Origin of the sequence: Devosia limi DSM 17137, from assembly GCF_900128975.1 — a bacterium.
Taxonomy (GTDB): domain Bacteria; phylum Pseudomonadota; class Alphaproteobacteria; order Rhizobiales; family Devosiaceae; genus Devosia; species Devosia limi.
In genome coordinates, this window is record NZ_FQVC01000010.1 from 1 (window position 1) to 115,343 (window position 115,343).

Consider the following 115,343-nt stretch of genomic DNA (forward strand, 5'->3'; position numbering starts at 1 on the left):
GAGTCGATGAACTGCATGGAGTCCGGGGACTTTGCGGCAAGAACCTGGAACACCCGCACCCACACGCCAGCCTTGGCCCAACGGTTGAAGCGGTTGTAGACCGTTGTCGAGGGTCCATAGCGCTCGGGCAGGTCGCGCCAGGGCGAACCGGTTCTCAACACCCAGAATATGCCGTTCAGGACCCTGCGGTCGTCTACGCGCGCAACCCCGCGCGGCTTGTTCGGCAACAGGGGCCTAATGAGTTCCCACTCGACATCTGTCAGATCAAATCGCGCCATCGCACCCTCCGATTAGCCTGGAGAGTGAATCACGATGGCGCCTAATCGGGAATCCCGTTTATGAGTTCAGAACCTAGCAGAGGGTGTATAGCCGGCAGTCCGTTGGAGCTTCCCTCCCTATGTTGAACGGAAGTTGTGCTAATCTTTGGAGCTCAGGCAGGCACGGCGTGGCTTCAGCTCAGCTTCGCCTACTGCAGATACATTAGTGCAAGGCGCAGTTCCGAAACTCATCGTCGTTCGACACTCAAAACGCCGAGCATGGCACTTCATGAAACATGTTGACATAATGTCCATAGATGTTGATATTATGTCAATCTGGATTGCCATGTGGGACATGTGAATGAACGACCAGCAGATTGCTTCTCGACTCAGCGGGTTGGATGCCCTGATTTCGCCCCGGCGCATCGCCGTGGTTGGCGTCTCGGTGGCCGCGCCGCTATCCTGGGGCCATCGCGTTGTCCGGGTCTTGCTGGATGGCGGATTTGACGGCCACGTCACCGTGGTTCATCCCAAGAGTGAGTTTCCGGGCGTCCGCACCGTAAGGCAGCTTGTCGATCTCGAAGCGCCCGAACTGGTGGTCATATGCGTGCCGGCAGTCGCCTCGATCGAGGTGGTGCGTCAGGCGCGCGCCGTCGGTGCCAAGGCGGTCATCGTCTTTGCCTCCGAGTTTGCCGAAATATCGGCGGCGGGTGAAGTGTTGCAGCGGCAACTGGTCGAGGCCGCCGGCGAGATGCTGATGCTTGGGCCGAACTGCTTTGGCATTTCCAACCGCGTCGACAATGTGAAGCTGTCGGCCGCGCCGTTTTTGAACAATCCGCTGAACCCTCCTGGGTCGGTGGCGCTGGTGGCGCAATCAGGCGCACTCGGCCTGGTGCTCAGCCGTTGCGTTGAGGAAGCGGGCAGTGGCTACAGCTATTTTGTAAGTGTCGGCAATGAAGCGACGCTCGGTGCGGCCCAGGTGGCCCGCCAGCTTGTAGAACGCGACGAGGTGGGCATTATCCTGCTTTATCTCGAAGCCATTCGCGACCCGCAGATGCTGGCCGAAGCGGCCATGCGCGCCAATGATCTGGGCAAGCGCGTGGTGCTGCTGAGTGCCGGCACCTCCGAGGCCGGCCAGCGCGCCGCGCTGTCGCATACTGCGGCGATTGCTGGCAATGACCTGTTCCTGACCAGTCTCTGCGATGATTTCGGGATCGTGCGTATCCATGACGACGAGGATGTCAAACCCGTGCTTGCTGCGCTCGAGCGCGGTTGGGTGATGCCCCAATCCCCGCGCGTTTGCATCCTGTCCAATTCGGGCGGCGCTGGCGCGGTGCTGGCTGACCGCGTGGAAGCCGCGGGCGGCCGCGTGATGCCGCTGGCCGCCGAGACGCGCGCCAAAATGGCTGCAATCGGCATGATCGGTGCCGGCGACAGCAACCCCATCGATATGGGCGGTGGCTGGGAGGCCGTGCTGGAACTGTTCGAGCCGACGCTGGACGTGCTGGTTGCCGCAGAAGAGATCGACGCCCTCGTGGTCTATATCGCCTTCGGTGAAATGTGCATCGACAAGGTTGTCCCCGTGGCGCGGCTCTGCTCGGCTTGTGCCAAGCCAGTCACCTTCATCTGGCAGATCGCGCCGCAAGAGGGGCTCGATCAGGTCAAGACTCCCGGCATATTGGCGCGCAGCATGGGTGAGGGCGCCCGCATGCTGGCCTCGCAGATGAAACTGCGTGCGGCACGCAACGCCCGCTGGCAGCCCCTTGAGCGACAGGTTATCGCCTTGCCAGCGCTGGCGCCGCAGCAGCGGACGCTGGCTGAGCATGAGAGTACGGCATTGCTGTCGGGCTGCGGGCTGACCTTTGTGCCATCCGAATTTGGCGCCGTCGATCAGCTCGAGGAATTGGCGGCGCGGGTATTGGCACAGGGTTGGGAGCGGCTGGTCGTCAAGGGCAATGCCGCTGACGTGCCCCATCGCAACAAGGTCGGTCTAGTCCGGGTCGGCGTCACGCCGACGGAACTGGCTGCTACTCTGAGACAAATGGCTGGCGTGCTGGATCACCATTCCAGCGATCCGCGCCGTGGCCTGCTGGTGCAGCCGATGGTGGCATTCGACGACGAAATCGGGGTCGGCGCGCTGGTCGACCCGCTCTATGGGCCGGTGCTGATCATCGGGCCGGGTGGCGTCGGCATCGAATCTGCTGTGGGGCGGCGTGATGCGCTGCTGCTCAGCACCGATCGCGCGACCTGGGACAGCTACGCCCAGCGTATCGAAGCGCGCTACCAACTCAACGCCGGTACGATCCGGCCCGTTATCGATGCTGTCGCCACGCTGATGAGCGCCGGCAGCATTGCAGAAATCGACGTAAATCCAATGGTTCGAACCGAAGCGGGCGGGGTTATTGCCCTCGACGCGTTGGTTGTCGTCGACCGGACCTGAGACCAGCAGCGCCGCAACAACTGCACCAATAACGCCTGGAGGAGAAGACGATGCGAATTCTTTATGGACTAACGCTGACTGCAGCGCTGATTGCGACGGGGCCTGCCCTGGCCCAGGACAAGCCGTCGCAGATCGTGTCGGCCAATACCGGTGGCCCCTACATGGAAGCCACGCTTGAGGCTTGGGGTAAGCCCTTCACCGAGGAAACCGGCATTGAAGTGCTGGGTGATGGCCCTCAGACGCTGCCCCAGCTCAAGCAGATGGTTGATGCCGGCCGCGTCACCTGGGACGTGGTGGAAGTACCGCCCGTGTTCACGCTGCGCTATTGCGGCACGCTGTTCCAGAAGTTGCCGGCCGATCTGCAGAACCTCGAGAATGTCATTCCCGGCTTCGGCAATGAATGTGGCGTGCCGGATGCTGGCTATGCCAATCTGATGCTCTACAATACGGAAACCTACCCCGATGGCGGCCCGCAGAATTGGGCTGACTTCTTCGATACCGAGAAGTTCCCCGGCACGCGCGGTCTGTGGGATGGCGCCGAGGGCGTCAATCTGGAAATCGCCCTGATGGCCGACGGCGTGGCGCCCGAAGATATATATCCGATGGACCTCGACCGGGCCTTTGCCAAGCTGACCGAACTGCGCCCCAATCTGGTGTTCTGGCGCTCGGGTGCCCAATCTACCCAGATGATGGAAAGCCAGGAAGTCGACATGCTGATGGCATGGTCGTCGCGGGCCTATCCGGCGCTCAAGAACGGCGCGCCCTTCGAGCCGGTGTGGAACCAGCATATCGTCTACAACAACGTGCTGGCCATTCCGATGGGCGCAGCGCATCCGGACGTGAGCGCTGACTATATCCGTCTTGCCATCCGCCCCGACCGCCAGGCGCGCATTTCCGAACTCTACCCGATCACACCCGCCATCATCGGCACCAGCCCGAACCTCGATGAAGCTGGCCTGAAAGTGTTCGCCGCCACACCGGAACGGACTGCCAATGCCGTGCGGCCCAATCTGGCCTGGGTCGCCGAGCATTCCGAAGAAATCCAGAAGCGCTGGACTGAATGGTTGAATAACTAAGCCAGCATCCCTGCCTTGGCGGGCCGCGCCTGCAAGCGCGCGCCCCGCCGCCACTGAAGCAATCCTCGCCGGCCGAGGAGGGTGTCCTAATTGCACGCCAGGAGAACCCCATGCGTAATCCCGTTGCCCTGATCGCTGGCCCAAGCCGGCAGACGGCACTGCTGATGCTGCCCATCGTCGTGTTCCTCGGGATTTTCTTTGCCTGGCCCGTGCTGCTGGTGCTGGCCAACAGCTTTGGTGGTGCCGATGGCTGGGTGAGCCAGTATGTCGAATTCTTTTCGAGCAATACCTATGTGCGCATCCTGATCCGCACCATTACCGTGGCAGTCTCGGTTACGGCGCTGTGCCTGCTGATCGGCTATCCCTATGCCTATCTGATGGCGCGGACGCGCGGCAAGACGCTTGCGCTGCTCATGGGCGTGGTGCTGCTGTCGTTCTTCTCCAGCGTCATGGTGCGCAGCTTCGCCTGGATCGTGCTGCTGCAGCGCAACGGCGTCATCGATCGCCTGGCCAGCTGGCTCGGTTTTGACGGCCTGGTGCTGCGCGGCAGCACCTTTGGCGTCAGCCTTGCCATGGTGCAGGTGATGCTGCCCTTCATGATCTTTCCGCTCTATAGCGCTATGGCCGGCATCGATACGCGACTGGAACGCGCCGCCACCTCGCTCGGCGCGAGCCGTTGGACGATTTTCTACCGGATCTGGTTGCCGCTGACGCGTCCCGGCATCATCGGCGGCTCGGTGATCGTGTTCGTCACCTCGCTGGGCTTCTACGTGATCCCCGGCCTTGTGGGGTCGCCGTCCAATCAGTTGCTGTCGCATCTCATCTACTCGCTCATCAACACCACGCTGAACATCCCGCTCGCCTCGGCGTCATCGGTGGTCATGCTGGTGCTGGCGCTGCTCGTGGTGCTGCCCGCAATGCTTAAGATTAATGTCGCTGGCGGCGCGGCCAGCCATTTTGGTGGTGACGGCATCGCGGCATCCTATGTTTCGCGCTGGCTGTGGTTCTGGGCCGGGCTGGTGACCATCCTGCTGCTGTTGCCAGGTCTTGTCGTCATTCCGCTGAGCTTCCCGGAAAACCGCAGCTTCGCCTTCCCACCCCAAGGCTTTTCGCTGAAGTGGTATGCCAACTTCTTCCAGGACCGCCAGTGGTGGGGCTCGCTGCTGACCTCGCTGCAGATTGCCGTGCTGGTGACCCTGACCTCGACCACGCTGTCGGTGTTTGCCGGTCTGGCGCTGCGGCGCGCCTCGGCGAAAACCAAAACTATCATCCGGGCGCTGGTGCTCACCCCCAGGATCGTGCCGGGCGTCATCATCGCCATGGCGGTCTATGGCATGTTCCTGGACTGGCGGCTGAACATCACCCTGCCGGGCTTTGTCATCGCCCACACCATCATGGCGCTGCCCTTCGCCTTCATCCCCATCGCAGCGACGCTGGAGCAGTTCGATACGCGGTTCGAACAGGCGGCGGCCAGCCTGGGCGCATCAAAGTGGACGACGTTCTTCCAGATCATCCTGCCGCTCATTCGCACGGGCATGCTGACGGGCGCGCTGTTTGCCTTCGTCATCTCCTTTGATGAGGTGGTGGTGTCGCTGTTCATCGGTGGGGTCGGCCTGCGCACGCTGCCGGTGCAGATGTATTCTTCCATCGCCAACGATATCGACCCGACCATTGCTGCGGCGTCCACCATGCTGCTGCTGATGACTGCCGTTCTGGTGGTGGCAAGCACAGTCTTCAACCAACGGAGGGCCCGCTAATGGCCGGCGATATTGCACGCGGCGCGCGTCTCGAACTGCGCGATCTGGGTAAATCCTATGGCGGCCTCAAGGTGCTGGCCGACGTCAATCTGAGCGTCAATCCAGGAGAGTTCATAACCTTTCTGGGGCCTAGTGGCTCGGGCAAGACCACAACACTCAACCTCATTGCCGGCTTTGTCGATCCCGATGCCGGTGGCGTCATGCAACTTGATGGCCGCGACCTGGGCGGCGTGCCTGCAAACCGGCGCGACATCGGCGTGGTGTTCCAGAATTATGCGCTGTTTCCGCATATGACGGTGCGGGCAAACATTGCCTTCCCCTTGCGCCAGCGTCGGCCGCGGCCGGATGCGGACGCGATTGACCGTCGCGTCAACGAAGTGCTGGCGCTGGTGCATCTTGAAGCACTGGGCGACCGGTTTCCCCACCAGCTGTCGGGCGGCCAGCAGCAGCGGGTGGCGCTGGCGCGCGCCGTGGTGTTCGAACCAAAGCTGCTATTGCTCGACGAGCCCCTGGGCGCGCTCGACAAGCGCTTGCGTGAAGCGCTGCAGATGGAACTGCGCCGCATCCATCGTGAGCTGGGCGTCACCATTGTGTTTGTGACCCACGATCAGGACGAAGCCCTGACGTTGTCGGATCGGGTGGTGGTGTTTCGGGAGGGCGCTGTCGAGCAGATCGGCACACCCGAACAGCTCTATGATAATCCCGGCAGCGAATTTGTCGCCACCTTCCTCGGCGATTCCAATATTTTCGCCGGCAACGTGCAGAATGGCGTCTTTGCAGCGCCAGACCTGGGCGGGCGGTTTGCGGCGCTGCCCGACGTCGCCGATGGCCCGGCCAAGATCATGGTGCGGCCCGAGCGTGTCAGCGTTGCGCTGAGCGATAACGACGCCATCCTGGGTAATGCCGTGCCCGTGACGATTTCGGACATCGTGTTTGCCGGTTCGAGCATTCGTGTCGAAGGCCGTAACGCGCTGGGCGCGACGCTGATTGCGCGCTGCGGCAATGTCGACAAGGCGCTGGCGATCGGCAACGCCGCGTGGTTCGGCTGGGACGCTGACTCGACCCGCCTGATTGGCCGGTCGGCAGCATGAGCGGGATTACGCCCACCGCCGCCACAGTGCAGGCGATCGCCGAACTGGCCATGGCGGAGCCGCTGGCCAATCGTGCCGCGCTGCGCGACCGCATGGCTGGCGCCAGCGTCGATGTGCTGGTGGTGGGCGGCGGCATTACAGGGGCCGGCGTGGCGCTGGACGCAGCGTCGCGCGGTTTTAGCGTCGCGCTGGTGGAACAGGGCGATTTCGCCTCGGGCACCTCCTCGCGCTCATCGAAGATGATCCATGGTGGCTTTCGCTACCTGCAGACGGGCGATGTGGCGCTGGTGCGCGAGTCTCTGCGCGAACGCTATGCGCTGCAGCGCAATGCAGCCCATCTCGTGACGGTCATGCCATTCATGATCCCGCTATTCCTCAAGGGCGGCGTCATCAATCCAAAACTCTCGCGTGCGCTGGGCGGGGCCCTTTGGAGCTATCAGCTGGCCGGCGCCTGGCGGCTGGGCAAGCGCCATCGGCGTCTCGATCATCAGGCGGTCAGCGCCCACATGAGCGGCCTCGACATGGAGCGAATCGGGGCTGGCTACCTGTTCCACGATCTGCGCACCGATGACGCGCGCCTGACCCTGGCGGTACTGGCATCTGCCGTGGGGCAGGGGGCCGCCGTCCTGAACTATGCGCGTTGCACCGGCGTCTCCGCCTTTGACCGCGATGGTCGCACCGCCCATATCGCGGTTGGTGGCGAAAATATCGAAATCCGAGCGCGCGTCATCGTCAATGCCACGGGCGTATGGGCACAGAACTTCCTCGACATTGCCGGCATTGCCAGCGACCGGCAGTTGGCGCCCGCCAAGGGCACCCATCTAGTGGTGCCGCGGGCGCTCACCGGCAATGACATCGCCGTCAGCCTGCCCACCAGCGACCGCCGCACCATTTCGGTCGTCAATGAGGGCCCCTTTGCCTATATCGGTTCGACCGAAAGCACCGATCCGGACGATATCAACCAACCCAGCATCACCCAGTCCGATGTCGATTACATCCTGAGCGGCGTCAACCGGCACCTCAAGCGTCCGATTGCCCCGAGCGATGTCACTGGCGGTTGGGCCGGGTTCCGGCCACTGATCTCGGGCGGCAAGTCTGCGCGCAGTTCAGATCTTTCACGCAAGCATTCCATATCGGTCGAAGCCGAGGGTGTCGTGACAGTCACCGGCGGCAAGCTGACTACCTATCGCGAAATGGCGGAAGGCACGGTCAATGCCATCTGCGGTATCCTCAACCGACGCGTCGCCTGCCGCACGCGTGACCTCAAGCTGCATGGCTTTGGCCCGGGGGCCAGCCACCTCAGTGATGGGCAGCGGTTAGACAAGCGCTATGGCACCAAGGCGGCTGCCATCACGCAGATCGTCACCATGTCGCCGCCACTGGGTCACAGCGTCACGCCCCTCGGCGACACGCTGCTCGCCGAAGTCGTCTGGGGCCTGCAGGCAGAGATGGCGGCCAGCTTGGCTGATGCCCTGCTGCGCCGCACGCGCATTGCGCTCTATGACGGCCGTGCCGTGCTGGCCAATGCCGAGCAGATCGGCCTGATCGTGGGCCGCGGGGTCGGTTGGAGCCCCAGCCAGATTGCGCTCGAGACTGAACAGCTCAAATCCACGCTTCGCCACGAATTGGGGGTGCTTGCGCACGACCTCCCCACCGTCGTGCCATGTCAATCTTGATAGGAAACCAAATGACCCACACCCCGATTGCCATTCCCTCCCGGGCGCCGACCCCCATTCCCGGCGCTGTCGGACTCGGCCATGCGCCGGTTCTGGAAACGCTCGACGGCCAGGCCGTTGCGGTCGATGCGGCGTTCATTCGAAGCCTTGAGGGCGTGTGCACGGAAGTGTCCACTGATAGCGATGATCTGGTGGAGTGGAGCCGCGACTGGTGGCCACTGGGCATGGTCTGGGCCATGTCCGGGCGGGTGGCACGCCTGCCGGCGGTCGTGGTGCGTCCCCATTCGATCGAGGAAGTGTCCGCCGTCATGCGCTTGGCCCACGAGGCCCGCATTCCCGTCACCGTGGCTGGCGGTCGCAGTGGCGTGCTCGGCAATTCGCTGCCGGTCTTTGGTGGCGTAGTGCTGGACCTGACCAAGCTGTCCGGCATTACCGACCTACGCGTCGACGATCTGACCGTCGATGTGCTGGCCGGCACCTTTGGCGACACGTTTGAGGCCGCGCTGCAGGCGCATGGCCATACCGCTGGCCATTGGCCGCAGTCGATTGCCCTGTCCACCATCGGTGGTTGGATTGCCTGCTCGGGCGCTGGACAAATGTCGACGCGCTACGGCACCATGGCCGACATTACCCGCGGTGTTACGGCCGTGCTCGCCGACGGGCGGGTGATCGAAACTAGCGAATATTCCCATTCGGCGACTGGCCCCGACATGACGCAGCTGTTTGTGGGCTCCGAGGGGACGTTGGGCGTTATCGTCTCGGCGCGCCTGAATATTCACAAATGCGCGCCCTATCGGGAAAGCGCGGCCTGGGCCTTTGACAGCTTCGCCGCCGGCGTCGAGGCGATCAAGCGCTTCTCCCACCGCGGCGCTCGTCCCGCTGTGGTGCGGCTCTATGATGCCACCGAAGCGCGGCGCAACTTTGATACCAGCGACCAGCATATCCTGTTGGTACACGACGAGGGCGACCCTGCAATTGTTGCTGGCATCATGGCGGTGGTTCGCTCGGAATGTGACGGCCAAAGCATGGGCACGGAACTAGTCGACCGCTGGCTTGCCAACCGCAATAGCGTGCACGCGCTCGATGATCTGATCGTTGATCGTGCGCCCGACACCATGGAAATCACCGCGCCGTGGTCGCAGGTGAGCAAAATCTACCGTGAGACGACCGCTGCCATGGCTGCGGTGCAGGGTACGCGGACGGCAACGGCCCATATTTCGCACGCCTATCCGGGCGGTGCCGGGCTCTACTTCATGTTTGGTGGCCGGCCGGAACTGGAAGATCGTCCGCGGTGGTACCGTGAAGTTTGGAATGCGGGGGCCCGCACCGTCCTCGCCAATGGCGGCAATCTGAGCCATCACCACGGTGTCGGTCTTGGCCGCGCCCGCTTCATGCGCGAAGCCATGGGCACCGGGCTCGATGTGCTGGCGGACGTCAAGCGGGGCCTTGACCCGCACGGGATTCTCAACCCGGGCAAGCTCGGGCTGGATAGTCCGTTTGGGCCCACGCCGCAGTGGCAGGACAAGGCGCCCAGCCGCAAATGAGGCAGCCAAGCCGCCCCATTCTGGTCCTTGATCTGGGCACCACCAGCCTCCGTTGCAGCATCGTCAGTGCTACGGGCGCGGTGCTGGCGATGCGCCGTACCCATCTGCCGCAGTTGCGCGACGATCTGGGCCTGGCATGGGACGGCGATCTATTAGCAGCACGCGTGCTGGAGGAGGTGCGCCTGCTCGCTGCCGAATGGCAGCCACAGGGGATTGCCATTGCCAATCAGCGCGCCACGGCGTTGATCTGGGATGCTCATGGCAGCGCGGTGCAAGGCCCGGTTCTCAGCTGGTCCGATGGCCGCACGCGCGAGCAGGACCGTCGGCTGCGCGCCTTGAGTGCCGATTTTATCCCCGGCCTGTCGGCCAGCAAATGGCGCTGGCTGCTCGACAGATGCGATGCTGATCGCAGTCGCTCCCGCGCCGGGCTGCTACGGGCCGGCACGCTCGACAGCTGGCTGGTCTGGGTGTTGAGCGAGGGGCAAAGTCACGTCACCGACCACGTCAATGCATCCCATACCGGGCTGTTCGACACTGCCGTGCTGGACTGGAATTACCCGCTCGCCACGGCACTGGGTTTGGAGCCTTCGCTGCTGGCTGTGCCGGTACCCTGCACACAGATTGGCGCCAATGCCACCGCTATCGCTGACCACTTGCCGATTCTAGCGGTGATCGGCGACCAACAGGCGTCGCTGGTCGGGCAGGGTTGCGACACAACAGGCTCGGCCAAAATCACCTTTGGTACCTCCGCCGTACTCAATGTCATTCTCGGCGAGCAGCCGCTGGCGCAGCATTCGCGCTCGGCCTTCGGCAATGTCGCGTTGAGCAGCGATGCGGGCGTGCTCTATGGTGCCGAAGCGGCGGTAATGTCCGCCGGTAGCTCGATTGAGTGGATGATCCGCCTCGGCATTATCCCGACGGCTGAGGCTATCGATGGCCTCGTTGATCCGACGCAGCGTAGCAGCGCCACCTATGTGGCGGCGCTGGACGGGTTAGGTGTGCCACATTGGCTGCCGCACGCCCGAGGCGCGTTTTTTGGCCTCTCAGCCGGCTCCGGCGCTGAAGAAATGGTGCGAGCCGTGCTCGATGGCATTGCCGCTGGGGCTGCCGATATCGTCGAACAGCTTGAATCCGCCTGCGGCTTGCCGCTGACGGATATCAGCATCGATGGTGGCCTGGCCAAGAGTGCGGCCTTTACGGTAATTCTGGCGGCAACGCTGGGCCGGCCGTTGCGCCTGTCCCAAGTGGCTGAAGCCACCACCCATGGTGCGGCGCGCCTGGCTTTTCGCGGGCTGGGCCACGACATGCCCGCCCGGCCCGACCACGACGGGGGGCGACTAGTGGCGCCGGACAGAACCCTGCCGGCAGACCGCGACGCTTGGGGGGATGCGGTCGACCTTGTGATTGAGCATCACCGCCGCAGCAAACTCAGAACAACACAAAGGAATGCGTAATGGAACGCTATGACACGTCACTGACGAATGGCCGCGTTGCCACGCTGGGAGGCACCAGCGTGCTGGTGCTGTCCAGCCCGTTCACCGGCCAACCGGATCGTGAAACGGTCCATGGCAACGCCGCCGATGTTGCGTCAGCGGTCGCGTCTGCGCGGCAGGCGCTGAGCGGCTGGGCGCAGAGCTCCAGCGCTGAGCGAACTAAGGTGCTCACCGATCTGGCCGATGCGATTGCCGCGCGGAGCGAGCAGTTTGCGCTGGCCATCACCGCCGAAGTGGGGACGCCGGAAAAGATCGCGGTTGCCGTGCAGGTTGGCCTGCCGGTACGCGTGTTGCGCGGCTTTGCCGAAGATGTCGAGCAGGCAATGGCCGCCGAGATTATCGGCAATTCAACGGTCACTCATCGGCCGCTCGGCGTGGTGGCGGCGATTACGCCGTGGAACTATCCGCTGCATCAGGCCATGGCCAAGATTGGCGCGGCACTCGCGGCGGGCTGCACCATTGTGCTCAAGCCCAGCGAACTGGTGCCCCACACCAATGCGATCATGATGGACGCGCTGGCCGAAGCGGTGCCGACCGGAGTGGTCAATGTGGTGCCCGGCGATGCCGGCACCGGTGCAGCGCTCGTCGCTCATGACGGCGTGGACGCCGTGTCGTTCACCGGATCGGTGGCTGGCGGGCGGGCTGTTGGCGAAGCGGCGGCTCGGGCCCTCAAGCCCTGCTTCCTTGAACTGGGTGGCAAATCGGTCGGGGTTATTCTCGCTGATGCGGATCTAGACAAGGCCCTGAAGTCCATCGTCAATGGCGGCTTGTTGAATTCGGGACAGACCTGCAACGCGCTGACCCGCATTCTGGTGTCCAGCGCGCAATTGCCCGAGGTCAAGGCTAAGCTGGCAGATTTGGTGGAGCGCATGACATCGCGGCTGGGGCCGTTGATCTCCCAATCCCAGTTTGACCGGGTGCAGGGTTTTATCCAGCGCGCCGCGGACGAGGCGAGCCTAACCTGCCTGGCGGGCGGGACCGGGCGCCCAGAGGGCGTAACCAAGGGGCACTTTGCCCGTCCAACCGCTTTCGTCGCTACGGACCCAGCGGTTGAACTGGTGCTTGAGGAGGTGTTCGGCCCGGTGCTGGTGCTGCAGGCCTATGACACCGATGAACAGCTGATCGAGCTGGCCAACGGCACCGGCTATGGCATTGCCGCGGCGATCTGGGGCGAAGACCAGCAGCGGGTCGCGGCGATTGCGGGGCAGCTGCGAGCTGGCCAGATCGACATCAATGGCGGGGCGTTCAATCCCCGGGCTCCATTCGGCGGCTTTGGCCTGTCGGGGAGTAGCCGCGAGATGGGAATTTACGGCATCCGTGAATTCCAGCGCCCGGTATCGGTACAGGTTTAGGAGGCTGTCATGGCTGCAACAAACTGCCTGCTGGAGACGGTTGCCGATGGGGTGGCGCAACTGACGCTCAATCGCCCCGAAGCGATGAACACCATGACCCCGGAATTTCTGGAGCAGGTGCTGGAGACGCTGGAAGCTGTGGCTGTCGATCCCGACGTCCGCGTCCTGATCCTGACCGGGGCAGGGCGGGCTTTCTGTGCCGGTGGTGATTTGAAGCGTGGCCCCGGTGGCGCTGTTGCCGGCCCGCCGCCGCTCACCGCGCAGACCCGCCGATTGCGGACCTTCATGCGCACCTCGCAGTTGCTGCGGGACATGCCCAAGGTGACAATTGCCGCGATCAATGGCGCCTGTGCCGGTGCCGGCCTGTCGTGGGCCTGCGCCTGCGACCTGCGCTATGCCGCCCGTACCGCCCGTTTCGCCACGGGGTTCCGCAATGCCGGGCTGCCGGGCGATTTCGGCGGCACCTGGCTGCTGCCGCGCATCGTCGGCGCTGGGCGGGCGCGCGAATTGTATTTGCGCTCGCAACCCATCGATGCGGTCCGCGCACTCGAGATTGGGCTGGTCTCCGGCATCGAGGATGGTGAGCAACTGCTGCCGGCGGTGCTGGCGATTGCCAGCGATATTGCCAACGCAGCGCCGCTGGCGGTGCCGCTGATCAAGCGCAACCTCAATGATGCTGACGAGATCGGCTTTGCCGAAGCGCTGGATCGTGAAGCCGCGCGCCACAGCCTGCTGGTGGCGAGCGATGACGGCACCGAGGCCGCGCTGGCATTTACTGAAAAGCGTCAACCCAACTGGAGCGGAAAATGAGTGTTGATCTGAGCTGGAATGACGCTGGTACGGTGGCCACGGTCTGTCTGAACCGTCCAGAAGCCCTCAATGCCATGAACTATGAGGCGCTGACCGGCGTGGCATCGGCGTTTCAGCAGGCCGATGCCGCAGGCGCACGCATCATCGTGTTGCGGGGCGCCGGGCGCTCGTTTTGTGCTGGAGCGGATCGCAAGCAATATCCCGGCTTCAGCACGGCCGAGACCGATGAAGGACTTGCCCAGCATGCCATTGAAATCGGAGCCTCGGTAAAGCGCGCGCTGTCCGGCACCAATGCGCTGACCATTGCCCAGTTGCACGGCCATGTGGTGGGGGGCGGACTGGTTATGGCGATGTGCTGCGACATGCGGTTTGTCGCCGAAGATGCAAGCCTGTCGCTGCCAGAGCTGAAGCTGGCGCTGCCGCTGGGCTGGGGTGCACTCTACAGGCTCATCGAGCTGGTTGGCACCACGCGCGCCTGGTCGATGCTGGCAGAGTTCGAAGTGCTGTCGGGCCTTGATGCGGTGAAGGCCGGATTGTGCTCGTCAGCATTCGCCCCGGAGGCACTGGCGGCTGCGGTGGCCCAGCGGGTTGAAGCGTTGATGGAAATCGACCCGGAAGCCCTTTTCCTGACCAAGCGTCAGTTCCGTGCAATTGCCGGGCGGGCATCTTTCGGCAATCTCGACGATATCGACGGCGCGCTTTTGCTTGGCCCCCTGCGCGGGTTGAATGTAAGACAGAAATTCACGGGCCTCTGACGCGAAGACGGGACAAGCAATGACGACGGCTACGGGTAAGAAAACAAGTCGGAACGACCCTGCTGAGACGATCGAGAAGGTCGAGGATGCGGTGCTCGAAATGCTGCACGATCAGGGCGTGCTTGCCGGTATCAATCTCAACGAAGTCGCCAAGCTGGCGGGAGTCAGCCGCAGTCTTGTCTATCATCATTTCGGTTCGCGCCGCGGGCTGCTGCGCTCCGCGCTCAAGCGCGAACTCGAATCCAAGCGCGTGCAAACGCGCACCCCGTCCGAGCCGATGAAGCTGGGCGCCCGCGTCGTCCACGCGCTGCGCTCCCTACTGGTGGGCGGCTCGTCCCTCAAGCTGACCACCTTGCTGCACCTGGATGGCTCCAAGTCACCGCGCCTGATGCCCAATGCGGAAACTACCCTGCTGCAGTTGGAACGCGACCAGGCACTTGGTCTAGTAGGCGAGACCAAGGACTTGCCGGCGCTGCATGCTAGTTATGCCGCATCGGTCTACGGCTACGCGCTGTTCCGCGAGATCTTTGCGCGGGATCTGGGTATTGAGGTCGCCGAACTCGATGAGCGCGTGGCCAAACAATTTGAGCATCTCTACAATAACGCCTGAACTCGAAATTGCCGAGGTAACGTTGGCAGAGCTGACCAAGTGTGGCCGCACCGTCTGCGCGGCCACACGATTTGGAAATGTAGCCTAGTTAGCGGGCGGATCGAACAGCAACGGATTAAGCTTTGTTCGCCCTGACGCGTTTGCCGAGCCTGATGTGGAGTCCGACCACTTGAATCCATGCTGGGCTATGACGGTTCCTGTGAGCGCTTTGAGTCGTGTGTCGCCAGCGACATCGGGCAGAGAACCTGTTTGCAAACTCAAGGAGTGATGCCGCATCGCTACCCAATGCGATCGATGCGCTCACGCCATCTTTTCAGTAACCTACATTCGCCACAACGATCGATCATCTCTTCATGATCAAATGAGTCCTGACCCTATTGCACATACGAATGCACATGTTCAACGGCGGAGAAAAAAGCATCCGCCTTTCTCGATTTCGACCTAGAAACAGTCGTTAAGCAACCCACCCCCTCTCATCGAAGGAGCAGCAACCCCTCACCTCTGTCGATTTGCCGGGGGCACATCAGGGCATACCCTGCGGTGATGTAACATGGATGTTCAGCCACCATGTAACATCTGGGTTGACGCCGACTATTTGTGACGTGCGAGCCTCGGGCCTAAACCTTGAGGTGACAACACATGACCCGCATCGGCTACGCCCGCGTCAGCAGCGCTGACCAAGGCCTTGATATTCAGACAGGCAAGCTAAAGGCTGAGGGGTGCGAAATCATCCGCTCGGAGAAGGTCTCGGGTGCCAGCAGGGTTGGGCGAACCGAACTGGCGACCATCATTGAGTTTCTCCGTCCCGGCGATGAGATGGTGGTCACCCGCCTCGACCGACTGGGCCGCGATACGCGCGATGTGCTCAACGTCATCCACGACTGTGAGCAGCGCCAGGCATCGGTGATGGTGCTTGACCCACTGGTCTCAACGCGGGGAGAGATGGGGCACATTGTGCTGACCGTATTGGGGATGGTGGCGCAGATGGAGCGACGCTTCATCAAGGAACGACAACGCGAGGGTATTGAGCAGGCGAGGGCACAAGGCCGCTACAAGGGTGGCAAGCGCCGCCTGGATCGGGACCAAATCCGTCAACTAAGTCTGGGCGGTCTTACTAATTCGGCTATCGCCCAGCAGATGGGGTGCTCCCGGATGCAAGTCTACCGCGTGCTGACTAAACACGATCCAATAGATTTGTAGCCCCGCGCCTGAAACATGGTGCAGTCGAGAAGACAGAGCTCCAATCGCCGTCCGTGGTGGGCACAAACCAGGTGTCCAAAGCGCCCAAGGTGTAGTCCTCATGCGAAAAATCGATGGACTGGCGACCAGCTAGGAAATCCCGGATGTCTTATCTTCCGCTCCCGCTGCAAATCCCATAGATTTTCCGTTGGCTCGATATATTTAAGTCGCTCGCCCTTTTACTCGAATATCATCGTCTCCAAGGCCACGGCGCGCGCAGCACGAACTGTCACCGACCAATTGGTGAAAGATCGGAGCTGCAGCATGCCGAGTCGCTTGGTGGCGGCATGTTTACCTGAAGAGCTCGCCAAAGCGAGCATTAGCGGCGACATATCGAGCCGCTAGGCTACCCCTGTTGGTGCCGAAGACGTGCTCGACGGTAAAGCGACCGGCAGCCATCGCTTCGGGGGTCGCATCGAGTCTACGCTGCATGGCACCGACCTGCTTCATGCTCCCATCGCCAGAGTTGGCGATGGTCTTGAAGTCGGTTATCAGCTTCCCGGTCAGCCACATCAGCTCGATATTGCGGCCCGCCTCGCGTTCAAGCTTCCGGCTCGAGGTCAGCTGATGAAGTATCCATAGACGTAGATGCTTGAGCATGGTGCCAGGCCCGTAGCCGGGTCTGCCGGTCGATGCCGGCTGTACATGAGCGAATGTAAGTTCGGCCAGATCGAGTTCACCGACAAAGGCGTCGATGATGCGTACCGGCTCGTCCGGACCGACATAGTCTTTCCAGGCAGGCGGGCAAGAAACTCGCCAAAGATCGATCGGCAGCCTCGACAAACGTCCCATCAGGCTCCTCCGAAGCGGGTCTCAGATCATAGCATAACCCACAGCCTCCACCCCATTGCAGCCGTTCGTGTGAATTCAACCGAGTCCTGAAGGCTGCCGCCACGCACTCTCACTAGAACTGCCATGATGAGGGGGATTGGCGGAGGAGGCGCAAGGGGAGCTCAGGACACGCACACGAAGAGCCAAGCGCTTGCCGACGACGATGGGCGGAATGTCGTTGACATCCACAAGAAATCCAAACTAGATTTCGCTCTGTCGTACCACAAATCCCGGTTAACGACAGATCAGGATTTCGGCGCGGCTGTGCGCATGATTTTTCATGATCCTTGGAGGAATAGATGCGAGGACTACCTTTTTACGCTGCGGCGTTCGGGCTTGCCCTGACCGCCTCGAGCCTTGCTGCAGATGCGGGTGAAATCACCATCGTGCAGCCGGCAGGGCCGCAGACCATGGATGCCTGCCAGGCAGCCGTGTCGTCGACTGGCCGTATCCTCAAGCTCAATGTGCTTGAATCGCTTACCGAGATCGACGCCATCAACGGCGGCGCAATTCCGCGTCTGGCGACATCTTGGGAACAGGACACCGATGGCTCCTGGCTGTTCAAGCTGCGCCAGGGTGTTACCTTCCATGACGGCACGCCGCTGACGCCCGAAGCCGTGAAATACTCGTTCGAGCGTATGCTCGACCCCGCCCTGAGCTGCGACGCTTACGTGTTCGTTTTCTCCGGGATCACGGTGACTGTCGAAGCCGTGGACGAGGAGACCGTCCGCATCGTGACCGACCCGGTTCAGCCCATTCTGCCACTTATGGCGGAAGCTCTGCCAATCGTGCCGCTATCCACGCCGCGTAACGAAATTACCCGCACCCCGATCGGCACCGGCCCTTATGCCTTCGCCAATTGGGATACCCAGACCTCGGTCACCCTTGAAGCCTATGAAGGATATTGGGGCGACAAGCCTGCGGTCACCAAGGCCAACTTTGTCTGGCGCGAAGAAGCCAGCGTGCGTGGCGCCATGGTCGATGTGGGCGAAGCTGACATCGCTCTTTCGATCGGCGAACAGGATTCGCGCGAATCCGACGTGGTCTTCCAGAGCGCGGAAATGTCCCGCATCAAGATCAACAAGGACCGCCCTCCGTTCGACGACCTGCGCGTTCGCCAGGCGCTGAACTACGCAATCGACCGCCAGGGCCTGATTGGCACCCTGGTGAATGCAAACCTGCAGCTGGCCAATCAGGTGGTCGGGCCCAGCGTGTTCGGTTACAACCCAAATCTAGGCCAGTACGAATACAACGTAGAAAAGGCCAAGGCCCTGCTTGATGCAGCCCGCGCCGATGGCGTGCCGGTCGATACTCCGATCCGCATGATTTCGATCAGCGGTTCGAGCACCTTCTCCAATCAGGACGAAGTTATCGAAGCGGTCATTTCGATGTGGAAGCAGGTCGGGCTCACCGTGACAAACGAACCACTGGAAATGGGCTTGTTCCGCAACTCCATCCGTCGTGACAATTTCGAAGCTGGTCGCGCGCCCACGCTAGTGTTCTCCAACCACGATAACACCACGGGCGATGCGGGCATGAGCGTCTCGTCGCGCTACCACTCGTCCAACATGACAGCCGACCTTCCGGTCGGCGACGATGCGATCAAGGCCATGGACGCCCTGATCGACTCGGGTATGGCAGCTGTGGGTGAAGAACGCCGTGCGATCTTCCAGGAAATCCTGCGCCAGCAGCATGAGGAAGTGGTCACCGAGGTCTGGATGTTCCAGATGGTGAACATCATCCGCGTCAGCGACCGGATCGCCTATGAGCCGAATGCACGGACCAATGCCGTGATCGAACTCTCGGACATCTCGTTTAAGTAGTCCAATGGGCGGCGCCGGCAGTCCGGCGCCGCCTTTTTCATGCTTTGACGCCAGTGGCCAGGAAGGCGTGTCATGCTGCAATTCATTCTCAGACGAACGTTGAGCGGTGCACTTTCGCTTGCGGTCCTGATCACGTTGATCTTCTTTTTCGCCCGTCTGAGCGGAAATCCAACCGATCTTTATCTTCCTCAGGACGTTTCCGAAGTCGTTCGCAATCAAATCGCTGAAGAGCGTGGCTTCAACGAGCCCGTGCTGACTCAGTTCGGCAAATTCCTGTCGGACCTGTCACGCGGCGATCTTGGCCAGTCGCTCCGCTTCGCGCGCCCGGCTATCGACGTCGTCACTGAGGCTATGCCAACAACATTGACGCTGGCTGCCCTGGCGATTCCGATCGCTACAGTATTGGCGCTGATCATCGGTTCCCTGGCCGCCATGCGCCCTGACGGCGTATTTGACCGCATCGCCACCGGGACGTCGCTGGCCGCCTCGGCGCTGCCTGATTTCTGGCTGGCCATCGTCGGCATCCTGGTTTTCGCGGTGTCTTTGCGCTGGCTGCCTACATCCGGCATGGGCACACCCCTGCACTGGGTACTTCCTGTGGCGATCCTTGTGTTCCGGCCACTGGGTATTCTGGTGCAAGTGTTCCGCACTTCCATGATTTCCGTACTCAGTGCCGACTATATCCGCGCTGCACAGGCCAAGGGTGTACGCCAGACCACAATCGTCATGCGTCACGCCCTGCCCAATGCCATAATCCCGATGCTGATGGTGGTGGCATACCAGTCTGCCGGCATTCTCAATGGCGCGATCGTCATCGAAGTGATCTTCGGCCTCCCTGGTGTCGGCCGGCTGATGCTGGACTCCATCGTCTTCCGCGACTTCAACCTGCTGCAGGCGGTCGTTGTTGTTACCGCAGTCGCCATCTTCGCCGTCACTGCCCTGGCGGACGTGCTGCATGCGCTCATCGACCCCCGGATTAATCATGGTTGAGAAAAACGTCGTGGCGCCTTCCAGCCAGAAACTTATCGCCCTGCTCTGGTTCCTGCGCCATCAGCCCGGCGTGGCGCTCTCCATCATCTACCTGGTGCTGGTGGCTCTTGCAGCGATCTTCGGCTCATACTTCTTCAGCGAGTCCGCTTCCATCGTGAATTTTGCCAGCCGCAACCTCCCACCGTTGTCACTGGAGCCAAGCTGGAACTTCATTCTGGGCAGTGACTCGCTTGGCCGGCCGACGCTGGACCGCCTGCTTGCTGCGGCGCAGCCAACGGTTGGCATTACCCTGACAGCGGTCGCCATCGGCGCCACGGTCGGCATCGGTCTTGGATTGGTGGCGGGGATGCGCAGTGGCCCGCTGTCGGCGGTTATCATGCGCTTCACCGATGCACTGATGAGCTTTCCGACCCTGCTGCTGGCCATCCTTCTGCTCTACGTGGTCAAAAGCAGCATCGGCACGGTTATCGTGGTGCTGGCCGTCAGCCGCGTCGCCTTGTTTATCCGGGTGACGCGTGCCGAAACGATGGAAATCCGTTCGCGCGTCTATGTCACCGCGTCTCAGGCAATCGGTGCGCCGATATCCTGGATCACGCGTGTCCACTTGCTTCCGACGCTGATGCCGACACTGGTCACGTTGCTGGCCGTAGAAATTGCTTTCACCATGCTGGCCGAATCCAGCCTGAGCTTTATCGGCGTGGGCGTGCAATCGCCTGGCGTTTCCTGGGGTCTGATGGTCGCACAAGGCCGAGACTATCTCGCGACGCAATGGTGGCTCGCGTTCTGGCCGGGCCTCGCGATTGTGCTGACTGCAATGTCACTGATCGTCCTGGCTGATTGGATGAAGACGGCGCTCGATCCGCGCCAGAAATGGCGCCTGCAATCGGCGGAGAGCAATAAATGAGCACGACGCCCCTGCTTCAGGTCGAGAACCTGTCAATCGAATTTGGCTCGGGATCGGCGGCGGTCAAGGCTGTGCGCAATGTCAGCTGGTCGATTGCGCCCGGCGAAACGCTTGCCATCATTGGCGAGAGCGGCTCCGGGAAAAGTGTCAGCTCATCGACCATCCTCAACCTACTACCCATGCCCCCAGCTCGCATCACCAGCGGCAGGATCATGTTCGACGGAATTGACCTGCTCAAGATCAACGCGCGGCAGCGCCGGGAGATCAACGGCAAGCGCATTTCCATGATCTTCCAGGATCCACTGTCGAGCCTTAATCCACTGCACACGGTCGGCCGGCACATTACCGAGGCCATGACGGCCCACGGCGTGGACAGCGCATCGGCTCGAACGCGCGCGCTGGACCTGCTGACCCGCGTTGGCATTCCCAGTCCCGAAACGCGTTTCGACGACTATCCGCACCAGTTCTCGGGCGGCCAGCGCCAACGCATCATGATTGCGGTGGCGATTGCCATGGGCCCGGAACTGCTGGTGGCAGACGAGCCGACCAGCGCTCTCGACATTACTGTCCAGGCCGAGATCCTGCAGCTGCTCCGGAGCCTCCAGAAGGAAACCGGGATGGCCATCGCCATCATCACGCATGACATCAACGTGGCCCGTCAGTTTGCAGACAAAGTCGCCGTGATGCATCGGGGTGAAGTAGTGGAGGCAGGCCTGACCAGTGTGGTCCTGACTAATCCCACCAATGACTATGCACGCCGGCTGATTGCGGCCGTGCCAGATCATACGGAAGCCATTGTCAGCTACCACCGTCCCGCCGACGGCGAACCGATGTGCAAAGTCACGAAGCTGACCAAGATTTACCCGGCGCGGAAGAACTTCTTCGGCCGCCGGGTGAGCGCGGACAAGATCGCCGTCAAGGATGTGAGCCTTGATATCTATCCCGATGAGATCGTCTGCGTGGTCGGCGAGACCGGGTCTGGAAAATCCACCCTGGTCCGATCAATTCTGCTGCTTGAAAAGGCCGATGCAGGCGCGGTGGTGATTGGCGGCAAGAACCTGATGGACATGGATGCCGCGGCGTTACGCGGCATGCGGCGCGACATGCAGATCATCTTTCAGGATCCCACTGCCTCGCTGAACCCGCAGCTGACCGTGGAAGGGATCATCTGTGAGCCGTGGAACATTCACCAGGATGTCGTGGCGCCCGCGGACCGTCGCAGGCAGGCAGGCGACCTGCTGGAGCGCGTCGGACTCAAGCGCGAGCAACTTGACCTGCATCCGCACCAGTTTTCGGGCGGGCAGCGCCAGCGTATCGCCATTGCCCGGGCTCTGGCCCTGCGGCCGCAGCTGATCGTCTGCGATGAAGCCGTTTCGGCGCTGGACGTATCCGTGCGCGCGCAAATTCTTGACCTGCTGGCCGAGCTCAAGGCGGCGACCGGCATGTCACTGCTGTTCATCACCCATGACCTGAGCCTGGTCCGACAGTTCGCCAATCGCGTCATCGTCATGCGCAATGGCGAAATCGTCGAAATGGGCAATGTGCAGGACGTGTTCCTGGCCCCTGCGCACGACTATACCAAGAGCCTGCTGGGCTCACTGGAGCGCCTAATTGAGTAAGCACGCTCCAGACAACTGGCCTGAAGTCGATCTCGCCCGCTCAGCGGCGGGAGAGATTGTCGACGAAACCGGCCCAGACATGGTTGAGGTGATGGTTGAGCGCGTCGCGAGCTGCGGCACCGTCGCCATCGGCGATGGCCTGCAGGATTTCGAGATGTTCCTTGCAGTTTTCGCGGAACCGACCGGGGTAGCGGTTGACGTTGCACATGCGGACGCGGCGACGGACCGTGGCAATGGTCTGTTCCAGGGCAGCGTTGCCGCTGGCCTTGGCGATGGCCATATGCAGGTCTTCGTCGAGCACGAAATAGACCGGCAGATCGGCCTCTTCGCGGTCGGCCATGGCTTCGATGCGTCCTTTGAGATCGGCCATGACTTCGGGCGCCATGCGGCCGGCAGCACATGCACAGGCCTCGCCTTCCAGCAGGCGACGCAACTGCAGCAGATCGAGGTATTCTTCGATCGAGGGCGAGGGCACCATGTAGAGCCCGTTGGACAACCGCTCGAGCATGCCCTCCCCGTGCAGGCGGCTGAGTGCGATGCGCAGCGGCGTGCGGGAGATGTCGAGAATTTCCGACAGGGGCCGCTCTTCGATCACCTTTCCGCCGGGCAGTTCACGCTGGAGGATCATCAATGACAACGCCTGATAGGTGCTTTCCGAGAGGGTCTGACCTCCGGTGGCGGGGTTCTTCATCAAGCGGCTCCGAAATAACTTTTCATGTGCGTCGACAGATAATCATCGGCGCTCCGGATTTCAATTGAATTTCACTGCGATCCATTGGGATACGCAGAAGCCGCAATAGCTTATCTGACAAAAAATAGGCAGGCGGCGCGTCTCAGGACAAAAATGCGCGAGCCTGACGCTAAAGGGAGAATATGTATGCCAGACCACAACTCATCCGATACGGGCACAGCATTGACCTGGCTCAAGCTTGCGCCAGCCGAGCCGACGCCAACGCTGCAGACGGTGTTCGACGCTACGCGCGAACGCATCGGCTATGTCCGCAACTCGCAGCGCGCGATGTCCGGCACACCCGATGTGGTGATTGCGCTCGAAGGTCTTAGTCGTTCGCTGATGAACCAGACCTCGGGCACATTGTCGGCCAAGGAGCGCGAGCTGATCGCGCTTGTCGCCAGCGTCACCAATAACTGCGTCTCCTGCATTTTCAGCCATGCGGCTCGCCTGCGCGCGATTACCGGCGATCCGGTATGGACCGCCGTGGTTGAAGCAAACTATCGCCACGCCGCGCTGACAGCGCGCGAGCGCGCCCTGGCGGACTATGCCTACAAGCTGACCGCACATCCGAACCTCGTCGATGACAAGGACCTCGAGCCTATGCGTGCTGCCGGCGTCACCGAGCAGGACATATTCTACGTCATCGGCATCACGGCCTATTTCAACCTCAGCAACAGGTTGATGAGCGGTATGGGCGTGCGCCCAAATCGCGAGGCTTACGAAGCCGGCCGCTGACCCTGATACCGAGGATACTACCGTGAGCAACACCGACGCAAAGTATGGATTTGGCACGCGCCTCGTGCAGATGGGACGCGTCAAATCCGACGAACAGACCTTCGTAAACCCGCCGCTGGAGCGTGGTTCGAGCGTGTTGTTTCCCTCCATCGCTGCGCGGGACGCTGTTCGTCAGCGTCCCTATGACCAGGTTCTGACCTATGGGCTGAAGGGCAGTTCCACCCACTTCCATCTCGAAGACAGCATTGCCGAGATCGAGGGGGGCAGCCGTTGCCAGCTGGTCTCGACCGGGCTGGCCGCCGTTACCACGGTGCTGTTCACCTTTATCAAGGGCGGCCAGCACTGCCTGATGCCGGACAGCGTCTATGGCCCGACCCGCACTTTCCTAGCCACGATCGGCAAGGATTGCGGCATGGCCGTAACCTACTATCCGCCCGCCATCGACGAAGCGGGACTGCGCGCGCTGGTGCAGGACAATACCGTGGTCATCTACGCCGAGAGCCCGGGCAGCCACACAATGGAAGTCCAGGACATCGCCATGCTGTCGCGAGTCGCTCGCGATGTCGGTGCCAAGGTGCTGATGGATAACACCTGGGGCTTCTCGCACTTCAAGCCCTTTGAGCATGGGGTCGATTGTTCGATCCAGGCCGGGACGAAATATGTCGGCGGTCATTCCGACCTGATGCTGGGGGCGATCACCACCAATAGCGACGAAAACTGGCAGCGCCTGCGCAACACGGCGGTCACTCTGGGACAGTATGCGAGCCCCGATGACTGTTGGCTTGCCCTGCGCGGACTGCGCACGCTGCGCATTCGCATGGCGGAACACATGCGGGCCGGCATCGAGGTTGCTGAGTGGCTGCGCGATCGCCCCGAAGTCACCCTGGTGCTGCATCCCGCTTTGCCGGGTGCCCCCGGTCACGATTTGTGGAAGCGCGACTTCACTGGTGCCTGCTCGCTGTTCTCGGTCGTGCTGGATGCCAGCTATGACTATGCCGACATGGTGGCCTTTATCGATGCCCTCCAATTGTTTGGCATCGGCGCATCCTGGGGCGGATTTGAAAGCCTCGTGCTGCCCACCACGGGCTCCATAACACGCCTGCCAGTGAGTTCCATCGACGCTGCACCGACCTTCCGACTGCATATCGGGCTTGAGGACACAACCGACCTTATTGCGGACCTCGCGGCGGGGCTCGACGTGCTGAACCAGCACCGGGCCAGCCGCACCTAGCGCCAATTCCATCCAATTCTTTGATCAGGACCAAGTCATGAGCACCATTACCCGTATCGAGCCCAACCATCGCCGCAGCCGCGTCGTCATCCATGGCGATACGATCTACCCGGCAGGCCAGGTGGCCTCGGACACCAATGGCGACATCACCCACCAGACCAAGGGATGCCTGGCCAATATCGACCATGTTCTGGCGCTCGCCGGCAGCGACAAGAGCAAGATCCTCAGCGCCACCATCTGGCTGAGAGATATGACCAACTTCAAAGCCATGAACGAAGTCTGGGACGCCTGGATCGACCCCGAAAATCCGCCTGCCCGCTCATGCGGCGAGGTGAAGCTGGCCCGCCCCGACCTGCTGATCGAAATCATCATCATTGCGGCGCGCTAACGACCGCGCGAATTTTAGAAGGTGGCCATCGTGTCAGACGCAAATTATCAGGAAGCCGCAGATCGGCTCTGGCAGGCTTGGCAGACCGGGGGGGTCGTCGACCCCGTCCGCGACTGTATCGGCGCCAGCGACGTGGACGCCGCCTATCAGGTGCAGGAAATCAATACCCGCCGTTGGCAGGACCAGGGACGCAAGATATCGGGCCGCAAGATCGGCCTGACGGCCAAGGCCGTGCAGGCCCAATTGGGTGTCGATCAACCCGACTACGGAATCCTGTTTGCCGATATGGAAGTGCAGTCCGGCGAAGAGATCGCCTTTGGGCGGGTGCACCAGCCCAAGGTGGAAGCCGAAGTGGCCTTTGTTATTTCCGCGCCCCTGACCGGTCCGCATCTGACGATGGCCGATCTCATCCTTTCTATTGGCTTTGCTTTGCCGTCGATTGAAGTGGTGGGAAGCCGGGTCCGCAACTGGGATATCCGGATCGCCGATACCGTGGCGGATAATGCCTCGAGCGGCCTCTATGTGCTGGGGCAGACGCCCCGTCAGCTCGCCGATTTCGACCCGCGCCTCTGCGGCATGGTGATGCTGCGCAACAACGAGCCGGTTTCGGTGGGTGCGGGGGCTGCGTGCCTTGGCAGCCCCCTGAATGCCACCCTGTGGCTGGCTCGCGTCATGGCAAAGGCCGGCCGTCCGCTTGGACCGGGCGATGTCGTGCTTTCGGGTGCTCTCGGCCCAATGGTCCCCGCCACGCCGGGCGATGTGTTCGAGGCCCGGATCAATCGGCTGGGCTCGGTCACCGTAAGTTTCGGAACAGAAGCAAAATCATGACCAAAATCAAATGTGCGATTATCGGGTCCGGCAATATCGGCACCGATCTGATGATCAAGATCATGCGCAATTCCGATATCCTGGAAATGGGCGCATTCGTGGGGATCGACGCGGCAAGCGATGGCCTGGCCCGTGCGCTGCGGCTGGGTGTGGCAACGACCCATGAAGGTCTTGAGGGCTTGCGCCAACTCGCCGTCTATCCGGAAATCCGGGTGGTGTTCGATGCGACTAGCGCCGGCGCGCATAGGGCCCATAACGAGGCCCTGCGGGCCGATGGCAAGCAGGTGATTGACCTCACCCCCGCTGCCATCGGTCCCTTCACCATCCCGGCGGTCAACCTCGATAGCCATCTCGAGGCAGGCAATGTCAACATGGTGACCTGCGGGGGGCAGGCTACGATTCCGATCGTCGCGGCGGTGAACCGGGTGAGCCCGGTGCGCTATGCCGAAATCGTCGCTTCGATCAGCTCGAAATCGGCGGGCCCGGGCACCCGCGCCAATATCGATGAGTTTACCCACACCACCGCGCAGGCCATCGAGCAGGTGGGCGGCGCCAAGCGTGGCAAGGCGATCATCATCCTCAACCCGGCGGAACCGCCGATGATCATGCGCGATACGGTGTTCTGCTTCTGCGAAACGGCAGATGTGGAGGCCATTCGCGCCTCCGTCGAGCAGATGGTGCGCGACGTGCAGGCCTATGTCCCCGGCTATCGGCTGAAACAGCATGTGCAGTTCGAGCATATCGGCTCAAACGCCCCGCTGCTCATCCCCGAAATGGGTGGCAGCTTCGCCGGCATCAAGGTCTCGGTGTTCCTCGAGGTCGAGGGCGCCGCACACTACCTGCCAGCCTATGCCGGCAATCTCGACATCATGACCTCGGCAGCCATGAGGACTGCCGAACGACTGGTGGAGATACGCAACTGGTGGAGGGCTGCGTGATGGCCAGACTTTATGTTCAGGATGTCACACTGCGCGACGGCATGCATGCCGTGCGCCATCAATATGATCTGGGTCAGGTGCGCGACATCGCCCAGGCGCTTGATGAGGCGGGTGTCGACGCCATCGAGGTTGCGCATGGCGACGGGCTTTCCGGCTCCACCTTCAACTACGGCTTCGGCGCACATACCGACACAGCCTGGGTCCGCGAAGCGGCAAAGGTCTGCAAGAATGCTCGCTTGACCACGCTGCTGCTGCCCGGCATCGGCACGGTAGAAGATCTCAAGCGCGCGCGTGATAACGGCGTGAAATCGGTGCGCATCGCCACCCATTGCACGGAAGCAGATGTCAGCGCCCAGCATATTCGGGCGGCTAAGGAGATGGGGCTGGACGTGTCCGGCTTCCTGATGATGTCGCATATGAATACGCCCGAGCGCCTCGCTGCCGAAGCCGCCAAGATGGAGTCCTATGGTGCCGATTGCGTCTATGTGACCGATTCCGGCGGCGCACTGACCATGGCGGGCGTGGAAGCGCGGTTTGCCGCCTATAACCAGGCTCTCAAACCCGCAACCCAGCGCGGCGTGCATATGCACGAGAACCTCTCGCTATCGGTCGCCAACACCGTAGTCGCGGTGCAGAACGGGGCAATCCGTGTGGACGCGTCGTTGGCCGGCATGGGGGCCGGCGCCGGCAACTGCCCGCTGGAGGCCTTCATCGCCGTGGCCAACGTCTATGGCTTCGAGCACGGCTGCGACCTGTTCAAGCTGCAGGATGCTGCTGAAACTCTCGTCCGTCCCTTGCAGGACCGCCCGGTTCGGGTCGACCGCGAGACGCTGACGCTGGGCTATGCCGGGGTCTACTCATCCTTCCTGCGGCACGCAGAAAAGGCGGCGGCGCTTTATGGGCTCGATACACGAGCCATCCTCATCGAGCTGGGCAAGCGCGGCATGGTCGGCGGACAGGAAGACATGATCGTGGACGTGGCGCTCGACATGATAAAGTTGAGAGAGGAAACGGCATGACCGACCTGGAAAGACTAGCAGCGATCGTCGATGACGCCGCGCTGAACGCCAATGCAATTCCCCAGTTCTCCGAGCATAGCCCTCTCAGCGTTGCCGACGGCTATGCCGTGCAGGCGCTCTCCATGCAGCGTCGCTATGCCCGTGGAGACAGGCGCGTCGGCATAAAGATGGGCTTCACCAGCCGCGCCAAGCAGGTGCAGATGGGGCTCGACGACCTGATCTGGGGCCACCTGACCGAAACCATGCGGATGCAGGAAGGCGGCAGCATCTCGATGGCGCACTATGTCCATCCGCGCGTCGAGCCTGAAATCGCCTACCTGATCAAACATGAGCTTGCCGGCAATATCTCCCCGCTCGAAGCGATCAATGGCGTGGCGGGAATTGCCTGCGCCATGGAGGTGATCGACAGCCGCTATGCGAACTTCAAGTTCGATGCCGGCGATGTGGTGGCCGATAACACCTCGGCAGCCGGTTTCGTCATTGGCGACTGGCATCCACCCGATACGGACGTGACCAATCTGGGGATCGTCCTCAACATCAACGGCCGTCCAAAGCAGATCGGTTCTAGCGCATCCATATTGGGCAATCCGTCCCGGGCGCTGGTAGCGGCTATCCGCCTTGCGGCCGAGAATGGTGAACCGCTGCAGCCGGGGGACATCGTGCTGGCCGGCTCGGCCACGGCAGCCGTGGAGCTGTCGGTTGGCGACCATGTCGAAGCGCAGTTCGAAACGCTGGGCTCGGTCTGCTTCAGCGTCCGTGAATAGCATGCAGCATAGGCAGGCGGTTGATGCAAAGCCGCCTACCCACCTACAATAAATCCCGCCTGGATTTTATTGACATTTCATCTGGACCCCGCAACAGCTGGGTAGATTTCACACAGGTTCGCAGCATGAAAGATATCGCATCTCGTCCACCCCATCGCGGACGACCCATTTACGGCGCCAAGCTCGGCATCATCATTCTCGACACCCGGTTCCAGCGTTTCGTCGGCGATATCGGCAATGCGGAAACTTTCCGCTTTCCCGTGCAGTATTCAGTTGTCAGCGGCATCTCGCTGGGGGCCGACCTGACGCCTGATGGTGAAACTCTACAGGTGTTCTATCGGGCTATGGACGACTTGGTAGCGCGCGGCGTCGATGGCATTTCGACCAGTTGCGGCTTCCTCGCGATCATGCAGCCGCACCTGACCGCACGCAGCCCGGTGCCGGTGGCGAGTTCCAGCCTTTTGCAGATCCCCATGCTGCAGCGCATGCTGCCCTCCAACAAGCAGGTCGGCGTGGTGACCGCCAAGAAGCCTGCCCTGACGCCGGAGCATTTCGCGGGGGTGGGCGTCGACTTCAATGGTCCGATCGCCGGCATGTCGCTTGAGGGCTACTTCCGGGCAAACCTGGTCAGCGGCAACCCCAGAATCGATTTTGCCCGGCAGGAAGCCGAAGTGCTAGACACGGTGCGCACCTTCCTCACCGAGAGCCCCAATATCGGCGCGCTGGTGTTTGAGTGCACCAACCTGTCGCCTTACTCGGCGGCCGTCGAACGCGAATTCGGCATCCCGGTGTACGACGTCATCACCATGCTCGACTGGTTCCATGCCGGTCTTAGTCCCCGCCGGTACAGGTAAACGCCATGCCCGCAGCATTACAGTCCAGAAACGGCGTCACCCGCATCGGCATCATCGGGGCCGGTCGCATCGCTCAAGCCATCATGGCGAGCATTCGCAGCGGTGAAGCGGGCGCCTGCGAAGTCAGTGCTGTGCTGGCGCGACGCATTGTGGAGCGCAGCGATCTTGAGCCGCTGCTTACCACCGACCGCGAAGCGTTTCTGGCAACCAGACCGGATCTCATCATCGAAGCCGCGGGCCCGGCTGCGCTAACGGAGCACGGCGTCGCCGCCATTGCGGTGACGGACATCTGGTCGATCAGTGCCATGGCACTTGCCGATCGCGATTTTGCCGCTGCGGTTGAAGCCGCGGGCAAGCGTTCGGGACATCGTCTCCGTCTTGTGGGTGGGGCTGTTGCCGGGCTGGACGCCGCTGCCATCGCCGCGCGTGATCCGAATGCGAAAATTCGCTTCGAGGCCATTACCGATGGCGCGTCCGATGGCGCCCCCAATTTTGAAGGCAGCACCCGTGAAGCGGTAGCCACGCTGCATGGGGTCAATGTCGTCGCCGCTGCCGCAATTGCCGGCACCGGGTTCGACGCCACCACGCTCAAGTTCTTTGATCGCAAGCCTGGCGCACGACGCTATTTCAACATCCATATCGAGAGCACGGTCGGCCTCTATATGATGAGCAGCAGCCCCAACCTGTCGCCGACGCAGGGTGCCACGGCTGTTGTCGCTGCCTCGGTCGTCACGGCTCTGGTGCAGGCGCAGCAAACCGTCTGGGCAGGCTGAGAATTGGTTGAGGCGGGCGCGGCGTCCCAGTTGCAACTCTTCCTGCGCGCCACATTGGCTCTGGTCATAGGCGTTGCTTCCGGACTCGTTGCCGCTGCGACCGGCCTGCCCTTGCCATGGATGCTGGGGCCGATGATCGGCACCACCGTTGCTGCTATCGCAGGGGCACCCCTGACGTCTCCAATGCGCCTGCGAACGATCTTTCTGCCCATACTCGGTGTCATGCTCGGCTCGGGCATAGATGCTTCGACCCTCTCGGCAATCGGGCAGTGGACGACCACGCTCCTGCTACTTCTGCCTTTCGGCATCGTCACCTCATTGGCCTGTTACCTGTTCTATCGGCGTGTCGGCCGATATGACCCGGTCACGGCGTTTTTCAGCTCGATGCTGGGCGGCATCAATGAGAGCATCCTGCAAGGCGGCAATGCTGGTGGTGACGAGAAACGCATTGCGATGGCCCATGCCACCCGCCTGCTGGCGGTGGTTTTGTTGGGGGTGCTGTTTTTCGGTTTGGTGCTCGGGGTACCAACCGGGGCGACACCAGACAGGCAACTTCAGCACCTGACCCTGCAGGACTGGCTGATCCTGGGCAGTTGCGCCCTGATCGGCGCGCCGCTCGGAAAGCTCATCCGGCTACCCGCCGCGCTGATCATCGGGCCCATGTTGCTGAGTGCCGCCGCCCATGTCAGCGGTCTGGTCGTGGTCGCACCACCCGATGCGCTGGTCCTTGCCGCGCAGGTGGTGCTGGGAACCGTGATCGGTTCGCGCTTCATCGGCTCGCGCATACGCCAGGTCGGAACCGACATGCTGCTTGGACTAGGGGCGTCGCTGATCATGCTGGCGATCACCGTGCTGTTCGCCTTCATCGTCCAAAGCGTCACGGGAACGAGAATGACGCATGCCTTCCTGGCCTATTCTCCCGGCGGGCTGACGGAAATGAGCCTGCTTGCGCTCGCTATGGGACAGGAAGTTGCCTACGTCTCGGTGATGCATCTGGCCCGGATGAGCGCCGTGGTGCTGCTGTCTCCTCTGGCGCTGCCATGGCTGCGGCGAAAACAGCAGGCCGAAGCATGACGCATTCAAACAGCTCAAAACAAAAGAGGAAACCTCATGGCCACCAGTTGTGACCTGCTGGTCATCGGCGGAGGACTGATCGGCACTGCCATGGCGTGGGGTGCTGCGCGCACCGGGGCCAAGGTGACCGTCATCGACGGTGAGGACGACGCCTACCGAGCCTCGGTCGGCAATTTCGGCCTGCTCTGGACGCAGGGCAAGGGCATCAATTCTCCTGCCTATGCAGCGTGGACACGCGCTGCGGTGAACCAATGGCCCGAATTTGCGCAGGCGCTGGCCGACATCAGCGGCGTCGATATCGGCTTCCAGCAGAATGGTGGCCTGCATTTCATGCTGTCCGAGGCAGAAGCCGAAAAGCGCATGGCACAGTTGGCGCCTCTCGCTGCAGCCAAAGATGACTTCGCGATCGAATTCATCGCCGCAGCAGAATTGCGGCGATCCATGCCGGATCTGGGACCGGAGGTTTATGGCGCAACCTTCTGCCGGCGCGATGGCGCGGTCAATCCGCTGACGCTGCTTCAGGCACTGCGCGTTGCGCTTGCGCGGAGCGGCGTGAGCATCCTTGCGGGCACGTCGGTCAAGCAGATCCAACTCTCGGGCGGTAGCTTTACGGTTGTCGCCGGCGACCATAAAATCCTGGCAGATAAGCTGCTGCTGGCGGCGGGTCTGGGCAGCCGCGAACTGGGCCATCAGGTCGGGCTCGATCTGGCGGTGTTTCCGCAACGCGGTCAATTGATGATCACAGCGCGAACCACGCGACTTTTGGATCTACCTGCCAGTTCGGTGCGGCAGATGCCTGAGGGCACGATCCTGCTTGGCTCGACACAGGAAAATGTTGGCTTCAACAAGTCCATCGGCGTGCCGCAACTGGCCAATATTGCCCAGCGCGCCGTGCGCATATTCCCGCGGATCGCCGATCTCGACCTGGTGCGCAGCTGGGCCTGTCTGCGCGTCATGACGCCCGACGGCTTTCCGATCTACCAGCAGTCGGAACAATATCCTGGTGCCTTTGCCGCCACGGCTCATAGCGGGGTGACCCTTGCGGGCATCCATGCACTGACCGTGGCCCCGGCGCTGCTGTCGGGCACACTGCCACCCGCGCTCGACGCATTCGCCGCTGGTCGCTTCGGCGACTGGCAGGGCCATGCGGGCGGGTCCGAACACTAGGGAGCGAGCCATGTTCACGCGACTGACGCAGGATAGCGCTGCCTCCGACCAGACGATCGAATTTACCGTCAATGACCGCAAAGTGGTGGCGCGAATGGGCGACACTGTCGCCGCAGCGCTCCTCGCGGCAGGCGAGATGCAGTTTCGTATTTCACCCAGCGCCGACAAGCCGCGTGGCCCCTATTGCATGATGGGTGTTTGCTTTGAATGCCTCGTCACCATCGATGGTCGCGCCGGGCGGCAGGCATGTCTCACCGCGGTGAAATCGGGCATGCAGGTCATCATCCCGGAAGGAGGCCGAAATGACTGATCCCGTGACCAATCCACACTGGGACGTCGTGGTCATTGGTGCAGGCCCGGCCGGGCTTGCCGCTGCAACCCTGCTGGCTGAACAGAAGACCAGCGTCTTGCTGGTCGATGAACAGCCCGAGCCTGGCGGCCAGATCTATCGGGGCATCGAGCGCCTGCAGGCGGGCAGTGCCAAGGCGCATATCCTGGGGGAGGATTATGTGTATGGCGCGGATCTGGTGCGCCGTTTTCGCTCCAGTGCGGCAAGCTATCGACCCGAAACCAGCCTTTGGCATGTCACGCCGAAACTCGAGCTGTTCGTCAGCCGGGGTGGTGTCGCGGAAACCTTGCAGGCATCGCAGTTGATCCTCGCCACCGGAGCCATGGAGCGCGCCGTGCCCGTTGCCGGGTGGACGCTGCCCGGCGTTGTCACCGCCGGGGCGCTGCAAATTCTGCTCAAGAGCAGCGGGCTTGTGGCGGACCAACCGGTGATTCTTGCCGGTTCTGGGCCGCTGTTTTATCTCCTGGCCACGCAGTGCCTCGCCGCTGGAGTCCCGATTGCTGCTTTACTCGATACCGCCAAGGCCCGGCACATGTTCGGTGCAATCGGCGCGCTTCCCAGGGCCCTGACCGGTGCCGGGCCGGGTTATCTGAGCAAGGGAGTCAAGCTGATGCGGGCGCTGCGTCAGAGTGGTGTCCCAACCTATCGCGGCGTGGAGGATTTGCAGATCCTCGGTGAGAATCGGGTCAGCGAAGTGCAGTTCCGGTCCGGCAAACGGAAGCATCGGCTCAAGGCAGGCATTGTCGCCTTGCATGAAGGGGTGGTTCCGATGGTGAACGCCACCCGCATGCTGGGGTGTGAGCATACCTGGGACGACAGGCAGCATGCCTTCCACCCCGTCACGGACACTTGGGGCGCGACCAGCCATGCCGGAATCCGGGTGGCAGGAGATGCGGCGGGGATTGTCGGCGCGCGTGGCGCGGAGCATCAGGGGGGCCTTGCGGCCGTCGGTGCGCTGCATGATCTGGGGCGTATCGACAGTGCAAGACGCGACCGGCTGGCCTCCGCCGAGATGCGCGCGCTTGAGGCGCATATGACGGCGCGGCCCTTGCTCGATCGGCTCTACCCGCCGCGTGCCGAAATCAAGACGCCGGGCGATGACATCGTGGTCTGCCGCTGTGAAAACGTGACGGCGGGCGCAGTGCGCCAGCTGGCCACGCAAGGCCTGGGGCCCAATCAGATGAAAGCGGCATTGCGCTGTGGGATGGGACCGTGCCAGGGGCGGCTCTGCGGCGATACAGTCGCCCAGATCATCGCCGATACGCGCGGCACGGCGCCGCGCCCCTCGGACTATTACAATATCCGTGCGCCGCTGAAGCCAGTGTCAATCGGCGAGATCAGCACATTGGGGGAGCGCCGCTAGGCGCTTCCGGCTACTCAGTCTGCAAGCGCAGCGAGGATGCGGACCCAGGACCGCGTGCCCTTGTAGAAGCTCTCGACGTCATATTTCTCGTTGGGAGAATGCACCTTGTTGTCGATGCGGGCGAACCCGATCAGAAAGGTGTCCAGGTCCAGCACCCGCTTGAATTCACCGACCACAGGGATGGAGCCTCCGGAGCCGGTAATCACGGCGCGCTTGCCCCATTCTTCGGTCAGGGCGCTAATGGCTTTTTGCAGAGCCGCGCCGTCGCTCGGGACGGTAATGGCTGGCGAGCCGCCATGGCCGGTGAAGCGAATGGTGCAGTCGGGCGGAAGCTGCGCTTCGACATGCCGGCGAAAGGCCTGACGGATCTTCTCCGGGTCCATGTTGGAGACCAGCCGGAACGAAATCTTGGCGCAGGCGGTGGCCGGTATTACGGTCTTGAATCCGTCGCCGGTATAGCCCCCGGTCATCCCATTGATCTCGCAGGTCGGTCTGGCCCAGAGCGTTTCCAGTATGGTCCGTCCTGTCTCGCCGGCCGGGACAGACAGGCCCGCCGTGCCCAGGAACGCGCCCTCGTCAAATCCCAGACCGGCCCATTGCGCCTTCAGTTCGGGGCTGATTTCGGCCACATCGTCATAAAAGTCGGGGATCGCTACGCTGCCATCGGCAGTGCGCAGGCTAGCAATGATCTGTGCTAGAATCTGGTTCGGATTGCGCGCAGCATTGCCGAACATGCCTGAATGCAGGTCTTTTCTGGCACAGGTGATCTCGATCTCTTCAGCAACGAGACCGCGTAGCATGGTGATGACCGATGGCGTTGCTGCGTCCCACATGCGGGTATCGCAAACCAGGGCAATATCGGCCGCCGACAGCTCGTCCCGATGCGTCGTCAGGAAGTCGGGCAGGCTGGGACCGCCGCTTTCTTCCTCGCCTTCGAGGAGCATCGACACGCGAACCGGCAGGGTGCCCGTGACCGTTTTCCAGGCGCGGCAGGCTTCGATGAATGTCATCATCTGACCTTTGTCGTCCGAGGCACCGCGCGCGATGATGATCCGGTTCCCCTTGGCGTCCGTCTGCACCACGGGCTCAAACGGATCGGAATGCCATTGTGACAGCGGATCGACCGGTTGGACGTCGTAATGGGCATAGAACAGCACATGGGGCCCGACTTGGTCGGGGCTATGGGCCACGACGACCGGATGCCCCGGCGTCTGGCGGGGAGCGGCTTCGAAACCCAGATCCTGCAACTGCTCCGACAGCCAGTTTGCGGCCCGCCGGCACTCCGGCGCATAGGCTGGATCGGTCGAAATCGACTTGATGCGCAGCAGCGCCTTGAGCCGCTCCAGCCCTTCGTCGAGATTGTCATCGACATGAGCCAAAACCGCAGAAAGTTCGCTGTTCATTGTCATGTTACGCACGCTCCCACAGTCTGCGATGAAGACGAACTAAATGTCCTGATGCTCTCTTAGCGCGATCGCAAAGCTGAAGAAACACGCAACAGCGTGCGTGATCGAGGACGCGCGCAAAAAACTGATAGGCCGTCAGTTGTGGCACCGCTGGGGCGGTCGCACCCCATCCCGCGGCTTTCAGCGTGGAAGCCAAACATGCGCCAGCTCGGGAAGCCGAGATTGCGAAATTAGCGTAAGCATCCGGTGAGCACCACGGTGTGAGTGTCGCGCCGTTCAGTTGATGCGGTTGCGGCTTTTCTCGAATGCCGCCTTACCCTGGGCCCTGCGCCTGGCGAGTTTGGTAAGGCGCTCGTTGATTGCGCTCAAGCCCATATCGCCCGGTTCGAAGAGGCGTCCATACCAGGTCATGACGCTGTCGTGCTCAGGATGTTTCGGGGCTGCCATGGCGTCGAGGAAGTCTTCAAAGCCCGGGAGGCCGCCGACATCTTCCGGCGGAGCGCGACGGCCGCCATCGACAAAGCGTGGATAGTCGACCATCGGGTCTGCAGCGACAACCTCCTCGACCACGACGGTGTGGCGCCAGTCGTCGCCAAAATCATAGGTGTAGGTGAAGCGGGTCTCGCCGCGGGCGAGGATGGCGCTGAGCCGGATGTAGCGGGCGTCGCGCATCTCATCGCCCCAGTCGGGATCGGGATAGCCATAGCGGCGGTGGCCGATCTCGAACTGGAAGAGATGATAGTCCTCAAACAGCATGGCGGCCTGGATAACATCGTGAACGGCCTTGAGAGTGCTGGTCAGGGGCACTTCGACCCGTCGCCAGATGGCGGGCTCTACATCGTCGAGCTGGATATGGAGCCGGGCAATGCGATCGCTGGTCACGCGGTCTTCCTGCCCTGGTGCTGAGCCGCCCAGTTCCACGGTAACAGGTCGTCGAGTTGGTGGCTGGGGTGATCGGCGATGCGGGCCAGGACATCGGCGAGCCAGGCCTGCGGATCGACATCGTTGAGCTTGGCTGTGACGATGAGGCTGTACATGAAGGCAGCCCGCTGCCCACCGCGATCGGAGCCGGCGAATAGCCAGGCCTTGCGGCCGAGCGCGATGCCGCGCAGGGCCCGCTCGGCGGCATTGTTGGTCAGGCACACGCGCCCATCCTCGAGGAACCGGGTGAATACCGGCCAGCGCTTGAGCATATAGTCCATGGCCTTGGCCAGATCGTCGTGCCGCGACAAGCCGGGACGGTACTTGAGCAGAAGGGCTTCGAGCTCAGCCACCACGGGAGCGCTGCACTCCTGGCGTGCCGCGAGGCGGTCCTGCGATGACTGACCGTTGATGGCGCGTTCAACCTCGAACAGGCGATCCATGCGCTGCACGATTTCGAGGGCAAACGGCGAGATCGGCGCGGTCTTCTTGCCGTCGGCCTTGCGCCGGGCGCTCGCTTCAAGATCGGCCAGCACGAAGAAGGCGCGGCGCGCATGGCTCCAGCAACCGGCCTCAATGATCGGCGCGGGTTGGCGGCCAGCGTCATAGAGCCGGGCATAGCCACCATAGGCATCGGCCTGCAGTATCCCGGACCAGTCGGCCAGGTGCTGCCTTGGATGCTCACCGGCGCGGTTGGGCGAATAGTAGAACAGCGCCGCCGGCGGGGCTGCCCCCCAAACCGTCGATCATCCCGGACATAGGTCCAGATCCGGCCCGTTGCCGTCTTGCCCCGGGCCAGCACCGGCACGGTGGTATCGTCCCCGTGCAGCCGTTCGGCCCTCATGACATGGGCGGCAAGCCGATGGTGCAAGGGTGCGAGCACGGCCGCGGCTGCACCCACCTGGTCGGCAAGGGTCGACAGGCTCAGCGGCACGCTTTCACGGCCATAGCGCTCGACCTGCCGGTTGAGCGGCTGATGTTGCCCGTACTTCTCGAACAGCATCATCGCCAGCAAACTTGGACCGGCCCAGCCGCGCGCCACCACATGGAACGGCGCCGGGGGCTGGCTGATCTTCTCGCAGTCCCGGCAGGCGACCTTCTCACGCACCGTCTGGATGACCTTCCACTGGCGCGGGATCACCTCGAGCGCCTCGGTGACGTCATCACCGATCCGGCTCAGCCGGGTTCCCCCGCAGGCTGGACAGGCGCAGGGCGCCGCAATGACACGGCGCTCACGTGGCAGATGCTCTGGGAAAGGCTGGCGTGATGGCCGGCGGCGTTCAAAGCCGGGGGCATCGGCGACCTTGCGGGCCGCAATCTGGGCTATCGCCTCGTCCTGACTGGCTGTGGCCTCCAACTCCTCGAGTTGGAGCTCGAGTTGATCCAGAAGACGGCTGCTGCGCTCAGACTTGCTGCCGAAAAGCTGATGCTTGAGCTTCTCGATCTGCAACTTGAGATGGGCGATCAGCACCTGGTCGTCAGACCTCTCGGCCCGGACCGTTGCTGCCTCGGCCTTGGCTTCTGCAACTTCGATCCGCGCAGCCGCCAGCGCCGCCTTGAGGGCTTCCACGTCGTCGGGCATGGGCGAAACGCTGGCTTGCATGACCATGATGGAATCATAGCCGTCCCGCGGCGTGAAGTAGAAAATGCTTCGTCAGCCGACGAAATATGAACTATCCGGCCCGCGTCGGACGCCAGCTCTGCTGCGGGTTGCGCCAGTCGATCCCTTCGAGCAAATAGCCCATCTGCCCGCCACTCAGATGCACCACGCCGTCGACAGTGGACGGCCATATGAAGCGCCCCCGCTCAAGGCGCTTGGCGTAAAGCGACAGACCGATGCCGTCGTGCCAGAGCGCCTTGATCAGCGACCCGCTGCGTCCTCGAAACACGAATACGTCCCCGGCAAACGGGTCCCGCCCCAGCCCTTCCTGGATCAGGCGCGCCAACCCGCCCATCCCCTTGCGCATATCGGTATGGCCGCTGGCCAGCCAGACGCGGACATCGGAGCGAACCGGGATCATCGCAATGCCCGCAGCACCGCCATGACCAACCGAGCGGGCGCCGTCGCGGCAATTCTCACCGTCGTCCCTCCGGCCAGCTCCAGACGGATCGCCGGACTATCCGAAAGGACATCTCCGGACACAGCCGCCGCCACAGGACCTTCGTCCTCGGTTGCTACGGCAGGCACAAACATCGCCTCGGACTGCTGGGCGCTGCGGCGCCATTGGTAGATCAAGCTGGTCGACACATCGAACTGCCGCGCGACCTCGGCAACCACCGCGCCCGGCGCAAACGACGCCAACACGATCTCTTCCCGCTCCGTCGCGGTCCAGCGACGCCGGCGTTCAGGGCCCGAAATAACCGTCATGTGCATTCTGCGGCGCTCTTAGCTGCGTCCTTATGAGCGCAGCATCATCACCAGGTACCAGCATCGCAAGGCGGCCTCCGCCGGAGGCTTACGACCATCGGTCAGTGCATCGCTGACAAAATCCAGGGACCAACGCTGGTTCGGACCTGACGGCAGGACCATGGGCGCCCGCGTACCCAAGGCTCTTTTGCGGCCGCCGCGACGGCGAACCTGCAGCCGTTCCTCGGCATAGATCCGCCGCAACTTCTTGTGGTTGAGCACGATCCCCTCCCGATCAAGCAGCACATGCAGCCGGCGATAGCCGAACCGGCAGCGCACGGCCGCCAGTTCGCGCAGCCGCGCCCGAACGGCCTGATCATCGGATCGCGTGCTCACATAACGCACCGATGTTCGATCGATCCCGATCACCGAACACGCCCGACGCTGGCTCACCGCGAAGGCCTCGCAGAGGTAAGCCACGGCTTCTCGCCTGACGGCGGGCGTTACCATTTTTTTGTGCTGAGGTCCTTGAGCATGGCGTTGTCCAGCATCGCCTCGGCCAGCAGCTTCTTGAGCCGGGCGTTCTCGTTCTCCAGCACCTTGAGCCGCCGCGCCTCGCTGACGTCCATGCCGCCGAACTTGGCCTTGTATTGTAAAACGTCGCGCTGCTCACGCCGTGCTTGCGGCATACATCGGCAGTCGGCATGCCCGCCTCCTGCGCTTTGATCATGCCAATAATCTGCTCCTCGCTGATTCGCGAAGCCTTCATCGTCCGTCTCCTTCAATGGACGGACTCTACTCATTTTTGGAGGAGATCTAAGGGCTCCCGCCCGGATCTGAATAGGTGGCAGTGCGGTGGTACTGGCTACATGCAAGCTCGTGTAGGCAGACGCCTGCAGCGCGCCCCTACTCGGTTAAACCAAAGGTTTCGCTGAAAATGTCTAGATCAAGCTTTGTATTTGGGGCTGCGACCAGGGCGAGCCGCAACAACAATGCCGCTACCTGACTGCTTGGCACTTCCGCTTATGCGCCGCTCGATCTCCGACGCAATATTTCTAATATTGTCGATGAAGTAGTTTGGATCGTTCGCTTCGAACCGACGGGCTGAAACAACGAAGACCACACTGCCAAGCACTCTCCCTTCTGCATCGCTGACAGGTGCGGCAATGCCCACGAGGCCGGAAAAAACTTCTGCATGTGTTATGCAGTATTGGGCATCTCTGATGATTGCCATACGGCTCAGGAAGTCGGCCAGGTCAACTCCAAGCGCGCTTTCCTCGATCAGGGACGCGTTGTGAGCATAAATGCTCTTGAGTTGTGAAACCGACAAACTTGCCAAAATAACCTTGGCCATCGCCCCTTTGAAAATGGGCATGGGACGACCAGGCTTGTAAATTTCAGGGATAGTGTGGTCAGTCCACGCCAGATCCGCACAAAGGACCTTGTCTCCATAATAACTGCAAAGCATCAGGTTAAGCTGGAGCTCCTCGGAGCTGAAGCGGATCAGATGCCGCCCAGCCCGAAGAAGAGGGTCGTTCTCTCGTTTGAGCATCTCGAGCTCGATGACCCGAGAGCCCACTGTATAGGTGCCGCCACTCGCCGGTGTCAGCAGTCCTGCTCGCGTCAAAGCCTGCAGGTAGCGGTATGTGCTCGCCCGAGACGAGCCGCAACGTTCTGCGGCTCGTGAAATGTCGATGGTCAGCGTGTTCTCATCGAACTCATCCAAGATCGCGAGCATCTTATCTAAGCTGTTCAATCACACCACCGGTATCGAGCAAATTCGCCATCACTCGCCTAGCAAGAGAGCTGCAGGGAAGGTGATCAACTCAGGAAAGATAACCATTAGGACCAATACAGCTAGTTGTGCCAGCAGGAAGGGCCAAACTCCCATGATGACCCTTGGGAGCGAGATCCTGGATACTCCCGCTACCACATTGAGCACTGCGCCAACAGGCGGCGTGAGAAGTCCGACCGCGGTCGCCATCATAAATACTACTGCGAAATACACAGGGTCGATGCCGGCAGCTCTCACGCTGGGCAGCAGAACCGGAACTAGAATCAGGATGATCGGCACCATGTCCATTGCGGAACCTATCACCAGCACCAGAACAACAATCGCCGCCATCAGCAATCTTGGGTCCGATGCAAAAGGAGCAATCAGTCCAGCCACCTGATCTGTGAGTCCTGCAACCGTTATCATCCAGCTCGACACCAGCGCCGCGGCGACTAGGAACATGACCATGGCGGTGGTCTTGGCCGCCCCCAGGAATACGTCAAAGAGGTCGGAAATCTTGAGTTCCCGATAAACGACCAAAGACACAAAGAGCGCATAGACCGCTGCCACGACACCGGCCTCAGTGGGCGTAAAAACACCAAAACGCAGCCCGACCAGAATTATCAGCGGCAACATCAGTGCCCAGATACCTGCCCAAGCTTCCTTAAGCACCGTCCTGAAGGGCACTTTGGGCGGAGAAATGGTATGCTCGGACCTCGAAACCAAAAACCACACCACTGTTAGCGCAATTCCCATGATGAGGCCGGGTGCGATGCCCGCGACGAAGATGTCCGTTATGGATATACGACCGACGACACCGATGAGAATGAAGCCGATCGATGGCGGAATGATCAGCGCGGAAATGCCGGCTGAGGCGATGAGGCCGGCAGAGCGGCCCCCGTCGTGACCCGCCTTGACCATCATGGGGATAAGAATTGCTGACAGCGCTGCGGCATCGGCGGCGGCCGACCCCGAAAGGCTCGCCAGCATCAGGGCAGCGAGAATTGCCACATATCCCAAGCCGCCACGGATGTGGCCGACCGCTGCAACCGCCAGATTGACGATGCGCTTCGACAACCCCCCGGCATTCATAACTTCGCCTGCGAGCATGAAGAAGGGTACGGCCATCAGCGGGAAACTGTCAGCACCGTTCAACATGTTCTGCGCAATGATCTGAGCGTCAAACATGTTGAGGTAAACCATGAAAGCGATGCCGGTCATGATCAGGGCGTAGGCAATCGGCATACCGATGGCCATGCTCCCGAGCAGGGAACCGACGAAAATCAGGACTGCCATTTATTTGACTCCCACACGCTGCAAGGCAATCTGCTCTTCATCGATCGAAGACAGGCGATCCATTTTTCCTGTAAGGATCAATACTAGCCGGGAGATGAGAATTGCACCTGATGACACGCCGAAAACAAGCCCGACACCGAAGAATAGAGCCTGTGAAAGGCCGGTGGCCGGCGCAAACGTATTCATGTTCACTCGTACCTGGACCCAGCTGCCGGCAATGATCAGCCAGGTTGCGTAGATCATCAGCAGGTGGGACAGGGTCAGCGCAACTATGCGCAAGGGGCGCGGCAAGCTGTTGACGATGAAGTCGATCCCCAGGTGACCGTTTTCGCGCAGTACGATGATTGCACCAACGAATACCGTCCAGACAAAAAGCCATCTGGAGAACTCCTCGGATTGCGTGATCCCGGAGTTAAAGAAGTAGCGCAAAATGACATTGCCGAAGACAAGGACTACCATGCCTGCAAGGCACAGCACCACGAACCACTTCAGTAGCGTAAAGTAGAGCTCGATCAATCTGGACATGCGCCCCTCCTCAGGCGGTACTTGCCGCAATTCTGTCTAAGCGCGCTTGTAGCCTGGCAACGCACCGTCCTGAATGTCCGGCAAATTGACGACGATATTGTCAGGCGTCCTGCAGGTCAGCCAGACCAGCGGCTCCGTGGTGCTCATATTGGCCTCGACATGGGGCATGTTGGGGGGAACAAAGACGAAGTCACCTTCTGTCATGTCGACAAATTCATCGAAGTTCTCGCCGAAATAGATCCGGCCATGCCCCTTGAGCACATAGCCGCCGGTTTCGGCTTCGCCATGGTGGTGCGGCGGGGAGCGGAAGCCCGGCTCGTTGGACACCTGACCGAACCACAGACGGGTTGCGGGTGTGTGTTGCGGGCTGACGCCCGATCTGCGCACGGCATCTCCGGACTGTTCGGTATTTGTGTCCAGAGCATCTGCACGTGTAACAACCGGAACGACTTTGTCGGTCATGGCAATATCCTAGCTAATTATCGATTTAGTTCATGTGCATTCCGCCGTTCACGTCAATCGACGAGCCGGTTATGTACGAAGACATGTCGGAGGCGAGAAAGACGCAGGCGGATGCGACGTCGGAAGGCTGGCCAAACCGGCCAAGGGGAATGGTTGGCAACACCCTGTCAGTGATTTGCTGGGTGTAGAAGTCTTTCGTCATCCGGGACATAATAACGCCCGGGTTTATTGAGTTTATCCTGATGCCAGATGGAGATACGTCTCTTGCTATGGCCTTGACCAAGCTGGAGACACCGCCTTTTGACGCTGCATAATGGGGACCGCCCATTAAGCCGCCGCCGCGTTGTGCGGCGATCGAGGCGATACAGATGATCGAAGCGCCAGAAGTCATGAGCGCAAGCGCCTGCTGCGTAACGATCAAGGTACCGCGCAGATTGACGTCCATGATGGCGTCATAGTCCTCGCGGGTGATATCGACCGTTTTTCGGGGCTGCGTGATGCCGGCATTGTTGAGCAGGATATCAAGGCTGCCAAAATGCTGGCTGGCATGGCTGAACACTTTACGGACGCTGTCTTCGGAGCGAACGTCGGCACAGATGTAGGAAGCCATCTCGCCCAGCGATGTCGAAGCATCCACCAGTTGCTCTTCGTTGATGTCGACGAGCAGAACACGTGCCCCCTGGGAGATGAAGGCTTCTGCAGCGGCGAAGCCAATGCCTTCGGGGTTGCCCGCACCGGTGACGACGGCCGTTTTGCCGTTGAGTAACATTCTTGCTTCCTAAGAAAAAATGAGAGCGGGGCTTCGCGCGAAGGAGCAAAAGCTTGGGCTCTCCCTAGTCGTCAGGGAAAGCCCTGTGCATTACTGAGCCGTTGCGCCCTTGGCGACTTCAGCATTGAAATCTTCGACGAGTTGCGCATCGAGCCTCGAGGTCACCTGGTCCACAACCGGCTTCACCGCATCGCGGAATTCCTGCAATGCCTCTTCCGAGATCACGCTGAGCTCCATGCCCTGCTCCTGCAGGTAGGTCAGAGTTTCTTCGCTCGATGCGTTGATGATTTCGCGGTTGTAGGCAGACGACTCGTCGCAAGCCTCCTGCACAGCGGCCTGCTGGTCTGCGTCAAGACCATCCCAAAATGCCTTGCTGCTGAACACTACCGAGAGTGTGGTGAAATGCTTGGTCTCGGTGATGTAATCCTGCACTTCGTAGAAGGAACTGGCACGGGTGACGTCGTTGGCAATCTCGTTGCCGTCGATAGCGCCGGTCTCGAGCGCCGTGAAAGTTTCCGGGAATGGCAGTGGCGTGGGATTGATCCCCATCGCCGACAGCGAGTCGATATAGACCTTGTTCTGAATGGTGCGAATGCGCAGCCCTTCAGCGTCGGACAGCTGCTGAACGGGCCGCTGGTTGTTGGTGATGTTGCGGAAACCGTAATCCCAATAGCAGAGTCCCTTGAGATTGCTGGCTTCCATCTTGTCGAGCACGGACAGGCCCACCGGACCGCGCGAGACCGCGTCGAGCTGCTCATAACTCGAGAAGGTGAACGGCAGCTGGAACAGATCGAACTCGGGCACCAAAGCGGCAAGGCCTGCAGTGGTAGTCACCGACATTTCAACGATGCCACCCTGGGCCGAAGAAATTGACTGGATTTCATTGCCAAGCTGAGCATCGGGAAAACCGCGTACGGTCACACTGCCGTCGGTCTTCTCGCTCACTAGGTCCGCAAAGTGCGCCACGGTCCGGCCCATCGTGCTTTCGCTGGAGACCGGGTAGCTGAATTTGATCGTCTGAGCTGCAGCTGGAAGCGCAGTGGCCACCAGAATGGCGACTGCGGCGCAAGCCGCCGTTGTTTTAATCCTTGGCATTTCTTCTCACTCCCTTAACGGTTGGCGGCGGCGTTTGCTCGCCGCTCCTGTCAGAAAATTGTCTCAAATGGTGAGACAAGTCAACCAGGGTGAAATTGAATGTGTAAGTTCCTTCTGCGGTACAACCGTCCTGTTGGCAGACTTATTTGGAAGGTGTTTTTTGGAAAAAATCACATAGTGATAATTTCTTGACGATCGGGAGTTGACGCGATTAAGTCTTTGGAAAAACGCGCCAAAGGCAGTGGGAGGGTTTCAACTGACCAAAAGCAACATCTATGATCTTGGCGGCCGTCGGGTCGTCATCGCTGGAGGTGGCGGGCAGATCGGGCAGGCCATCGCCTTGCGTATGCAAGAGCACGGCGCGGCAGTGGAGGTTTGGGATCTGACGTTTCCTGGGCCATGCTCGGGCACAGCACGTAGGGTGGACGTCACCGATGCTGCTGCGGTCGGGGCCGCCATGGACGCGGCTGTTGCGGCAATGGGCGGTGTTGATGCTCTGGTCTACGCAGTCGGCGCCACCGGCCCAACCAAGCTCACGCAACAGTACACAGCCGACGAGTGGAAACGGCTTATCGACATAAATCTCAATGGGGCGTTCAACTGCATCCAGTCAGCGCTGGAATGCTTTGATGCCGAAGCACCCAGCCATATCGTCACGATCGCTTCTATTGCCGGTAAGGAGGGCAATCCCAGGATGGCGGCTTATTCTGCCGCCAAGGCCGGCCTGATCGCCCTTACAAAGTCTGTCGGCCGCGAATTGGCACACACGAGAACGCGCACCCACGCCATCGCCCCTGCGCTCATCGACACCAACCTCCTAAAACAAATGAAGCCTGAGATCGTGGCGCAGAACATGGCCAAGATTCCCATGGGTCGAGCGGGTACGCCCGGTGAGGTGGCAGAACTCGCAGCGTGGCTGATTTCGCCGGGATGCACCTTCACGACCGGCGCGGTGCATGACCTTTCGGGCGGCCGCGCAACCTACTAGGAGCTTTCATGAACCTTAAGAACAAGACAGCTGTCGTCACTGGCGCAGCGCGCGGCCAAGGACTGGCCGAGGCCAAACTGCTGGCAGAGAAAGGGGCGTCAGTTATCATCTGCGACGTCCTTGAAGCGGAGGGCCGAGAGGCAGCGAACACGCTTGTGTCGGGAGGATTGGATATCCGGTTTGCCCGGCTCGATGTTGCTCTTGAGGATGACTGGGACCGCGTTGCAGACCTGGTTCGGGAGCAGTCGGACTCCCTTGAAATTCTCGTCAACAATGCCGGCATCATCAATAGAAGCTCGATTGCAGATACCTCATTGGAGGCATGGTCGAGGCTCATGAGCATCAATGTCACCGGCGCATTTCTTGGCATCAAGAAATTGGCCCCGTTGCTTGGCTTGCGCGGCGGCGCCGTGGTGAACATATCGTCCAACAGCGCATTTTCGGCCCATTACGATCCCGGCTACACCGCCAGCAAATGGGCTCTGAGGGGGCTAACGCGAGCCGCCGCAATGGAGTTCGCCGGCCAGAAAATCCGAGTGAATGCGGTTTGTCCCGGGCTGGTGCTGACCGATCTGAACGCTGAGGCGCCCCATCTCAAGCCAATGATTGAAATGACCCCCCTCAAGCGCGCTGCAAGTGTAGACGAGATTGCGTATCTCGTCGCCTATCTGGTCAGCGACGAAGCATCCTTCGTCACCGGCGAGGACTTTGTCATCGATGGTGGCTTCACCGCTGGGGCCGCTTATCGGAGGGTCTCCGAAGAGGCAGGTCTGCAGCGGGACCGGGACCATTGATCGTCGAGGAGCGGACTTACCGCATAAAGGCAGGACAGTTGAATGCCTATCTGGCTCTCTACGACAGCGGGCCGCGTGCGCTGCAGGAATTCTTCCTGGGCAATTTGATCGGCTATTTCACCACGGAATCCGGCGACCTCAGCAATCTGGTCCATCTGTGGGGTTATGCCGATTTCACGCAGCGGCAAGAGCGGCGTGATAGGCTGGCCGCCGAACCGGTCTGGCAGCAGTACCTAGTCCAGTGCACGCCACTGATCCTCAAAATGGAAAACCGCTTTTTGACGCCCCTGGCGTTTTCACCACTTCGCTGAACTGCACCCCTATCCATCGGATCACGACAATGAAATTGGCTACTCTTCTCGTCAGATCGCTTAAGCACGTCGCCGTGTTGGAGGGTGATGAGTATATTCTGCTCGACCAGCAGGCCGGGGACCTTTCTGAGCTTGCCGGCCTGAGCGTCACTGAGCTGGAAAAACTGAAGGCAGCGTCGATCGAGCGGGTCTCGGCTACCGACGCGCAGTTCCTGGCGCCCATCCAGCGTTTCCGCCGTGACGTTCTTTGCACGGGCTGGAACTACTGGGATCATTTCGAGGAAGGGATTGGTCGTCGTGAAGGTCAGGAAGTCGAGCGACCGACCGCGCCTACGTTCTTCACCAAGGCCCCAAATTCTCTTACCGGACCTTATGACGATATTCCCCTCGATCTGTCCCTGTCCGAGAAGTGGGACTATGAAGGCGAAATGGCGATCGTCATTGGGCGCGAAGGATGCTCGATCAAGGCCGAAAAGGCGATGGAGCATGTGTTTGGTTATATGCTGGCCAACGATGTGTCACAGCGCGACCTGCAGCGCCGGCATGGCGGACAGTGGCTCAAGGGAAAAAGCCTCGATCGATGCAGCCCGATCGGGCCCTATATTGCCACCGCAGACGAGATCGACCTTTCCGAGGTCAGAATCGAGACCAGAGTGAACGGCGCTCTCAGACAATCCGCCTCGACCCGGCAAATGGCATTTTCGCTCGAAGAACTCATCGCCGAATTGTCCTTTGGTATGACCTTATTTCCAGGCGACGTCATCCTGACCGGCACACCAAGCGGCATTGGAATGGCCCGAAATCCGCCAGAATTTTTGCAGCCCGGCGACGAAATCGTTATTACTGCAACCGGCCTTGGAGAGCTGCGTAATCGCTGTCGAAATATGGCGAACTAAGCCTACGGCTGGACAGCTTCATTCAATAGATCGACCTTGGATCGCCGGTTATCAGATGATGCATTGCTAGGTGGAGAATGATGAACTGGCCCAAAGTTCGCTGATATTTCCAGAAGATGGTGTATCGCGGCGGCTGCGGCACGATCGGAGATCGGGAGGCTGCAGCCCCTTCGTATACGATGCTGGCGAGGTCGCACCTGGCCTCGGCATCGAGGGAAGGAGCGAGGCGATGGCTTATTTCGTGGGACTGGACGTGTCGGTCAAGGAGACGGCGGTGTGCGTCGTCGATGAGACCGGAAAGGTAATATGTGAGCAGAAGGTGCCGTCCGAGCCAGACGACATCGTCACGCTGCTGACGTCGATTGGCGAGGACTATGGCCGGGTAGGGATCGAGGCCGGGCCGTTGTCGCAGTGGCTGGTCAACGGCATGGCGGAAGCCGGTCTGCCCGTGATCTGCGTCGAGACCCGCCACATGAAGTCGCTGCTGAAGGCGCAGCAAATCAACAAGTCCGACCGGCACGACGCGCGCGGCATTGCCCAGATGATGCGCGTGGGCCTGTTCAAACCGGTGCATGTGAAGACGTTGGCCAGCCAAGAAAAGCGCATGCTGCTGACGGCGCGCAAGCTGGTGCAGCGCAAGATGCTCGACGTCGATGCCGATCTGCGCGGCACCTTACGCAACTTCGGCCTGAAGGTCGGCGTCGTCGGACAAGCTGGATTCGAGACGCGTATCCGCGAGCTGGTCGAAAGTTTACCCCGGCTTGCCGCCATCATCGAGCCGATGCTGACCATCCGTCGCGTCATGCGCCAGGAGTTCACCAGGCTGCACAGGATGCTGCTCGACGTCGTGCGGCGTGATCCCGTCTGCTGGCGATTGATGACGGCGCCGGGTGTCGGCGCTGTTGTTGCGCTGACCTACCGCGCGACTGTCGACCAGCCTCAGCGCTTTGTCCATTCCAGGGCGGTGGGTGCCCATGTGGGATTGACGCCTCGTCGTCATCAGTCAGGTGAGATCGACTACGATGGCGGCATCTCAAAGTCCGGCGACACCATGCTGCGCACGATGCTGTACGAGGCCGCGCAGGTTCTGCTCACCCAGCGCGTGAAATGGTCGTGGCTGAAGGCGTGGGGCATGCGGGTCGCGCAGCGCCGAGGCCAGCGGCGTGCCATTGTTGCTGTGGCCCGCCGCCTGGCGGTGGTCCTGCACCGGATGTGGACCGACGGGACTGACTTCCGCTGGGGCAGCGAACCCGCCGCAATTTGCGCCTGATTACCCACTTACAGGAGCTTTAACGGTTCTGCCTCGGCAGGAAAGAGGTCCTCACGGGGACGAAGGTGGCATGAGATCGTACTGGCAGCAGCCCTCCAGTTGGCAAGGGCGCCCAAAAGATTGATCCATTCCGCCTCTCTTACTCCATCTTGGGGCGGCCGCAGCGCCGACCCCGAAGAGAAGCGCGAGCCCCGTGTGTCCACCACCTCATGCCAAGCAGCAAAAGCCTAACCCAATGTGCGCCTCGTCGGCGTCGTTCTTCCAAGCCTGACAATGCCACCACTTGGCGGCAGATGACGCCGTTCGGCCCTTGACACAAACCGCGATAGAGAAGTTGCCTCTGAGATCGATGAGATTGCCGACGCGATACGAGGTTTTGCCGCGCCTGTTGATGGCGTGGCGCTGGAGACCGGCAACCTCACGCCATGGCTGAAGGCGGGGCTGCGCGCTGAAGGCTTTCGGGTTGTTGTAATGGAAGCCCGCCAGGTGAAGACGACCCTGTCGAGCCTGCGCAACAAGACCGACCGGAACGATGCACGCGGCATAGCCCAGATCCTGCGCACCGGCTGGTACCGCGAGGTGCATGTAAGGAGCCTTGAGAGCCAGAGACTGAAGACACTGCTGGCGGCACGCAAAGCTTTGCTCCGGCGGCGGATCGACCTCGAGAACGAGGTGCGCGGACTACTCAAGGTCTACGGCTTCAAGCTGCCAGCGCAGATCTATCATGCCCGGTTCGAGGATATGGCGCGCCAGGCTGTGATGGCCGATCCAGCACTTGATGAAGCGCTTGGTCCGCTGCTGGACGCCCGCGGTCATCTTTACCGCGCGTTTCTCGAGATCGATAAGCGCGTCAGGTCCAGCGCGCATGATGATCCGGTTTGCCAACTGCTCATGCCAGCGCCGGGGGTGGGTTTTGTCGCCGCTCTGACCTTCAAGGCAGCAGTGGATGACCCCAAGCGCTTCCGGCGCTCGAAGACGGTGGCTGCCCATTTTGGGCTCACGCCCAGACGTTACCAGTCTGGCGAAAAGGATAATCCAGGCCACATATCCAAGGCCGGCGATGTCGAGGTTCGGTCCGCCCTCTTTATGGCGGCCAACACCATCATGAACGGTCGAGGCCAACCCTCGTCTTTGCGCAACTTCGGCGCCCGGCTGGCCCGGCGGAAGGGCCGCAAACGCGCGATGGTTGCGGTAGCCCGTAAACTTGCCGTTGTGCTCCATGCCATGTGGACCGACGGCACCATGTTCTGCAACGTCGAGAAGGAGGCGCTCGCCTGACGATGTGATCGCCTACCAGGAAACCAGCTCTTCGTTGCAGTTCGTCCGGTGCGGACGAGGGAGCCGGGGCAAAGCCGCAAATGGCTGCTGCGCATCATAGCGCGTCTGAAAGCAAGGCACCCCGACCCGATCCGACCAATGCTTGTGGCAGCTCCGGCTCGCGCCGCTATGCCGACCACGGAAAGAAGCGTGACCCGCTAGGACGAAACGCAGTGGGAGAAGATTGGAGCTTGACCTCAATGCCCGATTAAAGAAGCTGCCATTCAACCGTTCGAACTGGAGGCAGCTCAGCGCCCATTTCGGTCGTTCAGCAGGCCCTAACCGCTCCCATAAGTGGACGCTCTGGCGACCAACCCCAGCGGCGCCATTGCCTCACGGGTGCTATCTCATCTTCCTAAACGCGCAGAGCATTCACAACGACTGAAAACGCTGGCGAATTCTGCCGCCTGCTGGGGTAGTAAAGGTAGTATCCGGCGAAAATCGGTGACCAGTCGTCCAGAACTTGGACCAACCGCCCCGAGGCGATGTCCCGTTCAACAAGATTTTCTGGCAGATAGGCAATCCCATAGCCGTTGGCTGCAGCGTCAATCTGAGCATAGGAAGTGTTGAAGATGAACTGCCCGTCCACGCGGACCCGCAGGGCCCGACCGTCCTTCTCGAATTCCCAGGCGTAGAGCCCGCCCGACCTGATCTGACGCTGGTTGATGCAGTCGTGGTCGACCAGCTCCTGGGGGTGTTGTGGCGTGCCATGGGCCGCGAAGTAGTCGGCAGAGGCTACCGTGACAAGGCGCCAGTCCGGTCCGATCCGAACCGCAATCATATCCTTGTCGAGGCTCTCGCCCAGCCGCACGCCGGCGTCGAAACGCTCCTCGACGATGTTGCGAAACCCGTTGTCGCTGTTCAGTTCGATCTTGATGTCGGGGTAATTTCTCATCATCGGCCGGAGCTTGGGCCACACCACGCTCTCCAGGGCATGGTCTGACAACGTAATTCGCACCGTGCCTGAAGGGGTGTCGCGCGTCGCCAACAACGCATCGATGTCGCTCTCCAGGTCGGCAATGCGAGGCGCCAGCGAGCGCAGCAGCCGTTCGCCCGCCTCGGTGGGCGATACGCTGCGGGTGGTCCGGGTCAGGAGCCGCAGGCCCATGCGGGCCTCCAACTGCTTGATCGTATGGCTGAGCGTCGGCTGCGATGTACCCAGCCTGGCGGCGGCCTTGGTGAAGCTGCGCTCCTCGGCAACCGCGAGGAACCAAAGCATGTCGGTCAGATCCTCACGTTTCATCGATCACCTCGCTGCACTCATATCATAGGCCGATAAGTTCTTGCGGATTGCAACGGCTAATCACCGCCGAGGGGGTGGTCTATCTTGCGGCCATGACACAAACCATGGCCTCGGCCCAAGACATTAACCTCGTGCGTTCGCCTGCGGCGTGGGGTGCCATCCTCTCCATGGCGCTCTGCGTGGCCGTGCTAATCGCGTCCGAATTCATGCCGGTCAGCCTGCTTACGCCCATCGCCTCTGAGCTCGGTGTCACCGAGGGCCAGATGGGACAGGCGATCTCGATCTCCGGCATCTTCGCGGTGCTGACCAGCCTCTTCATCTCCGGGCTGACCCGCCAGTTGGACCGCCGCCTGGTCCTGCTGTCCTTCTCGGCATCACTGGTGCTGTCAGGCGCCATCGTGACTTTCGCCCCGAACTACACGGTGCTGATGGTTGGCCGGGCGCTGCTTGGCGTTGCCATTGGTGGCTTCTGGTCGATGTCCACCTCCATCATCATGCGCCTGCTGCCGCCGGCACTCGTGCCTAAAGGCCTTGCCGTGCTCAATGCGGGCAATGCCATCGCCGCGACCATCTCCGCGCCGGTCGGCAGCTTGCTGGGCGCCTATATCGGGTGGCGCGGCGCTTTCTTCTTCGTCGTGCCGCTGACCTTGCTGGCACTGGTTTGGCAATGGGGCAGGCTGCCGTCATTGCCGCCGCGCCAAAGCCAAGGTTCCCCCAACATGTTCCGGCTGCTGGCCCGTCCGCCGGTTGCACTTGGCATGGCGTCAACCCTGTTGCTGTTCATGGGTCAGTTCGCCCTGTTCACCTATCTGCGCCCCTTTCTCGAGTCGGTGACGCAGGTCTCCATCCAAACCCTGTCGCTGCTTCTGCTTCTCATGGGCTTGGCTGGTGTGCTGGGCACCTACTGCGTCAGTCGCCTGCTCGCCACTCGCCTGTTCAGCATCGTCGCCGCCATTCCCCTGGTCATGGCTGCAATCGCACTCGCGCTGATCGCCTTCGGCACATCTCCTGTCCTCACTGGAATTCTGCTCGCCGCGTGGGGGCTGTTCAGCACAGCGGTGCCGGTCGGCTGGGGCACCTGGCTTAGCCGATACATGCCCGACGACGCGGAAGCCGGTGGCGGCCTGCAGGTTGCCACGATCCAGCTCGCCATCACCTTGGGCGCAGCGATTGGCGGCACCCTTTTCGACGTTGCCGGCTAGTGGAGCACATTCGTCTTTGCCGCAGTTCTTCTGTGTGGCTCTTCATTGCTTGCCGTGGCCGCATGGCGCTCGACCCTCACGCTGGCCCAGTCAGATCGGCGTGTTGCCTGATGTCGAGCAATAGGGAGCCAATGACAGCTCGCAAGTTTTGGTGCCGCGCATTTGGCGGTTGCATCCTGGCGCATTTCGACTGGTTAGCCATTAGCCTCGTGGGCGGTAGCTACGACCTGGCACGAGCGAAAACCGATAACCCAGATTCAAAAAGAGACAATTGCCGTGAATAGGTCGGTTGCCTGTCTCAGTCGCCGGTCGCTTCTGGCTGCTGCAATCAGCATCGCCGTCTCGCCACGGCTGGCTCTGGGCCAGGAAGGCAGCGACCCTGCCAGTCAGGAGCCCTCCGACATGAAAATCCGAATGACCTTCAGCGCCATGACGATGCCCGCGACACTCTACGACAATCCCTCGGCGCGTGATTTTGCATCCTTGCTGCCGCTGGACCTGAGCATCGATGACTACGCCAACAATGAAAAGATCGCCTACCTGCCAAGGAAGCTAACCGAGGACGGCAGCGGCGCCTTCAGCAACGAGCAGCCCGGCGATCTCTGTTATTTCGCGCCCTGGGGCAATCTGGCGCTGTTCTATGCCGGCTACCGTTATTCCAGTGGCCTGATCCGGCTCGGCCGCTTCGACGATGGCTTTAAGCCCCTGTTGGTCCGTGGCGAATTTCCGCTGCGCATCGAACTGATCCAATAATCAAAAGGAAGAGAAAGCTATGCTGGCCACCGTGCTCCACGGCCGCGGCGACGTTCGCTTCGAGGACGTTGCCGAACCCAAAATCCTCAAACCCACCGATGCGATCATCAAGCTGTCGGCCACCTGCGTCTGCGGCTCCGACCTGTGGCCCTACTGCGGCGCCAGCCCTGTCAGCTCGCCCCAGCACATGGGGCACGAGTATTGTGGGATCGTTATGGAAGTCGGCAGCGCCGTCAAAACGGTGCGGCCCGGCCAATTCGTGGTTGGCTCGTTTGCCACCTCAGACAATACCTGCCCATTGCCAATACGGCTTCCACTCGTCCTGCGAGCAGCGCGAGTTCATGTCAGGTGCGCAGGCCTCCTTCGCCCGCGTTCCGCTGGCGGACGGCACGCTAGTCGCCACCGAAGAAATTCCGGCCGACGACCTTATCCCGAGCCTTCTTGCCACCTCCGACGTTCTCGGCACGGGTTGGTACGCCGCCGACGCTGCGCGCGTTCGGCCCGGCATGACCGTCGCCGTCGTGGGCGACGGCGCGGTCGGCCTCATGGGCGTTCTGGCGGCCAGGCAGATGGGCTGGGGGCAACCGGACGATCTTGCCTCCACTGTACTCTACCTTGCATCGCCGGCGAGCGATTTCCTCAACAGCCAGGTCATTGCCCTCAATGGCGGCATTCTCCATCAAATCTAGAAGATGGCGCCACTGGGCGGTCAAATTCTCGTTCGCGTGCTGCCCAGGCTTAGTACCAATGTTAATAAGTCGCTCGCCCGCCCGACAGGTCAAACACTGCACCAGTGGTGAAGGAGTTTTCCGATGACGCAAGCCAGCAGATCATGGCGGCGGCTTCCCCTAGCTCCAGCATGCGGCCACGCGGGATTTTGCCCAGGATCATCCTAACAAAATCGGGATCCTGCTGCATCGCGCCAACAGTCTTGGCGACGGCCGGGGTCACCGCGTTGACGGCGATGTCATAGCCGGCCAATTCCTTGCCCAGCGACTTGGTCAGCGCGATAACGGCCGCTTTCATCGCCGAATAGGCCGGGGCATTCGGATTACCTTCCTTGCCCGCGATCGAACTCATATTGACGATGCGGCCATAATTGGCGTCGATCATATGGGGCACCAGGGTGCGGCAGCAATGGAACGTGCCCATCAAACCGACGCGCAGCACGTCCTCGAAGGCCTGTACTGGATATTCCCAGGTTACGGCGTTGGGCCCGACAATCGCGGCGTTATTAATCAGGATGTCGATCTTGCCGAATTTCTGCTTGGTTTCGGCCGCAGCCGCCTCGACCGCCACCAGATCGGCGATGTCCACTGGAATAGCGCGCAGTCGCTTACCATCACCATACTGCTGGTTAAGTTCGGCAACCAGTGCCGGGTCCCGGTCCCACACTGCCACCTGGGCGCCATTTTCCAGCATTCGTTTGGCCACGGCCAGGCCAATGCCCTGGCCCCCGCCGGTGATGATGGCAACACGACCGTTCAAATCATAACTGTTCATAATGGACTACCCGCGTTCTGACGTCTGGATTCGCAGGCCGCTTTTGACGTCAAACAGATGCTCCTGATCCGGCGCTATGGCGAGTTTGATGGTGCTGCCGACGGAAGCGGCAAAACGGTGCTTCAGCACAGCGGTGAAGCTCTGGTTCTGCCACTGCGCGACGATCTGGGTTTCAGAGCCGGTTGGCTCAACCACCAGCAATTCGGCTTCGGTGCCGCTCTCATCGAGTACGATATGCTCGGGGCGAATGCCCAGCACGGCGTCGCCACCGGCCGGCCAGCGCCCAGGGGTCAGTGGCACGGCAGTAGAACTGCCAATCATGAAGCGGCTGCCATCGGGGGCGACCTTGCCTTCGAAAAAATTCATCGCTGGGGAGCCGAGAAACCCCGCTACGAAGCGGTTGATCGGCCGGTCATAGAGCTCCAGCGGCGTGCCGACCTGCTCCACGATCCCCGAATTCATCACCACAATTCGATCGGCCATGGTCATGGCCTCGATTTGGTCATGCGTCACGTAGACGGTCGTGGTTTTGAGGCGCTGGTGCAGCGATTTGATTTCGCCACGCGTCTGCACTCGCAGTTTTGCATCAAGATTGGACAGCGGTTCATCGAACAGGAACACCGCCGGGTCGCGCACGATGGCACGGCCCATCGCCACGCGCTGCCGCTGCCCGCCTGACAACTGCCGGGGGAACCGGTCCAGCAATTCGGTCAGCCCCAGGATTTTCGCGGCCTTGGCAACCCGCTCGTCAAATTCGGCCTTGGGGGCGCGGCGCAGGCGCAGCGAAAAGCCCATGTTTTGCGCCACCGTCATATGGGGGTAGAGCGCATAGCTCTGGAACACCATGGCGATGTCACGGTCCTTGGGTGGAACATCATTCATCAGCCGGTCCCCGATCAGCAACTCGCCCCCGGTGATGGGCTCCAATCCGGCGATCATGCGCAGCAAGGTGGATTTGCCGCAGCCTGAGGGGCCTACGAGCGCGACGAATTCACCGTCGGCGATATCGATGCTGACACCATGCAGCACCTCGGCATTGCCGTAGGATTTTCGGATTGCGGCAAGCTTTATCTGGGCCATTTTCGATCTCATCCTCATTGCGCCGGAACCGCACAGTTGACGGTTGGCGTCTAAATCACGCTTGACGGCTATCATCCATGAGTTCATATAACTTGTAAATTATAATTTATATGGACCAGTCATGAAGATCGCTCGCATTACCGCCATCCCTCTGGAAGCTTCATTCGCGAGCATTTTTGGTGGCGAGGGCCAAGTTCCCGAGCAGTTCCGCATTCCCGCGGCACACTTCCGGCGGATTCCGCGCTCGGGCCAGTTCACCACCATGGTGATAATCGAGAGTGATGACGGTGCGGTGGGCTATGGCGAATGCTTCGGGCTGCCCCATCCCCTGGCCGCCACGGCATTGGTGAACAAGGTTATCGCTCCGGCGATCCTGGGGGCGGAAATCAACGACCCCTATGAAATGACCCTGGATGTGCGTAGCTATTTCTACGCGATGGGCAACACCCGCGGCGCAGCAATGGAAGCCCTGAGCGGGGTGGATATCGCCTTGTGGGATTTGAAGGCCCGCGCCGCTGGCCTGCCGTTGGCAACCTTGTTGGGCAGCGGCCCCGGGCCGGTGGCGACTTATGTCAGCCCTATTCCGTTCCGTAACACGGCTGCCGAGACCGCAGCCGAAGCACGCAACTATCTCGGGCAGGGCTATACTTCCTTCAAATTGAAGGTCGGGCGAGGGGTCGAAACTGATCTGATGCATATCGAGGCGACCCGCGAAGCGCTGGGGCCTTCGGTGCCGCTCTATCTCGATGTCAACTGCGCCTATGACGTGGTAACGGCCATCGCCCTGGCGCGCGAGCTGCCGCAATATGACATCGGCTGGCTGGAAGAGCCCATCAATCCAGACAATCCGGCGGCCCTGGCTGAGGTGCGCCGTGCCTCGCCGGTGCCGATCGGGGCCGGTGAAAACGACTTCAACATGCAAAGTTATGAAGCTTTGGTCGCCGCCGACGCGGTGGATTTCCTGCAGTGCAACATCGGCCGCGCCGGTGGCGTGTCGGGCCTGCTGGCGGTCGGCAAACTCTGCACCAAGGCAGGCATCAAGCTGGCGCCGCATGGCGTTGGCGGTTGTGCGGCGGTCGCGGCATCCGTACACGCCTGCCGCGCCGCCGAGAGCTTTCATGCCTATGAGGCTAATCGCCTGCTCAATCCGCTGCGCGACACCATGGGCGTGAAACCGATCGAGCTCATCGATGGCGCCCTGATTGCCTCCGACCGAATTGGGCATGGCGGTGAGCCAGACCTTGAGCGTCTTGAACAGTATCGACTAGATCGTCCTGCACTCAACTAGGAGGTACTAATGTCGAGCAGCACTGAAGACTGGCCGCGTGCGGGTCAACTGGTCGGGCAACCCGGGGCTACCTTGGGCGAGAACGTGCGCAGCACACTGCTCGAACTGATCATGCGCGGACATTTCGAGGAGGGGCATCGCCTCTATCCCGATCACTTGGCCGAGCAGTTCGGGGTGAGCATCACCCCGGTTCGCGAGGCCCTGATGCAGCTGGCCGCCGAGGGGTTTATCGAGGCGGTACAGCGGCGCGGATTTCATGTGCGTACGCCGGATGCGCAGCAGATCAGGAACATCTGGCAGGTTCGCCAGGGGCTCGAGCTGACGGCCGGAGAGTTGTGCATTGACCGGCTCAAGGCGGGTCAATTGCAGGTGTCCGATTTCGATGTGCTGGTGCAGTTGCAGGAGCGGCAGCAAACCCGCAGCGAGCAGATCCAACATGTCGAAAAGCTCGAACTCAACGGGCGGTTCCACAGCCAGATTGTCGAATTCAGCGGCAACCCACTGCTGCTGTCGCTGTACCGGAGCATCCAGCACAAGGTCCTTGGATCCTTGGTGCAGCGGGGCCTGGATTCCTGGCGGCGGCGGCTTGATGACGAAAGTGCCGAGCACTGGCAGATCATCAAGGGCCTGCAGACCGGCAGTTACGAGACTTATCGGGCGGCGGTCCGTGCGCATATCGCACGTTCCTTGACCGACGCCCTTATCGATCTGGACGCAAGAAACAACCAGAAACGGCGTGAATAAACCGCGCCGAGGCGTGTGACTACCAAGGAGGAGACTGAGGACATGAGAACATTCATCAAAGTGGCTATGGCCGCGACTGTGGCGCTGGCGGCCCTGGCGGCCGCCGCGCCGTCAATGGCGCAAGACAAGACGATCCGCATGTGGACCTTCCTGAACCCCACGGGTACGGCCCCGCGTGAAGTGGCGCTGGCCAAGATCATCGAGAATTATGAAGCAGCCAATCCGGGTACCAAGATTCTGGTTGAAACCCAGGTTTGGGACCAGATGACCCCGAAGTTCCTGTCGGCCCACGCCACCGGCAATGCGCCCGACGTGATCTGGGTGGTGACGGACTTCCTGGGCGATGCCATCAAGTCGGGATCGCTCGCCGATCTCAATGAGCTGTTCATCAAGGACTGGTCGGCCGAGCAGCTGGCTGACAATGCCGGCGCCTATTGGGACCTGAGCTTGGTTGATGGCAAGCAGCACTCGATCTTTGTGTCGCGCAACTACATCTCGCTGATGTATCGCAAGGACCTGTTTGAGGAAGCCGGCATTGACCCCACAAGCCTGACCACCTGGGAGGCGTTCCACGATGCTGCCCAAGCCCTGACGGTCAAGGATGCGGCTGGCCAGGTCACGCGCTATGGCTTTGCCACCGGGTTCAGCGAACAGCAGGCCGATCCCTCGCCAATCCTGCCCCCCATGCTGGCGGCCGGCATCGAGCCCTTCAACGCCGACGGCACGGCCAATTTCGCCAATGCCAAGGGCGTCGAAGCGATGACCTTGCTGACCGACATGGTCAAAGAGGGTATCTCGCCGGCCCAGGCAGCAACCTGGACTGTCGATGACATGTTCGAGCAATTCGCGTCTGACCGTGTGGCCATGATCCAGGGCCCTGCCGTGCGCGTCTCCACCCTCCAGGCAAAGCTGGGTGCGGACAAGGTCGGCCTGATGATGTGGCCGGGCGACGGTGTCGCCGCGCATTCGCCAGCCGTCATGGCTGGCTGGGCCGTTGGTGTTTGGTCGGGTAGCCCGATCAAGCAGGAGGCCGGTAACTTCGTGGAGTACATGCTGGGTTCGGAGGCCGACAAGATCTGGGTGACCGATGGTGGTCAGGTCCCCGGTCTTCAGTCGACCCTGACCGAACTGGCTGATTTCATCGCGCAGCCGGGCAACGAATACCTTGCTGTTGCCGCAGAAGGCTCGGCCAAGTTCGGCTGGCTCACCCCGATCGACTTCGCGGTGGGTGGCTATCGTCAAGCAATCAACAAGGCCGCCCAGCGCGTTCTGGTCGAAGGCGTAGACGTCGAGACGGCGCTCAAGGATGCCGAAGTCGAGTTCAATCGCCAGAACAATCGCTAACACGCCCAATTGTGATGCGAGGCCCCGGCCTCGCATCCTTCTCCAGCATTCGAGAGATTGCGATGCATTCCCGTCTCACCGGCGTGTCCTACGTTCTGCCGGCATTTGCCGTCTTGACGCTCGTGCTGTTCTCGCCAGTGTTCTATGGCCTGTGGTTCAGCCTATTCCGCATTCAATATGGTGCGCCGACCGACTTCATCGGCCTGGGCAATTTTGCCCGGCTGTTCGAAGATCCCGCTTTGGGCGGGACGTTGCGGCGCACCCTGGTCTTCACCAGTTTTTCCGTGGCCATCACCATCGTCATCGCCCTGGCGCTGTCTGTGTGGATCCACAAACTGCCGCCCAAGCGCGGCTTTGTCGTGCAGATGATCGTGATCATCCCGTGGATCATCTCCACCGTGGTGGCGACGCTGCTGTTCCGCTGGGTGTTCGTCAACGATATCGGCCTGGCCATCTCGCTGGCGCGCGCCGCCGGCTTTGGCGAAATCCATCTGCTGAACGATCCGAATTCGGCCATGGCGCTGTTGATCTCGGTCTCGGTGTGGAAGCGCATCGGCTATGCGGTGATCATCATCCTGGCCGGTCTAAAGAGCATTCCGGACGATTATGAAGAAGCCGCCTCCCTCGATGGCGCCACCGCCTGGCAGGTGTTCCGCATGATCACCCTGCCGCTGCTCAAGACGCCGCTGCTGCTGGTAACGATCGTGCTGACGCTGTCCAATATCAACACAGTGGAGACCCCGCTCGTGCTGACCGGCGGCGGCCCGGGCTCGGCCACCCGTATCCTTCCCATCGAAGTGTTCGACCGCGCCTTCGTCACCTACGACCTTGGTTCGGCGACAGCTCTGGCCCTGGTGATGTTCTTTGGCAATGTCCTGCTGGTGCTGGGCTATGTCCGTCTCGCGAAATGGAAGGCCTGACGATCATGACCACAAATCCATCCACGCCGGACCGCGCTGTCAAACCGGTACATCGCCGCCGTCTCCCCGGTATTGCCGGCATACTGGCAACCGGCTTGTTCCTGGTGCTGGCCTTGCTCAACCTAATTCCGCTGGTCTGGGGTGTGCTCACCTCGCTCAAGGCGGAAGCTGACCTGTTCAAGTTTCCACCCGTCATCTTCGGCTTCCAGCCGACGCTGGCCAATTACGAGCGCGTGATTGAAAGCGGCTTCCTGCAGAACATGCAGGTGACGGTGCTGTATTGCGTCGGCACGGTGGTCGCGGCGCTGACGCTGGCCCTGCCGGCAGCCTATGCGTTCGACCGCTTCGAATTCCCGTTCCGCAAAACCCTGCTGCTGCTGGTCGTCGCCAGCATTCCTCTATCGCTGGGCGCCGCCGCGCTGCTGATCCCCAACTACATCTATTTTACGCGCCTGGGGCTGACCAACAATTGGTTCACGCTGCCGCTGATCTACACCGCCCACCAATTGCCCATGGCCATCTGGATCATCAAGGGCACGCTCGAGGGGATCCCGCGCGAGCTCGACGAGGCTGCGGTGGCCGATGGCGCCAGCCATTTCGATGTGCTGCGCCTCGTCATCCTGCCGCTCAGCCGCTCGGCTCTGGGGGCCGCCGGCGTCATGGCTTTTGTCGGGTCTTGGAATGAGTTCGTCGCCAGTACGGTGATGGTGGACAATCCGGCGCTGCGCCCGGTGCAGCCGGCCATCTACAATTTCATCGGCTATTTCGGCCGAGAATGGGGTCCGCTGACAGCCTCGGCAACCATGGCCATCATCCCCATCCTGATCATTTTCATTTTGCTGGGACGGCTCATCGTTTCAGGGCTGACCAAAGGCTCGGTCAAAGGCTGATCGCTTCTGTTGAATGGAGTTCCCAACATGCTGACCAAGCTCAGTATCGACATCACGCAGGCTGAAGACGTCATTGCCGCCGCCACAAGGCGCGCCACCGAAATGGGCGTACCCCAGAACATCGCCATCGTAGACGATGCCGGTCATTTGGTGGCGTTCCGCCGCATGGATGGGGCCAAGTTCTTTTCCATCGACATCGCCATCACCAAGGCGTTCGCCGCAGCTGGCGCCCGCAAGGCAACCAAGGATATCGGCCCCGCCACCCAGCCGGGCGCTCCTGCTTTCGGCGCCCAGGCGCTGCTCAATGGGCGCTTCACTACCCTGCCCGGCGGCATTCCGCTGGTGGTGAATGGGGCGGTGATCGGCGCGGTCGGGGTCAGCTCCGGCTCCGTTGGCGAGGATCAGACCGTGGCCGAAGCCGCCGCAGACTACTTTCTGCAAACTTACGCGCACTAACGGGCCTGTTCGCCGGTCTAGCCTTCTCAAGGGAATTTCATATGTGGGACTTTATCATCGTCGGTGGCGGCAGCGCTGGCTGCGTCTTGGCCAATCGGCTCTCCGCGGACAAGAACCGCAAGGTCTTGTTGATCGAGGCGGGGCGCGATCTCAAGCCAGGTGAGGAAGGCGAGGCCGTCCTTGACACCTATCCTGGCAAGGCCGCGCATGACCCGCGCAATCATTGGGCTGGGCTGATGGTCCAGAGCCAGCCGCATCTGCACAATGCACTCAACAAGCCGGCCATGAAGAAATACGAGCAGCCCCGCTTGATGGGCGGGGGCTCCAGCATTAATGGCCAGATTGCCAATCGCGGCACCCCCGACGATTATTCTGAATGGGAAGATCTGGGCGCCGAAGGCTGGAACTGGGCCGGCGTGTTGCCGTATTTCAAGAAGCTCGAAACCGACCAGAACATGGACGGCCCGCTCCACGGCAAGACCGGTCCGATCCCGATTTACCGCATTCCGCGCGACAAATGGCCGGCGTTGTCCCGCTCCACCGAAGCGGCGCTAGACGAGCTTGGCTATGCGGGTCTGGAAGACCAAAACGGCGCCTTTGGCGACGGTCACTTCCCCATGACGCTGTCTAATAATGGCGGCAAGCATCGCGTGTCCACATCCATGGGCTATCTCGACATCGATACCCGCAAGCGGCCCAACCTGACCATCATGGCCGATACTCACGTTAAGACGCTTGTGATTGCCGATGGCGCCGTCACCGGTGTCAGGGTCATTCGCAATGGCAAGGAAGAAGTCCTGTCAGCGCGCGATGTGGTGGTGTCATCGGGCGCAATCCATTCGCCGGCCCTGCTGATGCGCTCGGGCATCGGGCCCAAAGTTGCGCTGCGCAAGGTGGGGATCGATGCCATTGTCGATCTGCCCGGGGTCGGGGAGAACCTGCAGGAGCATCCTGGCATATCGCTCTCGGCCTATATCAAGCCGCATGCGCGCCTGCGCCATACCCGCCGCCATATCCATGTGGGCCTGCGCTACAGCTCTGGCGTGGAAGGGTGCGGCCCGTCCGACATGTTCTCCATGATGGCCGCCAAGTCGGCATGGCACCCCTTGGGCATCCGCCTGGCCTCGATGCTTTCCTGGATCAACAAGGCGGAATCGCGCGGCAGCGTTTCGTTGGTTTCCAACGATCCGATGGCCGAGCCGACGGCGAACCTTAACTATCTTTCGGATTCCCGCGATCTGGAGCGCCTCAGCGGCTCCATGCACCTGATGGCAAGAGTGTTTGCTGCCGATGCTTTGGCTGGTTCCATCGAAACCCCCACCGCCTCCAGTTATACCGGCTTTGCCAAGGCGCTGGGTCGCCAGACCTTGCGCAACTACCTGATTACCGCCCCTGTTGCCGTCGTGATCGATGCGCTGCCCTTCGCTCGGCGCCAGTTCATGCATCTCGCCGTCGCCAACGGCCTTTCCCTGCGGGATCTGCTGACCGACACCGATGCCATGCACGATTATGTGCGCGCCAATGCCTTCGGGCAGTGGCATGTCTGCGGCACCTGCAAGATGGGCAGCGCCGATGATCGCGATGCGGTGGTGGACCCGCGCACCGGCAAGGTGCACGGCATTGAGGGGCTGAGAGTAGTCGACGCGTCGATCATGCCGACCGCGCCCCGTGCCAATCTCAATATTCCGGTGATCATGCTAGCCGAAAAAATGTCCGATCTGATCATCGCCAGTAGCTAGCAAGCGAGCACGAGTCCCCACCGCCATCACTGCCAACAGAAAGAGAGCCGGTCAAAGTCGGCGGCTCAAAAGGCACGCGCGTTGGCGCGCGCATTGTCAGCCGCCGCCTCATCGGCCCAAGCCCCTCGATGGCCTTGATGAAGTGACCGCCCCGGAAGGACTGCCGTCGGCCAGCCGGCCTTGTGCTCGGCATAGACGGTGTCCGCCGCCTCGCTGAATGTCGGCACCACCTTCTTGGCGAGCCGCTTCTCAGCTAGCGGGTCCCCGCCCTCGCGTGCGAGCTTGCGATAGGCTAATGCCTTCTCTCTGGCTTCGGCTAAGCTGACCAAGGAGACACCACCTAGCCCGATGTCTCGGCGCTTGCCCTGCACCACCGTGCGCAGCATCCAGCGCTTGGCTCCCGAGGGATCAACGACGAGGTAGAGCCCATTGCCGTCGGCATATCGGCCCGGCTCTTTGAGCTGTCTCACCTGTACGGCTGAGAGTGCTTTGTCGGGGTGTTTGCCAGTTTTCATGAGGTAACCTAACTCAGGTGCCCCACACTTTACCCCACATTTAATTTTGGATGTAGCTGGATTCAGCGAATTGTCCAACTTCGCTCATTTGCGGCCAGCAGAGTGTCACGCGCCTACAATTCATTGATTTTGCTAATATATATCTTCTTGCCTGCTGAGCGTAGTTGGCTTAACCTACACTCAGCTAAACGCTAACAAGGCGGTCTCCCTCTCCGCCACTTCAACTAGCTTAAGTAGTTGAATATTGGGACCCAGGTGTCCAATTGGGAGCTGCGTCCCATTTTACCCTCATCTAAAGTCGTTAATGTCGAGCTTAGCTGGACGTCTTCGGACCGACTTTGACCTCAAGTCTATCTAGCTGCGGCCGGGGTGGTTCCAAAGGTGGTAGAACTTTGCCTGCCGCCAGCCCAAAGTGCCACTGGCCGCCTAGAGCAGCCCGAAAAGCGGTGATTTGGCATTATCCAAATACAAACCTCCCAGTAGAAGCCATTGCAGTCAAAGGCCATCTGGTACTTTCTTCGGCCGTTTTTCGACGATGATGTAGGCGTCCGACATCGTAAGACGCTGCCGCCGCCGCCCTTTGACGTCGCCGAGAATGAGACAGAACGACCAGAGTTGGGACGTGAGGCACACGACGCCGCGACCGTGCAGTGGCATAGTTTTCTGCCCAATATCCGGCATTCTGCCACATGGAGGCCCTGTACGATGTCCTTCCGTCCTCACCTGAGGATCGCCGGAGCGATCCATTGTACCGCGTCTCGACTGTGCTTGGCGCTCGCCTGCACCGCAGTGATGCTGCCCGCCCTGGCTCATGGCGAAGGGTTGGTATTGTACGAGGATGTCCGGATTTTCGACGGCCGCGACGATACGCTATCACTCGCCAGCAACGTGCTGGTGCGCGGCAATGTGATCGACACGATCTCCGTCGACCCCATCGAAGCCGATGGCGCAGAAATCATCGATGGAGCAGGCCGCACGTTGATGCCGGGGCTGATCGACGCCCATTGGCACACGATGCTGGTCGGCACTACGCCGGATGACGGTCTCAACGACGATTTGGGCTACAGCACCATTATCGCCGTCAACGAAGCCGAGGCGGCGTTGATGCGGGGCTTCACCACGGTGCGGGACATGGGCGGTGCCGCGTTCTCGCTAAAGCGCGCGATCGATGAGGGCCGTGTCGTTGGTCCGCGCATCTATCCCTCCGGCGCCATCATCACCGTCACCAGCGGCCACGGCGATTTCCGCTCATTGACCGAACTCCCGCGCGAAATCGGCCATCTGTCCCGCATGGAGGAGCTGGGCATGGCGATGGTCGCCGACAGTCCCGACGAAGTGCGGATGCGGGCGCGCGAGCAATTGATGCTCGGCGCAGTGCAGATCAAGCTCACCGCCGGTGGCGGTGTTGCCTCGCCGCACAGCCCGCTCGATGTCTCCACCTTTACCCTTGAGGAGCTTCACGCCGCCGTTGAAGCCGCCGAGAATTGGGGCACCTATGTCGCCGTTCACGCCTATACGCCGGCCGCAATCCAGCGCTCCGTCGAAGCAGGGGTGAAGGTTATCGAGCATGGTCACCTCATGGATGCCGAGACAGCCAAGATGATGGCCGAGAAGGGCATCTGGCTCAGCACGCAGCCCTTCGACGCAAGCTTTGAAAAGGGCATTGCGCTACCCGAAGCCAATCTCCAGCGTTTGCGCGAGGTCATCACCGGTACTGACAGGCTCTATGGCTTCGTCAAGGAATTCGGGATCAAGACGGCCTTTGGCACCGATATTCTGTTCTCATCGCAAATGGCGCAGACTCAAGGCTTCATGCTGACCCTGCTACAGCGTTGGTTTACCCCGGCCGAAATTCTTAAAATGGCTACGGCCACCAATGGCGAGCTGCTCCAGCTCACCGGGCCGCGCAATCCCTATCCGGGTACTATCGGGGTCATCGAGAAAGGCGCCTTCGCCGACCTGTTGCTCGTCGATGGCAACCCGCTTGAGAACCTCGATCTTGTTGCCGATCCGAACAATTTCGTCGTCATCATGAAGGATGGCAATATCTACAAAAACACCCTCGCTCTCGCCAATTCCGAACCTGGCGCGTCGATCGGCCTGGGTAATCAGTTCCCCGTCAGCAATTACCTTTGCGAGGACGGCACACGCCTGGCGGTGCGTCTCTTGGGTGAAAGCGCTTTGGTATCCGTCAATGACGCGGCGGAGATCGACCTGCCTTCCATTGGAGCAGAAGGCACGACATTTTCGAATGGTCCGTTGACGCTGACCATCGAGCAAGGTCGCCTCTCATGGGGTATTGGCCGAGCTATGCCGTCCGCCTGCTCCGGCGCATGAATGATGGGGGCACTGACCGGCTCAAAGAGAAGGCGGCCCCGACGGTGAGGTTCTTGCCATGCAGCGGCAGCGAACCGCTGCGGGCGCCGGTGATGACCGGGCGATGGGTCGTCTCGCTGCCTATTCGACAGCCGCCCGCAGGGAACGCAAAACCTCTTCTGCAAACATCGATGCCGCGAGACCTAGATTTCGTTTTCCTCGCTGTACCAGTGAGAGGACATTCTTGCCCATGACGCGGTCGCGAATCTGCAGGTAATTGAGCAGGCCGTTCCGATGCTCCTCGGCAATGTCGAATTTGCTGAGAAAGGCGATGGCCTCGCCGGAGGCGGCCAGCCACTTCATCGATTCAATGGAATTGGTCAGGAAGGTTGGTTCCACATCAAGGCCCGCCTGAGCAAAGGCGTCGGTCACGATGTCATGGATCAGCATCGTTCGGTCCGCGAAGATCAGCGGGTAGGGCGCGCAGAAGGCCAGGGGTATCGAACTCATGCTGGTGAGGGCGTGACCGGGCGCAACGACCGCGCCAAGGCGTGCGTCCATCCTTGCCAGCGTATCGAGCTGCGGCGTGTCTGGCAGGTTGAAGGCAAGCCCCAGATCGGCCTCGCCATCGGCGACCGCCGCGATGATATCGCGAATGAACATGACGCGGATCGATATCTTGATATTGGGGTGGCGGGCGCAGAAGGTCGCGGCTGTTTGTGGGATGATCCCTCCCGCCAACCCGTTCATGGTCGCGATGATCACTTCCCCACTTTGCAGTCCCTTCAGGTCGCGGATTTCGGCTTCGACCTGGCTGTATTCCTGCATCGTCCGGCGGATATGGGCAAGCAACACCTCGCCTGCCGGCGTCAGGCGCAGACCGCGGGGCAGGCGCTCGAACAAGGGCTCACCGATGGACTCCTCGAGCTGCAGAACGTGCCGGTTGATGGCGGAGGAAGCGACGTTCAGGCGCTCGGCAGCGCCGCGGATCGAACCGCAACGGGCGACTTCGTCAAGATAACGCAGCAACCTTGAATGCAGCATCTGAAACGCCCCCTCATCAGTGCGCTCTCAAAAAGAGAGCATTGCGGACTAAAGATTGTTCTTTTCTAGTACGCTGCATTCAGCTTTGATCCAACTGCAAAATGCGACCAAAAAGCGCGTTGCGAGGAGGAGAAATTCAATGACTGAACTGAAGAGCCCAACCCGGATTGCCCTGCATTTTGCTGTGATCGCGAGCGCCCTGATGGGCGGCACATGCCTGTCCTCTGCCGCGGATATGGACAAAGTGGTGTTCATGACCAGCTGGTACGCGCAGGCCGAACATGGCGGGTATTACCAGGCCAAGGCCACGGGCCTTTATGAAGCGGCCGGGCTAGACGTTACCGTCAGGATGGGCGGCCCCCAGATCAATGGCATGCAATTGTTGCTCGCGGGGGAAACCGATTACTATAACGGCTTCGATTTTCAGGTCCTGAGCAGCGTCGAGCAGGGATTGCCGGTCAAGGCTATCGCAGCGATGTTCCAGCACGACGTCAACGGCATGCTCACCCATGCCGACGTCACCGGCCTAGATGGCCTGACGGACAAGACCCTGATGATCGCCACGACGGCGCGAGCGTCCTGGTGGCCATGGCTGAAGGATACTTATGGCCTCAGCGAGTCGCAGGTCAAACCCTATACCTTCAACATTCAGCCCTTCATGGTGGACCCGCAGGCCGCACAGCAGGCTTTCCCAACCTCGGAACCATTCTCGCTTACGCAACAGGGCATTGCGCACAATTTCTACCTGTTCGCAGACTACGGCTACCCACCCTACGGCATGACGCTCGTCACCCGCACGGACGTCCTCGACAACAAGGCAGACGTGACTGAGCGCTTTGTTCGGGCCTCTATCGAAGGCTGGAAGAGCTATCTCGCCGACCCCACCCCTGGCAACAAACTGATCCAGGAAGCCAATCCCAACATGACCGACGAGCAGCTCGCCTTTGCTCTCAAACGCCTCAAGGAGTTGCAGTTGGTCACCGGAGGGGATGCCGCTACGCAAGGCATTGGAACCATGACCGAGGAGCGCTGGAAGGCCAGTTACGACTACATGGTGTCAGCCGAGCTGCTGCAAGCCGGCACCGACTGGAAAAATGCCTTCACGACCGAGTTCGTGAGCGGCCTCAACATCATCGCCGATTGATGCAAACCATGCCCCAGACAGTCGCTGCAACCACGATCGTGGGTAAGGAAATTCCAGTGAAACGCGTGCCGGTAATTGAGGTTAAGGCCGCAGAGAAGACGTTCCCAAATGGCTTTCGAGCGCTTGAGCCCGTTGATCTCACGCTCAAACCCGGTGAGTTCCTGACCCTGATCGGACCATCCGGTTGTGGCAAGAGTACTCTGCTAGGGATGATGACCAACCTGCTCCCTGCCTCCAAGGGTAAACTATCCTGGTGGGGCGGGGGGTTCGAACAGACCGGTACGCCGGGCAAGACGTTGTCGATCGTGTTTCAGGACGCGACCTTGATGCCCTGGGCGACGATCGAAACCAATGCCCGGCTGCCGCTCGACCTCGCGGGTGTTCCGCGCCCTCAAGCACAGGAACGCGTCCAGGCCGCGCTCGCAAAAGTGGGCCTTGCCGGATTCGGGGGCCAGTTGCCGCGCCAGCTTTCCGGCGGCATGCGGATGCGGGTTTCCATAGCCCGGGCCCTGGCTACCGAACCTGACCTGCTGCTGATGGACGAACCATTTGGCGCATTGGACGAGTTCACGCGCAACAAGCTCGACGCGGACCTGCTTGAGCTCTGGCGTGAGCGCGACCTGTCCATCGTGTTTGTCACGCACTCGATCTACGAGGCCGTTTTTCTGTCCACGCGCGTTGTCGTCATGGCAGCCCGACCCGGCCGGATTTCCAGCATCATCGATATTGATGTTCCTGGGCCGCGCGACGAGGAATTCCGCGGGAGCCCCCGCTTCGCCGCCCTTTGTGCAGAATTGTCGCGCGCGCTGCACCTGGCATCCGAAGAATCCGGCAACGTATCGGGAGGAACCAAACCGTGAGCCAATTCCAACTCAGCCGTGCCGCCGCCCTCCCGTTCATTGGTCCAGTTGCCGTAGGGGTCATCCTGCTGGTGCTGTGGCAGGTCCTGTGCACCATAAACGAGGTCCCGATCTACCTGTTTCCCAAGCCGACCGATATCTGGTCGAGCTTCACGACCAATCTGTCGGGCCTGACACGAGCCTCGTCTGTGACGCTGCAGGTTACCTTGCAGGCCTTCCTCGTGGCGGTTGTGACCGGGACGGCAATTGCCTTTCTGTTCAACCAGAGCCGCATTATCGAGGCCTGCCTGTTTCCCTATGCCATCATCCTGCAGGTGACCCCGATCGTTGCGATCTCGCCATTGATCATCATCCTGATCAAAGATACCGGCACCGCTCTGACCGTGTGCGCCGCTCTTGTTGCGCTGTTCCCCATCATCTCCAACACCACGCTTGGATTGCGCAGTGTCGATCCGGGACTGGTCAATTTATTTCGTGCGAACAAGGCCTCGCGGATGCAGACCCTGTTGCGGCTCCGCATTCCCAGTGCCCTGCCATACTTCTTCGCCGGCCTGCGTATTTCGAGTGGCCTGGCGTTGATCGGTGCCGTCGTCGCCGAGTTCGTCGCCGGCACTGGCGGCATGGGCTCGGGGCTGGCCTACGAAATTCTACAGGCCGGGTTCCAGCTCAACATCCCGCTGATGTTTGCCGCTCTCGGTCTCATCACGGTCATCGGTATCGCCCTCTTTCTCGCGATGTCGGGTCTGTCGAACCTGGCAATCGGATCCTGGCACGAGAGCCATGCCGAGGGGCGCCGCTAAGCACCAGCGCTGCCCGCTGACGGCAAGAGGCGTCAGCGGGGCGAAATTCACACACGCGGCCATCTGACTGTCCAGCGGCACCGGGCGATCCGGGACCGAGCGGTGGCGGCTGCGCAAACTCCATAAGGCCGGCGACATCTGAATGTCGGTCCGGCAGCAGAAAGGATGACGTGTCATGGGAAATATCGAAATCAATCACTATGACAAGGTCCGCGCGATCTTCGATATTCTTAATGGAAATCGAGAGGCCGACCTCCTCATAAAGAACCTGAACATTCTCGATGTGCACGGCGAGACGGTCTATCAGGGCTCCATTCTGGTTTATGACAAGCGGATTGTGGCGCTCAACCCAGACGAGACCATCCTCAAGGTGAAGGAGGTCTTCGATGGCAAGGGGCTGTATGCAATCCCCGGTCTGATCGACGCGCATCTGCATTTCGAGTCCCAGCTTGCCAACCCCACCGCACTGGCTGAAGCGATGGTGCCCTGCGGTACGACCACAATCTATGCGGAATGCCTCGACCTGCTCAGCGCTGCCGGCAACGATGGCGAGCACGCCGCGCGCGAGCTGTTCAAGGACTACGACAAGCTGCCCTACCGGCTGTTTGCCTTTGCCCCCGGTAAGAAGACCTCCGCCGCAGTGACCAAGGCCGTACTGGACATGGAACCCGTGATCGGTCTGGGCGAATTCGAGCACTTTACCTACAGTGCTGGTAGCGATGACGACTTCCAGAAGGCCGCTTGGGTTCGTGAAAAGAAGGGCTTCATGAACGGCCACTGGGGCGTCACGGCGCTCTCCGATATGATCCTGAACTACCTTCCGGCCATTGGTGTGTCCAACAACCACGACGTGTGGACTGTCGATGACATCGAAAAGAGCATCCGCTTCGGCTTTCCGACACATATCAAGTTCGGCGTCGGCAGCAGCGAAGTGATCAAGGCGCTATTGCGCGCCATCGTTGATCGCAAGTTCCCCACGGACAATTTCATGCTGTGCACGGACAATATTTCCGTCGCACGGCTGCAGACCATGGGGCATATGGACTGGATCATCTCACTGTGCGCCGAAATGGGCATCAGCCCGATCAAGGCGATCAAGATGGCCACTCTCAACACGGCCAGGTCCTATCACATGGACGACGAGATCGGCTCACTTACACCTGGGCGCTTTGCCGACATCGTGCTCACCGACAGTCTGTCCAAGATCAATCCGTTGTTCGTATTCAAGGATGGCGAATTGATCGCCAAGGACCGCAAGCTGCTTCGGAACGCGGACAATGACTATTCGGCCATGCGGACCGAAGGCGTCCCCGGCCTTGATACCCTCGTGCCCGAACAGCTCGATATCGTGCCGCTGGAGATTTCGGCAGACGGCACCCAGGCCAAAGTGATCCTGTTCGACGTCTATGGTCGTGGCCACGCCAAATTCCATCAGGAAGTGTGGGTGCCGATCAGGGACGGCAGGATTGTGCCAGAGCATGACGGGCTCAAACTGAGCCGCCTCTCGGTGGTCCAGCGCTACGCGGATGGCCAGCGGCATGTCGTCAATGGATTGTTCAAGGGGGTCTATGTGGAGCGAGGCGCGGTGGCGACATTCTGGCCGGCGCCCACGCCCTACTTTGTCGCGGTCGGACAGGACAGCGCGGAAATGTGCCACTGCCTCAAGGAAGTGGACCGGTATTCCGGCGCCTGCATCGTCACCGACGGCAAGGTCAGCCAGGCCGTTATGCCGCTGGAAATTTACGGGGTCATGGCCGACATGAGCGTCGACGAACTGACGGCGAGTGCAGCGGCTATTGATGCGGCTCTGGAAGACCTGGGTAACCGGAACGAGGGCGAGCCCGTCGTCAACAAGCTGCTCAGCCTGTTCATATCGCTGCACCGGTTCCGGTTCATGGAATAGCGTCGCAAATCACCAAGCATGCTCAGGCGGATAAAGGCTGCCTGAGCCAATGAACCTGCTGATATTACAGCCAGCGTCTTGCGCAGTGCCATCGCGATGGCAATGACGCTCATCTGCCTGGCCAATGAAAACCGCCCATCTAGCTGGAGTTTCGCATGTGGAAATCGCTTCAATCTGAAACCGCCGGCAACATTGTGCGCCTGCTGAAAGGCGGGAGAGTCCTTCGCGACCAACAAACCGAGCCCGAACTGCTCGACATTCTCATTGGCAGCGATGGGCGGATCGAGGCTATCGAAGCCAATATCAATCCTGCTGATGTCCCAATGGTAGATCTCAGCGGCGCCTTGGTGGTCCCGGGCTTCTGCGACGCCCACCAGCATCTCGACAAGACCGGCGTTCTGAAGTCGGCCGCAAATCCGTCCGGAACCCTGCAGGGCGCGCGCGAGGCCTTCGCTCGCTACGCCCGTACTGCACCTCCGGAAGACATTGCCCGGCGTGCCAGGAGGACGATTGCCCAGTGTCGCGCCCGCGGCACCACCGCCATCCGCAGCCACGTCAATGTCGACAAGGACGCAGGCTTCCACGGGCTCGACGCTCTGTCGCAGGTGCGCAGCGAGTTCGGCGATAGCATGCGTTTGCAGCTGGTAGCCTTTATGGTCCCGCATCCAAACCAGGATCTCGACTGGCTGGAGGCCAACATCGATGCTGCGGCCTCTCGTGCTGACGCCATCGGGGGAACAGTTGCTGTTGCGGAAGATCCAGAGCGCTATCTCGACATCCTCTTTGCGGCGGCAGATCGCCATGGACTGCCGGTGGATCTGCACCTCGATGAGCATCTCGATCCCGACCGCCTGCATTTCGATGCCGTCATCGAGCGCACCGAGAAATACGCGATGCAGGGCCGGGTTGTGATAGGGCACGCCTCTGCGCTCAGTGCAGTTCCTCGTGCCGAATTCGAGCGCATCAGCGAGCGCATTCACAGGAATGACATTGGTGTCATCACCTTGCCGGCAGCCAATCTCTATCTGCAGGGGCGGACATATGAGCGTCTGGCGCCACGTGGTCTTACCCGGGTGGCCGACTTCGTGCGTTCGGGCGTCACCATCGCCACCGCATCCGACAACATTCAAGACCCGTTTGTGCCGACCGGTTCGGGTGACATGCTCGAGATCGCGCGCTGGACGCTGCTGGCTTCACATCTCCACGCAGACAACCTGGACACCGTCTTCACCATGATTACCCATGCCCCCGCCAGGCTCATGGGGTATGGACAGGACTACGGAATGAGGACCGGCGCACGTGCTGACCTCGTTATCGCCGACTGCGCGGACGTAATCGACCTGGTTTCACGCGGTCCGGATCGTTGCGTCGCGCTGGTCGGTGGTCGCGCTGCTATCCTGGAACTCTAAGCTCCAGGAACCAAGCTCCCAGGAAAGGGATTATCAATGATAGGTGTCGCCGCCATGGCGATAGCATATGTGCTGTCGCAGTTTTTCCGCTCGTTCATGGCTGTTCTCACCCCCGACCTGGTTGCGGACTTGGGCGCGAGCACTGCGGAGCTGTCCCTTGCGTCCGGAGCATGGTTCGCCAGCTTCGCCGTGATGCAGTTTGTCGTCGGCATATCGCTTGACCGCTATGGGCCCAGGCGCACGGCGGCTTTCATGTTCGGCGTGCTGGGTGGCGGCGGTGCTTTTCTCTTCGCGGCTGCAAGCGGGCCTTGGATGATCATCGCCGCCATGGCGCTGATCGGTGCCGGATGTGCGCCGGTGCTGATGGCGGGCATGTTCATCTTTGCGCGCAGTTTTCCTCCAGCACGCCTGGCGATGCTGACATCCTGGTTCATCGCCTTCGGGTCTGCCGGCAATGTCGCGGGCACAACGCCCCTGGCCATGGCTGCAGAGGGCTTTGGCTGGCGTGCAGTGCTCGTGGTCATCGGGATGTTGGCTGTCTTGACCGCAGTCGCCCTCTTGGTGCTCGTGCGCGATCCCGCCCGTGCCGATCCGGGACCCGGCCAAGGCAGCGCCTTTGCTGGCTATCTCGATGTGCTCCGGAACAGGAAGCTGTGGCCGATTTTTCCGCTGGTCGGCCTGCACTATGCGGCAATGATCGGCATTCTCGGACTTTGGGCCGGGCCTTACCTCTCCGAAGTCTATGGTGCGGATTCGCTTGCTATCGGCCAGACAACGCTTTTCATGGCGCTTGCGGCAATTGCCGGATCGTTCATCTATGGCCCCCTCGACACGCTATTCGGTACACGCAAATGGGTGGCGGTGCTGGGCAATATCGGATCGGTTCTTGCGCTCACCTGGCTGGCACTATTTCCGGCGCAGGGCATGACGCAAGCCTTGATCGCGTTCATGCTGGTCGCCCTGCTGGGGGCAAACTTCGCCCTGATCATGGCGCATGCGCGCGCCTTTGTGCCCGTTCACCTGACGGGACGAGGCATCACGCTGCTCAACTTCTTCTCCATTGGCGCCGTCGGCCTGATGCAGTTCCTGACCGGCATTGTCGTCACGGCCGTTAATGTTCCGGGAAATCCCGAAGCCGCGTATGCCGCACTATTTGCCTGCTATGCTATCGGCTTGGCAGTGGCTGTACTGATTTATCTCCGCGCTGAAGACGCGCCACCTGAAGTTCTGCGACGTTCGAGAAACGAGGTGCTCATCGAGAGACAGACGATCAAGTCCATGGATCCTAATCACTGAAGAATGGCAGAGCATAGGGATGTCCGCATCGCGATGAAGCGCGGCCGGCAGCGCTTCTGCCTATAATGGCAGCCGACCAGTTCTTCCGGCAGAGCCGGGTCCTGGAGCGGGCTGGTCATGGGCACGCAGCAACAGCTTAACGAAGCTATCTCCGGGCGCGCCGAAAACAGCTATGGCCTGTTCGCGCAGGCGGGCTCATCTACCGCGCTCTACGGTGTCGATTTCACGCCCGACATGCGCTGGACCGGATCGGCCTCCCATGAGGCCGGCCGCATTGTCGATCGTTGTCGCGCCCCGTTTCCTTCGTGATCTGGTCACCGCTTCGCGATCAAGCCGCGTTTTTTTAGATATTTGAGCAGTTGTTCGGGACGATCGGTCATGACGATGCGGCATCCCATGTCGATGAGGCGCCCCCAGGCCGCGTCTGGGTCTTGCAGGGCCACTTCGTCAGACAGGCCCGCGCACCATTCGGGCAGGACGGCAATGCCCATGTAGCAATAGCGCTCGGAGCCCGGCAGTCGGCCATTTGCGTCGAGGGGCCAGTAGGAGAGGTCTTGGGCGACGATCTCGAAGACCGGCGTGTCCGCGCGACCGGCGAAATCGCCGATCTGCTGCTGGAAGCTGCGATTGGACTGCCAGACGATGGGGGCGAGAGTGGAGAGGCCCGAGGTGTCGAGGCCGTCCACAACCGTGGTGGCGAGGGAGTCGGCGCCGAGTTGACCTGTGAAGCCGGAAAGCAGTTCGGGGTGTTTCAGCCGTGTCGAGGCGGGGATCTTCCAGAGGACATGGTCGCTCATGCCCATGTCGAGCGCCAGCTGTCGGGCGGCGGCGAAGGTCTCCACCATACCGAATTTTGCATTGGACTTGATCTCGAGATTGAGGAGAATCCTGCCACGCGCAGCTTCGAAGATTTCCGTCAGGGTCGCCAAGGGCTCATCGGTCAGCAACTTGCGCTTCCAGATATCGCAAGGGGCACCGTCGCGCTCATATAGTCGCAGGGCCTTGAGTTCGGCGAGCGTTTGATCCCGGACGAAGCCGCTGCCATTGGTCATGCGATCCACGGTGGCATCGTGGATGACGACGAGTTGCCGGTCGGCGGTTAGTTGGACATCGATCTCCATCACCGCAACGCCCATGGCGACGCAGGCATCCAGCGCCGCCACCGAGTTTTCCGGCTCGACCAGCCAGGCGCCGCGATGGGCGGCGACCAGCACGCCGTGGGCGTCGGGATTGCGGATCACCTCCATGGCGAAGGACGGGGGCGGCAGCGTTGACATGGGTGTTTTCCTTAAGTGGAGAGGGGGCGGCCCGAGGGCGGGGCCGCGCAGAAGTCGCGAAATGCCCTGGTGCCGGCGATGACGTTGACTTTCGAGCCGGCGCCGGGCGTGACATCGACGTCAATGTCCGCCTCGCGGCAGATGATGACGCCTGCGGCAATGTCCCAGGTATTGACCTGGCCCTGGACATAGCCATCGAGGCTTCCGAGGGCCACGAAGGCCAGTTCGGTGGCGCAACTGCCGAGTGAAACCAGGCTATACCCCGCGGCTTCGAGCCGACTTTCGGTCTCGCGATAGCCATCCGCCAGCCAGGGCAGATTGCGTCCGATGCCGGCGAGCTTCGGTCCCTGGCGCTGGGCCGCCACCATCGTCTCCCGGTTGCGCCGCATGCCCAGGCCCTGAGCGGCGGAGAGCAATTCACCGAGCATGGGCAGGGCCAATGCGCCGACCACGGGCGCGCCATCGACCACATAGGCGATCGACACCGCCCAAAGCGGCAAGCCGGAGAGGAAATTGGTGGTGCCGTCGATCGGATCGATGATCCAATAGGCGTTGGTGGCCTGGCCGCCGGCCTCCTCGCCGACAATAGCATCCTGCGGGAAGCGCGCCGCGATCGACGCGCGGGCAAGGCGTTCGGCTTCGCAATCGGCGGTCGAGACGAAATCCTGCGGGCCCTTGGTCGAGACGATCAAGCTGCCCCGGCGTCTGGCCTGGTCGGCTGCAAAGCGTCCCACCGCTTCGGCGATGTCTTCGGCGGCGCGTAGGCGTTGCTCGAGCAAAAGGGGTATCGTGGTCCGGTCCGGGCGGGCATTGGTGGTCATGGCAGATCAGTCAGCGTTGGCCGGATCGATCGGCGCCGAGACGGTCGGCGGCGAGGATCACGATGAGCGAGAAGGTGAGAAGCAGCACCACATAGACCATGGAAATGGCGATCTGGTCCTGGCCGTCGGCGCGGGCGGCGTTCTGCAGGGCAACGCCGAGGGGCATGTTGTTGATGTTGTAGAGAAAGACCGAGAGAGTGTACTCGGACAAGAGGTCGTTGAAGGACATGGCCGTAACCAGCGCGATGACCGGTGCCAGCAGCGGCGCCGTGAGCCGGCGGAACCGATAGAAGGCCGAAGCGCCGAGCGAGCGGCCCGCATCGTTGATATTGGGATCGATGCCAGCGAGGGCCGCGCCCAGCATGCGCACCATGAGCGGGATGACGAGAAAGACATAGGCGATCGGCAACAGCCAATAGCCGCCGACCAGGGTCTGGCCGAAGGTGAGGAGCGAGGGGCCGCTGTAGGCCGAGATCAGGCCGACCGCCAGCATCATGCCCGGCAGCACCCAGGGAATGAACAGCGAGAATTCGAGGCTGTCGCTGACCACGCCCTTGGTCGAGCGGATGCGGATAGCGGCGAAAAGACTGACCGCAAGAGCCACGGCAACCGCCAGGGTGGCCAGCATCAGGCTGTTGCCCAAGGGGCCAAAGGCGCGGGCATTGGAAAACACCGCGATATAGTGGTCGAGGGTGAAGGCCGAAGGGAAGGCGTCCCGTATTATGCTTTCGACCGGCGCGAAGGAGAAGGCAATCGTGATCAGGATCGGGGCCGCATAGATCACGACGAGGATATAGGCGAGAGCATGGACAATGGCGTTGGTCACGCGATTGCGGATTGCGGTCTTGCGCAGCGGCGCCTGGGTCTTGGCGGTCGAAACCGTGCCGCCCCGGCTCTCGACATGCTTCATCCAGAGGAAGATGACGAGCGACACCGCGCCCAGCAGCAGCGAGAGCAAGGCAGCCATATCGGTCCGGCCCAGACCGACAAGGGCCTGGATCATCGAACTGATCATGTAAAAATCCCGGCCGCCAAGCATTGCGGGGGCGGCAAAGGAGTTGAGCGAGCCGAGCAAGACGAGAAGGCTTGTGGCCAGCAGCACCGGCACCAGCATCGGCAGCACGATGCTGATAAAGGCGCGTGCCGGCGAAACGCCGAGGCTTTGCGCGGCCTCGACCGTCGAAAAATCGATGCGGCGCAGGGCAATGCGCACGAAGAGAATATGGTAGCCGGTCATCGTGAACGTATGCACGAAGACCACCGCCATGCCGCCGGTGAACCAATTGGGGTCCATTTCCGGAAAGACCATCAGGAGCAGCTTGGTGAGAAAGCCGTGCGAGGAGTAGACGAAGTTATAGCCCGAGACCGCCGCGACGCTGGAAAACACCAGCGGCGTCGAAAAGGCGAGCAGTAGCAGTGGGGCGAAACGCACCTTGAAGAATTCAAGCACTGCCACCTGGAAGATGCCGACGACATTGACCGTGACCACGGTGACGGCGGCGACGAGGGCGGTGTTCCAGAGGCTCCGCGTCACGCGGGACGAATCGGCGAGCCGCTCGGCCGCGCCCAGCGACAACTGACCCTCGGGAAAGAAGGCGGCGATGAGGACATGGGCGATCGGATAATAGAGAAAGGCGATGACCAGCCAGGCGATGATCAGCAGGCCAACGCCCTGAAGGAGCTTGTTGGGAGACAAGGCGGTACGTGTCATTGCACCGTCCTTTGGGGACGCAGCACGGCTTCGGCCGGGAAATGAAGCATGTGCTGGCTGCCAATGGCAAGTCTTGCTTCCGCGCCCGAGACGATGACATCGAGCAGGCCATCGGCCGCCTTCATGCTGTAACGCACGAGGGGGCCGAGAAAGACGGCGTCCTCGACACTGGCTGACAGGTGCAGATGACCGGCCGGGGGGACGCCTATGCGCACATGTTCGGGCCGCACGAAGGTGGGGGTGTCGGTGTTAATAGCCGCACCGCTGCTGCCCAACATGGTTGGCGTCAGGCGATTGGCCTCGCCGATGAAGCGGCAGACGAATTCGGTCTCGGGCCGATCATAGATCGCCTCGGGAGCACCGACCTGCTCAATGCGTCCGCGATTGAGCACGGCGATCCGGTCGGAGAGGGACAGGGCCTCTTCCTGGTCATGGGTGACGTAGATGGTCGTGAAGCCCAATTGTCGCTGCAGCCTCTTGATCTCGTTGCGCATGGCCACGCGCAGCTTGACGTCGAGATTGGACAGCGGCTCGTCCATCAGCAGGATGCTCGGCCCCATGACAAGGGAACGCGCGATGGCAACGCGCTGCTGCTGGCCACCCGAGAGTTCTGACGGTCGCTTGCCGGCATGCTCCGCAATCCCCGTCCGCTCGAGGATGTCACCGACCCGTTGCCTGACCTCGGCATTGCCGGTGCGACTGGCGCGCAGACCGAATGCAACATTTTCGGAGACGGTCAGATGCGGAAAGAGCGCATAGTTCTGGAAGACGATGCCGACGCCCCGACGCTCCGCTTCGAGACGAGAAATGTCGCGGTCCCGGACCATGATGCGCCCGGCTGAATTGGGCACGAAACCGGCAAGGCAGCGCAGGATCGTGGTCTTGCCGCAGCCCGATGGACCGAGCAGGGTGAAGAATTCGCCTTCCTCGATCGTAATATTGAGGCCGGGTACGGCGAGCATGCCGTCATAGGCGATATCGACGTCTTCGAAGCGGATCATTGGCGGCCTCCCAGGGCAGGGGGCAGCGGGACCTTCCCGCTGCCCGGGGCGATCAAGGCATGATGTCGAGCTGAATGGTTTCGAGCCATTCATTGAGCTTGCCCGAGGCAATGTTCCAGTCGATGGGCTGGACGTGGAACTGCTCGACCCCGGCGCGAACCGCTTCCGGCGAATTGGCCAAGGCTTCGGGATGGGCGGGAGCCTGGTTGAACCGGGTGGCATAGGCAGCCATAAACTCGGGCGAACCGAACCATTCAACGAATTTCCGGGCTACTTCCAGATCATCGGTGCCCTTGATGATCCCGAGCGATTCCGCGACCATGGGCGTGCCGCCCTCGGTGTCGACAAAGGTGACATCGATGTTGTTCTTGGCGGCGTTGTTCGCGACCCCGCCATACCAGGACAGCACTACCGGCATGTCGCCGCTGGCTACGGTCTGCCAATAATCGGCGCCTTCGGCGAGGACGCGCGAACTGGCATAGGCGGCGCGCAGGAAGTTCCAGCCGTCTTCGGAGACTTCGCCGGTCGCCGGATCGGCAAAGCGCCACAGGATGCCGGCAAGGATCATGCGGGTGGTCTGGCTGGTGATGGGGCCGAAGGTGAACAGGTCTTTGTATTCGGGCTTGTCGAGGTCGAGCCAAGATGTCGGGACGGCTTCGCCGGTCACCTTGTCGGTATAGGCCATGACGATCGGGGTCTGCCAGAACATGTGGAAGTTGCCATCGGCATCCTTGAAGTCCGCGCCGAGGTCTACGGCCCAGGCCGGCACGAAGGGCTCGAACAGGCTTTCGGCCTTGAGCTGATACATCGAGGGCTGGACCAGTCCGAGGACGATATCGGCCTGCGGATTGGCCTTCTCCGCGATCAGGCGATCGAACAGTTCGCCGCCACCGCCGCCCAGGAACTGGATATCGAACCCAGCTTCCTTGGCTTTTTCGGTAATGAAGGCGCCACGATCGTCACCGCCCTGCGGCGAGTAGATCGTGAGCGTCTGCGCCGGTGCGGCGATCGTGGTCGTCGCCAGCAGGAATGCGGCGAGTGGAATTATTTTGCTGAACATGAATGACGTCTCCTCTGCAGCATTGTCGCTGCCCCCTCATAGTCACCTCCCGTGACACATTTATTACATTGCGTAATTTAATATCCATTGCAATGGTGAATGTCACGGAGAGCTCCATGACCCTATCGTTTAACGAGCGCCAGGTGCTCGAACTTATCTTCCTCGGCGAAGCCCCGTCGCGTGTCGAAATGGCCCAGACCCTGGGCCTGACAGGCGCTTCCTTGACCCGCATCGTCACGCGGCTGCTCGGCGAGGGGCTGATCGAGGAGAAGGCCGACCGCACCGGCCAGCAGGGCCAGCCCCGTCGGGTCATCTCCATCGTGCCCGGCCAGCATTTCAGCGCCGGCGTCAACTTTTCGCGCCGCCAGGTGCAAGTCGCATTGATCGATCTGGCCGGCATCATAGTCGGCACAAAAAGTGTGCCGATCAGCGGGGCAAGCCCCAACCAGATCGTGGCGGCGACCAGGACAGGTCTCGGCTCGCTTCTTGCGGCAAACAGTCTCGACCAGAAGGATCTCGTCGGTTTCGGCGTTTCGGTGCCGGGCAATTTCGGGCGTGATGCCAATGACTTCCGGGCGCATGAGCTGTTTCCGCAAATCGAGGGCATCAGTTTCGCCGATGACCTTGCTGCCATGTTCGAGGCGCCGGTCTTCTTCGAGAATGACGGCGCTTGCGCGGCCCTGGGCGAACACATGTTCGGCGCCGGCCGGGGGGTGGGTCACCTGTTTCTTATCCATGTTGGCCACGGCTTCGGCGGCGGCGGCATCCTGGCCGGTCGCCTGTTTCGCGGTGCCAATGGCAATGCCTGCCTGCCCGGTCCCATTTTCCCGATCGGCACGCCCCGCCCCTCCGGCCAGGACTTGCTCGATACCCTTGCCGCCAAAGGTTTTGCAGGTCTCGAACTAACCGATATCGAGTTGGAAGGCGAGGATGTGCGTCCGCACCTGCTGTCCTGGATCGATCGCGCCGGCGAACAGCTGGGCAGGGCGGCACTGATCATCAGCGGTCTGTTCGATCCAGCGATAATCCTGGTCGGCGGCCGCCTGCCCGCTTGGGTTAACGAGGCCCTGGCCAGACAGGCGAGCGATATTACCGCGGCGGCACCTGGGCCCTCGCGCGGGTTGAAGTCGGTTGAATTGACCCCCTCGCAACTGGGATCTTCGGCAGGCGCCGTCGGAGCGGCAAGCCTCCCGTTTTTCTCCAAGTATTTCTCCGGAGCCACCCACGACGCCTTCAGCAACTACCGAAATGGCCGCCGCTCTGCGGCTTCGTGATCCCGTATCCATACGAAATTTCTGTGTCAGGTCCGAAAGGTCTGCGCTGTCTGTCATATCCGCAAACCGACCGCCGGGGCTGGTGACGGTTGACTTCGGTCCCGTCAGTCGCGAAAATTCCGACAAATCCGGAAACCGTTCATGCCTTCCAACCCCCTGATCCATTGTGACGCCCATCATGTGCGCCATGCAGTTTGCGGCGGTGGCGGGGGCGTGGCGGCTGCCCGGTATCAAGCGCGTGTGGGCTAGGCCGAACACGAGCAAAATTTAGGTCGATCATGACAGATATTATCGTACTAGGCGCCGGCATGGTCGGCGTATGCACGGCACTGGCCCTGCAGGATCAGGGACATGCCGTGAGCGTGATCGATCGGCGCGGGCCGGGCCAGGAAACCAGCTATGGCAATGCCGGCATTATTCAGGCTGAGGCCGTCGAGCCCTATCCGCTGCCGCTCGATCTGCCCACATTGGCCGATATTGCGCTTGGCCGCACCAATAATGTCGCCTGGAGCCTGGGTGGCATGCGCCACTGGCTGGGCCCTGTGCTGCGCTATGCGCGCAATTCGCTGCCGCATGGCTATCGGTCCAGAATTGTCCCCGCCTGGTCCAGGATGATTCACAGTGCCACCGCCGACCACGGCGCGCTGATTGCCGCCTCGGGAGCCGAGGATCTCATCTCGCGTGAGGGCTACCGCAAGGTCTATCGCACCGAATGTGAATTTGCGGCTGCGGCAGCCGCGGCCGGGCGCTATCAAGCCGAACATGGGGTGCCGCACCGATTGCTGGATGGCGCTGAAATTGCCGCAGCCGAACCCGGCCTTCGACACCCGCTTGCAGGAGCAGTGCATTGGACCAGTTCCTGGTCCTGCAAGGACCCGGGCGCGCTGGTCGAGCGTTACGCAGACCTGTTCGAGCGCCGGGGCGGTCGCTTCCTGCGCGGGGACGCGATGAGTCTGCAGCGCCAGGGGCAGGGCTGGCTGGTTCAGGCCGATGGCGGTGCGGTCGAGGCCGAACGCGCGGTGGTCTGCCTTGGCCCCTGGTCGCCAGGCTTGCTGGCCCGCTTCGGGCATCGCATTCCAATGGTGTTCAAACGTGGCTACCACCGGCATTTCGGCGTGGAGCAGGGGCCTCGCCTCCCCATGATGGATGTCGAAACCGGCACCTTCCTGTCGCCCATGACCAGAGGTTTGCGCGTATTGACCGGCGCTGAACTGAACGGCATCGCCGCGCCCCCCAGCCTGCGTCAGCTGCAGTATTCAACCCAGGCGGCACAGCAATTGTTCAAGCTGGGCGTGCCGGTCGAGGACAAGGCATGGATGGGCACGCGGCCGTGCCTGCCGGGCATGCTGCCAATGATCGGGCCATCGCCGCGCCAGCCTGGGCTTTGGTATAATTTCGGCCATGGACATCAGGGCTTTACCCTGGGACCGACCACTGCCCGCCTGCTGAGCGAGGCCATGAAAGCGGCCTAGCAGCGCCAATCGATGAGCCTCGAGATGCTTCGACTGGGTATATCCCTTGTCTATTCGCTATCTCTGGCCGCCGGGAGTTGTCATATCCGGCGCGTTGTCCATAATGCGGCAGGCTTTGCCAAGATCGACCATAGTAAAAAGCTGCAGAGACAGGGAATATACACATGAAGACATGGATCGCTATCGCAGCTGCGTCGCTGATGGGCCTCACCGCCCAGCCAGCTGTTTCGCAGGATATGCAATTCTTCCGCATTGGTACTGGCGGCACGGCCGGCACCTATTATCCAATCGGTGGTTTGATCGCCAACGCCATTTCCAACCCGCCCGGCTCGCGCGCCTGCGAAGATGGTGGCTCTTGTGGTGTCCCCGGTCTGGTGGCGACCGCCGTTGCCTCCAATGGTTCGGTCGGCAACATCAATGGCGTTGCCGGTGGCAATCTTGAAGCTGGTTTCTCCCAGTCCGACGTCGCCTATTGGGCCCAGACCGGCACCGGTATCTGGGAAGGAAAGGACGCCGTTTCCGATCTGCGCCTCATCGCCAATCTTTACCCCGAAAGCATCCACATCGTCGCCCGCGCGGATGCCGGCATTGCTTCGGTTGCCGATTTGAAAGGCAAGAGGGTTTCGCTCGATGAGCCCGGTTCGGGTACGCTGGTCGACGCCAAGATCATTCTCGATGCCTTCGGGCTGGGCGAGTCCGACATCCAGGCTGAATATCTCAAGCCCGACCAGGCCGCCGACCGGATGCGGGACGGCCAGATGGATGCCTTCTTCTTCGTTGGCGGCTATCCAGCCGGTGCCATCGCTGAACTGGCAACGCAGCAGGACATCGTTCTGGTTCCGGTGACGGGGCCCGAAGTCGATGCGATGCTTGCTGAATACTCGTTCTTTGCCAAGGATAGCTTCCCGGCCGACACCTATAATGGTGTCTCCGCAGACGTACCAACCCTGTCGGTTGGCGCCCAGATGGTGACATCGGCCACCCTGTCCGATGACCTCGTCTATGGCATCACCAAGGCGCTCTATAACGACAATACCCAGCGCCTGTTTGCTGCGGGCCATGCCAAGGGCAAGATGATCACGCTCGACAATGCTGTTCAGGGCGCGGGCATTCCGTTCCACCCTGGTGCGGAAAAGTTCTATAAGGAAGCCGGGAAGCTCTAACACTTTCCTGGATCACGACTATACGTGGCCAGCTTCTGGCCACGTATTTTTTTAATTGGGACGAGACACCATGACCGGCAGCGCCCTGAAGCAAGACGACGAAGCTCTTAGCGCAGAAGCCCTGCACGCTCTGGAACAGGAATACGATCCAGAGGCGCGCTTTCGGCCGCTCGAACGTCCCGCTGCGATCATGACCAGCGCCATTCTGTTCCTGCTGGCATGCTATCATTTCTATACGGCCGGTTTCGGCATTCCCCAGGCGACCACCCACCGCGGCTTGCATATGGGCGTGTCGCTTTTTCTGGTGTTTCTCAGCTTTTCCGCTTTCTCGGGCGCCCACAAACCTTCGCGCCAGCCAAAAATTCTCGGCCTGCCCATACTGGATTGGCTGCTGGCTATTGTCGGCGCGGTATCGTCGTTTTACGTGCCCTGGATCTATAGCGAACTGGCCTTCCGCGTCGGCGATCCGCTCGCCATCGATGTGATCATGGGCACGGCATTGCTGGTCGTGCTGCTCGAGGCGGTCCGGCGCGCCATGGGGTGGCCCCTGCCGGTCATTGCCATCCTCTTCATGGCCTATGCCTATTTCGGCCAGCACATGCCGGGCATTTTTGTCCATCCTGGCGCCAGCTGGGAAACCATCGTCAATCACCTTTACCTGACCTCACAGGGCGTCTACGGCACTGCGCTGGGCGTGATCGCCACCTACGTTTTCCACTTCGTGCTGTTCGGCGTCATGGCCCAGCGCATTGGCCTGGGCAAACTCTTTATCGATCTCGCCAGCGCGCTGACGGGCCGCTATTCAGGCGGCCCTGCCAAGGTGTCGGTGCTGGCCTCGGCGATGCTGGGGTCGATTTCGGGTTCGTCGATCGCCAATACGGTGACCACTGGCGCCCTGACTATTCCCGCCATGATCAAGATCGGCTTCAAGCGCCATTTCGCTGCTGCTGTGGAGGCCGCGTCGTCCACCGGTGGGCAGATCACGCCTCCGGTCATGGGCGCCGTTGCCTTCCTCATGGTCGAATATCTCGGCATCCCGCTCCGCCTCATTCTGATCGCGGCCATCGTGCCGGCCTTCATGCACTTCTTCGGCGTACTCGTTCAGGTGCATCTTGAGGCGCGACGACAGGGCATTCGGGGCCTGAGCAAAGAAGAATTGCCCAACGCGGTCAAGGTGCTGCGCGAGGGCTGGATGTCGACCATCCCCCTGATCCTGCTGGTCTATATGCTGATGTCCGGACGTACCCCGTTCGCGGCCGCTTTCTGGTCGATCACGGCTTGTATGGGGGTCTATCTGGTCCAGTCGTTCATGCGCAGTGGCCTGGTCGGCGGGCTCAAGGATTTCTGCGTCGGGGTCTATGAGGGCTTTTCGCTCGGCGCGCGGCAAACCCTCTCCATCACCGCAGCTGCCGCCTTGGTCGGTGTGGTGATCGGTGTGGTCACCCTGACCGGCGTCGGCTTCAAGATTGCCTTCATGGTGACCTCGGTTGCCCAGGGCTGGGCAGTCGATGTCCACGGTGTCCTTGCCATCCTGCCATTCGAGGTGCTGAGCCAGGAAAACCTGACGCTGCTGTTCACTTTGATGATGACGGCAGTGGTCTGCGTCCTCATGGGCGCCGGCATTCCAACCACCGCGAACTACATCATCATGGTGGCGATCGCAGCGCCGGTCCTGGTGATGTTGAATGTCGAGCCGCTGGTGGCCCATTTCTTCGTGTTCTATTACGGGGTGATCGCCGACGTCACGCCGCCGGTGGCCCTGGCCGCCTATGCGGCGTCAGGCATTGCCGGCGCCAATGCGTTCCAGGCCGGCAATACCGCCTTCCGGCTCTCCATGGGCAAGGCCCTCGTGCCATTCGTGTTCGTATTCTCGCCCTCGCTGCTGCTGGTCACCGCCGACTTCACCTGGCCAGATTTCGTTCTGGCCTTCACCGGCGCCGTTCTGGGTATCCTGTCGCTCTCCGCCGCCATCACCAATTGGCTGACGGCACCTCTCTGGAAAGTCGAGCGGGCCTTCCTTGTCGTCGGCGCCTTCCTGCTGATCGCTCCGGAATTGATCTCGACCGCTATCGGCGCGACCATCCTAGGCCTGGTCTGGCTGCGCCAATTCATTGCGCGGGGCAATCTGCGTGCAACGCCCGAAAACGCTGCGGACTAGGCGGTCCGCAGCACGCCTTCGTGCCGTGTCCTGATCGCTTCATCGCCATTGGCGGTTTGGCCGCGAAACGTCATTGACTGGATGCGCATGGCGTCCGGCTGGTCCATGGCCGCACCTGCCTGAAGCATCGCAGTCCTGTTGAGCGATCATCCAGCCTGTCCGGCGGCATGGATCGGCTCGGCGCCGGCTTGGGCGGAAATGGCGCGGAATGACGGCTATCGCATCTTCGACACTGAAAGCGGGTCCGTCGACGGACCCAAGTCGGTCAGTGTCAGGTTCCTAGATCGCGTCGCAGACTTCATCTCCACAAGGCCGAATTGCCTTGGCAATTTGAGCGGCGGTGCATTGCTGGCAGAGCATGGGGATATTGCCAGCCGGATGGCACAAGCGCAAAGATTTGACAGGGCCGGATTTTGACTTAGCGTGTCATGTCTTGCAGGTGGACAGGCGAATGGAAGATTGGCTGTTTTCGAGCGGAGACTGTTCGCGGCCGCATCAGTTCGAAAATGCGGAGCGGCTGCGCTTCCGGCACGGTTCAACGCATGCCTATCTCGAGGAGACGCCAGTCCTGCCCGGGATCTGGCTCTATCGTGGCGAGGCTACGGCCAATTGTCAGTTTCAGATCGAGGTGGGGGGCGGTGACCGCCAGGGCCGGGTCATCATGGGCGGACTGCTGTCGAGCCGGGGCATGCTCAATCTCGAAGGCTGTGACGACATGGTGTGGCGCGACGATGGACGGTTCTATGCCCTGTCGCCTATCGAGCGGCATTGCCGCTATGATATCGACGCGGAGCGCGGCTGGCGGCTGGTTGCGCTGCGGGTCGAGGCTGAGGCCATGGACCTGCTTGGCGCGGATGACAGACTGCCCGACATCGTGAACGACGTGCTCACAGTGCGCAGGGACAACCTGGCCGATATGGGGACGTTGCCGGGGGGCATCAGGCGTCTCAGCCAGTCGCTGCTGCGCACGCCCTTCGAAGGACGGGTTGGCAAGCTGTTCATGCAGTCCAAGGTGCTGGAACTGCTGGCGTACCAATTCCAGCATCTGGGCGAACGACCTGCGCCAAAGACCTTATCTGCGATCGAACTGACCAGGATCAGGATGTCGCGCGACATGCTGCTGGCTAATCTACGCGACCCGCCGGACCTTGAGGCGCTTGCAAGCGCGGTGGGACTTTCGTCCAAGAAGCTCAATCGCGGCTTTCGCGATCTCTATGGCACGACGGTCTTCGCCTATCTGCACGATGCCCGGCTCGATGCGGCGCGCGCTGCTCTGGAAGCGGGCACACCCCTGCCATTGAAGCAACTGGCCTGGGAGCTGGGCTATGGGCAGGTCAGCAATTTCGTGACTGCCTTCCGCCGTCGCTTCGGGGTGACGCCTGGCAGTTTGCGGGACGCAAAGGCACCGGCCTGACCGGGCATATGCGCGGCGTAAATCCTTATGCGCAATGGTCCGGGAGATTGAAATCGGGCTCTGGAAGGGCGAGGCAAACGGCCCGTTCTGTCGAGCCGGAGCCTGACCCATAGCTAGAAATTCTGTCAGTTGGCGCGCCCCGACGCCGCTTTCGGTGGGGACACGACGACGCTGGGCCTTTGCAGGCAGCAAAGCCGGCACCACCGAAGTCTTCGACGGTGACGGTCGGATCGCGGTGGAGAAGGCAAGCCTGTCCGTGCGCATGGATCACGCGGTGATCCGCGAAGGCCTATCGCTCTTCAGTGGCGGTGGCATGTCACCCCATGGCTTTTCGATATCTCCGTCAGGCGACTTGCCATCGAACAATCTGGTGCTGGGTTGCATGCTGGGGGGCTCGGGCGTGATTCATGCCGAGGGCAATGCGAGCCATGGGTGGCGCGTACCCGGGCAGATGTATGCCGTCAGCTTTTCTGAGCGGAAGCTCAGCTACGACATTGATGGCAGGGCCGAATATCGCTCAGTCGCGCTGATGCTGACGCCAGACGCGCTCGAAGCGATCGGCTCGCAGGACGGCTTGCCCCGGTCGGTGGATGCTGTGCTCAACCGGCGCGCCGACCCCATGCTGCTCATGCGGGCCATGGCGCCGGGCGCGATCCGGATCGCGCAGGAAATGATGATGCCGATCTATCAGGGCTCCATGCAGCATCTCTACCAGGAAGGATTGGCGCTTCAACTGCTGGCGATGCAAATGGACATGCTGGCCGAGACGCCACCGGAGGCCAGTGAATTGAGCCCGCGAGACCTGATGCGGGTGCGCGAGGCGCGCGAGCGGCTACTGGCCAACGTCAAGGCACCCGATGATCTGGGCGGCCTGGCGCGCGCCGTGGGCCTGTCGCCCCGAAAGCTCAACCAGGGCTTCCGCATTGTGTTTGGTGCGACGGTCTTCGACTATCTGCTGGAGGCGCGCATGCAGGCGGCGCGACGCATGCTCGATGAAGGACACGAGATGTCGCTCAAACAGTTAGCCTGGTCGGTGGGCTATGGGCAGGTGTCCAATTTCAGCACGGCGTTCCGCCGCCGCTTCGGGGTGCCGCCCGGACACTACCGGCGGGAGCGCGCCGAGGACTGACGCTGCGCCTTATGCCTGCCGGTCGTCTTTTATGTCTGCCGCCCCGAAGCGTTGAGCGTCGAAGGTCACTCCCATAATTGGCAAAGCCGGTCCTTTGAGCCGGTTTTTGCTTTTCGGGAGATATTTGATGCAGGTGGACATTTGGGGCTTGAGGCGAACAAGCGCCGCAGACACATTCTGGTTGGGGTCCTGATGGCCACGACATCGCTTGTACTTGCACTGGACGCGCGCGCGCAGAGCATTGAGCACCTCCAGGGAAACGAGGGCGTGGCACTAAGCAATGATGGCCGGTACTCCGTTTTCAATGGCACGCAGGGATACTACCACACGCCCGACGGCACCCATCAAATTCCCCGCTACAGCAATTTCATCAGTGCGGCCCGGGCGATTTCCGGCGATGGCCAGGTCGTTGTGGGAACGGGGCGCGGTGATCAAAGCCAGCCGAGCGCCTTCCGGTGGAGCCTAGCGGACGGGCTGATCCAACTGGGAACGCTGGGGACCGACCCGAGGCATGAGTCCGAGGCTTACGGCGTTTCGGGCGACGGCAGCAGGATTGTGGGCACGTCAGAAACGGACGCAGATGTCAGAACAGGCTTTGTATGGGTGCAGGGTGCCACCGGCGGTGTCGCCCATAATCAGCAGATGTATGAGCTTGAGGCGGGGGAGGCGAACTCGCCCACTGTCGCTCGCGCAATTTCGGACAACGGCAATGTGGCGGTTGGTCGGTATCGCCCCAATGGCAGCGCAGTGGAAAGGGCGATGCGCTGGGACCTGACCGATATCGACGGTGCTGGGGGGCTGGTTGGTTCGGCGCTTGGGGACTTGACCGGCGGGAACGGGTTTTCCATGGCGTGTCGGCGGACGGCTCGGTCATCGTCGGCGGAGCTGCCACAGGGAGTGGGCAACATCATGCATTCCGCTGGAGGGAGGGTGGCACCGGCGGCGTTGCGGGCAATGAGCAGATGATCGATCTGGGCACGCTCGGGGGCATGTCGAGTATGGCCAATGGGGTTTCTTCGGGGGGTGATTATGTCGTTGGCAGCTCGCAGGATCCCGGTGGCGCGATTGCTTTCCGCTGGGACGAGGAGCGGGGCATGGTTGCCGTGGAAGAACTGCTGAGTGAAGACGATGTTGATGTTGGCGACTGGCGCCTGCAAGTTGCCAATGACGTTTCGACGGACGGGCGGGTCATTATCGGCACGATGAATCGCGCGGCGGAAAATCGTGCCTTCCTTGCGCGGCTGGGAGATGGAACCGGCGGTGGTGGCGGCGGCGTCATGGATGTCGAGGAATACAACCGCACGCTCTATGCCGGCGCGGGCGGGATAGCCAGCGCGGGTGAGTTCCTCTCCTGGCTGCCGATGAATGGCGCGCATCACCGACCGCTGATGATGACACCGGATCTGACCGGCGATATGTGCGCGTGGGCGAGCGGGGATTTTGCCCATCACGGTGGTACCTCGACCGGGCTGGCCCTGGCCGAAATCGGCGCCTGCACCGATCTTGCGGGCGGCTCGGTGCGGATCGGTGGCGCAGTGGGCACGACGCGGTCGTGGCAGGACCTGTCGCTGGGCGGGGCGAGCCGGCTGGCCGGACAATATGTGCTGGGCGAGGTGGACTGGCAGCCGGACGGCACGCCGCTACTCTTGTCTGCCACCGGCATGCTCGGGGGCTGGCAGGCCAATGTGGGCCGCGCCTATTCCAATGGGGCTGCAACAGCTGTGTCCAGCGGCCAGACCCGCGCTACGGGCGGGGTCATCCGGCTGCGGGCTGACTGGCTCGAAGCGGTCTCACTTGGCAATACGACTTTCAATCCCTGGACTTCGGTGAGCCTGGGCGCGCTGCATGTGGACGGCTATACCGAGAGCAGCGGACCGTTTCCGGCATTGTTCAACGCACAGAGCATGACCCATGTGGATGTGCGCGTTGGCCTCACAGCAGTTACGGAGTTCTCGTCCCAGACCAAGCTGTCGACGACGTTTGAAGTGGCCCATCGCAGTGGTACGGCGCCCGGGGCTAGCGGGCAGGTGGACGGGCTGTTTGCATTTTCCCTCGGCGGCGGCCGGCAGAGCCAGACCTGGGTCAGGGCCGGGGTTGAACTCGACCACAAGATCACTGACAACCTTTCGCTGTCGACTTCAGTTCATCTGGCGACCGCCGGGCGGGATCCATCGATTGCCGGCTCGCTCGGTGTGAAGGCCGTTTTCTGACCGGTTCGGCAGCCCGTTTCACCCTCCTGACCATGTGGCGCTGCAACCCTGGACGCCGCCCCTCACCGGGCGGCGTTATTTTCGAAGCGGGCTTATGCGCGACGGCAAGGTTTATGCGCGTCGTGCCGTTGCATTGAGCGAGTCAAAACAACCCTTTAGTTCGCAAAGCCGGTCCTTTGGGGCCGGCTTTTGCTTTCGGGAGAACACTCATGACAATGCGGGCATTCGGCAATCGGAAACGGCGGAACGGGGGGCGTTGGCTGCTGGCCGGACTGCTGATGGCGACTACGGCGATTGTCATGATCCCGAAGGCAGAAGCGCAGGATGCGGGGCTTACGCTATGGGACTGGAGCTTTGCCGGTATCAGCGGGGATGGCCGGACCTTTGCCGCCAACAGCGCGATTTCGGCTCATATCGCCAATATCAACGGCGATGAGTTTCAATTGCCCAACCCGATCGGGACGATGATGGAAGCCCATGCCATCAATCGTTCGGGCACCGTTGTGGTTGGACAGGCCTTCGGCGGCCCAAGCATCAGGGCATTTCGGTTTGTCGGTGACACATCGGGCGGGGTGACAACTGACCTCGGGACTCTTACGCCACTGGTCGGTTCCGCGCTAAGCCGTGCATATGGCGTGTCCGATTCAGGGGAGCGTGTCGTCGGTGATGCGGCCTGGCAGGGCAATCAGCGCGGCTTTGTGTGGATCGAGGGCGCAACGGGCGGCGTCGCTGGCAATGAGCAGATGTATGCGCTGGATGGTTTGTCCGGGGGCTACGGTCTAACGGGTGCCCTGGGGATTTCCGGCGATGGCGCCTATGCCGTTGGGTGGAGTGACGGGGCGGGCTTTTCCCGACAGGCCGCGCGGTGGGATCTGGGCGGTATCGAATCGGGTGGAGCGGCCAGCGTCGAAAACCTCGGTTCGCTGACCGGCATGGTCGGCTACTCCTTTGCCAGATCGGCGTCCGGCGACGGCAGCGTGGTGGTCGGTGAGTCCGAAGACGTCGATGGCCGCACGCGCGCCTTCCGCTGGCGAGAGGGCGCAACCGATGGCGTTTCGGGCAATGTGGAGATGCTTGATCTGGGCGACCTTGGGGGTCAGAGCGCCACCGCAGAAGCTGTTTCCCGCGACGGACGCTGGGTTGTCGGACAGTCCCGGAACGAGGATTCCTATGTCCACGCATTCCGCTGGTCTGAAGAAGCGGGCATGGAGTCGGTGGCGGCATGGCTCGATCGGCATGGTGTGTCCACGGCGGGATACGTGCTGCAAAGCGCGAAAGGCATTTCCGACGACGGCAATGTGGCTGTGGGGCACATGTATGGTGACAGCGAGGTAAGTAACGGCTACCTGGCGCGAGGCGAGAGCAGCTCGGGCGGCGGGCTGATGAACATCGATGAATACCACCAGACGCTCTATGCCGCCGCAGGCATAGCCAATACCGGCGAATTCCTGACCTGGCTGCCGATGAACGGTGCGCATCATCGGCCTCTGCTGCTGACGCCGGACCTGACGGGCGACATGTGCGCCTGGGCAACCGGGGATTTCGCGCGTCATGGCGCCTCGGCCACCGGGCTGGCACTGGCCGAAATGGGCGCCTGCACCGATCTGGCGGGCGGCAATGTGCGGATCGGTGGGGCGGTCGGCACGACGGGGTCCTGGCAGGACCTGGCGCTGGGCGGCTCGGCGCGGATGCAGGGGCAGTATGTGCTCAGCGAAATGGACTGGCAGCCGGACGGCACGCCGCTGCTGCTGCTCAGCCTGACCGGCATGATTGGCAATTACAAGGCCAATATCGATCGGGCCTATTCCAATGGCGGGGCAACAGCGATGTCCAGCGGCGAGACCACTGCCTTTGGCGGCGTGGTGCGGTTGCGGGCAGACTGGCTGGAAGCGGCCGTGATCGGCAATACCAGCATCAATCCCTATGCGTCGCTGGGCTTTGGAGGCCTGCATGTCAACGGCTATACCGAAACTGGCGGTCCGTTTCCGGCGGTGTTCAGTGCGCAGACCACCGGCAACGCCGATATACGCCTGGGCGTGACGGCGGTGACGGAGTTCTCGACCCAGACCAAGCTGTCGACGACGCTCGAAGTGGCGCACCGCGCGGGCACCGCGGCGGCAGCGGCCGGCAATGTGGTGGGGCTGTTCGATTTTTCGATGGGCGGGGGGACCTATTCGCAGACATGGGCCCGGGTGGGGGCTGAACTTGACCACGCGATCAGCGACAATCTCTCAATGTCCACATCCCTGCACCTGGCCAGCAATGGCCGTGATCCATCCTTCGCGGCATCGGCTGGCATCAAGGGAGCCTTCTGATGGGGCGCGCGTTTTTCCAAGCGGCCTTTCTGGCCCTGGCGGTCGGTCTGGTATCGTCAGGCACGGCCTTTGTGGTGGCGACTTCGCCGGTTCTGGCCCTGGAGCGGAACGAGGCGGCGGCCGTCGTGTCGATCATGGAGGAGCTTGTGGTCGAGATGGGCGAAGGGATGACCGTCGATGCTGCGGACATCTTCTATGACTATGACTCGCTGGGCGCATCACTGATCCCGGCGGTAGGATTCGACCTGGCGAGTTGGAGCGCGGCCTATCACGCGGTGGCGTCGGGCTACATGGCGAGCATGCCTCAGATGGAGTTCGACGCTGTGTTCGAGGGCCCCCTGGCCCAGCTTGAAGCGGCAGAACTGCCTGAGGACCAAAAGGCAATGATCCGCGAGCATGTGGATCTGTTGATCGCTGAAGCACAGGCGCTGCGCCTTTCGGGCATGCCCTTTGTCGAGGTTGTGCAACCTTTCGCGGACAGACTCCACGTGCTGTTCCACGGCGCGTTCAGCGAATAATCCGCCCGAGGTCGGTGTGTCGCAGCGATGCGGCACCCTGCCTGGTATGCTTCAACTGGGTGGAAGACGTGCCCTCACATCCTCATGCGTATTTTAGTGGTATCATCGTCGCACTGATCCTGTTTGTGACACCGGCCTTCGGGCAGGGCTCGGCGCCGGGCGCCAGCGGCGCAGCAGACAGGCTCGCCAATATGGCGCTGTTCGGCGCGGTCTTCGACCACATCAGAGGCGGGTATGTCGATGCGCCCGATGAGCGCGAATTGGTGCGCGCGGCCGTTCAGGGCATGCTGACATCGCTCGATCCTCATTCGAACTATCTGTCGCCAGACGCATATGACGACATGCGTGAGGGCATATCCGGCGAGTATGCGGGGGTTGGCCTGCAGACGCAGATGATCGACGGCGCGGTAACCGTCATGGTTGCCTTCGAGGACACTCCCGCCGGACGGGTCGGTATACGAGCCGGCGATGTGATCATTGCAGTCGATGGCATCTCTATTGCCGGGTTCAGCCATGACGAGGCTGTGTCGCGCATGCGGGGCCCGACTGGGAGCAAGGTGACGATAGCGGTGCGCCGCGAAGGCGTCGGGGACCTGATCGACTTTGCACTCGAGCGCGCCATCATTGCGACGCCTGTGGTACGGTGGTCGATGGAAAACGATGTGGCCCTGGTGACGCTTGCCAGCTTCAGCGCCCAAGCGGCACCCGGCCTCACCACAGCGGTCGACCGCATCTATGCACAGCGCTGCGGTGTCGCGCCCAAGGGCCTCATTCTCGACCTGCGCAATAATCGGGGTGGTCTTGTTGACCAGGCCGTTCTTGTGGCGGACGCCTTCCTGCGGCGTGGGGCAGTCGTGCTGATCCGCGGACGGAGCGACCAGGAGAGTGCCCGCTTCGACGCACAATCCGATGCCCTGGATGCCCGACTGGCCGAAGTTCCGCTCATCGTGCTGATCAACGGCGCATCCGCCTCTGCAGCGGAGATCGTGGCGGGGGCGTTGCAGGACCACGCGCGCGCCACGCTGATCGGAACGCGATCCTTTGGCAAGGGATCGGTGCAGTCGATCATATCGCTTGGTGGCAACGGGGCGATACGGCTCACGACGGCCCGCTATTACACGCCGAGCAATCGCTCCATCCAGGCGCTGGGTATTGTTCCCGATATCGAGATCGAGCAGATGGTGCCGCCCGAACTGGCTGGTGCCGACATCGTACAGGGCGAAGCGTCACTCGTCGGGCACCTCACTTCAGAAGGACAACAGCTATCGTCGACGGGGTCATCTGCCTATGTGCCCTTGGCCAAGGAAGACCACGCGCAGCTACAATATGCCCTTCGCCTGATTGCTCAGATGCATGATGCGACAAGCGATCAAGCTCGCCCAATATCTCACGGGGGGCAGGACCTGTCCCCCGCGATAGATGCTGTCCATGGGTCTTGCGCAATGGCAGGCTAAAGGAACGTCACTTTGCCCGTGGCAATTTCATACATGCCCGCGACTGCACCAAGCGTGCCCGCGGCAGCGGCTCCAGACAGAATTGGTCCTGCGGAGAGGGCTCGTGCGGCATTGAGTTTGGCGTTCTGAGCGGTGGCCGCATCCAGCAGATCGTCGGGTGCATCGCCCATCACATCATAAACCGCCGGGCGAATGGCGTTGACCAGGCTCGGCAGGTGGCCGGGCGGCAATTCCCTGTCGGCAATCGACTTGATCGTCGCCTCAACGGCACCGCATGCGGTGTGTCCGAGAACCACAATGGTCTTGATGCCCAATACGGCCACACCGTATTCGAGTGTCGCCAGGCCTTCTTCGCTGATGAAATTACCGGCGACGCGCACGACAAACAGTTCTCCCGGGCCCTGATCGAAAATCAGCTCCGGGGCCACGCGGGAATCCGAGCAGCTGACAATGGCCGCGAAGGGCTGTTGTCCCTCGGCGCGGCTGGCGCGCGCCAACGAGTGGTCCGTGTTGATCGCGGCATTGGCAACATAGCGCGCATTGCCATCGACCAAACGTTGCAACGCCTCTTCCGGCGAGACCGGCGCAGCCGCAACGGCCTCCTGGGCGAATGCCTGCGAGGCCAGCGGTGTCGCCAGCGACAAGGCCAGGCCGCCCGCAATCAACCCTCGCCGACTGATGTTGCCCGGCTTGCAATCTTCACACATACGTTTCTCCCGATTTAAGACAAAAATATTGTCACTGTTTTCAGCGGTAAATTGAGCAGCCCAGCCTAATTGGAATATTGCAGATAGAGATCTTCCATCACTTTCCCGGCGGCTGCGTTGGCATTGGCGCCGGGGAAGTTAGTCGTAACCACGACGGCGATGTCATTTTCCGTATCGACGACTATTCTGGCCAGGTTCATCGAATTGGATCCGTTATGGGTCAGCAAAGGCGTGTCAGCCCAGTCAAACACCACGCTGCCCCAGCCCAGCCCGTAGCCACCCGTGCTCGGTGTACCCGGCGGGGGATTGTCGCGGGTAGGCGTTTGAACGAGCGCTGCCTGGATATGCTCCAGCGTCGTCGGGCTGACCAGTTGCGGACCGCGCCTGGCTTGCCCGGCGTTCCAGCTGGCCCATTTGGCGTAGTCCAGAATAGACATATGCGCATTTCCCGCTGGCCCCATCACTGGAGGGACGTCGGCAGCAGGTCCCCACAGCATGGCCGTGACGGAACCGTCGTCCGCGATGCGATGGCCCACGGCAGCGTCGATCAGTCCATAGGTGGACTGCGGACCCAGCCCCGCACTTTCCATGCCAAGGGGGCCGAAAATGCGTTCATGCATCAGCGTTTCCCAAGCTACGCTGCTCACCTTTTCAATCATCATGCCGGCGATCAGATAGCCAAAGTTCGCGTACTGAAAGGGCGAGGGGGTGGGGATGACCAGTTCGTTGTGCTGCCAAGCCGCAAGCGCGTTGATGCGTTGCTGCACGAGGTTGTCGTCAAACACCGCATCGCTGAAATACAGATCGAGCATTTCCTCGGTATCGCTCGGGATGCCGCTCGAGTGGGACAGCAATTGTTCGAGCGTGGCATCGGCCAGGCTCCGGCTCATCGCAGGGTCGTCACCCAACACGTCGCCGACGCGTGATTGCCAGTCCAGCTTGCCCTCATCGACCAGCATGCCGGCCAAAGTCGCGGTCATGGACTTGGTGTTGGAGCCAATATGGAAGCGGTCGTCCAACGTGACCGGCAAGACTTGGCCGTCAACGCGCGTTCCAATGGCTGCAGCCGCGACCACAACGCCATCCTTGACCACGGCGGCGGCCAAGGCCGGCAGGCCATACTCGATGCGAACACGATCCAGATAGTGTTCCATGTCTTCCGGCATCTGAGCAGATGCTGTACCCGCCGCCATGACGAACCCCAGCCCGGCAGCCAGCACCCTGAGGGCGGCGCCGATGCAAGGGCTGCGACGGTCTGACAGTGTTGGACGTCCTGACATATGGCGACATCTCCTCAAGATGAACGGCAGGGGCGACGACAACCCGACGTGTCGGTGCCTCGCCTCGACGGGCGATAGGTCCCGCGTTTTCCGGCAATGCTAAGGTCGAAAAGGCCATGCTGCTATCCGGAATCCGCAAAAAGACCGGAAGCTGCATTGGCCCTCACATAAGCCTTGTCAGTGTCGCAGCCGGGGATTCTTCAAAGATCCGCTTATAGTCGCCCGCGAAGCGACCGAGGTGCAGAAACCCGAATTGCATGGCGACCTGTGTCACTGTCGTGTCGCGCGGGTCTCGGGCGAGCAATGCTGCGCGGGCCTGGTTGAGCCGGCAGCAGCGGAGATAGGCTTGTGGAGACATGCCGACACAGTCGTGAAAGGCATAAAGCAGCGCTCGCTCCGATACCGCCAGTGACAAGCAGATGTCGACGACGCTGGGCACTGCGTGGCAAGCCAATTGCTGTTCAACGAACTCGCGAGCCAATCGGCAGGTTCGCACGGCGCGAGACCGGGCCGCCCGGGGCAGGGAAGCCGTGCCATCAACTGCGTTGGCGGTGGCGATACGCAACGCTGTCTGCAGGGCAGCGCCTCGGATGACCGCAGAGTCCAGCGCTTCGCCCCGCCTGGTCGCGCCAATCCAGTGCCGCAGCATTGTCTTCAGCTCGCCGAGATGCGGGGACTGAAACTGCAACACCTGTCGCGGCGGTTTATCCCAGGCTCCGGGATAGAGCGCACGGGCCGCGCCGACAAATTCCGATTGGGAAAAGCCGATATAGGCAGTTTGCCCCCCTGCTGGCACGTGAATGTCGAACTCGGTGTGTTCCGGGAGGAAGAAAACACTGTTTGCATTCTTGGCCGCGTGGTCGGACAGTCGGAATTCCGGGTCATGCGTGCTGTAGGAGATCGTGCAAAAATCGGCGGGCGTGGCGCCCAGTTTCTGAATTGCTGCAAACTGGCTTTCCTGCACGATCCGCAGTCCCCCCAGATCCAGGCTATCCATCTGCGATACCCGTTTGCCGCGGCTTAGCTGGTAGCATTCCATGGCAACCCAGGGCTGCATTGCCGCCTGCGTTGCGGCATTCTCGATGATTGTGCTGCGCAAAGTGCTGACACCCCCCGGCAAGACGCCGCCTCTGGTGATCGCAATCTCATTTTGCGCATTCTGCATTGTTATTGTCTTCTCCCCGCCACCAAACCATGTTGCCTGAAACGCCGACCGGATGCGACCACTATTGGAAGCTGGCGGAGCCAAAGCACGCGCAGCGCGTTCTTCCAGCCAGTGTGCCGTGAAGGAATGACATGACGTCTCAATGGTTTTGGCTGGCAGTCCAGCTTACGCGTCGCATCTGGGTCCGCGCGAGCCTGTTTTCCCTGTTGGCGATCGTGGCAGCGCTGCTTGGCATTGCGCTCAGTCCCTACATACCCGCCGATCTACCCACCAAGATCGGCGCCGACGCGGTCGACCATATCCTGGGCATCATTGCCGCCAGCATGCTGACGGTCACCACCTTTTCGCTCAGTGTGATGGTCTCGGCCTATTCGGCCGCGGCGAGCAATGTGACGCCGCGGGCGACGCGGCTGGTGATGGAAGATTCAACGACGCAGAATGTGCTGTCGACCTTCGTTGGTTCGTTCCTGTTCAGCCTTGTCGGAATAATCGTGCTCAGCACCGGTGCCTATGGCGCGCAGGGCAGGGTGGTGCTGTTTGGCGCAACGGTCGTGGTCATCATCTTCATCGTGTTCACGCTGCTGCGCTGGATCGACCACCTGTCGCGCCTCGGCCGAGTTACCGAAACGACTGCGCTGGTCGAGGAGGCTGCCGCCAAGGCGATGCAGGAGCGCCACAACAATCCGTATATGGGCGGCTCAAGGCTCCGGCACGATGCCGTAATTCCAGCGCAGGCTACAGCCGTGTATGCCTCGCAGATCGGCTATGTTCAGCATGTCGATATCGGGGCGCTCTCCGATCTGGTCGGGGACCAGTCCGGCGCCATCTACCTCGTTGCCGTACCGGGCGACTTCGTTGACCCGACAGCGCCCCTCGCCTGGGTGGCCGGCGTCCAGGCCGATGGCGTCGATGCTGCGGTCCGCCAATGCTTCGCGATCGGCGATACCCGGTCCTTCGATCAGGACCCACGCTTCGGCGCCTCGGTACTCGCGGAAATCGGCTCCCGAGCCTTGTCGCCGGGTATCAACGATCCCGGAACCGCAATCGATGTCATCGGGCGCGCCGTTCGCATTCTGGCGATTGGGACCGAGACCGGCGAGGATCGGGGGCCTCGCTTCCCAAAGGTCTTTGTCCCTCCCATCGATATCGGCGACATTTTCGATGACTTCTTCACCCCGATCGCTCGTGATGGTGCAGCCATAGTTGAGGTCGGGCTCCGGCTGCAGAAGGCTTTTCTCGCGTTGGGGCGTCTTGATCCGGGCCGCTACGGCCCCCATGCCCTGCGGCACTCCCAGGAGGCTCTGATGCGCTCGGAGGTGGTCTTGATCGAGATGGACCGCAAGCGCGTCGAGGCGGGCGTCGTGCGTGTGCGCAAGCTGCTTCAGGCGCCGATCTAATCCGCCGACAACACTTCGGAGGAATCCAGCACCGCGGCGACATCCTTGTCGTGATTGCCAAGCATGGCGGCCACCCGCTCCAGGGAGGCGATGAGCATGGACTGTTCCCAATCCGCCAGCGCGATGAACTGTTCATGAAACAGGGCGTGGACCCCATCGGGGGCGATGGTCAGAGCCTTTTTGCCCGCCTCGGTCAGCGACAGCCAGACCTGACGACGGTCGCTTTCGCCCTTGCGACGCTGGATCATGCCGTTGGCTTCCAGTTTCTGCAGGAGGGCGGTGGTGGTGGCTTGGGTAATGCCCATGCTGGCGGCGATAAAGCCCGCCGTCTGCTCGCGCTCGTCGTCCAGCAATTGCATGAAAATCAGCTGCGACGGGGTCAGGCCCGTTTCGCGCATGAGGCGTTTGCTGTTGAGCTCAGTGCTGCGCAGAATCTTGCGCATGGCGGTCAAGGCAAGCTTGGTTCTGTCTTCCACATCCGCACCTTTGTCGATCCTCAGGCATTTCTAGCACGCCGTCGTCAGAACCCAAGTGCGGTCAGTGGTCGCCGTCCGCTCATAAGGTTAGTATGTACGAAGCATATGGAGCCGATCTGAATGGTGTGCACAACGGTACGGCCTGGTCGGGAAAGTTTTTTAGCAGAGCTAACTAACTGAACAATAGCGAATAAATTGAACCTAGTGCGATTTTCCGACCAGAACGTGGGTTTGCGCGGGTTGACATTTAGTTTCGTAAAACAAATTATATGCGCATGATTTATGGAAATTCCGTCATTAGCGACGCCGCTGGATGGCGACCGGAAACATCCCCCGTAATCCGCAGGCCCCAGTCCACCGACGGTTTTGCGGTCTGGCAGCTGATCGGGCAAACCCCGCAGCTGGATGATAATTCGCTCTATTGCAATTTGCTTCAGTGCAGCCATTTCGCGGCAACCAGTGCGATTGCCGAGGCGGGTGGAGCTGTCGTTGGCTGGCTCTCGGGCCATGTGCCGCCCGGTCAACCCGATACGCTGTTCGTCTGGCAGGTCTGCGTTGCTGAGCAAGCGCGTGGCCGTGGCCTGGGAAAGAAGATGATCGGCGATGTGCTGGCCCGGCCGGAAAGCGCCGGCATACGGCACGTTCAATGCACGATCACCCAAGACAATGCCGCGTCCTGGGCGCTGTTCACCGCAGTGGCACGCACGGTCAAGGCGCAACTCAGCCAGATCGAGCACTTCCTGAAGGACGAGCATTTTGCCGGTCGTCACGATGCCGAATTCGCCGTCTCGATCGGGCCGTTTGATCGCGAACGCGCCGCCGCCGCCCTCAACGCGGACTAACCCACGACCTTGCTGCTTTACGCCCAATATTAGTTTTGGAGATGCTTTCACATGACCTTTTCCAGCTCGATGAAGCCCATGGCGACATTCCAGCGCGTCGAAAGCCAGGTGCGATCCTACTCGCGCAGTTTTCCAAAGGTTTTCGACAAGGCGTTGGGCGCCACGATCTACGACATCGACGAGCGGGCCTATACCGACTTCCTGGCTGGATGTTCGACACTGAACTATGGCCACAATGATCCTGACCTCAAGGCAGCCCTGATCGAATATGTCTCGGCCAATGGTATTGCCCATGGCCTGGACATGTTCACCGATGCCAAGGAGCATTTCCTGGCGACGTTCGAGCGCCTGATCCTGAAGCCGCGGGGCATGGGCCACCATGTCCAGTTCACGGGACCGACGGGCGCCAATGCGGTCGAAGCGGCCCTCAAGCTGGCGCGCAAGGTAACCGGGCGGACCAATGTCATTGCCTTCACCAATGGCTTTCACGGCGTGACACTCGGCGCGCTGGCCGCTACCGGCAATTCCAAACATCGAGACGGTGCCGCAACGCCTCTGAGCGGGGTGTCGCGCGCTGCCTATGATGGCTATTTCGGCGCCGATATCGACACCGCCGACATGCTCGAACGCCAGCTGTCGGACCCATCCAGTGGCTTCGATGCCCCGGCTGCAATCATCGTGGAAACGGTGCAGGGCGAGGGTGGGCTCAATGCGGCATCGGCGGAATGGCTCGGCAAGGTGCAGGCCATCGCCCGCAAGCACGGCGCGTTGTTCATCATCGATGACATTCAGGCCGGGTGCGGGCGCACCGGCGGGTTCTTTTCGTTCGATGGCATGGGGCTATCGCCCGACATCGTCACCCTGGCGAAGTCACTGTCGGGCATGGGGCTGCCCCTGGCTCTGACCCTGATCAAACCCGAGTTCGACATCTGGAAGCCTGCCGAACATAACGGCACCTTCCGCGGCAACAACCACGCTTTCGTGACGGCAGCCGCCGCACTCGACAAGTTCTGGGCCGATGACCAGTTCCAGAACGCCGTCGCCAGGAAGGCGCAGTACCTGGCCGAGCGCCTGATGGCGATAGCCGACCGGCACGATCTCAGCATCAAAGGCCGCGGCATGATGCTGGGCGTTGACGCTGGATCGGGGGAGCAGGCCGAAGCCATTTGCAAGGCATGTTTCGCCGAGGGCCTGATCATCGAAACCTCCGGCAGTTTCGACGAGGTGGTCAAGGTCCTGGCCCCCCTGACCATTTCAAACGAACAGTTTGCAGCGGGCCTTGACGTCCTGGAAGCCTCTTTCGAGGCCGTCCTGGGAAGCCATCGCGCCGCGGCTGAATAACAGGAGACTTCCATGATCGTCCGAGACCTGAATGCCGCCCGCCAGACCGACCGGCTCGTCAATGCCGATGGCTGGGACAGCACAAGGTTGCTGCTCGCCGGTGATGACATGGGGTTCAGCTTCCACATCACCCGCATTCACGAAAACACCAGCCACGTCTTTCACTACAAGCACCACTTCGAGAGCGTCTACTGCATCGCGGGCGAAGGCAGCATCGAGGAACTCGATACCGGCACGGTGCATCAGATCCGGCCTGGCGTGATGTACGCCCTCAATCTGCACGACCGGCACCGCCTCACGGCCAAGAGCGAGATGGTGATGGCCTGCTGCTTCAACCCACCCGTGAGCGGGCAGGAGGTGCATCGCGCCGATGGTTCCTATGCCCCCATCGCCGAAGACGCTTGAGCCCTTCCTTCCAAAAACGACAACGAAAGGCGTCGATATGACAATGCCAGCGACCCAAGCCGCCAATCAGGACGATTATCCAACGCGTTTGCCCCAGGAGCAGTGGCTTGAACGCAAGGACCCTACGGTATGGGGCCGTTGGAGCCCTGAAGCGCCGCTGACCCGTGCCGAGACGAACGCCTTCGACAAGAATGGTTTCATCGTTCTAAATGGCGTGTTCTCTCCGGCCGAGATTGCCGCGCTGCAGCATGAATCGGCTGGTATGCGTTCCGGTGAGACCAAGCTGGCCCCCGAGAATGTGATCACCGAGCCGGGCTCGGACGAGGTGCGCACGGTCTTCCGGCTGGACGAGCAGAATGCCCTGTTCGACCGCCTGGCCCGCGACAAGCGTATTGCCGGCCGCGTCAGTTTCCTGCTGGGGGACGATGTCTATCTGCATCAGTCGCGGCTGAACTATAAGCCAGGCTTCACCGGCAAGGAATTCTACTGGCATTCCGACTTCGAGACCTGGCACGCCGAAGATGGCATGCCGCGCATGCGCGCCATTTCAGCTTCCGTGCTGCTGACCGACAATGACGCGCTCAATGGGCCGTTGATGCTGATGCCCGGTTCGCACCGGACATTTGTGGCCTGTGCCGGGGAGACGCCTGAGGACAATCACAAGACCTCGCTCAAGCGGCAGGAAATCGGCGTTCCATCCCAGGACAGCCTGACCAAGATGGCCCAGCAGTTCGGCGTCGACTATGCGGCAGGCCGGGCCGGCACGGTCATCCTGTTCGATTGCAACACGCTGCATGGCTCGAACGGCAACATCACGCCGTTTCCGCGTTCCAATGCGTTCTTTGTCTACAATGCCTGGTCCAATCGCGTCGGCGCACCCTATGCCGCCAAGGCACCGCGCCCGGCATTCCTGAGTTCGCGCGACCCGCAGGCGCCCCTCGTCATCGAGAGCGGCAAGCTCGCCTAACCGGTTCACGACAACACAGCAGGCAGCGCTTCTTCGTCCGGAGAAGCAGCCGGAGACCCTATGACCGAAACGACCATGCGCCACACCGTCGAGAAGATCGGCGGCACCTCGATGTCCCGTACCATCGAACTGCTCGACACCGTGTTGATCGGGGATCGCACCGGCGCGCAGCTTTACCAGCGCATATTTGTAGTTTCGGCCTATGCCGGCATTACCGATGCCCTGCTGGAGCACAAAAAAACCGGCAAGCCCGGCGTCCATGCCCTTTTCGCCAGCGCGGAGAGCGGCTGGGCCTGGGGCGATGCGCTGAGCGCAGTCGCCGATCAGATGTATGCGCATAATGAACGCGTGTTCGGTGATGCCGATGCCCGGCAGACGGCCGACCGGTTTGTCCGCGAGCGGATCGAGGGGGTGCGTTCGTGCCTGATCGATCTGTCACGGCTGTGTTCGTTCGGCCATTTTCAGCTTGAACAGCATCTTCTGACGGTCCGTGAAATGTTGGCATCGCTGGGCGAGGCGCATTCGGCGTTCAATACCAGCCTCTTGCTGAACATGAGTGGCGTGTCGGCGCGACTGGTCGATCTGAGCGGCTGGCGTGACGAGCGCCAGTTGCCGCTGGACGAGGTGATTGGACGGGCATTTTCCGATATCGACCTGAGCCGGGAGCTGCCCATCGTCACCGGTTATGCGCAGTGCCGCGAGGTGCTGATGGGGACCTATGACCGCGGCTATAGCGAGGTGGTCCTGTCGCGGGTCGCGGTCGTCACCGAGGCGCGCGAGGCGATCATCCACAAGGAGTTTCACCTCTCCTCGGCCGATCCGCGCGTGGTGGGCCTGGAAAGCGTCCGGGTCATCGGCGAAACCAATTACGACGTGGCCGATCAGCTCTCCAATATGGGCATGGAAGCGATCCATCCACGGGCCGCCAAGAGCCTGCGCCAGGCTGGCATTCCGCTGCGGGTCAAGAATGCCTTTGAGCCCGATCACAATGGGACGGTGATCCGGTCCGATATCCATGCCGGCGCGCCGCAGGTGGAGATCATCACCGGGATCAAGAATGTCTTCGCGCTCGAGTTCCACGACCAGGACATGGTGGGGGTGAAGGGCTACGATTCCGAAATCCTTGAAGCGCTCAAGCGCCACAAGGTCTGGATCATCTCAAAGACCTCCAACGCCAATACCATCACCCATTTCCTCAAGGGGTCGATGAAGGCAATCCGGCGGGTCGAGACAGACCTGTCGGCGGCCTTTCCCTGCGCCGGGATCACCCTGCGCAAGGTTGCGCTGGTTTCCGCCATCGGTCGCAATATCGGGGACAGCGCCGTGTTGGCAAAAGCCATCGGCGTGCTCGCTGCGGCCGGCATTAGTCCGCTCGGCGTTCATGACCTGATGCGCAAGGTCGACCTGCAGATCATCGTCGACCCCGCCGATTTCGAGGCAACGATTTCGGCCCTGCACAAGGGGCTGATCGAAGACTGGGCGCCGGCACAGGCAAATGAACTCCATGCCGTCGCCTGACCAACCGCCGGCTGAACTTCGACGGGCAGCAGCCGGTATCTCGCCCAGAATGCAACAGGAGCACCACATGACCATGTTCGGCAAGACAGCACTAACGACGATCTCCGCAATCGCGCTATCGGCATTGGCTGGCACCGCAGTCAGCGCTGCAACGCTCGCAGAGATCCAGGCGGCGGGCACGATCCGCATCGCCGTCGCCAATGAAATTCCCTATGGCTATGTCGATCCGAGCGGGACGGCGCTGGGTGCCGGCCCCGATGTTGCCAAGGCACTGATGGACGAATTGGGGGTCGAGAATATCGAGTGGGTCACCACCAATTTTTCTTCGCTCATCCCAGGCCTGCAGGCTGACCGTTTCGACATGGTCGCCGCCGAGATGGCGATCCTTCCCGATCGGTGTGGCCAGGTGCTGTTTTCCGAGCCGAACACCTCTTATGGCGAAGGCCTGCTGGTTGCCGAGGGCAATCCGAAGGACATTCACGCCTATAGCGACTTCGCCGACAAGCCTGACCTCAAGGTCGCCATCATGGCTGGCGCCGATCAGCTCGAAATGATGCAGAAGCTCGGGGTTGCCGAAGCCAATCTGGTGACGATCGCGTCCAATGCCGACGCCATTTCGACGGTGTCGACCGGTCGTGCCGATGCCTATGCGGCCACCAGCCTGACGGCCAGCGGCCTGGCCAGCCAGGGCAAGGGTGTTGAAGTGGCCGCGCGCTTTAGCGATCCCGTGGTGGATGGCGAGCCGGTCCGCAGCTGGGGCGGCTTCACTTTCGCCAGCGGCAATGAAGAGCTGCGCGATGCCGTCAACGATGCGCTCGGCGCATTCAAGCAGACACCCGAATGGGCCGAAGTCCTGACCGGCTATGGCTTTACGCAGGCCGATGTCGACGGCTCGGCTGAGCGCACCACCGCCGAGCTCTGCGCCGCCAAGTAATCCGGGGCAATCAACGCGCATCTTGGGCGGGTGCTCCGGCGCCCGCCCAAGATGCGTTCCTCCCTCTTGACCGGGATCAATCCATGCAATGGACTGACTATATCTCCCCCCTGATGCAGGGGGCTTGGGTCACCGTCCAGTTGACCGTGTTCTCCACCATTCTGGGCGCTGTGCTGGCCTTCGTGTTCGGCATTGGCAAGCTCTCGTCGAACTGGGCATTCAGGGCCATTTCGGTGGCCTATATCGAAGTGTTTCGCGGGACCTCGCTGCTGGTGCAGCTGTTCTGGCTGTATTTCGCGCTGCCGCTGGCCGGCACGGCGATGGGCATCGACCTGCGCTTGCCGCCGGTGCTTGCCGGCGTGCTGGCGCTTGGTCTCAATATCGGGGCCTATGGCGCCGAGGTGGTGCGGGGCGCGATAGCGGCGGTGCACCAGGACCAGCATGAAGCGGCCCGGGCGCTGAACTTCAGCGCTCGACAGACGCTCTGGGGGATCGTGATCCCGCAGGCCATACCCGAGATGATGCCGTCATTCGGCAATCTGGCCGTGCAGAACCTCAAGGATACCGCGCTCGTCTCGTTGATCAGCCTGGGTGATCTGACATTTCGCGCCGAGCAGATCCGCAATTTCACCCAGGACAGCACGACGATCTATTCGATGCTGCTGGTGATGTATTTCGGCATGGCTCTCGTTCTCACCGCCATTATGCGGGGGCTGGAACGCTATGCCACGCGCTGGCGCACGGCGAGGAGCTAGACCATGCTGTTTGGATTTGAATGGGATCTTTCGAGCCCGCTGGCCTTTGCCCTTTCCATCCTGCCGATCCTTCTGATCGGCATGTGGGTGACCATTCAGGCCGCGGTGCTCGGCTTTGCCGTGGCGCTGGTGCTGGGACTGGTCTGGGCAGTGCTGAAGGCGGCCCGATCGCGGTTTATCGCCTGGCCGGCCTCCGTCGTCACCGAGTTCATCCGGGACACGCCGCTCCTGGTACAATTGTTCTTCCTGTACTACGTGCTGCCTGAATACGGCATCGTCTTGCCGGCCTTCATGACGGGGGCCCTGGCGCTCGGCATCCAGTACAGCGCCTATACGTCCGAGGTATATCGTGCCGGGCTGGAGGCCGTGGCCAAGGATCAGCACGAGGCCGCGCGCGCGCTGAATCTGTCGGCGGCTCGCACCTTTACCCACATCGTCGTGCCCCAGGCGGTGCCGCGCATCGTGCCGGCAATGGGCAATTACCTCGTTTCGATCATGAAGGACGTGCCGGTGCTGTCGGTGGTGACGGTGCTGGAAATGCTCAACGTCGCCAAGATCGTGGGCGACAGGACGTTCGACTATCTCGTGCCGCTGTCCATGGTTGGCGGTCTTTACCTTATCATGACGCTGGTCGCGTCGGCCGGCGTCCGCCTGCTCGATGGCTGGCTTCCCAAGCAGGGGATACCCTTGAAATGAGCGACCCGATCATAAAATTTGACAAGGTCGTCAAGCGCTTCGGTGATCTGACAGTGCTCGACGCACTCGACTTCGAGGTTATGCGCGGCGAGAAAGTGTCGATCATCGGGCCTTCGGGATCGGGGAAATCGACTGTGCTGCGCATCCTGATGACACTGGAAGGCATCGATGGCGGTTTGGTCACCGTGGGGGGCGAGCCGCTCTGGCATGAGCCCGGGCCGGATGGGCTGAGGCCCGCCAGTGAGGCGCATCTGCGCAAGATGCGGGCCCAGCTTGGCATGGTGTTTCAGCAGTTCAACCTGTTCCCGCATATGACAGTGCTGCGCAATATCACCGAGGCGCCCGTCAAAGTGCTCGGCCTGAGCAAGGCGGATGCCAAACTGCGGGCCGAGGAACTGCTGGAGCGGGTCGGCCTGGCCGATCAGGCGCAAAAATACCCCCATCAATTGTCGGGTGGGCAGCAGCAGCGGGTGGGCATCGCCCGTGCCCTGGCCATGCGCCCAAGCATTCTGCTGTTTGACGAGCCGACTTCAGCACTCGATCCCGAGCTGGTCGGCGAGGTTCTCAATGTCATCGGCCAATTGGCGGAAGAGCACGACCTGACCATGCTGCTGGTCACCCACGAGATGCGCTTTGCGCGCGAGATCTCGGACCGGGTCTGCTTCTTTGATCAGGGGCAAATCCGCGAAGAGGGCACGCCCGAGGAACTCTTTAGCGATCCCAACGAGGACCGCACCCGGGAATTTCTCAAGGCGGTTCTCGATTAAACTTCGAAAATTACGGAACGAACCGGCGATCGGCGCACTTTAGATCAATCGATGCATGGCAGGACGATGATATCATCAGACGATGAAGCTGGCGAAGAGGAGGTTCGCCCTCCCGAGGGCCCAACAGAAATAATCCAGACCGACTATTCCATCGGTCAGGACAACATCGTCTCGCGCGTGGGCTTTGTGAAGGTCGACATCCACAATCCCGTATTCCTGATATCGGGGCTGACCATCGTTTTATTCGTGGTTGCAACGCTGCTGCTGGGCAGCACTGCGACCAATGCCTTTGTTGGACTGCGCGACTTTCTGACCGACCGGTTCGACTGGTTCTTCCTGCTTGTTGGCAACGTCTTTGTGCTGCTGTGTGTGGCTTTGATCGCCTCACCACTGGGCAAGATCCGTATCGGTGGCCGCGATGCCTCGCCAGACTATTCCTATAGCGGCTGGCTGGCGATGTTGTTCGCCGCGGGCATGGGTATCGGCCTGATGTTCTACGGCGTATCCGAGCCGCTTTCCAACTTTACCGCGGCGCTGGGTGGTCCGATAACGGAGGGCGGCGTGCGGATCGACTGGGCGCCGTTGGACGGGGCCGTCGGCGACGCAGATGCGGCGCGCCGTCTGGCCATGGCGGCCACGATATTTCATTGGGGCCTGCATCCCTGGGCGATCTACGCCATTGTGGCGCTGGCACTGGCGATCTTCTCGTTCAACAAGGGACTTCCGCTGACGATGCGGTCGATCTTCTACCCGATCTTCGGTGACCGGGTGTGGGGATGGCCCGGCCATATCATCGACATTCTGGCGGTGTTCGCGACCCTGTTTGGGCTGGCAACCTCTCTGGGCATTGGTGCAGGCCAGGCCAATGCCGGACTGAATTTCCTCTTCGGGGTGCCGCTGGGCGATCTCTCCATGGTGCTGTTGGTTGTCGCAATCACTGGCGTTGCCCTGGTGTCGGTGGTGGCCGGCCTTGACGCTGGCGTCAAGCGGCTCTCAGAAATCAACATGATCATGGCGGCCCTGCTGCTGGTCTTCGTGGTTGCCGTCGGACCCACCCTGCAGATCGTCACGGGTTTCTTTGCCAATTTGTGGGCCTATGGTCAAAACCTGCCGGCCCTGTCCAATCCATTCGGGCGCAGCGACGACAATTTCCGCCATGGCTGGACGGCATTTTACTGGGCGTGGTGGATTTCGTGGTCGCCCTTTGTCGGCATGTTCATCGCGCGGGTCAGCCGGGGCAGGACAGTGCGGGAATTCCTGCTCTGCGTGCTGCTTATTCCGTCCACGGTGAGCGTCTTGTGGATGACGGCCTTTGGCGGCACCGCCATCAGTCAGGTCGTCAATGACAGTACCGCCGCGGTCGCCGATGCGGCTTTGGAATTGCAGCTGTTTCAAATGCTGGCGGGGTTGCCACTCACGCAGATCACCTCGTTTATCGGTATCGCCCTGGTGATTATTTTCTTCGTGACCTCTTCGGATTCCGGCTCGCTGGTCATCGATACCATCACCGCCGGGGGAAAGGTCGACGCGCCAGTGGGGCAGCGCATTTTCTGGGCGAGCTTTGAGGGCCTGGTGGCGATTGCGCTGATGCTGGGAGGCGGTCTGGCTGCCCTGCAGGCGATGGCGGTATCCACCGGCTTCCCGTTTGCAATTATTCTGCTGCTGGGGTGCGTCGCTCTGGTCAAGGGCCTTCTGGCCGAACCGCGATAGCTTGCGGCAGTTAGCCTGAAATGTTCTGTTGCCGGCCTCGCCGTTCCGCCATCTGAGTCTGGCGCATCATTCTGAACCTGGTGACCAGAGCGCGCACGGCGAGGTAAAACAAGGCGTAGACGAGAATGGCTATTGGCAGTCCGCCGATCATCATGGCCTTGAATGTCGGCCACGCCGCTGCGAAGCCGTCAGCAAAGAAACCGCCTTCAATCTGTTCTGCGGTCATCGCCAGACGGGAGCCGTCCGCAGCGCTCGCGTCACCACCACCGGTCGCCCAATGGCCGACGCTGTAGGACGCTGCGAAGAAAAACGGGAAGGTGAGGGGGTTGCCCCATGCCGTGCCAATGGCGGCCGCGATCATGTTGCCACGCGTGATGAAGGCCAGGACGAAGCCGAGAAAGAAGTGCAGGCCGATGAGCGGGAACATCGAGACGGCAGCCCCGGACGCCACGCCCGCGGCGATGGCATGCGGACTTGCCGACAGGCGCATCACGCGCTTGCCGAGATATCTGCCATAGCGGCGCAGCCCCATGCGTGGCCACACAACGTCCCGGATTCTATTGGATAGACCAGCCCTCACGCTCACCCCCGATGGTTGCTCGCTACCTTAGACTATAGGTGTACGGGCCAGCCAGCAAAACCATTGTGAGCGAGCGATCGGGGGGCAATCCAGCTGGTGAATGCTGGCGAATGCCGGGGATTGCTGCAAGCTGCTGCATGCGCGGCGCGACCGGCGACGATTGGTTCTTTTTATCCTCACACGGCTCTGACACTATCGCAGGCACGACAGGGAGGACTGTCCGGCCAGTGAAGAGCCATCTCATCAAGCGCGTGCATCTTGCCGCAGCGGGTATTCTCGCTATTGCCGGACTGCTGTCGATCGCCGTCTGGTGGGTCGCGCTGGAGAATGGCAAGGCCCGTGTCGGCGCGCAATTGCAGGACCGACTGACCATCACGCTGCGCTCGGTGGAGAGCGAGGTCGAGCGCTTCCGCTATCTGGCCGGGGTGGTGGGCGAGGATTCCCGCATCGATGCAATGCTGGCGGGCGCGCCGGCCGGAATTGAGCGGCGCACAAATCTATATCTGCAATCGGTCCGCGAGCGTTCAGGCGCCGATGAAATCTATCTGCTGGACCTGTCCGGCACGACCCTGGCGGCGAGCAATTGGAATGAGGCGGGCAGCTTTGTCGGCATCAACTACAGTTTCAGGCCCTATTTCAGCGATGCCATAACCCGCGGCGAGGGGCGCTATTATGCGGTTGGCGTGACCACCGGGAAGCCGGGTTATTTCCTTTCCGCGCGGGTCGATGGCGATGGCGGGCCGCTTGGCGTGGTGGTGGTCAAAGTGGACATGTCGCCCCTCGAAGAGGCCTGGATGCAGACCGCGGAACTTACCGGGTTGGCGGACCAGGCCGGGGTGATTTTTCTCACTGGCCGTCCGGACTGGAAGTACCGCCCGCTGCGCGTCCTCTCGCGTGATGGGGCTGCCGCCATTATCGCCGAGCGGCGTTATGACAATATCGATGTGACCCAGCTCGATCCCCTGGTGCCCCCGGACGCCGATCCGGGCTCGCCATCCATCGCAACGGCCGAGGGCAGCGTGGTTCTCGGGATTGCGGCTGTGGAGCCGGACGGCTGGCAATTGTTCACTGGCCTGCCGATGCAGCCGGTGCATGAAGCGGCCCGGCTGGTTGCCGGGGTGGCGGCGATGGGATTTCTGCTGGCGTCGGCGGTCAGCCTGTTCTTCTGGCAACGGCGGCAGATCGTGCGGCTGAAGCTGGAACAGAATGCAGTGCTGGAACGCCGCGTGGCCGAGCGCACCGCGGCTTTGGCCCGTGAGGTCGACGAGCACAAGCGCACCGAGGTGGAGCTGCGCCACACCCATGAAAGCCTTATCCATGCTGCCAAGCTGGCCGCATTGGGTCGCATGTCGGCGGCCATTGTGCATGAGGTGAGCCAGCCGCTGTCGGCGCTGGACAACACACTCGCCGCAGCCGGCCTGCATGCGGAGCGCGACGCCAAGGCGCAGGTGACCAAAAGCCTGACCTCGGCCCGCGACCTGCTGCGCCGCATGCAGCGCACGGTCAAGCATCTCAAGACGTTCTCGTCGCGCCAGGACGCCAGTGCGCCCGAACCCGTCGACATCGCTTCGGTGGTGGAGGCCGCGCTGGAAATCGTCGATCCGCGCGCCCGCGAATCCGCGGTCGCGATCAACAATGGCGTGCCGGCCGGATTGCCGATGGTGTCCGCGAGCCAATTGCGGCTCGAACAGGTGCTGATCAACCTGCTGCTGAACTCCATAGACGCCACCGCCGGGGCCGGCAATTCCCAGATCACCATCGGCGCCGCCCAGGTTGGCGACAGTGTCCAATTGCGCATAGCCGATACCGGGGGCGGCATTCCCGATGACATCATGCGGCGCATGTTCGAACCCTTTTTCACCACCAAGACGACCGGGGAAGGCCTGGGCCTTGGCCTGTCGATCAGCCGTACCATCCTTGAAGAGTTTGGCGGGGGCGTCAGCTTCGCGCCGGGCGCTGGGGGCGGGACCGTGACACTCGTGCAATTGCCGCTCCATGTCGCCGACCGGATGCGGGTGCGGGCATGACACGGGGCAGGATCGTCTTCATCGACGACGAGAAGCAGCTCTGCGCGGCGGCGGAGGACTGGCTGAGTGTTTCCGGCTTCACCGTTACGACATATCAAAATCCGGCACAGGCGCTGCGCGAGATCGACCCGCAGGACTGGGACTGCGTGGTGTCGGACCTGCGAATGCCCGGAGCGACTGGTTTTGACGTGCTGACCCATTTCCGGGCGGCCGATAGCGACCTGCCGGTCATCCTGCTGACGGGGCATGGCGATGTGCCGGTCGCCGTCAAGGCCATCCAGATCGGGGCCTATGACTTTATCGAGAAGCCCTATGATGCCGACATGCTGGTGGCGGTGCTTGACCGGGCCGTGGAGCGCCGTCGGCTCAGGCGCGAAATTGATCTTCTGCACGATGGTGCCGGGGCGCCGAGTATCGAGGACCGGCTGATCGGCATATCCCCGGCCATGGTTGCGCTGCGCCGGTCCGTCGTCCAGCTGGCCAGTGTCAATGTCGACGTCCTGATTACCGGGGAAACCGGCACAGGCAAGGAGGTGTTGGCGCGGGCACTGCACGAATTCGGCGCGCGGGCGGCGGGCAATTTTGTCGCCATCAACTGCGCGGCCGTGCCCGAGTCGATCTTTGAGAGCGAGATCTTCGGACACGACAGGGGGGCCTTCAGCGGCGCCGCCAGTGAGCGCGCCGGCAAGTTCGAATATGGCCAGAACGGCACGGTGTTTCTCGACGAGATCGAATCCATGCCGCTGGCGCTGCAGGCCAAGGTGCTGCGGGCCCTCCAGGAGCGGACGGTCGTACGGCTGGGGTCCAACCGCGAACGCGCCATCGACGTGCGCTTCATCGCTGCCACGAAAACGGACCTGCGGCGCGAAAGCGCGGCCGGGCGGTTCCGTGCCGACCTCTACTATCGTCTGGCCACGGTGGAGCTGGCCATCCCGCCGCTGGCCGAGCGGCGGGAAGATATTGCGTTGCTCCATGGGGTGTTCGCGCGGGCGGCGGCGGAACGGTTCGGTCTGGCACTGCCACAGGACACCGATCTGACCTGGCTCAGCGAGCAGGCTTGGCCTGGCAATGTGCGCGAGCTCAAATCCGCGGCCGAACGCGCAGTGCTCGGACTGGCCAGCCCGACATCGACGCGGGTGCCAGGCGGGCGGGCGGCGCCGTTGCCGGATCGGGTGGCGCGGTTTGAAGCCGAGGCCATCGCGCAGGCCCTGCGCATGACCAATGGCTCGACCGCCGAGGCGGCCGAGCAGCTCGGCCTGCCACGTCGCACGCTGAACGAGAAGATAGCCCGATATGGCCTGCGCGGCGCCGACAGAGCGGCCATGGAGCCCTGAGGCGCTGGCAACAATCCGCCAGGCGCTCTCCAGGCTGGCGGATTGTTGCCAGGTTTTGCCGGGCGATCAGCTCTTGGCCGCCGCATTGCCGTAGATAAGCGCGCAAACCTGCGCTGGCATGGCACTTGCTAAGTCATGGGGAGTGCTGCCGTGGAGAAGGCGACAGCGCAATCATAATCATGCCAGGGAGGAAATCTGCATGACCATTCGTACCGCAAGCAAGCTTGCCGGAATTGCCGTGGCCATTGCTGGGCTCAGCGCGCCAGCGGCCACGGGTCAGGAATTCATCAATATTCTGACCGGCGGAACCTCGGGTGTCTATTACCCGCTCGGCGTCGCGCTTTCGGAAATCTATGCCGAAG

At 61.6% G+C, this 115,343-nt stretch carries 104 protein-coding genes and 4 pseudogenes (1 of these 108 running past the window's edge); 78 read left to right on the forward strand and 30 right to left on the reverse strand.

Annotated elements, in window-relative coordinates; genetic code table 11:
• On the reverse strand, positions 1-278 hold a 278-nt coding region (locus BUA69_RS15110), incomplete at its 3' end, for an IS5 family transposase (protein WP_143154462.1).
• A gap of 340 nt (positions 279-618) precedes the next feature.
• Here BUA69_RS15110 and BUA69_RS15115 point away from each other — a divergent pair.
• From BUA69_RS15115 to BUA69_RS15170, 12 genes are all read left to right on the forward strand, one after another.
• On the forward strand, positions 619-2,697 hold the full coding sequence (locus tag BUA69_RS15115; RefSeq protein ID WP_046135324.1) for an acetate--CoA ligase family protein: 2,079 nt from the start codon (positions 619-621) through the stop codon (positions 2,695-2,697).
• 50 nt (positions 2,698-2,747) lie between these two features.
• Positions 2,748-3,773 carry an ABC transporter substrate-binding protein gene (locus tag BUA69_RS15120; protein WP_052950559.1) on the forward strand — a complete coding sequence of 342 codons (1,026 nt, stop codon included), beginning with the start codon at positions 2,748-2,750 and terminating at the stop codon, positions 3,771-3,773.
• A 110-nt stretch (positions 3,774-3,883) separates the two neighbouring features.
• Complete coding sequence (locus BUA69_RS15125) at positions 3,884-5,530, forward strand: ABC transporter permease subunit (RefSeq protein WP_046135323.1); 1,647 nt, start codon at positions 3,884-3,886, stop codon at positions 5,528-5,530.
• Positions 5,530-6,621 carry an ABC transporter ATP-binding protein gene (locus BUA69_RS15130; protein ID WP_046135322.1) on the forward strand — a complete coding sequence of 364 codons (1,092 nt, stop codon included), beginning with the start codon at positions 5,530-5,532 and terminating at the stop codon, positions 6,619-6,621. Before BUA69_RS15125 ends, BUA69_RS15130 begins: the two co-directional genes overlap by 1 nt.
• Positions 6,618-8,297, forward strand: a complete 1,680-nt coding sequence (locus tag BUA69_RS15135; protein ID WP_052950558.1) for a glycerol-3-phosphate dehydrogenase/oxidase — start codon at positions 6,618-6,620, stop codon at positions 8,295-8,297. Before BUA69_RS15130 ends, BUA69_RS15135 begins: the two co-directional genes overlap by 4 nt.
• 11 nt (positions 8,298-8,308) lie before the next feature.
• The gene (locus BUA69_RS15140) at positions 8,309-9,841 is read left to right on the forward strand and encodes an FAD-binding oxidoreductase (protein ID WP_052950557.1); all 1,533 of its coding nucleotides are present in this window, start codon (positions 8,309-8,311) and stop codon (positions 9,839-9,841) included.
• Complete coding sequence (locus BUA69_RS15145; RefSeq protein ID WP_046135320.1) at positions 9,838-11,295, forward strand: FGGY-family carbohydrate kinase; 1,458 nt, start codon at positions 9,838-9,840, stop codon at positions 11,293-11,295. The genes BUA69_RS15140 and BUA69_RS15145 overlap by 4 nt, the downstream gene beginning before the upstream one ends.
• A complete protein-coding gene (locus BUA69_RS15150; protein WP_052950556.1) occupies positions 11,295-12,686 on the forward strand; it encodes an aldehyde dehydrogenase family protein in 1,392 nt (463 codons plus the stop codon). Before BUA69_RS15145 ends, BUA69_RS15150 begins: the two co-directional genes overlap by 1 nt.
• A 9-nt stretch (positions 12,687-12,695) precedes the next feature.
• A complete protein-coding gene (locus BUA69_RS15155) occupies positions 12,696-13,496 on the forward strand; it encodes an enoyl-CoA hydratase/isomerase family protein (RefSeq protein WP_046135319.1) in 801 nt (266 codons plus the stop codon).
• Positions 13,493-14,251, forward strand: coding sequence for an enoyl-CoA hydratase/isomerase family protein (locus tag BUA69_RS15160; protein ID WP_052950555.1), 759 nt, complete (start codon positions 13,493-13,495; stop codon positions 14,249-14,251). The genes BUA69_RS15155 and BUA69_RS15160 overlap by 4 nt, the downstream gene beginning before the upstream one ends.
• Positions 14,252-14,270: 19 nt before the next feature.
• The gene (locus BUA69_RS15165; protein WP_046135318.1) at positions 14,271-14,861 is read left to right on the forward strand and encodes a TetR/AcrR family transcriptional regulator; all 591 of its coding nucleotides are present in this window, start codon (positions 14,271-14,273) and stop codon (positions 14,859-14,861) included.
• 639 nt (positions 14,862-15,500) lie between these two features.
• Positions 15,501-16,061, forward strand: coding sequence for a recombinase family protein (locus BUA69_RS15170; RefSeq protein WP_046135317.1), 561 nt, complete (start codon positions 15,501-15,503; stop codon positions 16,059-16,061).
• Positions 16,062-16,565: 504 nt separating this feature from the next.
• Here BUA69_RS15170 and BUA69_RS21315 read toward each other — a convergent pair.
• Positions 16,566-16,917 (reverse strand): annotated as a pseudogene (locus tag BUA69_RS21315) (transposase); the annotation flags it as partial.
• A 313-nt stretch (positions 16,918-17,230) separates the two neighbouring features.
• Between BUA69_RS21315 and BUA69_RS15180 the strand changes: the two are divergent.
• The 4 genes from BUA69_RS15180 (at position 17,231) to BUA69_RS15195 (ending at position 22,267) form a co-directional block, all read left to right on the forward strand.
• Positions 17,231-18,754: an ABC transporter substrate-binding protein gene (locus BUA69_RS15180; RefSeq protein WP_052950554.1), complete on the forward strand. Its 1,524-nt coding sequence runs from the start codon at positions 17,231-17,233 to the stop codon at positions 18,752-18,754.
• A 72-nt stretch (positions 18,755-18,826) separates the two neighbouring features.
• The gene (locus tag BUA69_RS15185) at positions 18,827-19,744 is read left to right on the forward strand and encodes an ABC transporter permease (RefSeq protein ID WP_046135315.1); all 918 of its coding nucleotides are present in this window, start codon (positions 18,827-18,829) and stop codon (positions 19,742-19,744) included.
• Complete coding sequence (locus tag BUA69_RS15190; RefSeq protein ID WP_052950553.1) at positions 19,737-20,648, forward strand: ABC transporter permease; 912 nt, start codon at positions 19,737-19,739, stop codon at positions 20,646-20,648. Before BUA69_RS15185 ends, BUA69_RS15190 begins: the two co-directional genes overlap by 8 nt.
• Entirely contained in the window at positions 20,645-22,267 is a 1,623-nt protein-coding gene (locus tag BUA69_RS15195) for a dipeptide ABC transporter ATP-binding protein (protein WP_046135313.1), read from the forward strand. Before BUA69_RS15190 ends, BUA69_RS15195 begins: the two co-directional genes overlap by 4 nt.
• A gap of 40 nt (positions 22,268-22,307) precedes the next feature.
• On the opposite strand, the gene BUA69_RS15200 is transcribed toward BUA69_RS15195, so the two are convergent.
• Positions 22,308-22,958 carry a GntR family transcriptional regulator gene (locus BUA69_RS15200; protein WP_046135312.1) on the reverse strand — a complete coding sequence of 217 codons (651 nt, stop codon included), beginning with the start codon at positions 22,956-22,958 and terminating at the stop codon, positions 22,308-22,310.
• A gap of 186 nt (positions 22,959-23,144) precedes the next feature.
• On the opposite strand from BUA69_RS15200, the gene BUA69_RS15205 reads away from it, so the two are divergent.
• The 13 genes from BUA69_RS15205 (at position 23,145) to BUA69_RS15265 (ending at position 34,483) form a co-directional block, all read left to right on the forward strand.
• Positions 23,145-23,735 (forward strand): peroxidase-related enzyme, encoded by a 591-nt coding sequence (locus BUA69_RS15205; RefSeq protein ID WP_046135311.1) that lies wholly within the window; start codon positions 23,145-23,147, stop codon positions 23,733-23,735.
• 22 nt (positions 23,736-23,757) lie between these two features.
• Entirely contained in the window at positions 23,758-24,966 is a 1,209-nt protein-coding gene (gene metC, locus BUA69_RS15210; protein ID WP_052950552.1) for a cystathionine beta-lyase, read from the forward strand.
• Positions 24,967-25,003: 37 nt separating this feature from the next.
• Entirely contained in the window at positions 25,004-25,354 is a 351-nt protein-coding gene (locus tag BUA69_RS15215; protein WP_046135310.1) for a RidA family protein, read from the forward strand.
• Positions 25,355-25,384: 30 nt separating this feature from the next.
• Entirely contained in the window at positions 25,385-26,182 is a 798-nt protein-coding gene (locus BUA69_RS15220; protein WP_244468752.1) for a 2-keto-4-pentenoate hydratase, read from the forward strand.
• Positions 26,179-27,120: an acetaldehyde dehydrogenase (acetylating) gene (locus tag BUA69_RS15225; protein ID WP_046135309.1), complete on the forward strand. Its 942-nt coding sequence runs from the start codon at positions 26,179-26,181 to the stop codon at positions 27,118-27,120. The genes BUA69_RS15220 and BUA69_RS15225 overlap by 4 nt, the downstream gene beginning before the upstream one ends.
• Complete coding sequence (gene dmpG / locus BUA69_RS15230) at positions 27,120-28,139, forward strand: 4-hydroxy-2-oxovalerate aldolase (protein WP_046135308.1); 1,020 nt, start codon at positions 27,120-27,122, stop codon at positions 28,137-28,139. The genes BUA69_RS15225 and dmpG overlap by 1 nt, the downstream gene beginning before the upstream one ends.
• The gene (locus BUA69_RS15235) at positions 28,136-28,903 is read left to right on the forward strand and encodes a 2-keto-4-pentenoate hydratase (protein WP_046135307.1); all 768 of its coding nucleotides are present in this window, start codon (positions 28,136-28,138) and stop codon (positions 28,901-28,903) included. The genes dmpG and BUA69_RS15235 overlap by 4 nt, the downstream gene beginning before the upstream one ends.
• Before the next feature lie 125 nt (positions 28,904-29,028).
• Entirely contained in the window at positions 29,029-29,757 is a 729-nt protein-coding gene (locus BUA69_RS15240; RefSeq protein ID WP_046135306.1) for an aspartate/glutamate racemase family protein, read from the forward strand.
• 5 nt (positions 29,758-29,762) lie between these two features.
• Positions 29,763-30,530 carry an aspartate dehydrogenase domain-containing protein gene (locus BUA69_RS15245; RefSeq protein ID WP_046135305.1) on the forward strand — a complete coding sequence of 256 codons (768 nt, stop codon included), beginning with the start codon at positions 29,763-29,765 and terminating at the stop codon, positions 30,528-30,530.
• A 30-nt stretch (positions 30,531-30,560) separates the two neighbouring features.
• Positions 30,561-31,604: an AbrB family transcriptional regulator gene (locus BUA69_RS15250; protein WP_046135304.1), complete on the forward strand. Its 1,044-nt coding sequence runs from the start codon at positions 30,561-30,563 to the stop codon at positions 31,602-31,604.
• A gap of 36 nt (positions 31,605-31,640) precedes the next feature.
• Positions 31,641-32,771, forward strand: coding sequence for an NAD(P)/FAD-dependent oxidoreductase (locus tag BUA69_RS15255; protein WP_046135303.1), 1,131 nt, complete (start codon positions 31,641-31,643; stop codon positions 32,769-32,771).
• A gap of 10 nt (positions 32,772-32,781) precedes the next feature.
• Positions 32,782-33,081 carry a (2Fe-2S)-binding protein gene (locus tag BUA69_RS15260; RefSeq protein ID WP_046135302.1) on the forward strand — a complete coding sequence of 100 codons (300 nt, stop codon included), beginning with the start codon at positions 32,782-32,784 and terminating at the stop codon, positions 33,079-33,081.
• Positions 33,074-34,483 (forward strand): FAD/NAD(P)-dependent oxidoreductase, encoded by a 1,410-nt coding sequence (locus tag BUA69_RS15265; protein WP_046135301.1) that lies wholly within the window; start codon positions 33,074-33,076, stop codon positions 34,481-34,483. The genes BUA69_RS15260 and BUA69_RS15265 overlap by 8 nt, the downstream gene beginning before the upstream one ends.
• A 14-nt stretch (positions 34,484-34,497) precedes the next feature.
• On the opposite strand, the gene BUA69_RS15270 is transcribed toward BUA69_RS15265, so the two are convergent.
• The 12 genes and pseudogenes from BUA69_RS15270 to BUA69_RS15330 form a co-directional block, all read right to left on the reverse strand.
• Positions 34,498-35,886, reverse strand: coding sequence for a M20/M25/M40 family metallo-hydrolase (locus BUA69_RS15270; protein ID WP_082093829.1), 1,389 nt, complete (start codon positions 35,884-35,886; stop codon positions 34,498-34,500).
• Between the two features lie 279 nt (positions 35,887-36,165).
• Positions 36,166-36,771: a plasmid pRiA4b ORF-3 family protein gene (locus BUA69_RS15275; protein WP_046135299.1), complete on the reverse strand. Its 606-nt coding sequence runs from the start codon at positions 36,769-36,771 to the stop codon at positions 36,166-36,168.
• Positions 36,768-38,413, reverse strand: a protein-coding gene (tnpC, locus tag BUA69_RS15280; protein ID WP_201777456.1) for an IS66 family transposase whose coding sequence is annotated in 2 segments (ribosomal slippage) — positions 36,768-37,540 and positions 37,540-38,413 — 1,647 coding nt in all. Because the reading frame shifts where the segments join, the coding sequence is not laid out codon by codon here. The genes BUA69_RS15275 and tnpC overlap by 4 nt, the downstream gene beginning before the upstream one ends.
• 70 nt (positions 38,414-38,483) lie before the next feature.
• Positions 38,484-38,831, reverse strand: coding sequence for an IS66 family insertion sequence element accessory protein TnpB (gene tnpB, locus BUA69_RS15285; protein WP_046135298.1), 348 nt, complete (start codon positions 38,829-38,831; stop codon positions 38,484-38,486).
• On the reverse strand, positions 38,828-39,184 hold the full coding sequence (gene tnpA, locus BUA69_RS15290) for an IS66-like element accessory protein TnpA (RefSeq protein WP_046135297.1): 357 nt from the start codon (positions 39,182-39,184) through the stop codon (positions 38,828-38,830). The genes tnpB and tnpA overlap by 4 nt, the downstream gene beginning before the upstream one ends.
• An 81-nt stretch (positions 39,185-39,265) precedes the next feature.
• Positions 39,266-39,926, reverse strand: a pseudogene (locus BUA69_RS21320) (transposase); the annotation flags it as partial.
• A 177-nt stretch (positions 39,927-40,103) separates the two neighbouring features.
• Complete coding sequence (locus tag BUA69_RS15305; RefSeq protein ID WP_052950550.1) at positions 40,104-40,913, reverse strand: IclR family transcriptional regulator; 810 nt, start codon at positions 40,911-40,913, stop codon at positions 40,104-40,106.
• 30 nt (positions 40,914-40,943) lie between these two features.
• Positions 40,944-42,227, reverse strand: a complete 1,284-nt coding sequence (locus tag BUA69_RS15310; RefSeq protein WP_046135295.1) for a TRAP transporter large permease — start codon at positions 42,225-42,227, stop codon at positions 40,944-40,946.
• Positions 42,228-42,752 (reverse strand): TRAP transporter small permease, encoded by a 525-nt coding sequence (locus BUA69_RS15315; RefSeq protein WP_046135294.1) that lies wholly within the window; start codon positions 42,750-42,752, stop codon positions 42,228-42,230.
• 36 nt (positions 42,753-42,788) lie between these two features.
• Positions 42,789-43,214, reverse strand: coding sequence for a cupin domain-containing protein (locus BUA69_RS15320; protein ID WP_046135293.1), 426 nt, complete (start codon positions 43,212-43,214; stop codon positions 42,789-42,791).
• Positions 43,215-43,239: 25 nt separating this feature from the next.
• Entirely contained in the window at positions 43,240-43,983 is a 744-nt protein-coding gene (locus BUA69_RS15325) for an SDR family NAD(P)-dependent oxidoreductase (protein WP_046135292.1), read from the reverse strand.
• Positions 43,984-44,073: 90 nt separating this feature from the next.
• Positions 44,074-45,078 (reverse strand): DctP family TRAP transporter solute-binding subunit, encoded by a 1,005-nt coding sequence (locus BUA69_RS15330; RefSeq protein WP_046135291.1) that lies wholly within the window; start codon positions 45,076-45,078, stop codon positions 44,074-44,076.
• Positions 45,079-45,280: 202 nt separating this feature from the next.
• On the opposite strand from BUA69_RS15330, the gene BUA69_RS15335 reads away from it, so the two are divergent.
• The 6 genes from BUA69_RS15335 to BUA69_RS15360 all read left to right on the forward strand — a co-directional run bounded on the left by BUA69_RS15335 (position 45,281) and on the right by BUA69_RS15360 (position 50,615).
• Positions 45,281-46,066, forward strand: a complete 786-nt coding sequence (locus BUA69_RS15335) for an SDR family NAD(P)-dependent oxidoreductase (RefSeq protein WP_244468751.1) — start codon at positions 45,281-45,283, stop codon at positions 46,064-46,066.
• Positions 46,067-46,074: 8 nt separating this feature from the next.
• Positions 46,075-46,860 (forward strand): SDR family NAD(P)-dependent oxidoreductase, encoded by a 786-nt coding sequence (locus BUA69_RS15340; protein WP_046135290.1) that lies wholly within the window; start codon positions 46,075-46,077, stop codon positions 46,858-46,860.
• Entirely contained in the window at positions 46,857-47,171 is a 315-nt protein-coding gene (locus BUA69_RS15345; protein ID WP_046135289.1) for an NIPSNAP family protein, read from the forward strand. Before BUA69_RS15340 ends, BUA69_RS15345 begins: the two co-directional genes overlap by 4 nt.
• Before the next feature lie 29 nt (positions 47,172-47,200).
• Positions 47,201-48,067 (forward strand): fumarylacetoacetate hydrolase family protein, encoded by an 867-nt coding sequence (locus tag BUA69_RS15350; RefSeq protein ID WP_046135288.1) that lies wholly within the window; start codon positions 47,201-47,203, stop codon positions 48,065-48,067.
• 229 nt (positions 48,068-48,296) lie between these two features.
• A complete protein-coding gene (locus tag BUA69_RS15355; RefSeq protein WP_046135287.1) occupies positions 48,297-49,337 on the forward strand; it encodes an IS110 family RNA-guided transposase in 1,041 nt (346 codons plus the stop codon).
• A 345-nt stretch (positions 49,338-49,682) separates the two neighbouring features.
• Positions 49,683-50,615 carry an IS110 family RNA-guided transposase gene (locus BUA69_RS15360; RefSeq protein WP_046135286.1) on the forward strand — a complete coding sequence of 311 codons (933 nt, stop codon included), beginning with the start codon at positions 49,683-49,685 and terminating at the stop codon, positions 50,613-50,615.
• Positions 50,616-51,009: 394 nt separating this feature from the next.
• Here BUA69_RS15360 and BUA69_RS15365 read toward each other — a convergent pair whose 3' ends face one another.
• Positions 51,010-51,897 carry a LysR family transcriptional regulator gene (locus BUA69_RS15365; protein WP_046135285.1) on the reverse strand — a complete coding sequence of 296 codons (888 nt, stop codon included), beginning with the start codon at positions 51,895-51,897 and terminating at the stop codon, positions 51,010-51,012.
• 104 nt (positions 51,898-52,001) lie between these two features.
• Here BUA69_RS15365 and BUA69_RS15370 point away from each other — a divergent pair.
• The 3 genes and pseudogenes from BUA69_RS15370 to BUA69_RS15380 all read left to right on the forward strand — a co-directional run.
• Positions 52,002-53,210 (forward strand): annotated as a pseudogene (locus BUA69_RS15370) (MFS transporter).
• Between the two features lie 165 nt (positions 53,211-53,375).
• Positions 53,376-53,852, forward strand: a complete 477-nt coding sequence (locus BUA69_RS15375; protein WP_046135284.1) for a cyclophilin-like fold protein — start codon at positions 53,376-53,378, stop codon at positions 53,850-53,852.
• Positions 53,853-53,871: 19 nt separating this feature from the next.
• Positions 53,872-54,436: pseudogene (locus tag BUA69_RS15380) on the forward strand (alcohol dehydrogenase catalytic domain-containing protein); the annotation flags it as partial.
• 166 nt (positions 54,437-54,602) lie between these two features.
• On the opposite strand, the gene BUA69_RS15385 reads toward BUA69_RS15380, so the two are convergent.
• Both BUA69_RS15385 and BUA69_RS15390 read right to left on the reverse strand, forming a co-directional pair.
• Positions 54,603-55,355 carry an SDR family NAD(P)-dependent oxidoreductase gene (locus BUA69_RS15385; RefSeq protein ID WP_046135283.1) on the reverse strand — a complete coding sequence of 251 codons (753 nt, stop codon included), beginning with the start codon at positions 55,353-55,355 and terminating at the stop codon, positions 54,603-54,605.
• Positions 55,356-55,361: 6 nt separating this feature from the next.
• A complete protein-coding gene (locus BUA69_RS15390) occupies positions 55,362-56,435 on the reverse strand; it encodes an ABC transporter ATP-binding protein (protein ID WP_046135282.1) in 1,074 nt (357 codons plus the stop codon).
• A 121-nt stretch (positions 56,436-56,556) separates the two neighbouring features.
• Here BUA69_RS15390 and BUA69_RS15395 point away from each other — a divergent pair, with 121 nt between their 5' ends.
• The 7 genes from BUA69_RS15395 to BUA69_RS15425 all read left to right on the forward strand — a co-directional run bounded on the left by BUA69_RS15395 (position 56,557) and on the right by BUA69_RS15425 (position 63,816).
• A complete protein-coding gene (locus BUA69_RS15395; protein ID WP_046135281.1) occupies positions 56,557-57,723 on the forward strand; it encodes a mandelate racemase/muconate lactonizing enzyme family protein in 1,167 nt (388 codons plus the stop codon).
• A 9-nt stretch (positions 57,724-57,732) separates the two neighbouring features.
• The gene (locus BUA69_RS15400; protein WP_052950549.1) at positions 57,733-58,467 is read left to right on the forward strand and encodes a GntR family transcriptional regulator; all 735 of its coding nucleotides are present in this window, start codon (positions 57,733-57,735) and stop codon (positions 58,465-58,467) included.
• A gap of 42 nt (positions 58,468-58,509) precedes the next feature.
• A complete protein-coding gene (locus BUA69_RS15405; protein WP_082093826.1) occupies positions 58,510-59,811 on the forward strand; it encodes an ABC transporter substrate-binding protein in 1,302 nt (433 codons plus the stop codon).
• A gap of 62 nt (positions 59,812-59,873) precedes the next feature.
• On the forward strand, positions 59,874-60,731 hold the full coding sequence (locus BUA69_RS15410; RefSeq protein WP_046135279.1) for a carbohydrate ABC transporter permease: 858 nt from the start codon (positions 59,874-59,876) through the stop codon (positions 60,729-60,731).
• 5 nt (positions 60,732-60,736) lie between these two features.
• Positions 60,737-61,621 (forward strand): carbohydrate ABC transporter permease, encoded by an 885-nt coding sequence (locus BUA69_RS15415; protein WP_072866589.1) that lies wholly within the window; start codon positions 60,737-60,739, stop codon positions 61,619-61,621.
• Between the two features lie 27 nt (positions 61,622-61,648).
• On the forward strand, positions 61,649-62,077 hold the full coding sequence (locus BUA69_RS15420; protein WP_046135278.1) for a GlcG/HbpS family heme-binding protein: 429 nt from the start codon (positions 61,649-61,651) through the stop codon (positions 62,075-62,077).
• 41 nt (positions 62,078-62,118) lie between these two features.
• A complete protein-coding gene (locus BUA69_RS15425; RefSeq protein WP_046135277.1) occupies positions 62,119-63,816 on the forward strand; it encodes a GMC family oxidoreductase in 1,698 nt (565 codons plus the stop codon).
• Between the two features lie 65 nt (positions 63,817-63,881).
• On the opposite strand, the gene BUA69_RS15430 is transcribed toward BUA69_RS15425, so the two are convergent.
• On the reverse strand, positions 63,882-64,331 hold the full coding sequence (locus BUA69_RS15430) for an Arm DNA-binding domain-containing protein (protein ID WP_046135276.1): 450 nt from the start codon (positions 64,329-64,331) through the stop codon (positions 63,882-63,884).
• Positions 64,332-65,036: 705 nt separating this feature from the next.
• On the opposite strand from BUA69_RS15430, the gene BUA69_RS15440 reads away from it, so the two are divergent.
• Positions 65,037-66,668, forward strand: coding sequence for a metal-dependent hydrolase family protein (locus tag BUA69_RS15440; RefSeq protein WP_082093824.1), 1,632 nt, complete (start codon positions 65,037-65,039; stop codon positions 66,666-66,668).
• Between the two features lie 120 nt (positions 66,669-66,788).
• On the opposite strand, the gene BUA69_RS15445 is transcribed toward BUA69_RS15440, so the two are convergent.
• A complete protein-coding gene (locus BUA69_RS15445) occupies positions 66,789-67,691 on the reverse strand; it encodes a LysR family transcriptional regulator (protein WP_046135274.1) in 903 nt (300 codons plus the stop codon).
• A 139-nt stretch (positions 67,692-67,830) separates the two neighbouring features.
• Between BUA69_RS15445 and BUA69_RS15450 the strand changes: the two genes are divergently transcribed.
• The 7 genes from BUA69_RS15450 (at position 67,831) to BUA69_RS15480 (ending at position 75,412) form a co-directional block, all read left to right on the forward strand.
• Positions 67,831-68,835 (forward strand): ABC transporter substrate-binding protein, encoded by a 1,005-nt coding sequence (locus BUA69_RS15450; protein WP_072866584.1) that lies wholly within the window; start codon positions 67,831-67,833, stop codon positions 68,833-68,835.
• Positions 68,836-68,843: 8 nt separating this feature from the next.
• The gene (locus tag BUA69_RS15455) at positions 68,844-69,695 is read left to right on the forward strand and encodes an ABC transporter ATP-binding protein (RefSeq protein WP_046135340.1); all 852 of its coding nucleotides are present in this window, start codon (positions 68,844-68,846) and stop codon (positions 69,693-69,695) included.
• On the forward strand, positions 69,692-70,495 hold the full coding sequence (locus BUA69_RS15460; protein WP_046135273.1) for an ABC transporter permease: 804 nt from the start codon (positions 69,692-69,694) through the stop codon (positions 70,493-70,495). Before BUA69_RS15455 ends, BUA69_RS15460 begins: the two co-directional genes overlap by 4 nt.
• 175 nt (positions 70,496-70,670) lie before the next feature.
• Positions 70,671-72,398, forward strand: a complete 1,728-nt coding sequence (locus BUA69_RS15465) for an amidohydrolase family protein (protein ID WP_046135272.1) — start codon at positions 70,671-70,673, stop codon at positions 72,396-72,398.
• 155 nt (positions 72,399-72,553) lie between these two features.
• Positions 72,554-73,807 carry an amidohydrolase family protein gene (locus BUA69_RS15470; RefSeq protein ID WP_046135271.1) on the forward strand — a complete coding sequence of 418 codons (1,254 nt, stop codon included), beginning with the start codon at positions 72,554-72,556 and terminating at the stop codon, positions 73,805-73,807.
• Between the two features lie 96 nt (positions 73,808-73,903).
• Complete coding sequence (locus BUA69_RS15475) at positions 73,904-75,103, forward strand: MFS transporter (protein ID WP_244468755.1); 1,200 nt, start codon at positions 73,904-73,906, stop codon at positions 75,101-75,103.
• Between the two features lie 117 nt (positions 75,104-75,220).
• Positions 75,221-75,412 carry a hypothetical protein gene (locus tag BUA69_RS15480; RefSeq protein WP_046135269.1) on the forward strand — a complete coding sequence of 64 codons (192 nt, stop codon included), beginning with the start codon at positions 75,221-75,223 and terminating at the stop codon, positions 75,410-75,412.
• Between the two features lie 5 nt (positions 75,413-75,417).
• On the opposite strand, the gene BUA69_RS15485 is transcribed toward BUA69_RS15480, so the two are convergent.
• Genes BUA69_RS15485 through BUA69_RS15505 form a run of 5 tightly spaced genes read right to left on the reverse strand, consistent with a single transcriptional unit; the run spans position 75,418 to position 80,973 of the window.
• The gene (locus BUA69_RS15485) at positions 75,418-76,380 is read right to left on the reverse strand and encodes a glycerophosphodiester phosphodiesterase family protein (RefSeq protein ID WP_046135268.1); all 963 of its coding nucleotides are present in this window, start codon (positions 76,378-76,380) and stop codon (positions 75,418-75,420) included.
• An 11-nt stretch (positions 76,381-76,391) separates the two neighbouring features.
• Complete coding sequence (locus BUA69_RS15490) at positions 76,392-77,201, reverse strand: inositol monophosphatase family protein (RefSeq protein ID WP_052950547.1); 810 nt, start codon at positions 77,199-77,201, stop codon at positions 76,392-76,394.
• 10 nt (positions 77,202-77,211) lie between these two features.
• A complete protein-coding gene (locus BUA69_RS15495) occupies positions 77,212-78,912 on the reverse strand; it encodes an ABC transporter permease (RefSeq protein WP_046135267.1) in 1,701 nt (566 codons plus the stop codon).
• Entirely contained in the window at positions 78,909-79,913 is a 1,005-nt protein-coding gene (locus tag BUA69_RS15500) for an ABC transporter ATP-binding protein (RefSeq protein WP_046135266.1), read from the reverse strand. Before BUA69_RS15500 ends, BUA69_RS15495 begins: the two co-directional genes overlap by 4 nt.
• Before the next feature lie 52 nt (positions 79,914-79,965).
• Positions 79,966-80,973, reverse strand: a complete 1,008-nt coding sequence (locus BUA69_RS15505) for an extracellular solute-binding protein (protein ID WP_046135265.1) — start codon at positions 80,971-80,973, stop codon at positions 79,966-79,968.
• Between the two features lie 116 nt (positions 80,974-81,089).
• Here BUA69_RS15505 and BUA69_RS15510 point away from each other — a divergent pair, with 116 nt between their 5' ends.
• From BUA69_RS15510 to BUA69_RS15560, 11 genes are all read left to right on the forward strand, one after another.
• Complete coding sequence (locus BUA69_RS15510) at positions 81,090-82,247, forward strand: ROK family transcriptional regulator (RefSeq protein ID WP_046135264.1); 1,158 nt, start codon at positions 81,090-81,092, stop codon at positions 82,245-82,247.
• A 278-nt stretch (positions 82,248-82,525) separates the two neighbouring features.
• A complete protein-coding gene (locus BUA69_RS15515) occupies positions 82,526-83,719 on the forward strand; it encodes an NAD(P)/FAD-dependent oxidoreductase (protein ID WP_046135263.1) in 1,194 nt (397 codons plus the stop codon).
• Between the two features lie 164 nt (positions 83,720-83,883).
• On the forward strand, positions 83,884-84,882 hold the full coding sequence (locus BUA69_RS15520; RefSeq protein ID WP_046135262.1) for a TAXI family TRAP transporter solute-binding subunit: 999 nt from the start codon (positions 83,884-83,886) through the stop codon (positions 84,880-84,882).
• A 70-nt stretch (positions 84,883-84,952) separates the two neighbouring features.
• A complete protein-coding gene (locus BUA69_RS15525; RefSeq protein ID WP_046135261.1) occupies positions 84,953-87,040 on the forward strand; it encodes a TRAP transporter permease in 2,088 nt (695 codons plus the stop codon).
• A 451-nt stretch (positions 87,041-87,491) separates the two neighbouring features.
• Positions 87,492-88,454: an AraC family transcriptional regulator gene (locus BUA69_RS15530; protein ID WP_052950546.1), complete on the forward strand. Its 963-nt coding sequence runs from the start codon at positions 87,492-87,494 to the stop codon at positions 88,452-88,454.
• A 154-nt stretch (positions 88,455-88,608) separates the two neighbouring features.
• Entirely contained in the window at positions 88,609-89,583 is a 975-nt protein-coding gene (locus tag BUA69_RS15535; RefSeq protein WP_046135260.1) for an AraC family transcriptional regulator, read from the forward strand.
• A 192-nt stretch (positions 89,584-89,775) separates the two neighbouring features.
• A complete protein-coding gene (locus BUA69_RS15540) occupies positions 89,776-90,549 on the forward strand; it encodes a hypothetical protein (protein ID WP_143154543.1) in 774 nt (257 codons plus the stop codon).
• A complete protein-coding gene (locus BUA69_RS15545) occupies positions 90,435-91,793 on the forward strand; it encodes an autotransporter domain-containing protein (RefSeq protein ID WP_072866585.1) in 1,359 nt (452 codons plus the stop codon). The genes BUA69_RS15540 and BUA69_RS15545 overlap by 115 nt, the downstream gene beginning before the upstream one ends.
• A gap of 209 nt (positions 91,794-92,002) precedes the next feature.
• Positions 92,003-94,108 (forward strand): autotransporter domain-containing protein, encoded by a 2,106-nt coding sequence (locus BUA69_RS15550; protein ID WP_046135257.1) that lies wholly within the window; start codon positions 92,003-92,005, stop codon positions 94,106-94,108.
• Positions 94,108-94,626: a hypothetical protein gene (locus tag BUA69_RS15555; RefSeq protein WP_046135256.1), complete on the forward strand. Its 519-nt coding sequence runs from the start codon at positions 94,108-94,110 to the stop codon at positions 94,624-94,626. The genes BUA69_RS15550 and BUA69_RS15555 overlap by 1 nt, the downstream gene beginning before the upstream one ends.
• Positions 94,627-94,694: 68 nt before the next feature.
• A complete protein-coding gene (locus BUA69_RS15560; protein WP_072866586.1) occupies positions 94,695-96,080 on the forward strand; it encodes a S41 family peptidase in 1,386 nt (461 codons plus the stop codon).
• Here the strand turns inward: BUA69_RS15560 and BUA69_RS15565 are convergent.
• The 3 genes from BUA69_RS15565 to BUA69_RS15575 all read right to left on the reverse strand — a co-directional run bounded on the left by BUA69_RS15565 (position 96,077) and on the right by BUA69_RS15575 (position 99,232).
• Positions 96,077-96,787: a carbonic anhydrase gene (locus BUA69_RS15565; protein ID WP_046135255.1), complete on the reverse strand. Its 711-nt coding sequence runs from the start codon at positions 96,785-96,787 to the stop codon at positions 96,077-96,079. The genes BUA69_RS15560 and BUA69_RS15565 overlap by 4 nt on opposite strands.
• A 65-nt stretch (positions 96,788-96,852) precedes the next feature.
• Positions 96,853-98,067: a serine hydrolase domain-containing protein gene (locus BUA69_RS15570; protein WP_244468749.1), complete on the reverse strand. Its 1,215-nt coding sequence runs from the start codon at positions 98,065-98,067 to the stop codon at positions 96,853-96,855.
• A 163-nt stretch (positions 98,068-98,230) separates the two neighbouring features.
• Complete coding sequence (locus tag BUA69_RS15575) at positions 98,231-99,232, reverse strand: helix-turn-helix domain-containing protein (protein ID WP_046135254.1); 1,002 nt, start codon at positions 99,230-99,232, stop codon at positions 98,231-98,233.
• A gap of 131 nt (positions 99,233-99,363) precedes the next feature.
• Between BUA69_RS15575 and BUA69_RS15580 the strand changes: the two genes are divergently transcribed.
• Complete coding sequence (locus BUA69_RS15580) at positions 99,364-100,629, forward strand: DUF2254 domain-containing protein (RefSeq protein WP_046135253.1); 1,266 nt, start codon at positions 99,364-99,366, stop codon at positions 100,627-100,629.
• On the opposite strand, the gene BUA69_RS15585 is transcribed toward BUA69_RS15580, so the two are convergent.
• Positions 100,626-101,105 (reverse strand): MarR family winged helix-turn-helix transcriptional regulator, encoded by a 480-nt coding sequence (locus tag BUA69_RS15585; RefSeq protein ID WP_046135252.1) that lies wholly within the window; start codon positions 101,103-101,105, stop codon positions 100,626-100,628. The genes BUA69_RS15580 and BUA69_RS15585 overlap by 4 nt on opposite strands.
• Positions 101,106-101,374: 269 nt before the next feature.
• Here BUA69_RS15585 and ectA point away from each other — a divergent pair, with 269 nt between their 5' ends.
• The 10 genes from ectA to BUA69_RS15635 all read left to right on the forward strand — a co-directional run bounded on the left by ectA (position 101,375) and on the right by BUA69_RS15635 (position 111,040).
• A complete protein-coding gene (gene ectA, locus BUA69_RS15590) occupies positions 101,375-101,947 on the forward strand; it encodes a diaminobutyrate acetyltransferase (RefSeq protein ID WP_082093820.1) in 573 nt (190 codons plus the stop codon).
• A gap of 51 nt (positions 101,948-101,998) precedes the next feature.
• Positions 101,999-103,288: a diaminobutyrate--2-oxoglutarate transaminase gene (gene ectB / locus BUA69_RS15595; protein WP_143154544.1), complete on the forward strand. Its 1,290-nt coding sequence runs from the start codon at positions 101,999-102,001 to the stop codon at positions 103,286-103,288.
• Between the two features lie 12 nt (positions 103,289-103,300).
• On the forward strand, positions 103,301-103,693 hold the full coding sequence (locus tag BUA69_RS15600) for an ectoine synthase (RefSeq protein WP_046135251.1): 393 nt from the start codon (positions 103,301-103,303) through the stop codon (positions 103,691-103,693).
• 43 nt (positions 103,694-103,736) lie between these two features.
• A complete protein-coding gene (thpD, locus tag BUA69_RS15605; protein WP_342020579.1) occupies positions 103,737-104,660 on the forward strand; it encodes an ectoine hydroxylase in 924 nt (307 codons plus the stop codon).
• Between the two features lie 60 nt (positions 104,661-104,720).
• Positions 104,721-106,178 carry an aspartate kinase gene (locus BUA69_RS15610; protein ID WP_082093819.1) on the forward strand — a complete coding sequence of 486 codons (1,458 nt, stop codon included), beginning with the start codon at positions 104,721-104,723 and terminating at the stop codon, positions 106,176-106,178.
• A gap of 67 nt (positions 106,179-106,245) precedes the next feature.
• Positions 106,246-107,112 (forward strand): ectoine/hydroxyectoine ABC transporter substrate-binding protein EhuB, encoded by an 867-nt coding sequence (ehuB, locus tag BUA69_RS15615; RefSeq protein WP_143154545.1) that lies wholly within the window; start codon positions 106,246-106,248, stop codon positions 107,110-107,112.
• Positions 107,113-107,195: 83 nt separating this feature from the next.
• A complete protein-coding gene (gene ehuC, locus BUA69_RS15620; protein WP_046135249.1) occupies positions 107,196-107,867 on the forward strand; it encodes an ectoine/hydroxyectoine ABC transporter permease subunit EhuC in 672 nt (223 codons plus the stop codon).
• Positions 107,868-107,870: 3 nt separating this feature from the next.
• Positions 107,871-108,563 carry an ectoine/hydroxyectoine ABC transporter permease subunit EhuD gene (gene ehuD, locus BUA69_RS15625; RefSeq protein ID WP_046135248.1) on the forward strand — a complete coding sequence of 231 codons (693 nt, stop codon included), beginning with the start codon at positions 107,871-107,873 and terminating at the stop codon, positions 108,561-108,563.
• Positions 108,560-109,330 (forward strand): ectoine/hydroxyectoine ABC transporter ATP-binding protein EhuA, encoded by a 771-nt coding sequence (gene ehuA, locus BUA69_RS15630; RefSeq protein ID WP_046135247.1) that lies wholly within the window; start codon positions 108,560-108,562, stop codon positions 109,328-109,330. The genes ehuD and ehuA overlap by 4 nt, the downstream gene beginning before the upstream one ends.
• Before the next feature lie 66 nt (positions 109,331-109,396).
• Entirely contained in the window at positions 109,397-111,040 is a 1,644-nt protein-coding gene (locus tag BUA69_RS15635) for a BCCT family transporter (protein WP_046135246.1), read from the forward strand.
• A 10-nt stretch (positions 111,041-111,050) separates the two neighbouring features.
• On the opposite strand, the gene BUA69_RS15640 is transcribed toward BUA69_RS15635, so the two are convergent.
• Entirely contained in the window at positions 111,051-111,572 is a 522-nt protein-coding gene (locus BUA69_RS15640; RefSeq protein ID WP_082093818.1) for a DUF2062 domain-containing protein, read from the reverse strand.
• Positions 111,573-111,847: 275 nt separating this feature from the next.
• Between BUA69_RS15640 and BUA69_RS15645 the strand changes: the two genes are divergently transcribed.
• The 3 genes from BUA69_RS15645 to BUA69_RS15655 form a co-directional block, all read left to right on the forward strand.
• A complete protein-coding gene (locus tag BUA69_RS15645; protein WP_046135244.1) occupies positions 111,848-113,647 on the forward strand; it encodes a sensor histidine kinase in 1,800 nt (599 codons plus the stop codon).
• A complete protein-coding gene (locus BUA69_RS15650) occupies positions 113,644-114,981 on the forward strand; it encodes a sigma-54-dependent transcriptional regulator (RefSeq protein WP_046135243.1) in 1,338 nt (445 codons plus the stop codon). The genes BUA69_RS15645 and BUA69_RS15650 overlap by 4 nt, the downstream gene beginning before the upstream one ends.
• 199 nt (positions 114,982-115,180) lie before the next feature.
• Positions 115,181-115,343 carry the beginning of a TAXI family TRAP transporter solute-binding subunit gene (locus tag BUA69_RS15655; protein WP_046135242.1) on the forward strand. It continues 791 nt past the right edge of the window, so the window shows 163 of its 954 coding nt (coding positions 1-163); it begins with the start codon at positions 115,181-115,183; its stop codon lies beyond the right edge, outside the window.

Bases quoted from the DNA above. Each gene is read 5' to 3' on its own strand.
- BUA69_RS15115 (WP_046135324.1), top strand. From the start codon at position 619: ATGAACGACCAGCAGATTGCTTCTCGACTCAGCGGGTTGGATGCCCTG.
- BUA69_RS15120 (WP_052950559.1), top strand. From the start codon at position 2,748: ATGCGAATTCTTTATGGACTAACGCTGACTGCAGCGCTGATTGCGACG.
- BUA69_RS15125 (WP_046135323.1), top strand. From the start codon at position 3,884: ATGCGTAATCCCGTTGCCCTGATCGCTGGCCCAAGCCGGCAGACGGCA.
- BUA69_RS15130 (WP_046135322.1), top strand. From the start codon at position 5,530: ATGGCCGGCGATATTGCACGCGGCGCGCGTCTCGAACTGCGCGATCTG.
- BUA69_RS15135 (WP_052950558.1), top strand. From the start codon at position 6,618: ATGAGCGGGATTACGCCCACCGCCGCCACAGTGCAGGCGATCGCCGAA.
- BUA69_RS15140 (WP_052950557.1), top strand. From the start codon at position 8,309: ATGACCCACACCCCGATTGCCATTCCCTCCCGGGCGCCGACCCCCATT.
- BUA69_RS15145 (WP_046135320.1), top strand. From the start codon at position 9,838: ATGAGGCAGCCAAGCCGCCCCATTCTGGTCCTTGATCTGGGCACCACC.
- BUA69_RS15150 (WP_052950556.1), top strand. From the start codon at position 11,295: ATGGAACGCTATGACACGTCACTGACGAATGGCCGCGTTGCCACGCTG.
- BUA69_RS15155 (WP_046135319.1), top strand. From the start codon at position 12,696: ATGGCTGCAACAAACTGCCTGCTGGAGACGGTTGCCGATGGGGTGGCG.
- BUA69_RS15160 (WP_052950555.1), top strand. From the start codon at position 13,493: ATGAGTGTTGATCTGAGCTGGAATGACGCTGGTACGGTGGCCACGGTC.
- BUA69_RS15165 (WP_046135318.1), top strand. From the start codon at position 14,271: ATGACGACGGCTACGGGTAAGAAAACAAGTCGGAACGACCCTGCTGAG.
- BUA69_RS15170 (WP_046135317.1), top strand. From the start codon at position 15,501: ATGACCCGCATCGGCTACGCCCGCGTCAGCAGCGCTGACCAAGGCCTT.
- BUA69_RS15180 (WP_052950554.1), top strand. From the start codon at position 17,231: ATGCGAGGACTACCTTTTTACGCTGCGGCGTTCGGGCTTGCCCTGACC.
- BUA69_RS15185 (WP_046135315.1), top strand. From the start codon at position 18,827: ATGCTGCAATTCATTCTCAGACGAACGTTGAGCGGTGCACTTTCGCTT.
- BUA69_RS15190 (WP_052950553.1), top strand. From the start codon at position 19,737: ATGGTTGAGAAAAACGTCGTGGCGCCTTCCAGCCAGAAACTTATCGCC.
- BUA69_RS15195 (WP_046135313.1), top strand. From the start codon at position 20,645: ATGAGCACGACGCCCCTGCTTCAGGTCGAGAACCTGTCAATCGAATTT.
- BUA69_RS15200 (WP_046135312.1), bottom strand. From the start codon at position 22,958: ATGAAGAACCCCGCCACCGGAGGTCAGACCCTCTCGGAAAGCACCTAT.
- BUA69_RS15205 (WP_046135311.1), top strand. From the start codon at position 23,145: ATGCCAGACCACAACTCATCCGATACGGGCACAGCATTGACCTGGCTC.
- BUA69_RS15215 (WP_046135310.1), top strand. From the start codon at position 25,004: ATGAGCACCATTACCCGTATCGAGCCCAACCATCGCCGCAGCCGCGTC.
- BUA69_RS15225 (WP_046135309.1), top strand. From the start codon at position 26,179: ATGACCAAAATCAAATGTGCGATTATCGGGTCCGGCAATATCGGCACC.
- dmpG (WP_046135308.1), top strand. From the start codon at position 27,120: ATGGCCAGACTTTATGTTCAGGATGTCACACTGCGCGACGGCATGCAT.
- BUA69_RS15235 (WP_046135307.1), top strand. From the start codon at position 28,136: ATGACCGACCTGGAAAGACTAGCAGCGATCGTCGATGACGCCGCGCTG.
- BUA69_RS15240 (WP_046135306.1), top strand. From the start codon at position 29,029: ATGAAAGATATCGCATCTCGTCCACCCCATCGCGGACGACCCATTTAC.
- BUA69_RS15245 (WP_046135305.1), top strand. From the start codon at position 29,763: ATGCCCGCAGCATTACAGTCCAGAAACGGCGTCACCCGCATCGGCATC.
- BUA69_RS15255 (WP_046135303.1), top strand. From the start codon at position 31,641: ATGGCCACCAGTTGTGACCTGCTGGTCATCGGCGGAGGACTGATCGGC.
- BUA69_RS15260 (WP_046135302.1), top strand. From the start codon at position 32,782: ATGTTCACGCGACTGACGCAGGATAGCGCTGCCTCCGACCAGACGATC.
- BUA69_RS15265 (WP_046135301.1), top strand. From the start codon at position 33,074: ATGACTGATCCCGTGACCAATCCACACTGGGACGTCGTGGTCATTGGT.
- BUA69_RS15270 (WP_082093829.1), bottom strand. From the start codon at position 35,886: ATGAACAGCGAACTTTCTGCGGTTTTGGCTCATGTCGATGACAATCTC.
- tnpB (WP_046135298.1), bottom strand. From the start codon at position 38,831: ATGATCCCGGTTCGCTCCGATGTCCGCGTCTGGCTGGCCAGCGGCCAT.
- tnpA (WP_046135297.1), bottom strand. From the start codon at position 39,184: ATGCACATGACGGTTATTTCGGGCCCTGAACGCCGGCGTCGCTGGACC.
- BUA69_RS15310 (WP_046135295.1), bottom strand. From the start codon at position 42,227: ATGGCAGTCCTGATTTTCGTCGGTTCCCTGCTCGGGAGCATGGCCATC.
- BUA69_RS15315 (WP_046135294.1), bottom strand. From the start codon at position 42,752: ATGTCCAGATTGATCGAGCTCTACTTTACGCTACTGAAGTGGTTCGTG.
- BUA69_RS15320 (WP_046135293.1), bottom strand. From the start codon at position 43,214: ATGACCGACAAAGTCGTTCCGGTTGTTACACGTGCAGATGCTCTGGAC.
- BUA69_RS15325 (WP_046135292.1), bottom strand. From the start codon at position 43,983: ATGTTACTCAACGGCAAAACGGCCGTCGTCACCGGTGCGGGCAACCCC.
- BUA69_RS15330 (WP_046135291.1), bottom strand. From the start codon at position 45,078: ATGCCAAGGATTAAAACAACGGCGGCTTGCGCCGCAGTCGCCATTCTG.
- BUA69_RS15340 (WP_046135290.1), top strand. From the start codon at position 46,075: ATGAACCTTAAGAACAAGACAGCTGTCGTCACTGGCGCAGCGCGCGGC.
- BUA69_RS15350 (WP_046135288.1), top strand. From the start codon at position 47,201: ATGAAATTGGCTACTCTTCTCGTCAGATCGCTTAAGCACGTCGCCGTG.
- BUA69_RS15355 (WP_046135287.1), top strand. From the start codon at position 48,297: ATGGCTTATTTCGTGGGACTGGACGTGTCGGTCAAGGAGACGGCGGTG.
- BUA69_RS15365 (WP_046135285.1), bottom strand. From the start codon at position 51,897: ATGAAACGTGAGGATCTGACCGACATGCTTTGGTTCCTCGCGGTTGCC.
- BUA69_RS15385 (WP_046135283.1), bottom strand. From the start codon at position 55,355: ATGAACAGTTATGATTTGAACGGTCGTGTTGCCATCATCACCGGCGGG.
- BUA69_RS15390 (WP_046135282.1), bottom strand. From the start codon at position 56,435: ATGGCCCAGATAAAGCTTGCCGCAATCCGAAAATCCTACGGCAATGCC.
- BUA69_RS15395 (WP_046135281.1), top strand. From the start codon at position 56,557: ATGAAGATCGCTCGCATTACCGCCATCCCTCTGGAAGCTTCATTCGCG.
- BUA69_RS15400 (WP_052950549.1), top strand. From the start codon at position 57,733: ATGTCGAGCAGCACTGAAGACTGGCCGCGTGCGGGTCAACTGGTCGGG.
- BUA69_RS15405 (WP_082093826.1), top strand. From the start codon at position 58,510: ATGAGAACATTCATCAAAGTGGCTATGGCCGCGACTGTGGCGCTGGCG.
- BUA69_RS15410 (WP_046135279.1), top strand. From the start codon at position 59,874: ATGCATTCCCGTCTCACCGGCGTGTCCTACGTTCTGCCGGCATTTGCC.
- BUA69_RS15415 (WP_072866589.1), top strand. From the start codon at position 60,737: ATGACCACAAATCCATCCACGCCGGACCGCGCTGTCAAACCGGTACAT.
- BUA69_RS15420 (WP_046135278.1), top strand. From the start codon at position 61,649: ATGCTGACCAAGCTCAGTATCGACATCACGCAGGCTGAAGACGTCATT.
- BUA69_RS15425 (WP_046135277.1), top strand. From the start codon at position 62,119: ATGTGGGACTTTATCATCGTCGGTGGCGGCAGCGCTGGCTGCGTCTTG.
- BUA69_RS15430 (WP_046135276.1), bottom strand. From the start codon at position 64,331: ATGAAAACTGGCAAACACCCCGACAAAGCACTCTCAGCCGTACAGGTG.
- BUA69_RS15440 (WP_082093824.1), top strand. From the start codon at position 65,037: ATGTCCTTCCGTCCTCACCTGAGGATCGCCGGAGCGATCCATTGTACC.
- BUA69_RS15445 (WP_046135274.1), bottom strand. From the start codon at position 67,691: ATGCTGCATTCAAGGTTGCTGCGTTATCTTGACGAAGTCGCCCGTTGC.
- BUA69_RS15450 (WP_072866584.1), top strand. From the start codon at position 67,831: ATGACTGAACTGAAGAGCCCAACCCGGATTGCCCTGCATTTTGCTGTG.
- BUA69_RS15455 (WP_046135340.1), top strand. From the start codon at position 68,844: ATGCCCCAGACAGTCGCTGCAACCACGATCGTGGGTAAGGAAATTCCA.
- BUA69_RS15465 (WP_046135272.1), top strand. From the start codon at position 70,671: ATGGGAAATATCGAAATCAATCACTATGACAAGGTCCGCGCGATCTTC.
- BUA69_RS15470 (WP_046135271.1), top strand. From the start codon at position 72,554: ATGTGGAAATCGCTTCAATCTGAAACCGCCGGCAACATTGTGCGCCTG.
- BUA69_RS15475 (WP_244468755.1), top strand. From the start codon at position 73,904: ATGGCTGTTCTCACCCCCGACCTGGTTGCGGACTTGGGCGCGAGCACT.
- BUA69_RS15480 (WP_046135269.1), top strand. From the start codon at position 75,221: ATGGGCACGCAGCAACAGCTTAACGAAGCTATCTCCGGGCGCGCCGAA.
- BUA69_RS15485 (WP_046135268.1), bottom strand. From the start codon at position 76,380: ATGTCAACGCTGCCGCCCCCGTCCTTCGCCATGGAGGTGATCCGCAAT.
- BUA69_RS15490 (WP_052950547.1), bottom strand. From the start codon at position 77,201: ATGACCACCAATGCCCGCCCGGACCGGACCACGATACCCCTTTTGCTC.
- BUA69_RS15495 (WP_046135267.1), bottom strand. From the start codon at position 78,912: ATGACACGTACCGCCTTGTCTCCCAACAAGCTCCTTCAGGGCGTTGGC.
- BUA69_RS15500 (WP_046135266.1), bottom strand. From the start codon at position 79,913: ATGATCCGCTTCGAAGACGTCGATATCGCCTATGACGGCATGCTCGCC.
- BUA69_RS15505 (WP_046135265.1), bottom strand. From the start codon at position 80,973: ATGTTCAGCAAAATAATTCCACTCGCCGCATTCCTGCTGGCGACGACC.
- BUA69_RS15510 (WP_046135264.1), top strand. From the start codon at position 81,090: ATGACCCTATCGTTTAACGAGCGCCAGGTGCTCGAACTTATCTTCCTC.
- BUA69_RS15515 (WP_046135263.1), top strand. From the start codon at position 82,526: ATGACAGATATTATCGTACTAGGCGCCGGCATGGTCGGCGTATGCACG.
- BUA69_RS15520 (WP_046135262.1), top strand. From the start codon at position 83,884: ATGAAGACATGGATCGCTATCGCAGCTGCGTCGCTGATGGGCCTCACC.
- BUA69_RS15525 (WP_046135261.1), top strand. From the start codon at position 84,953: ATGACCGGCAGCGCCCTGAAGCAAGACGACGAAGCTCTTAGCGCAGAA.
- BUA69_RS15530 (WP_052950546.1), top strand. From the start codon at position 87,492: ATGGAAGATTGGCTGTTTTCGAGCGGAGACTGTTCGCGGCCGCATCAG.
- BUA69_RS15540 (WP_143154543.1), top strand. From the start codon at position 89,776: ATGGCCACGACATCGCTTGTACTTGCACTGGACGCGCGCGCGCAGAGC.
- BUA69_RS15550 (WP_046135257.1), top strand. From the start codon at position 92,003: ATGACAATGCGGGCATTCGGCAATCGGAAACGGCGGAACGGGGGGCGT.
- BUA69_RS15555 (WP_046135256.1), top strand. From the start codon at position 94,108: ATGGGGCGCGCGTTTTTCCAAGCGGCCTTTCTGGCCCTGGCGGTCGGT.
- BUA69_RS15565 (WP_046135255.1), bottom strand. From the start codon at position 96,787: ATGTGTGAAGATTGCAAGCCGGGCAACATCAGTCGGCGAGGGTTGATT.
- BUA69_RS15570 (WP_244468749.1), bottom strand. From the start codon at position 98,067: ATGTCAGGACGTCCAACACTGTCAGACCGTCGCAGCCCTTGCATCGGC.
- BUA69_RS15575 (WP_046135254.1), bottom strand. From the start codon at position 99,232: ATGCAGAATGCGCAAAATGAGATTGCGATCACCAGAGGCGGCGTCTTG.
- BUA69_RS15580 (WP_046135253.1), top strand. From the start codon at position 99,364: ATGACGTCTCAATGGTTTTGGCTGGCAGTCCAGCTTACGCGTCGCATC.
- ectA (WP_082093820.1), top strand. From the start codon at position 101,375: ATGCGCATGATTTATGGAAATTCCGTCATTAGCGACGCCGCTGGATGG.
- ectB (WP_143154544.1), top strand. From the start codon at position 101,999: ATGACCTTTTCCAGCTCGATGAAGCCCATGGCGACATTCCAGCGCGTC.
- BUA69_RS15600 (WP_046135251.1), top strand. From the start codon at position 103,301: ATGATCGTCCGAGACCTGAATGCCGCCCGCCAGACCGACCGGCTCGTC.
- thpD (WP_342020579.1), top strand. From the start codon at position 103,737: ATGCCAGCGACCCAAGCCGCCAATCAGGACGATTATCCAACGCGTTTG.
- BUA69_RS15610 (WP_082093819.1), top strand. From the start codon at position 104,721: ATGACCGAAACGACCATGCGCCACACCGTCGAGAAGATCGGCGGCACC.
- ehuB (WP_143154545.1), top strand. From the start codon at position 106,246: ATGACCATGTTCGGCAAGACAGCACTAACGACGATCTCCGCAATCGCG.
- ehuC (WP_046135249.1), top strand. From the start codon at position 107,196: ATGCAATGGACTGACTATATCTCCCCCCTGATGCAGGGGGCTTGGGTC.
- ehuD (WP_046135248.1), top strand. From the start codon at position 107,871: ATGCTGTTTGGATTTGAATGGGATCTTTCGAGCCCGCTGGCCTTTGCC.
- ehuA (WP_046135247.1), top strand. From the start codon at position 108,560: ATGAGCGACCCGATCATAAAATTTGACAAGGTCGTCAAGCGCTTCGGT.
- BUA69_RS15635 (WP_046135246.1), top strand. From the start codon at position 109,397: ATGATATCATCAGACGATGAAGCTGGCGAAGAGGAGGTTCGCCCTCCC.
- BUA69_RS15640 (WP_082093818.1), bottom strand. From the start codon at position 111,572: ATGGGGCTGCGCCGCTATGGCAGATATCTCGGCAAGCGCGTGATGCGC.
- BUA69_RS15650 (WP_046135243.1), top strand. From the start codon at position 113,644: ATGACACGGGGCAGGATCGTCTTCATCGACGACGAGAAGCAGCTCTGC.